This is a genomic window from Paenibacillus sp. FSL H8-0079 (assembly GCF_037991315.1).
Lineage (GTDB): Bacteria > Bacillota > Bacilli > Paenibacillales > Paenibacillaceae > Paenibacillus.
On sequence record NZ_CP150300.1, the window covers coordinates 1 to 115,343 of the forward strand.

General features: G+C 47.3%; 102 protein-coding genes, 1 tRNA gene, 6 rRNA genes and 1 riboswitch (1 of these 110 running past the window's edge). Of the genes, 95 read left to right on the top strand and 14 right to left on the bottom strand.

Going from position 1 to position 115,343, the window contains the following annotated elements:
* The 6 genes from dnaA to gyrB all read left to right on the top strand — a co-directional run bounded on the left by dnaA (position 1) and on the right by gyrB (position 6,429).
* Entirely contained in the window at positions 1 to 1,347 is a 1,347-nt protein-coding gene (gene dnaA / locus MHI06_RS00005; protein WP_100526825.1) for a chromosomal replication initiator protein DnaA, read from the top strand.
* Positions 1,348 to 1,567: 220 nt separating this feature from the next.
* Positions 1,568 to 2,710: a DNA polymerase III subunit beta gene (gene dnaN / locus MHI06_RS00010; RefSeq protein ID WP_169482702.1), complete on the top strand. Its 1,143-nt coding sequence runs from the start codon at positions 1,568 to 1,570 to the stop codon at positions 2,708 to 2,710.
* 16 nt (positions 2,711 to 2,726) lie between these two features.
* Complete coding sequence (gene yaaA / locus MHI06_RS00015; protein WP_036611994.1) at positions 2,727 to 2,942, top strand: S4 domain-containing protein YaaA; 216 nt, start codon at positions 2,727 to 2,729, stop codon at positions 2,940 to 2,942.
* Between the two features lie 57 nt (positions 2,943 to 2,999).
* Positions 3,000 to 4,112, top strand: coding sequence for a DNA replication/repair protein RecF (recF, locus tag MHI06_RS00020; protein WP_076216624.1), 1,113 nt, complete (start codon positions 3,000 to 3,002; stop codon positions 4,110 to 4,112).
* A 13-nt stretch (positions 4,113 to 4,125) separates the two neighbouring features.
* Positions 4,126 to 4,374 (top strand): extracellular matrix/biofilm biosynthesis regulator RemA family protein, encoded by a 249-nt coding sequence (locus MHI06_RS00025; protein WP_017691405.1) that lies wholly within the window; start codon positions 4,126 to 4,128, stop codon positions 4,372 to 4,374.
* 144 nt (positions 4,375 to 4,518) lie between these two features.
* The gene (gene gyrB, locus MHI06_RS00030; RefSeq protein ID WP_169482704.1) at positions 4,519 to 6,429 is read left to right on the top strand and encodes a DNA topoisomerase (ATP-hydrolyzing) subunit B; all 1,911 of its coding nucleotides are present in this window, start codon (positions 4,519 to 4,521) and stop codon (positions 6,427 to 6,429) included.
* Between the two features lie 88 nt (positions 6,430 to 6,517).
* Here the strand turns inward: gyrB and MHI06_RS00035 are convergent, their stop codons facing one another.
* Positions 6,518 to 7,465, bottom strand: a complete 948-nt coding sequence (locus MHI06_RS00035) for a YheC/YheD family protein (RefSeq protein WP_340400039.1) — start codon at positions 7,463 to 7,465, stop codon at positions 6,518 to 6,520.
* 427 nt (positions 7,466 to 7,892) lie between these two features.
* Between MHI06_RS00035 and gyrA the strand changes: the two genes are divergently transcribed.
* The 6 genes from gyrA to MHI06_RS00065 all read left to right on the top strand — a co-directional run bounded on the left by gyrA (position 7,893) and on the right by MHI06_RS00065 (position 17,895).
* Positions 7,893 to 10,454: a DNA gyrase subunit A gene (gene gyrA / locus MHI06_RS00040; RefSeq protein WP_340400040.1), complete on the top strand. Its 2,562-nt coding sequence runs from the start codon at positions 7,893 to 7,895 to the stop codon at positions 10,452 to 10,454.
* Between the two features lie 224 nt (positions 10,455 to 10,678).
* A complete protein-coding gene (locus tag MHI06_RS00045) occupies positions 10,679 to 11,797 on the top strand; it encodes an HD-GYP domain-containing protein (protein ID WP_340400041.1) in 1,119 nt (372 codons plus the stop codon).
* Positions 11,798 to 12,265: 468 nt separating this feature from the next.
* Positions 12,266 to 13,818, top strand: a 16S ribosomal RNA gene (locus tag MHI06_RS00050).
* Between the two features lie 306 nt (positions 13,819 to 14,124).
* Positions 14,125 to 17,050: ribosomal RNA gene (locus MHI06_RS00055) — 23S ribosomal RNA — on the top strand.
* A gap of 75 nt (positions 17,051 to 17,125) precedes the next feature.
* Positions 17,126 to 17,242: ribosomal RNA gene (gene rrf / locus MHI06_RS00060) — 5S ribosomal RNA — on the top strand.
* The 16S, 23S and 5S rRNA genes sit together here, the layout of an rRNA operon.
* 212 nt (positions 17,243 to 17,454) lie before the next feature.
* On the top strand, positions 17,455 to 17,895 hold the full coding sequence (locus MHI06_RS00065) for a hypothetical protein (protein WP_082763048.1): 441 nt from the start codon (positions 17,455 to 17,457) through the stop codon (positions 17,893 to 17,895).
* Positions 17,896 to 18,567: 672 nt separating this feature from the next.
* Here the strand turns inward: MHI06_RS00065 and MHI06_RS00070 are convergent.
* Positions 18,568 to 19,092, bottom strand: a complete 525-nt coding sequence (locus tag MHI06_RS00070) for a hypothetical protein (RefSeq protein WP_076216777.1) — start codon at positions 19,090 to 19,092, stop codon at positions 18,568 to 18,570.
* Between the two features lie 494 nt (positions 19,093 to 19,586).
* Between MHI06_RS00070 and MHI06_RS00075 the strand changes: the two genes are divergently transcribed.
* From MHI06_RS00075 to rsmI, 12 genes are all read left to right on the top strand, one after another.
* Positions 19,587 to 19,772 (top strand): sigma factor G inhibitor Gin, encoded by a 186-nt coding sequence (locus MHI06_RS00075; protein ID WP_062838106.1) that lies wholly within the window; start codon positions 19,587 to 19,589, stop codon positions 19,770 to 19,772.
* A gap of 256 nt (positions 19,773 to 20,028) precedes the next feature.
* Positions 20,029 to 21,855, top strand: coding sequence for an aminotransferase class I/II-fold pyridoxal phosphate-dependent enzyme (locus MHI06_RS00080; protein WP_340400043.1), 1,827 nt, complete (start codon positions 20,029 to 20,031; stop codon positions 21,853 to 21,855).
* 209 nt (positions 21,856 to 22,064) lie between these two features.
* Positions 22,065 to 22,442 (top strand): CidA/LrgA family protein, encoded by a 378-nt coding sequence (locus MHI06_RS00085; protein WP_340402024.1) that lies wholly within the window; start codon positions 22,065 to 22,067, stop codon positions 22,440 to 22,442.
* The gene (locus MHI06_RS00090; RefSeq protein WP_340400044.1) at positions 22,412 to 23,104 is read left to right on the top strand and encodes an LrgB family protein; all 693 of its coding nucleotides are present in this window, start codon (positions 22,412 to 22,414) and stop codon (positions 23,102 to 23,104) included. Before MHI06_RS00085 ends, MHI06_RS00090 begins: the two co-directional genes overlap by 31 nt.
* A gap of 216 nt (positions 23,105 to 23,320) precedes the next feature.
* Entirely contained in the window at positions 23,321 to 23,968 is a 648-nt protein-coding gene (gene tmk / locus MHI06_RS00095; RefSeq protein ID WP_340400045.1) for a dTMP kinase, read from the top strand.
* Between the two features lie 61 nt (positions 23,969 to 24,029).
* Entirely contained in the window at positions 24,030 to 24,359 is a 330-nt protein-coding gene (locus MHI06_RS00100; RefSeq protein WP_017691391.1) for a cyclic-di-AMP receptor, read from the top strand.
* A 343-nt stretch (positions 24,360 to 24,702) separates the two neighbouring features.
* Positions 24,703 to 25,146, top strand: coding sequence for a YaaR family protein (locus tag MHI06_RS00105; RefSeq protein ID WP_017691389.1), 444 nt, complete (start codon positions 24,703 to 24,705; stop codon positions 25,144 to 25,146).
* A 9-nt stretch (positions 25,147 to 25,155) separates the two neighbouring features.
* Positions 25,156 to 26,127 (top strand): DNA polymerase III subunit delta', encoded by a 972-nt coding sequence (gene holB, locus MHI06_RS00110; protein ID WP_062838101.1) that lies wholly within the window; start codon positions 25,156 to 25,158, stop codon positions 26,125 to 26,127.
* 118 nt (positions 26,128 to 26,245) lie between these two features.
* Complete coding sequence (locus MHI06_RS00115) at positions 26,246 to 27,046, top strand: stage 0 sporulation family protein (protein ID WP_053778939.1); 801 nt, start codon at positions 26,246 to 26,248, stop codon at positions 27,044 to 27,046.
* Positions 27,047 to 27,074: 28 nt separating this feature from the next.
* On the top strand, positions 27,075 to 27,443 hold the full coding sequence (gene yabA, locus MHI06_RS00120) for a DNA replication initiation control protein YabA (protein WP_017691386.1): 369 nt from the start codon (positions 27,075 to 27,077) through the stop codon (positions 27,441 to 27,443).
* A gap of 95 nt (positions 27,444 to 27,538) precedes the next feature.
* Positions 27,539 to 28,318, top strand: coding sequence for a tRNA1(Val) (adenine(37)-N6)-methyltransferase (locus MHI06_RS00125; RefSeq protein ID WP_264935575.1), 780 nt, complete (start codon positions 27,539 to 27,541; stop codon positions 28,316 to 28,318).
* Positions 28,319 to 29,203: a 16S rRNA (cytidine(1402)-2'-O)-methyltransferase gene (gene rsmI / locus MHI06_RS00130; RefSeq protein WP_169482990.1), complete on the top strand. Its 885-nt coding sequence runs from the start codon at positions 28,319 to 28,321 to the stop codon at positions 29,201 to 29,203.
* 282 nt (positions 29,204 to 29,485) lie between these two features.
* On the opposite strand, the gene MHI06_RS00135 is transcribed toward rsmI, so the two are convergent.
* Complete coding sequence (locus MHI06_RS00135) at positions 29,486 to 29,740, bottom strand: AbrB/MazE/SpoVT family DNA-binding domain-containing protein (protein ID WP_024633700.1); 255 nt, start codon at positions 29,738 to 29,740, stop codon at positions 29,486 to 29,488.
* Between the two features lie 317 nt (positions 29,741 to 30,057).
* Here MHI06_RS00135 and MHI06_RS00140 point away from each other — a divergent pair, with 317 nt between their 5' ends.
* From MHI06_RS00140 to MHI06_RS00205, 14 genes are all read left to right on the top strand, one after another.
* A complete protein-coding gene (locus MHI06_RS00140) occupies positions 30,058 to 31,335 on the top strand; it encodes an HD domain-containing protein (protein ID WP_169482991.1) in 1,278 nt (425 codons plus the stop codon).
* Positions 31,336 to 31,667: 332 nt separating this feature from the next.
* Entirely contained in the window at positions 31,668 to 32,438 is a 771-nt protein-coding gene (locus tag MHI06_RS00145; RefSeq protein ID WP_340400046.1) for a TatD family hydrolase, read from the top strand.
* 241 nt (positions 32,439 to 32,679) lie between these two features.
* Positions 32,680 to 32,933, top strand: a riboswitch (cyclic di-AMP (ydaO/yuaA leader).
* Between the two features lie 272 nt (positions 32,934 to 33,205).
* On the top strand, positions 33,206 to 34,390 hold the full coding sequence (locus MHI06_RS00150; protein WP_340400047.1) for a ubiquitin-like domain-containing protein: 1,185 nt from the start codon (positions 33,206 to 33,208) through the stop codon (positions 34,388 to 34,390).
* A gap of 155 nt (positions 34,391 to 34,545) precedes the next feature.
* Complete coding sequence (gene rnmV, locus MHI06_RS00155) at positions 34,546 to 35,091, top strand: ribonuclease M5 (protein ID WP_062838096.1); 546 nt, start codon at positions 34,546 to 34,548, stop codon at positions 35,089 to 35,091.
* A 4-nt stretch (positions 35,092 to 35,095) separates the two neighbouring features.
* Entirely contained in the window at positions 35,096 to 35,998 is a 903-nt protein-coding gene (gene rsmA / locus MHI06_RS00160) for a 16S rRNA (adenine(1518)-N(6)/adenine(1519)-N(6))-dimethyltransferase RsmA (RefSeq protein ID WP_169482994.1), read from the top strand.
* A gap of 59 nt (positions 35,999 to 36,057) precedes the next feature.
* Positions 36,058 to 36,954, top strand: a complete 897-nt coding sequence (yabG, locus tag MHI06_RS00165) for a sporulation peptidase YabG (protein WP_017691377.1) — start codon at positions 36,058 to 36,060, stop codon at positions 36,952 to 36,954.
* Between the two features lie 153 nt (positions 36,955 to 37,107).
* Positions 37,108 to 37,383 (top strand): Veg family protein, encoded by a 276-nt coding sequence (locus MHI06_RS00170; RefSeq protein WP_053778931.1) that lies wholly within the window; start codon positions 37,108 to 37,110, stop codon positions 37,381 to 37,383.
* A gap of 252 nt (positions 37,384 to 37,635) precedes the next feature.
* Positions 37,636 to 37,812 (top strand): small, acid-soluble spore protein, alpha/beta type, encoded by a 177-nt coding sequence (locus MHI06_RS00175; RefSeq protein WP_017691375.1) that lies wholly within the window; start codon positions 37,636 to 37,638, stop codon positions 37,810 to 37,812.
* 149 nt (positions 37,813 to 37,961) lie between these two features.
* Positions 37,962 to 38,816, top strand: coding sequence for a 4-(cytidine 5'-diphospho)-2-C-methyl-D-erythritol kinase (gene ispE, locus MHI06_RS00180; protein ID WP_026081373.1), 855 nt, complete (start codon positions 37,962 to 37,964; stop codon positions 38,814 to 38,816).
* A 97-nt stretch (positions 38,817 to 38,913) separates the two neighbouring features.
* Entirely contained in the window at positions 38,914 to 39,741 is an 828-nt protein-coding gene (gene purR, locus MHI06_RS00185) for a pur operon repressor (protein ID WP_062838094.1), read from the top strand.
* Positions 39,742 to 39,929: 188 nt separating this feature from the next.
* A complete protein-coding gene (spoVG, locus tag MHI06_RS00190) occupies positions 39,930 to 40,214 on the top strand; it encodes a septation regulator SpoVG (RefSeq protein WP_017691372.1) in 285 nt (94 codons plus the stop codon).
* An 83-nt stretch (positions 40,215 to 40,297) separates the two neighbouring features.
* Positions 40,298 to 40,492 carry a hypothetical protein gene (locus MHI06_RS00195; protein ID WP_124118801.1) on the top strand — a complete coding sequence of 65 codons (195 nt, stop codon included), beginning with the start codon at positions 40,298 to 40,300 and terminating at the stop codon, positions 40,490 to 40,492.
* Positions 40,493 to 40,560: 68 nt separating this feature from the next.
* The gene (gene glmU, locus MHI06_RS00200) at positions 40,561 to 41,961 is read left to right on the top strand and encodes a bifunctional UDP-N-acetylglucosamine diphosphorylase/glucosamine-1-phosphate N-acetyltransferase GlmU (RefSeq protein WP_340400048.1); all 1,401 of its coding nucleotides are present in this window, start codon (positions 40,561 to 40,563) and stop codon (positions 41,959 to 41,961) included.
* Between the two features lie 100 nt (positions 41,962 to 42,061).
* Entirely contained in the window at positions 42,062 to 43,015 is a 954-nt protein-coding gene (locus MHI06_RS00205) for a ribose-phosphate diphosphokinase (RefSeq protein WP_017691370.1), read from the top strand.
* Positions 43,016 to 43,120: 105 nt separating this feature from the next.
* Here MHI06_RS00205 and MHI06_RS00210 read toward each other — a convergent pair whose 3' ends face one another.
* The gene (locus MHI06_RS00210) at positions 43,121 to 43,321 is read right to left on the bottom strand and encodes a hypothetical protein (protein WP_024633712.1); all 201 of its coding nucleotides are present in this window, start codon (positions 43,319 to 43,321) and stop codon (positions 43,121 to 43,123) included.
* Between the two features lie 141 nt (positions 43,322 to 43,462).
* Here MHI06_RS00210 and pth point away from each other — a divergent pair, with 141 nt between their 5' ends.
* The 37 genes from pth (at position 43,463) to MHI06_RS00395 (ending at position 83,719) form a co-directional block, all read left to right on the top strand.
* Complete coding sequence (pth, locus tag MHI06_RS00215) at positions 43,463 to 44,023, top strand: aminoacyl-tRNA hydrolase (RefSeq protein ID WP_169482995.1); 561 nt, start codon at positions 43,463 to 43,465, stop codon at positions 44,021 to 44,023.
* Between the two features lie 98 nt (positions 44,024 to 44,121).
* The gene (locus MHI06_RS00220) at positions 44,122 to 44,352 is read left to right on the top strand and encodes an anti-sigma-F factor Fin family protein (RefSeq protein ID WP_017691368.1); all 231 of its coding nucleotides are present in this window, start codon (positions 44,122 to 44,124) and stop codon (positions 44,350 to 44,352) included.
* A 273-nt stretch (positions 44,353 to 44,625) separates the two neighbouring features.
* The gene (gene mfd, locus MHI06_RS00225) at positions 44,626 to 48,153 is read left to right on the top strand and encodes a transcription-repair coupling factor (RefSeq protein WP_340400049.1); all 3,528 of its coding nucleotides are present in this window, start codon (positions 44,626 to 44,628) and stop codon (positions 48,151 to 48,153) included.
* Positions 48,137 to 49,285, top strand: a complete 1,149-nt coding sequence (locus MHI06_RS00230) for a peptidylprolyl isomerase (protein ID WP_264935582.1) — start codon at positions 48,137 to 48,139, stop codon at positions 49,283 to 49,285. Before mfd ends, MHI06_RS00230 begins: the two co-directional genes overlap by 17 nt.
* 323 nt (positions 49,286 to 49,608) lie before the next feature.
* Entirely contained in the window at positions 49,609 to 50,151 is a 543-nt protein-coding gene (spoVT, locus tag MHI06_RS00235) for a stage V sporulation protein T (RefSeq protein ID WP_036606123.1), read from the top strand.
* Between the two features lie 176 nt (positions 50,152 to 50,327).
* The gene (locus MHI06_RS00240; protein ID WP_340400050.1) at positions 50,328 to 52,067 is read left to right on the top strand and encodes a polysaccharide biosynthesis protein; all 1,740 of its coding nucleotides are present in this window, start codon (positions 50,328 to 50,330) and stop codon (positions 52,065 to 52,067) included.
* A 147-nt stretch (positions 52,068 to 52,214) separates the two neighbouring features.
* Positions 52,215 to 53,708 carry a nucleoside triphosphate pyrophosphohydrolase gene (gene mazG, locus MHI06_RS00245; protein ID WP_340400051.1) on the top strand — a complete coding sequence of 498 codons (1,494 nt, stop codon included), beginning with the start codon at positions 52,215 to 52,217 and terminating at the stop codon, positions 53,706 to 53,708.
* 306 nt (positions 53,709 to 54,014) lie between these two features.
* On the top strand, positions 54,015 to 54,287 hold the full coding sequence (locus tag MHI06_RS00250) for an HU family DNA-binding protein (protein ID WP_017691362.1): 273 nt from the start codon (positions 54,015 to 54,017) through the stop codon (positions 54,285 to 54,287).
* Positions 54,287 to 54,565 carry an RNA-binding S4 domain-containing protein gene (locus MHI06_RS00255; RefSeq protein WP_036606120.1) on the top strand — a complete coding sequence of 93 codons (279 nt, stop codon included), beginning with the start codon at positions 54,287 to 54,289 and terminating at the stop codon, positions 54,563 to 54,565. The genes MHI06_RS00250 and MHI06_RS00255 overlap by 1 nt, the downstream gene beginning before the upstream one ends.
* Positions 54,566 to 54,740: 175 nt before the next feature.
* Positions 54,741 to 55,025, top strand: a complete 285-nt coding sequence (gene yabP / locus MHI06_RS00260) for a sporulation protein YabP (RefSeq protein WP_056697424.1) — start codon at positions 54,741 to 54,743, stop codon at positions 55,023 to 55,025.
* Positions 55,022 to 55,591 carry a spore cortex biosynthesis protein YabQ gene (gene yabQ / locus MHI06_RS00265; RefSeq protein ID WP_062838086.1) on the top strand — a complete coding sequence of 190 codons (570 nt, stop codon included), beginning with the start codon at positions 55,022 to 55,024 and terminating at the stop codon, positions 55,589 to 55,591. The genes yabP and yabQ overlap by 4 nt, the downstream gene beginning before the upstream one ends.
* A gap of 11 nt (positions 55,592 to 55,602) precedes the next feature.
* On the top strand, positions 55,603 to 55,938 hold the full coding sequence (locus tag MHI06_RS00270; protein ID WP_169483000.1) for a septum formation initiator family protein: 336 nt from the start codon (positions 55,603 to 55,605) through the stop codon (positions 55,936 to 55,938).
* Positions 55,939 to 56,136: 198 nt separating this feature from the next.
* On the top strand, positions 56,137 to 56,667 hold the full coding sequence (locus MHI06_RS00275) for a S1 domain-containing RNA-binding protein (RefSeq protein WP_017691357.1): 531 nt from the start codon (positions 56,137 to 56,139) through the stop codon (positions 56,665 to 56,667).
* A gap of 481 nt (positions 56,668 to 57,148) precedes the next feature.
* Positions 57,149 to 59,656, top strand: a complete 2,508-nt coding sequence (spoIIE, locus tag MHI06_RS00280) for a stage II sporulation protein E (protein WP_340400052.1) — start codon at positions 57,149 to 57,151, stop codon at positions 59,654 to 59,656.
* Positions 59,657 to 59,741: 85 nt separating this feature from the next.
* Entirely contained in the window at positions 59,742 to 60,494 is a 753-nt protein-coding gene (locus MHI06_RS00285; RefSeq protein WP_169483001.1) for a VWA domain-containing protein, read from the top strand.
* Entirely contained in the window at positions 60,478 to 61,425 is a 948-nt protein-coding gene (locus tag MHI06_RS00290) for a serine/threonine protein kinase (protein ID WP_340400053.1), read from the top strand. Before MHI06_RS00285 ends, MHI06_RS00290 begins: the two co-directional genes overlap by 17 nt.
* Before the next feature lie 44 nt (positions 61,426 to 61,469).
* Positions 61,470 to 62,909, top strand: a complete 1,440-nt coding sequence (gene tilS, locus MHI06_RS00295) for a tRNA lysidine(34) synthetase TilS (protein ID WP_340400054.1) — start codon at positions 61,470 to 61,472, stop codon at positions 62,907 to 62,909.
* Positions 62,910 to 62,961: 52 nt separating this feature from the next.
* Positions 62,962 to 63,501: a hypoxanthine phosphoribosyltransferase gene (gene hpt, locus MHI06_RS00300; RefSeq protein ID WP_169483004.1), complete on the top strand. Its 540-nt coding sequence runs from the start codon at positions 62,962 to 62,964 to the stop codon at positions 63,499 to 63,501.
* 100 nt (positions 63,502 to 63,601) lie between these two features.
* Positions 63,602 to 65,647, top strand: a complete 2,046-nt coding sequence (gene ftsH / locus MHI06_RS00305) for an ATP-dependent zinc metalloprotease FtsH (protein ID WP_169483005.1) — start codon at positions 63,602 to 63,604, stop codon at positions 65,645 to 65,647.
* A 299-nt stretch (positions 65,648 to 65,946) separates the two neighbouring features.
* Complete coding sequence (gene nadA, locus MHI06_RS00310) at positions 65,947 to 66,885, top strand: quinolinate synthase NadA (RefSeq protein WP_017691350.1); 939 nt, start codon at positions 65,947 to 65,949, stop codon at positions 66,883 to 66,885.
* A gap of 35 nt (positions 66,886 to 66,920) precedes the next feature.
* A complete protein-coding gene (gene nadB, locus MHI06_RS00315) occupies positions 66,921 to 68,552 on the top strand; it encodes an L-aspartate oxidase (protein WP_340400056.1) in 1,632 nt (543 codons plus the stop codon).
* Positions 68,549 to 69,415 (top strand): carboxylating nicotinate-nucleotide diphosphorylase, encoded by an 867-nt coding sequence (gene nadC / locus MHI06_RS00320; RefSeq protein ID WP_340400057.1) that lies wholly within the window; start codon positions 68,549 to 68,551, stop codon positions 69,413 to 69,415. The genes nadB and nadC overlap by 4 nt, the downstream gene beginning before the upstream one ends.
* A 6-nt stretch (positions 69,416 to 69,421) precedes the next feature.
* Positions 69,422 to 70,192 (top strand): type III pantothenate kinase, encoded by a 771-nt coding sequence (locus MHI06_RS00325; RefSeq protein WP_340400058.1) that lies wholly within the window; start codon positions 69,422 to 69,424, stop codon positions 70,190 to 70,192.
* 74 nt (positions 70,193 to 70,266) lie between these two features.
* Positions 70,267 to 71,187, top strand: a complete 921-nt coding sequence (hslO, locus tag MHI06_RS00330) for an Hsp33 family molecular chaperone HslO (protein ID WP_340400059.1) — start codon at positions 70,267 to 70,269, stop codon at positions 71,185 to 71,187.
* Between the two features lie 23 nt (positions 71,188 to 71,210).
* The gene (locus MHI06_RS00335; RefSeq protein WP_340400061.1) at positions 71,211 to 72,161 is read left to right on the top strand and encodes a peptidyl-prolyl cis-trans isomerase; all 951 of its coding nucleotides are present in this window, start codon (positions 71,211 to 71,213) and stop codon (positions 72,159 to 72,161) included.
* A gap of 345 nt (positions 72,162 to 72,506) precedes the next feature.
* Positions 72,507 to 73,445: a cysteine synthase A gene (gene cysK, locus MHI06_RS00340; RefSeq protein WP_169483011.1), complete on the top strand. Its 939-nt coding sequence runs from the start codon at positions 72,507 to 72,509 to the stop codon at positions 73,443 to 73,445.
* 140 nt (positions 73,446 to 73,585) lie between these two features.
* Positions 73,586 to 75,199, top strand: a complete 1,614-nt coding sequence (locus MHI06_RS00345; protein ID WP_340400062.1) for an anthranilate synthase component I family protein — start codon at positions 73,586 to 73,588, stop codon at positions 75,197 to 75,199.
* A gap of 55 nt (positions 75,200 to 75,254) precedes the next feature.
* Positions 75,255 to 75,830, top strand: a complete 576-nt coding sequence (gene pabA / locus MHI06_RS00350; RefSeq protein WP_340400063.1) for an aminodeoxychorismate/anthranilate synthase component II — start codon at positions 75,255 to 75,257, stop codon at positions 75,828 to 75,830.
* Between the two features lies 1 nt (position 75,831).
* The gene (locus MHI06_RS00355; RefSeq protein ID WP_340400064.1) at positions 75,832 to 76,716 is read left to right on the top strand and encodes an aminotransferase class IV; all 885 of its coding nucleotides are present in this window, start codon (positions 75,832 to 75,834) and stop codon (positions 76,714 to 76,716) included.
* Positions 76,713 to 77,576: a dihydropteroate synthase gene (gene folP / locus MHI06_RS00360; protein ID WP_340400065.1), complete on the top strand. Its 864-nt coding sequence runs from the start codon at positions 76,713 to 76,715 to the stop codon at positions 77,574 to 77,576. The genes MHI06_RS00355 and folP overlap by 4 nt, the downstream gene beginning before the upstream one ends.
* Positions 77,577 to 77,691: 115 nt before the next feature.
* The gene (folB, locus tag MHI06_RS00365) at positions 77,692 to 78,054 is read left to right on the top strand and encodes a dihydroneopterin aldolase (protein WP_062838071.1); all 363 of its coding nucleotides are present in this window, start codon (positions 77,692 to 77,694) and stop codon (positions 78,052 to 78,054) included.
* A gap of 9 nt (positions 78,055 to 78,063) precedes the next feature.
* Positions 78,064 to 78,612, top strand: a complete 549-nt coding sequence (gene folK / locus MHI06_RS00370) for a 2-amino-4-hydroxy-6-hydroxymethyldihydropteridine diphosphokinase (protein WP_340400066.1) — start codon at positions 78,064 to 78,066, stop codon at positions 78,610 to 78,612.
* The gene (locus MHI06_RS00375) at positions 78,564 to 78,767 is read left to right on the top strand and encodes a helix-turn-helix transcriptional regulator (RefSeq protein WP_169483017.1); all 204 of its coding nucleotides are present in this window, start codon (positions 78,564 to 78,566) and stop codon (positions 78,765 to 78,767) included. The genes folK and MHI06_RS00375 overlap by 49 nt, the downstream gene beginning before the upstream one ends.
* 96 nt (positions 78,768 to 78,863) lie before the next feature.
* Entirely contained in the window at positions 78,864 to 79,883 is a 1,020-nt protein-coding gene (dusB, locus tag MHI06_RS00380; protein ID WP_340400067.1) for a tRNA dihydrouridine synthase DusB, read from the top strand.
* Between the two features lie 251 nt (positions 79,884 to 80,134).
* Positions 80,135 to 80,614, top strand: a complete 480-nt coding sequence (gene greA, locus MHI06_RS00385) for a transcription elongation factor GreA (protein WP_169483019.1) — start codon at positions 80,135 to 80,137, stop codon at positions 80,612 to 80,614.
* 116 nt (positions 80,615 to 80,730) lie between these two features.
* Entirely contained in the window at positions 80,731 to 82,242 is a 1,512-nt protein-coding gene (lysS, locus tag MHI06_RS00390) for a lysine--tRNA ligase (RefSeq protein ID WP_062838066.1), read from the top strand.
* Between the two features lie 139 nt (positions 82,243 to 82,381).
* Positions 82,382 to 83,719 (top strand): TrkH family potassium uptake protein, encoded by a 1,338-nt coding sequence (locus MHI06_RS00395; RefSeq protein ID WP_145153615.1) that lies wholly within the window; start codon positions 82,382 to 82,384, stop codon positions 83,717 to 83,719.
* An 84-nt stretch (positions 83,720 to 83,803) separates the two neighbouring features.
* Here the strand turns inward: MHI06_RS00395 and MHI06_RS00400 are convergent, their stop codons facing one another.
* Positions 83,804 to 84,394 (bottom strand): TetR/AcrR family transcriptional regulator, encoded by a 591-nt coding sequence (locus tag MHI06_RS00400; RefSeq protein WP_340400068.1) that lies wholly within the window; start codon positions 84,392 to 84,394, stop codon positions 83,804 to 83,806.
* Positions 84,395 to 84,481: 87 nt separating this feature from the next.
* On the opposite strand from MHI06_RS00400, the gene MHI06_RS00405 reads away from it, so the two are divergent.
* The 8 genes from MHI06_RS00405 to serS all read left to right on the top strand — a co-directional run bounded on the left by MHI06_RS00405 (position 84,482) and on the right by serS (position 96,490).
* Positions 84,482 to 85,033, top strand: a complete 552-nt coding sequence (locus MHI06_RS00405) for a hypothetical protein (RefSeq protein WP_340400069.1) — start codon at positions 84,482 to 84,484, stop codon at positions 85,031 to 85,033.
* A gap of 439 nt (positions 85,034 to 85,472) precedes the next feature.
* Positions 85,473 to 87,025, top strand: a 16S ribosomal RNA gene (locus tag MHI06_RS00410).
* Positions 87,026 to 87,336: 311 nt separating this feature from the next.
* A 23S ribosomal RNA gene (locus MHI06_RS00415) occupies positions 87,337 to 90,262 on the top strand.
* Positions 90,263 to 90,337: 75 nt separating this feature from the next.
* Positions 90,338 to 90,454 (top strand): 5S ribosomal RNA (gene rrf, locus MHI06_RS00420).
* Between the two features lie 402 nt (positions 90,455 to 90,856).
* Entirely contained in the window at positions 90,857 to 92,314 is a 1,458-nt protein-coding gene (guaB, locus tag MHI06_RS00425; protein WP_340400070.1) for an IMP dehydrogenase, read from the top strand.
* Positions 92,315 to 92,729: 415 nt separating this feature from the next.
* Positions 92,730 to 94,118, top strand: a complete 1,389-nt coding sequence (locus MHI06_RS00430) for a D-alanyl-D-alanine carboxypeptidase family protein (RefSeq protein ID WP_169483095.1) — start codon at positions 92,730 to 92,732, stop codon at positions 94,116 to 94,118.
* A gap of 218 nt (positions 94,119 to 94,336) precedes the next feature.
* Entirely contained in the window at positions 94,337 to 94,927 is a 591-nt protein-coding gene (gene pdxT, locus MHI06_RS00435; RefSeq protein ID WP_340400071.1) for a pyridoxal 5'-phosphate synthase glutaminase subunit PdxT, read from the top strand.
* A 279-nt stretch (positions 94,928 to 95,206) separates the two neighbouring features.
* Entirely contained in the window at positions 95,207 to 96,490 is a 1,284-nt protein-coding gene (serS, locus tag MHI06_RS00440; RefSeq protein ID WP_169483093.1) for a serine--tRNA ligase, read from the top strand.
* Between the two features lie 136 nt (positions 96,491 to 96,626).
* Here the strand turns inward: serS and MHI06_RS00445 are convergent, their stop codons facing one another.
* The gene (locus tag MHI06_RS00445; protein ID WP_340400072.1) at positions 96,627 to 98,315 is read right to left on the bottom strand and encodes an S-layer homology domain-containing protein; all 1,689 of its coding nucleotides are present in this window, start codon (positions 98,313 to 98,315) and stop codon (positions 96,627 to 96,629) included.
* 27 nt (positions 98,316 to 98,342) lie between these two features.
* Positions 98,343 to 100,373, bottom strand: coding sequence for a YheC/YheD family protein (locus MHI06_RS00450; RefSeq protein WP_340400073.1), 2,031 nt, complete (start codon positions 100,371 to 100,373; stop codon positions 98,343 to 98,345).
* A gap of 157 nt (positions 100,374 to 100,530) precedes the next feature.
* Here MHI06_RS00450 and MHI06_RS00455 point away from each other — a divergent pair.
* From MHI06_RS00455 to MHI06_RS00485, 7 genes are all read left to right on the top strand, one after another.
* Positions 100,531 to 100,619, top strand: a tRNA-Ser gene (locus MHI06_RS00455).
* Between the two features lie 192 nt (positions 100,620 to 100,811).
* Positions 100,812 to 101,153: a hypothetical protein gene (locus MHI06_RS00460; RefSeq protein ID WP_169483090.1), complete on the top strand. Its 342-nt coding sequence runs from the start codon at positions 100,812 to 100,814 to the stop codon at positions 101,151 to 101,153.
* Positions 101,154 to 101,180: 27 nt separating this feature from the next.
* Positions 101,181 to 101,357 carry a hypothetical protein gene (locus tag MHI06_RS00465; protein WP_169483089.1) on the top strand — a complete coding sequence of 59 codons (177 nt, stop codon included), beginning with the start codon at positions 101,181 to 101,183 and terminating at the stop codon, positions 101,355 to 101,357.
* Positions 101,358 to 101,378: 21 nt separating this feature from the next.
* Entirely contained in the window at positions 101,379 to 101,531 is a 153-nt protein-coding gene (locus MHI06_RS00470; RefSeq protein WP_036607296.1) for a small acid-soluble spore protein P, read from the top strand.
* A 233-nt stretch (positions 101,532 to 101,764) separates the two neighbouring features.
* The gene (locus tag MHI06_RS00475; RefSeq protein WP_340400074.1) at positions 101,765 to 102,859 is read left to right on the top strand and encodes a hypothetical protein; all 1,095 of its coding nucleotides are present in this window, start codon (positions 101,765 to 101,767) and stop codon (positions 102,857 to 102,859) included.
* A gap of 165 nt (positions 102,860 to 103,024) precedes the next feature.
* The gene (locus MHI06_RS00480; RefSeq protein WP_340400075.1) at positions 103,025 to 103,897 is read left to right on the top strand and encodes an AraC family transcriptional regulator; all 873 of its coding nucleotides are present in this window, start codon (positions 103,025 to 103,027) and stop codon (positions 103,895 to 103,897) included.
* Positions 103,898 to 103,995: 98 nt separating this feature from the next.
* Positions 103,996 to 105,033 carry an ABC transporter substrate-binding protein gene (locus tag MHI06_RS00485; protein ID WP_340400076.1) on the top strand — a complete coding sequence of 346 codons (1,038 nt, stop codon included), beginning with the start codon at positions 103,996 to 103,998 and terminating at the stop codon, positions 105,031 to 105,033.
* A gap of 124 nt (positions 105,034 to 105,157) precedes the next feature.
* Here MHI06_RS00485 and MHI06_RS00490 read toward each other — a convergent pair whose 3' ends face one another.
* A complete protein-coding gene (locus MHI06_RS00490; protein WP_340400077.1) occupies positions 105,158 to 105,727 on the bottom strand; it encodes a GNAT family protein in 570 nt (189 codons plus the stop codon).
* 49 nt (positions 105,728 to 105,776) lie between these two features.
* On the bottom strand, positions 105,777 to 106,277 hold the full coding sequence (gene tadA / locus MHI06_RS00495; RefSeq protein WP_340400078.1) for a tRNA adenosine(34) deaminase TadA: 501 nt from the start codon (positions 106,275 to 106,277) through the stop codon (positions 105,777 to 105,779).
* A gap of 332 nt (positions 106,278 to 106,609) precedes the next feature.
* On the opposite strand from tadA, the gene MHI06_RS00500 reads away from it, so the two are divergent.
* Together MHI06_RS00500 and rluF are read left to right on the top strand one after the other, a co-directional pair.
* On the top strand, positions 106,610 to 108,946 hold the full coding sequence (locus MHI06_RS00500; RefSeq protein ID WP_169483084.1) for a PAS domain S-box protein: 2,337 nt from the start codon (positions 106,610 to 106,612) through the stop codon (positions 108,944 to 108,946).
* An 18-nt stretch (positions 108,947 to 108,964) separates the two neighbouring features.
* Positions 108,965 to 109,666 carry a 23S rRNA pseudouridine(2604) synthase RluF gene (gene rluF / locus MHI06_RS00505; RefSeq protein ID WP_169483083.1) on the top strand — a complete coding sequence of 234 codons (702 nt, stop codon included), beginning with the start codon at positions 108,965 to 108,967 and terminating at the stop codon, positions 109,664 to 109,666.
* Between the two features lie 140 nt (positions 109,667 to 109,806).
* On the opposite strand, the gene motB is transcribed toward rluF, so the two are convergent.
* On the bottom strand, positions 109,807 to 110,625 hold the full coding sequence (motB, locus tag MHI06_RS00510; RefSeq protein ID WP_340400079.1) for a flagellar motor protein MotB: 819 nt from the start codon (positions 110,623 to 110,625) through the stop codon (positions 109,807 to 109,809).
* Positions 110,612 to 111,412, bottom strand: coding sequence for a flagellar motor stator protein MotA (motA, locus tag MHI06_RS00515; protein WP_169483081.1), 801 nt, complete (start codon positions 111,410 to 111,412; stop codon positions 110,612 to 110,614). Before motA ends, motB begins: the two co-directional genes overlap by 14 nt.
* A gap of 234 nt (positions 111,413 to 111,646) precedes the next feature.
* Here motA and MHI06_RS00520 point away from each other — a divergent pair, with 234 nt between their 5' ends.
* The 3 genes from MHI06_RS00520 (at position 111,647) to rbsK (ending at position 113,522) form a co-directional block, all read left to right on the top strand.
* A complete protein-coding gene (locus MHI06_RS00520) occupies positions 111,647 to 111,940 on the top strand; it encodes a hypothetical protein (protein ID WP_340400080.1) in 294 nt (97 codons plus the stop codon).
* Positions 111,941 to 112,194: 254 nt separating this feature from the next.
* Positions 112,195 to 112,491, top strand: a complete 297-nt coding sequence (locus MHI06_RS00525; RefSeq protein ID WP_169483078.1) for a 4a-hydroxytetrahydrobiopterin dehydratase — start codon at positions 112,195 to 112,197, stop codon at positions 112,489 to 112,491.
* A gap of 44 nt (positions 112,492 to 112,535) precedes the next feature.
* Positions 112,536 to 113,522: a ribokinase gene (gene rbsK, locus MHI06_RS00530; protein WP_340400081.1), complete on the top strand. Its 987-nt coding sequence runs from the start codon at positions 112,536 to 112,538 to the stop codon at positions 113,520 to 113,522.
* A 71-nt stretch (positions 113,523 to 113,593) separates the two neighbouring features.
* Here the strand turns inward: rbsK and MHI06_RS00535 are convergent, their stop codons facing one another.
* The 3 genes from MHI06_RS00535 to MHI06_RS00545 all read right to left on the bottom strand — a co-directional run.
* Complete coding sequence (locus tag MHI06_RS00535; protein ID WP_169483076.1) at positions 113,594 to 113,950, bottom strand: cytochrome c; 357 nt, start codon at positions 113,948 to 113,950, stop codon at positions 113,594 to 113,596.
* A 150-nt stretch (positions 113,951 to 114,100) separates the two neighbouring features.
* On the bottom strand, positions 114,101 to 114,595 hold the full coding sequence (locus MHI06_RS00540; RefSeq protein WP_340400082.1) for a GNAT family protein: 495 nt from the start codon (positions 114,593 to 114,595) through the stop codon (positions 114,101 to 114,103).
* Between the two features lie 355 nt (positions 114,596 to 114,950).
* A protein-coding gene (locus tag MHI06_RS00545; RefSeq protein WP_340402025.1) for a C40 family peptidase crosses the window boundary here: on the bottom strand, positions 114,951 to 115,343 show its 3' portion. 63 nt of this gene lie beyond the right edge of the window; the window shows 393 of its 456 coding nt (coding positions 64-456); its start codon lies beyond the right edge, outside the window; it ends in the stop codon at positions 114,951 to 114,953.

The window sequence follows — 115,343 nt, forward strand, 5'->3', positions numbered from 1 at the left end:
GTGGACAGCCATACTTCTGATTTATGGCAGCAAATTTTATCAATCATACAAAACAAACTCAGCAAACCCAGCTTTGACACCTGGTTCAAAGCAACCAAAGCCACAAAGCTGAATGACCGTTCAATCGTCATTTCCGCACCAACTACGTTTGCCGTCGAATGGCTGGAGAGCCGTTACACCAAATTGGTTGGCTCGACGGTATACGAGCTGCTTGGCAAACAAGTCGATGTGAAATTTGTCATTGAAGAGAACAAGCCTGCTGAACCGGACCCGCAACTACCGGCGCCAACGCCTACAGTTGTACAGGAAGAAGCGGTACTCAGCATGCTGAATCCGAAATATACGTTCGATACATTTGTCATCGGGCCGGGCAACCGTTTTGCCCACGCCGCATCGCTGGCGGTCGCTGAAGCGCCCGCCAAAGCTTACAATCCTCTCTTTCTGTATGGAGGAGTAGGTCTCGGTAAAACTCACTTGATGCATGCGATCGGACATTACGTTCTGGAGCATGATCCGGGCAGCAAAGTCGTTTATTTGTCGTCTGAGAAATTCACGAACGAATTCATTAATTCGATCCGTGACAACCGCGGGGAGAGCTTCCGTAACAAATACCGGAGCGTCGACATTCTGCTCATTGATGATATTCAGTTCTTGGCGGGAAAAGAATCGACACAAGAGGAATTTTTCCATACGTTTAATGCGCTGCATGAGGAACGGAAGCAGATCATCATCTCCAGCGACAGACCACCGAAGGAAATTCCGACACTGGAAGAACGACTTCGTTCTCGCTTTGAATGGGGATTAATTACGGATATCCAGCCTCCAGATTTGGAGACAAGAATCGCTATTTTGCGTAAGAAAGCACGTGCAGAAAACCTGGATATTCCGAATGAAGCGATGATGTATATCGCCAACCAGATTGACACCAACATCCGTGAACTGGAAGGCGCACTGATTCGCGTTGTTGCTTATTCTTCGCTGACTAATCAAGATGTAACCACTCATCTGGCAGCTGAAGCACTGAAGGATATAATTCCTTCGAGTCGTCCCAAAATGATCACTATTCATGACATCCAACAAAAGGTCGGCGAGTACTATAGCCTTAAGCTTGAAGATTTCAAAGCACGGAAACGGACCAAGGCAGTTGCTTTCCCAAGACAGATTGCCATGTATCTCTCTCGTGAACTGACAGACTTTTCTCTGCCCAAAATTGGGGAAGCATTCGGAGGACGAGATCATACCACTGTCATACACGCTCACGAAAAAATCTCCCAAGCCATAAAAATCGATCAGGATCTCTATAAAGTTATCAACAACTTAACCGAAAAAATTAAGAATCCAACCTGAACAAGTCCCAAGCCTATGCACAACGTATACACATGTGGATAGGCTTGGGTGTACGGGTTTATACCCACTTATCCACATATTCAGTGCCCCTATTACTATTATTACTAAAAAGATCTTAAAGATATCATCTCCAAAATAGCCATTTCGGAGCTTAGCCTTCGGCCTTTGAAAAACACCTTTTAACACCCCATCACCCAAAAAATCAGCTAGGAGTGAAACCATGAAAATCAGCATAATGAAAAACTACTTAAACGATTCCATACAGCAAGTATCCAAAGCGATCTCGAGCCGTACAACGATTCCAATTCTGAGCGGTATCAAATTCGACGTGAATCATCAAGGTGTAACGTTGACAGCAAGCGACACCGATATATCTATTCAATCCTTCATCCCGCTCGAAGATGGAGATAAAAGCGTGGTTCAGGTAGAACAACCCGGCAGTGTAGTTTTGCCAGCTAAGTTTTTCGTGGAGATCATCAAGAAGCTGCCATCCCAAGAAGTACACATGGAAGTCAAAGAGAACTTCAACACCTTTATCTCTGCAGGTGCGACTGAGATTCAACTCGTAGGTCTTGATCCGGAAGAATTCCCGGTACTGCCAAGCATTGAAGAAAACCAAACCGTCTCCATTCCAGGAGATTTGCTGAAAAATATGATCAAACAAACCGTCTTCTCCATTTCCACACATGAGACAACACCAATCCTTACAGGCGTACTCTGGAGTTTGGGTGACAACGAATTGAAATTTGTGGCAACAGACCGTCACCGTCTTGCTACTCGATCTGCAATGCTGGATAATGCAGAAGGTATTCGCTTTAACAACGTGGTCATTTCCGGTAAAACGCTGAACGAACTCAGCAAAATCGTTCCGGATCAAAATACCCTTGTGGATATCGTTGTTGCAGATAACCAGGTCCTGTTCAAAATTGACCGTGTATTGTTCTACTCACGTATTCTGGACGGAACATATCCCGATACTTCTAGAATTATTCCAACGTCATACAAAACAGAACTCGTTTTAGATACAAAAAAATTAAGTGAATCCATTGACCGGGCTTATTTGCTGTCGCGTGAAGAGAAAACAAACATTGTGCGTATGCAAACCATGGATTCGGGATCAGTCGAAATTTCCTCAAGCTCTTCCGAGCTAGGTAAAGTAAGAGAAGAAATCGAACCTGCCGAGTTTACAGGAGAACCGTTAAAAATCTCATTCAACTCCAAATACATGCTGGATGTGTTGAAAGTCGTTGAAAGTGAGCAGCTGATGATCGCTTTTACCGGCGTCATGAGTCCAATCATCTTGAAACCGCTGGATGACAGTCACAGCCTTTACGTCATATTGCCATATCGGACGACCAACTAACGAAAGGAAGATCACAGTGAACCAAGTTACGATTCGAACGGAATATATTAAGCTTGACCAATTTTTGAAACTGGCTGATTGCATCCCAACCGGAGGTATGGCCAAAGCTTTGCTGCAGGAGGGACTTGTACGTGTGAATAAAGAGCCCGAGGAACGTCGGGGACGTAAGTTATACCCTGGGGATATCGTTGAAGTGGACGGAGAAGGCACATTCGAAGTTGCCGCAGAATAAGAAGACCAGTTCGATCCTGCTGCCTCCTGACGGACGGGATAAAAGGGAGGTTACCGCGTGTTTGTGAACAGCATTGATCTGCAGAATTTCCGCAATTATGAACATCTGAGACTGGACTCTTTTGGTCCTGTAAACTTGTTGATCGGACAAAATGCTCAAGGAAAGACCAATCTTGCAGAGGCGATTTTTGTACTTGCACTCACCAAGAGCCACCGTACATCCCGTGACAAGGAGTTAATCCGTTTTGGTGAGGAACGTGCCAGACTTGCAGCAGAAGTCGACAAAAAGTACGGATCGGTCAAGCTTGAACTGTCTTTGTCACAACAAGGCAAAAAAGCGAAGATTAACGGCCTGGAGCAGCGCAAGTTAAGTGATTTTGTCGGAGCGCTTAATGTCGTGATGTTTGCACCGGAAGATCTGGAGATTGTAAAAGGCACACCGGGGGTCCGCCGCCGGTTTCTTGACATGGAGATTGGACAGGTTGCACCAGGTTACCTGTATCATCTGCAGCAATATCAAAAAGTGCTGGTCCAACGAAACAATTTACTTAAGCAGCTATGGGGACAAGGGGCGTCGGCCCAGACCATGCTTGAGGTGTGGAACGAACAACTGGTTGAGCATGGTGTTAAAATCGTCAAAAAAAGGAAACAATTCATAAAGAAACTGCAAAAGTGGGCAGAAACGATTCATCAAGGGATCACCGGAGGCGGAGAAGTCTTGCGGCTGGCCTACCTTCCTTCCTTCAGCGAAGCCGCTGAAGAAGATGAAGCTGTCTTAATGGACCAATTTATGATAAAATTATCACAAATGAAAGAGCAGGAGATTCGCCGAGGCACAACCCTTAGTGGGCCGCATCGGGATGACCTGTCCTTTTTCATTAACGATCGGGAAGTACAAACATATGGCTCGCAGGGGCAGCAGCGCACAACGGCGTTGTCCCTTAAACTTGCGGAAATTGAACTGATTCACGAAGAAATCGGAGAATATCCGGTCCTACTGCTCGACGACGTCCTGTCCGAACTGGATCCTTTTCGCCAGACACAGCTGATCGAAACGTTCCAGAGTAAGGTGCAAACCTTTATTACGGCTACGGGGATCGAGAGCCTGAACGTTGACAAGCTCAAAGATGCCAGTATTTATCACGTTCATGCCGGACAGGTTGAACGCTAAGGAGTGAGGGCTTATGTACATTCATCTGGGCGGTGAGAAGATTATCCGTTCTTCCGAATTGGTCGCTATTTTTGATATATCGATTGAAAAATCCTCAAAGATCTCCAAGCAGTATGTCACGCATGCCGAGCAGGAAAAAACAGTGGAACACATCGGCGAAGAGGAAGCCAAGTCCATTGTGGTGACCAAAAACATTGTGTACTATTCGCCTATTTCCTCAGCCACGCTGAAGAAGCGGGCTCACATTTTTCCTGATCTCTAGCGTTGGTGTCGCATAAAAGGTGTGTCTTTTGCTGCTTGTCCTTATGTGGACAGCTGGCTGAAATGAAGGACGTTGCCTATTTCAGCAAACATTCTTAGTTAACGCATATTTACGATATTGAATCTATAGAAGTAGGTGAAAGGCATGTCTATGAATCAACCGTCATATGATGCGAATGAAATTCAGGTCCTTGAAGGATTGGAAGCCGTACGGAAGCGTCCGGGAATGTATATCGGTTCCACCAGTTCCAAGGGCCTGCATCATCTGGTCTGGGAAGTAGTGGACAACAGTATCGACGAAGCGCTTGCAGGTTACTGTGACCACATCGAGGTCAGTATCCATGAAGATAACAGCGTAACTGTAGTCGATAACGGACGGGGTATTCCTGTCGGCGAACATGCCAAAATGAAACGTCCTGCACTTGAGGTAGTTATGACTGTCCTCCACGCAGGGGGGAAATTTGGTGGCGGCGGATATAAAGTATCCGGTGGTTTGCATGGTGTTGGTGTGTCCGTTGTAAATGCTCTCTCTGAAAAAGTGGTTGTAACGGTTAAACGCGAAGGACATATCTACCAACAGGAATATCGCCGTGGAGCTCCACAGTATGACCTGAAAGTGATCGGTACGACCGACGAAACAGGAACTACGGTTAGGTTCCATCCGGACCCTGAAATTTTCACGGAAACGAGAGTTTATGAATATGACATCTTGCTTGCCCGTATTCGTGAGCTGGCGTTCCTGAACAAGGGTATTGGTCTTACACTGACGGATGAGCGTACAGGTGCAACCAACTCGTTCCTGTACGAAGGCGGTATTATCGAATACGTCTCCTTCCTCAACCAGAAGCGCGAAGTATTGCATGAAAATCCAATTTACGTCGAAGGTTCCAGAGATAACATTCAGGTGGAAGTTGCACTGCAATACAATGACAACTACACCGAGAATATCTATTCCTTCGCGAACAATATCAACACGCATGAGGGCGGAACGCATGAATCAGGTTTCAAGAGTGCCCTTACACGGATCATCAATGACTACGCTCGTAAGGCGGGGGTAATCAAGGACAGCACTGGTAACCTTTCAGGCGATGACGTGCGTGAAGGTTTGACGGCTATTATTTCGGTCAAGATTCCGGAACCACAGTTTGAAGGACAGACGAAGACCAAGCTTGGTAACAGTGAAGTGCGTGGTATTGTCGAATCCTTGTTTGCTGAGAAGCTGCAGGAATTCCTGGAAGAGAATCCTTCCGTATCCCGTCGTATTTTGGAAAAAGGACTGCAAGCAGCACGTGCGCGTGAAGCGGCCCGTAAAGCACGGGAACTGACACGTCGTAAAGGAGCACTTGAAGTAAGCTCTCTTCCAGGTAAATTGGCCGACTGTTCATCCAAGGATGCTTCAATCAGCGAATTGTACATCGTCGAAGGTGACTCTGCCGGCGGATCAGCGAAGCAAGGTCGGGATCGTCATTTCCAAGCCATTTTGCCGCTCCGTGGTAAGATTCTGAACGTGGAAAAAGCTCGTCTGGATCGGATCTTGGGTAATGCGGAGATTAGAGCGATTATTACGGCGATGGGTACAGGTATTGGTGATGACTTTGATATTGCCAAAGCCCGCTATCACAAAATCATTTTAATGACAGATGCCGACGTCGATGGCGCTCATATCCGAACACTGCTTCTGACATTCCTGTATCGGTATATGCGCAAGATCATTGAGGCTGGCTATGTATACATTGCGCAGCCGCCATTGTTCAAGATTGAGCGTAACAAAGTGATTCGCTACGCTGGTTCCGAGAAAGAGCGTGATGAAATTATTGCAACGCTCGGCGAAAATGCGAAGTTCAACGTTCAGCGTTACAAAGGTCTCGGTGAGATGAATGCCGGACAATTGTGGGAAACAACGATGGATCCGGAGAGCCGGACTATGATGCAAGTATCGATCAACGATGCCATCCTTGCCGATACCATGTTCGACACCCTCATGGGGGATAACGTTGAACCGCGTCGTGACTTTATTCAGGAAAATGCTAAATACGTGAAAAACCTCGACATTTAACGATATTCGAAGAGGCGCCTGCGAGGGCGCCTTTTTATATTATTGGAATCATTGAAGAGAGAAGCTAATAGACCTCCGTATTCAATTGTTACCGACGTACACGTTTTTTAGCAGACGAGGCCTGTGCTTTAGGGGATGGACGAGAGGTTTTACCCTTTTTGGAGGGCAGACGACCGTATGCAATCGCATATCGTTTGATCTTTCGGTATGTCTCCTTGTCCGGCAGTAAGCCAAAAGCATAAATGCCTGGCAGTGTATTGACTTCAAGAATCCAGGGGCGCCCTTCTTCGTCTAGCGCAATATCAATCCCAATCTCTTTGAGCCTTGGAAATGATGTTTGCAATTGCACGGCGGTGTGAATGCCTAATCGGTATAGCTCATGGCGAAGCTTCTTGAAGCCATCCTGATGAAGATGGGGAAGTACGAGTTCTTCAAACGTGGCCAATCGTCCACCACCATGAATGTTGGTGATGATTTTGCCCGGTGCGGCGACCCGACCCAGCACACCAGTTGTTTCCCAGTTGTGTTGCAGATTTTTCTGGGTCAACACGCGCAAGTCAAAAGGCAAACCCTGATGCTTCATCAGCGGGATTCCTTGTTGAATGATATAGTCACGTCTTTGAATGCGATCATTCAGTGCCCGTTCGAGATCATCCAAGGAGTGAAATGACCTCTCCTCTGTTCCGTATTGGAGTTGATACGTTGTTGTGAGGTGGGTAGCTCTGGAGGTAACAGAGGTCGCCAAGGTTTCGTCAGTTAGGCTTCGATCATTGGGTTCTTCAGTAACCTCTGCATCTGTGGTGGAATCTTCGGAATAAAATACAGGTTGGTACATTCGGGTGGTTTTCACCCGCATGACGCCATTGCCATAAGTACCACGGTCCGGTTTGATATAGTTCGACTCAAATAATTCAGTCATTCGTTCCAGGGTTTGACGGCTATATTTTCGGGTCACAGGGATATATTCATTCACATTGCGACTGCGTTGTAACACAGCTGTTTTGGCCCATTTGCTGGAGACACGCTGGATACCCAAGATTCATCAGTCCTTTCATGTTTTGCTCAGTTCTCAAGAGGGGAAGACACGGAGAAATCGAAGGACAAGAGACGATTTCAGTGGTATAATAGAGAAATATGGCGTTTTGTGCGATGAGCTGCACAATTTGCAGTTTGATCGTAGAACGGGAACGGCTTTAGCCTCGGTAGGCACAGTACACATGCCGCTTTTTCTAGCATTGTATGTGCAATTGGAGAGGAAGGCAGGGCGAATCCCCAGAGACGCAGAAGTTCCCGGAAGAAAGGCTATTGCCCAGCGGACGTTTAATTGTGTAACTTTTGTGAAAGTAATATAATAAAGAGTAGCGTTCTTGCGCGGTTTTAGCCTTGTTAGGCTTTTCACATATAATCAATTTTTTTGCATGACGGAATGGAACGTTTGTTGAAGGACAAGAAGGAGGTCCAGCATGGCGGAAGAAATGAACTCTCAGATTACAGATCGGGATATAGGCGTCGAGATGCGTGAATCGTTTATGGATTATGCGATGAGCATCATCGTTAGCCGTGCCTTACCTGACGTGCGTGATGGATTGAAGCCGGTTCACCGGCGTATTCTGTACGCTATGTCAGAGCTCGGCATGACACCCGATAAACCACATAAAAAATCAGCCAGAATCGTCGGCGAAGTTATCGGTAAGTATCACCCGCACGGTGACTCTGCTGTTTACGAGACGATGGTACGGATGGCACAGGATTTCTCCCTGCGTTATATGCACGTAGATGGACATGGTAACTTTGGATCGGTCGATGGCGATATGGCAGCAGCGATGCGTTATACCGAAGCTCGTCTCTCCAAGATTGCAATGGAAATGCTCAGAGATATCAACAAGGATACGATTGACTTCCAGCCGAACTATGACGGTGAAGAACATGAACCAATCGTACTGCCTGCTCGTTTCCCTAACTTGCTTGTCAATGGGGTCGGCGGGATCGCGGTAGGTATGGCCACCAATATTCCTCCTCATAATCTGGGAGAGGTCATTGACGGTGTACAGGCCATGATTCAAAATCCGGATATTACATCCATGGAACTGATGGATTACATTCAAGGGCCAGACTTCCCAACGTCCGGTTACATTTTGGGACGCTCAGGCATTCGTCAAGCGTATCAGACCGGACGTGGTTCAGTAACGATGCGGGCCAAAACCAACATCGAAGAGAATAACAATAAAGCGAGAATTATCGTTACAGAGCTCCCTTATCAGGTGAACAAGGCGAGACTCGTTGAGAAAATCGCCGAGTTGGTACGTGATAAAAAAATTGATGGCATTACAGACCTTCGTGATGAGTCTGACCGTAATGGTATGCGGGTTGTAATTGAGCTCCGCAGAGACGTGAATCCGGGGGTTGTTCTGAACAACTTGTACAAACACACATCGATGCAATCCACTTTCGGAATTAACATGCTTGCGATTGTAAATAAAGAGCCTAAAATCCTGAACTTGCGTGAAGTGTTGTATCACTATCTGCAGCATCAGATTGAGGTTATTCGCAGACGTACGCAGTTTGAACTGAAGAAGGCTGAAGCTCGTGCACATATTCTGGAAGGCTTGCGCATTGCGCTGGATCATATCGATGAGATTATTACATTGATTCGTTCATCAAGTAATGCAGATGCAGCCAGAGAAGGTTTGATTGAGCGCTTCTCACTCAGTCATGATCAGGCTCAAGCGATTCTTGATATGCGTTTGCAACGCCTCACAGGTCTGGAACGCGAACGTATTGAGAACGAATATAACGAACTGATGGTTAAAATCAGGGAGTACCGTGAAATCTTGGCCAATGAGCATCTGGTGCTTGAGATTATCAGTACGGAGCTGCAAGAGATTCGTGACCGCTTTAGCGATGATCGTCGTACAGAGATCACTGTAGGCGAAGAGAGTATTCTGGATGAGGACCTGATTCCACGTGAAGAGGTTATTATCACGATTACCCATACAGGCTACGTGAAACGTCTGCCGGTATCCACATACCGCAGCCAGAAACGTGGTGGACGTGGGGTTGTAGGGATGGACACCAAAGATACCGACTTTGTTGAGCATCTATTTGTGACCAACTCTCACAATTACCTCATGTTCTTCACTGATAAAGGTAAAGTGTATCGTCTCAAAGCTTATGAGATTCCAGAGCTTGGACGTACTGCACGGGGAACACCAATTATCAACCTGATTCAGATCGAGCAGGGCGAATCGGTTAATGCCGTGATTCCAGTTCAGGAATTTGAAAGTGACAGATACTTGTTCTTTGCTACCCGTCAAGGGGTTGTGAAGAAGACGCCACTTGAGGATTACACCAATATTCGCAAAGGCGGCCTGATCGGTATTTCCTTGCGTGATGATGATATCCTGATCGATGTTAAGCTGACCGATGGACAGCAAGAGATCATTATGGGTACAGCTCATGGGATGTCTATCCGATTCTCGGAAGGTAATGTACGTTCCATGGGACGTAGTGCTACCGGGGTTAAAGGGATCACATTGGATGAACAGGATGCCGTTATTGGCATGGATGTAGTCGATAAAGAGCTTGATGTTCTGATCGTTACAGCCAAAGGTTACGGTAAACGTACACCTGTCAGTGATTATCGGATGCAGACTCGTGGCGGTAAAGGGATCAAAACCATTAACGTCACAGAGAAGAATGGCTCAGTAGTCAGCCTCAAGATGGTTAAAACCGAAGAGGATCTGATGATTATCACGTCTAGCGGTACTTTGATCCGGATGAGCATGGAAGGCATATCCACCATGGGTCGATACACGCAAGGTGTGAAGCTGATTCATACTCGTGATGAGGATTCGGTAGCAACAGTTAGCCGAATTGACAAAAATGAAGAAGAACCAGACGATGAGTCACTTGAAGGCTTCGAAGAAGGCGGGGAGACCCAAGCTCCGGCAGTAAGCCTGGAAGAAGAAACCGTTTCTGACGCGGAAGCTGAAGTTGAGGGCGACGATTCTGGTTCGGAAGCATAAGAATAAAATTACTGAAAACCAATCTCTTGGAGATTGGAATAATATTAAGAGGGCTCCCATTGGGGGCCCTTTTGTTGCATCAAGGAACCATCACTTTGATTAATCAGAATCTGGGATGTACAGCCTGATTTTTGAGTAATATAATGGGAAATATCATGAAAAAACCGGGACTATGGTCTTGTTTTGTTATTAACATAGAAGAACGATGAGTGAGGGGAATAAACATGGGATTAATTACCCTGTCAGAAGTCAAACCAGGACTCAAACTTGGAAGTGATGTGCAAACGCTTCGCGGCAACGTCCTGCTTCAGAAGGGCAAAGTCATTTTACCCAAGGATATGGAAGTGCTCAGAGCCTTTATGATTCACCAGGTAGATATTGAACAAGAAAGAATGGTATCAGGCAGTACAGGAACCAAAGGTGCATCTGGGCCGACAGGAAGTACAGCAAATGAGAAGAATGGTGAACGGGCAGGAAAGACGGGGAACCTCGTCACAGCTCCTGCAGTAACGTCTCTACAGGATGAGTATGAGAAGATGGTCGGATTAACCAAAAATGCATTCCTGTCCTCTCTAGCGGCTGAATTGCCTGTATATGAGTTGCGTACACAGTTGGAGGCTTTATTTGTACATCTCAAACAATATAATGTGCTTACCTTTAGCCCACGAGTAATACAAGAACATGATTATGTGTATCACCATGCCGTACTGAGTGCGATCACATCGTATCAATTGGCTCAATGGACGGATCTCCCCTCCAAGGATTGGATGCAAGTTGCTTTTGCAGGCCTGTTCCATGATATTGGTAACAACAAGGTAGATCCTCAGATTCTCCATAAACCATCTACGTTGACGGCTACAGAGCAGGAAGAAATTCGTCAGCATACTAAATATGGTTATCAGATTCTTAAACAGGCAAAAGCCATTAATGAGGGTGCCAGACTTGCAGCCTTGCAGCATCATGAAAAAGTGGATGGATCGGGCTATCCATTGCAGCTTAGTGGAACACAGATTCATATCTACGCCAAAATTGTAGCTATCGCTGATATTTTCCATGCTATGACGCTGGAGAAGATCTACCGTAAGGCACAATCACCTTATCTGGTGCTGGAACAGATCCAGAGTGAAGCGTTCGGGAAATTAGATCCTGCAATCGTAAGTGTATTTGTTCAACGGTCGACCCAGATTCATAATGGCATTCGAGTAAAACTAAGCAATAATCAAATTGGAGAGATCGTATTCTCTGATCGAGATCATCCTACAAGGCCTATGGTGTCAGTAGAAGGAACCATCATTAACCTAATGCAGCAACGGCAGCTTCACATTCAAGAGGTTATCGGTTAACTATAGATAATTAGAGCAACTTGATGAGAGGGTCTTTCTTTTATAGAGAGGCCTCTTTATGTGAAACAAGCGTGGTAATGTAGATATACTACGAAGATTATAAAAAGATTTATAATTAATCAAAAAAAGACTTGCAAACAAAAACTGTACATGGTATATTCTAATTCCGGCCAAGAAAACACGGTTTACACGGTGCGGCAAGCAAATGAAATAAGCTTCGAAAGAAACTTAAAAAAAGAGCTTGCAAAGTTGGTTCGGATGTGATAAGATATAAAAGTTGCTGAAGAGAACAACGTTCGGCAGCGAAACAAGTTTGATCTTTGAAAACTGAACAACGAGTGAGTAAACATTCTGCTTGCAGAATGAACGCAAAAGTTTGAGACAAGCCTTGGCTTGGATCGACTGGAGCACAAATGAGATTTTTAATCTCGTCAGATTCAAAATGAGCATATCGCTCTTTTCAATACTTTATTGGAGAGTTTGATCCTGGCTCAGGACGAACGCTGGCGGCATGCCTAATACATGCAAGTCGAGCGGACTTGAAGAGAAGCTTGCTTCTCTGATGGTTAGCGGCGGACGGGTGAGTAACACGTAGGCAACCTGCCCTCAAGTTTGGGACAACTACCGGAAACGGTAGCTAATACCGAATAATTGTTTTCTTCGCCTGAAGAGAACTGGAAAGACGGAGCAATCTGTCACTTGGGGATGGGCCTGCGGCGCATTAGCTAGTTGGTGAGGTAACGGCTCACCAAGGCGACGATGCGTAGCCGACCTGAGAGGGTGATCGGCCACACTGGGACTGAGACACGGCCCAGACTCCTACGGGAGGCAGCAGTAGGGAATCTTCCGCAATGGGCGAAAGCCTGACGGAGCAATGCCGCGTGAGTGATGAAGGTTTTCGGATCGTAAAGCTCTGTTGCCAGGGAAGAACGCTTGGGAGAGTAACTGCTCTCAAGGTGACGGTACCTGAGAAGAAAGCCCCGGCTAACTACGTGCCAGCAGCCGCGGTAATACGTAGGGGGCAAGCGTTGTCCGGAATTATTGGGCGTAAAGCGCGCGCAGGCGGTCATTTAAGTCTGGTGTTTAATCCCGGGGCTCAACCCCGGATCGCACTGGAAACTGGGTGACTTGAGTGCAGAAGAGGAGAGTGGAATTCCACGTGTAGCGGTGAAATGCGTAGATATGTGGAGGAACACCAGTGGCGAAGGCGACTCTCTGGGCTGTAACTGACGCTGAGGCGCGAAAGCGTGGGGAGCAAACAGGATTAGATACCCTGGTAGTCCACGCCGTAAACGATGAGTGCTAGGTGTTAGGGGTTTCGATACCCTTGGTGCCGAAGTTAACACATTAAGCACTCCGCCTGGGGAGTACGGTCGCAAGACTGAAACTCAAAGGAATTGACGGGGACCCGCACAAGCAGTGGAGTATGTGGTTTAATTCGAAGCAACGCGAAGAACCTTACCAGGTCTTGACATCTGAATGACCGGTGCAGAGATGTACCTTTTCTTCGGAACATTCAAGACAGGTGGTGCATGGTTGTCGTCAGCTCGTGTCGTGAGATGTTGGGTTAAGTCCCGCAACGAGCGCAACCCTTATATTTAGTTGCCAGCATTTCGGATGGGCACTCTAGATAGACTGCCGGTGACAAACCGGAGGAAGGTGGGGATGACGTCAAATCATCATGCCCCTTATGACCTGGGCTACACACGTACTACAATGGCCGGTACAACGGGCTGCGAAATCGCGAGATGGAGCCAATCCCAACAAAGCCGGTCTCAGTTCGGATTGCAGGCTGCAACTCGCCTGCATGAAGTCGGAATTGCTAGTAATCGCGGATCAGCATGCCGCGGTGAATACGTTCCCGGGTCTTGTACACACCGCCCGTCACACCACGAGAGTTTATAACACCCGAAGTCGGTGGGGTAACCGCAAGGAGCCAGCCGCCGAAGGTGGGATAGATGATTGGGGTGAAGTCGTAACAAGGTAGCCGTATCGGAAGGTGCGGCTGGATCACCTCCTTTCTATGGAGAATCGTTTCCTGCAACGGAAACATTCAAAACCGCAGCTTAGCTGCAAAACACTCACTCGTTGCTCAGTTTTGAGAGCTCAAACTCTCAAACAGCTTGCTTTTGCATGGAGCTTGTTCTTTGAAAACTAGATATCGAAACGAAACAAACGCGAATTAGAACATTCCTTTAAGCTGATCTTGTGTAAACAAGTGAAGTGTTTTTATAAGGTAGATTGCATGAGCGAGTGATCGAAATGGAACGACTTTTGGATTTGCGCAAGCAAACCAAGCGGAGTGACAGCTCGAACACGAGCGATATGGTTAAGCTACTAAGAGCACACGGAGGATGCCTAGGCGCTAGGAGCCGATGAAGGACGTGGCGAACAACGAAACTGCCTCGGGGAGCTGTAAGCAAGCTTTGATCCGGGGGTGTCCGAATGGGGAAACCCAGCTGGGGTAATTTCCAGTTACTCATAACTGAATACATAGGTTATGCAGAGGCATACCAGGGGAACTGAAACATCTAAGTACCCTGAGGAAGAGAAAACAATAGTGATTCCGTCAGTAGCGGCGAGCGAACGCGGAGAAGCCCAAACCAGAGAGCTTGCTCTTTGGGGTTGTGGGACGTCTCACATGGAGTTACAAAGGAACCGGTTAAGCGAAGAGGTCTGGAAAGGCCCGCCAAAGAAGGTAAAAGCCCTGTAGTTGAAAGTTGGTTCCCTCCGAGACGGATCCCGAGTAGTGCGGGGCACGTGAAACCCCGTATGAATCCGGCAGGACCATCTGCCAAGGCTAAATACTTCCTAGCGACCGATAGTGAAGCAGTACCGTGAGGGAAAGGTGAAAAGCACCCCGGAAGGGGAGTGAAATAGAACCTGAAACCGTGTGCTTACAAAAAGTCAGAGCCCGTTTTAGGGGTGATGGCGTGCCTTTTGTAGAATGAACCGGCGAGTTACGTTCCCGTGCAAGGTTAAGGTGAAGAGCCGGAGCCGCAGCGAAAGCGAGTCTGAATAGGGCGACTTAGTACGTGGACGTAGACCCGAAACCGGGTGATCTACCCCTGTCCAGGGTGAAGGTGCGGTAACACGCACTGGAGGCCCGAACCCACGCATGTTGAAAAATGCGGGGATGAGGTGGGGGTAGCGGAGAAATTCCAATCGAACTCGGAGATAGCTGGTTCTCCCCGAAATAGCTTTAGGGCTAGCCTCGGAAAACAGAGTCGTGGAGGTAGAGCACTGATTGGGTGCGGGGCCCGCAAGGGTTACCAAGCTCAGTCAAACTCCGAATGCCATAGACTTACTTCCGGGAGTCAGACAGTGAGTGCTAAGATCCATTGTCAAAAGGGAAACAGCCCAGACCATCAGCTAAGGTCCCCAAGTGTGTGTTAAGTGGAAAAGGATGTGGAGTTGCACAGACAACCAGGATGTTGGCTTAGAAGCAGCCACCATTGAAAGAGTGCGTAATAGCTCACTGGTCGAGTGACTCTGCGCCGAAAATGTAACGGGGCTAAACACACCACCGAAGCTATGGCTTGATGCTTTGCATCAGGGGTAGGGGAGCGTTGTATAAGGGTTGAAGGTGTACCGTAAGGAGCGCTGGACATTATACAAGTGAGAATGCCGGTATGAGTAACGAAAAGATCAGTGAGAATCTGATCCGCCGAAAGCCTAAGGGTTCCTGAGGAAGGCTCGTCCGCTCAGGGTAAGTCGGGACCTAAGGCGAGGCCGAAAGGCGTAGTCGAAGGACAACAGGTCGAAATTCCTGTACCACCGTAAGCCGTTATGAGCAATGGGGGGACGCAGTAGGGTAGTGACGCGGACTGATGGATGTCCGTCTAAGCAGTAAGGCTGATGTGTAGGCAAATCCGCACATTGTAAGGCTGAGCTGTGATGGGGAGCGAAAATTGTAGTAGCGAAGGTCATGATCTCACACTGCCAAGAAAAGCCTCTAGCCAGGTGATGGTGCCCGTACCGCAAACCGACACAGGTAGGCGAGAAGAGTATTCTAAGGCGCGCGGAAGAACTCTCGTTAAGGAACTCGGCAAAATGACCCCGTAACTTCGGGAGAAGGGGTGCCCCGGTAGTGTGAATAGCACGAGGGGGCCGCAGTGAAAAGGCCCAAGCGACTGTTTAGCAAAAACACAGGTCTGTGCGAAGCCGTAAGGCGAAGTATACGGGCTGACGCCTGCCCGGTGCTGGAAGGTTAAGGGGAGTGGTTAGGAGCAATCCGAAGCTGTGAACCGAAGCCCCAGTAAACGGCGGCCGTAACTATAACGGTCCTAAGGTAGCGAAATTCCTTGTCAGGTAAATTCTGACCCGCACGAATGGCGTAACGACTTGGGCGCTGTCTCAACGAGAGATCCGGTGAAATTTTAATACCTGTGAAGATGCAGGTTACCCGCGACAAGACGGAAAGACCCCATGGAGCTTTACTGCAGCTTGATATTGAATTTGGGTACGATCTGTACAGGATAGGTGGGAGCCTTTGAAGCATGAGCGCCAGCTTGTGTGGAGGCAACGTTGGGATACCACCCTGATCGTATCTAGGTTCTAACCTGGTACCGTAATCCGGTACGGGGACAGTGTCAGGTGGGCAGTTTGACTGGGGCGGTCGCCTCCTAAAGAGTAACGGAGGCGCCCAAAGGTTCCCTCAGAATGGTTGGAAATCATTCGAAGAGTGCAAAGGCATAAGGGAGCTTGACTGCGAGACCTACAAGTCGAGCAGGGACGAAAGTCGGGCTTAGTGATCCGGTGGTACCGCATGGAAGGGCCATCGCTCAACGGATAAAAGCTACCCTGGGGATAACAGGCTTATCTCCCCCAAGAGTCCACATCGACGGGGAGGTTTGGCACCTCGATGTCGGCTCATCGCATCCTGGGGCTGAAGTAGGTCCCAAGGGTTGGGCTGTTCGCCCATTAAAGCGGTACGCGAGCTGGGTTCAGAACGTCGTGAGACAGTTCGGTCCCTATCTGTCGTGGGCGTAGGAAATTTGAGAGGAGCTGTCCTTAGTACGAGAGGACCGGGATGGACGTACCGCTGGTGTACCAGTTGTTCCGCCAGGAGCACCGCTGGGTAGCTATGTACGGACGGGATAAACGCTGAAAGCATCTAAGCGTGAAGCCCCCCTCAAGATGAGATTTCCCAGTATGTAAGACCCCTTGAAGACGACGAGGTAGATAGGCTGGGGGTGGAAGTGCAGCAATGCATGGAGCTGACCAGTACTAATCGGTCGAGGGCTTATCCAATAGCAAGTTCTAAATCGCATGTTTCGTTTCGAATCTAGTTTTCAGAGAACAACACTCTGAAATGTAAGCACCGCGTTTGGTGGCGATGGCGGAGGGGTTCCACACGTACCCATCCCGAACACGACCGTTAAGCCCTCTAGCGCCGATGGTACTTGGACCGCAGGGTCCTGGGAGAGTAGGACGCCGCCAAGCAATTAACCACTGCCGATGTAATTCGGTAGTGGTTTTTATTTGTTTATATGGATTAAATATGGTAAGCGTAAGCTTTAACATGATCGTCAATTGAAGGTAACATTTTTGTTACGGATAACAGCGGCAAAACCAGTATAATAGGACTATGTTAAATATGCTAAAAGTGCCTGACCACAGAGCTGGAATGTGCAGCTGTGAAAAGGAGGGTGTGTGTGTTAAGTTGGCGGAGACTTGGACTACAATCATTTCTGTTGCTTTGTCTGACTGTTGTTCTGGCAGGATGCGGTGAAGCTTCAGGAGCTGTATGGACTTCATATGAAGGTGCGGTTAACGAGAAGAGTTTTCCGGTACCTAAAGTAGCGAATAAATCTGACCAGTCCGAAAACAATTCGGATATGGATTATGTACGATATACGCTGTCTGGTATTAGTGAAAGTACTAGCTTGCCTGAGGTATATCTAGACGAGATTAAAAGCTGGGGTTGGACAGAGAGGCAAGCCAAGGGTACATCCAATGAATCCAGTACCTTGCGTGTATTTGCAAAGGAAGGACATACTGTGCATTTAGCAGTACATGATGGTTCCTTTACACTAATGGTTCCTAGAAATGATGCTACTCAAACGACAGTTAAATCATTGGCTGAAGACGATTGAGCTGTTGCGGGTAAGGTTGAATATGATTAATTAACGCTGTGATGTTCCTTATATAGTAAAGCTCCCATGTAATTGATCGGGGGCTTTTTTGTTATTTCGTGAAGTAGGCTGTATTAGTGATAGGAGAAATGATCGCTCGAGTAAAGCACAGTAGAGGGCATAAGAGGTACAAAGGGAATAGAGCGAATGGAGTAGACCTTCTCGTACACGGATAGACGGTATGTGTGCTTGAACTATCGGGGATTGCTGAGCTTTATATGTAGGGGTGTAGAAGAGTTTCTATAAAAGCATTGTGAGGTGATGAATGACTGGTGGAAATGGCTTAACGAGAGAAAAGGGTATAGAGATGAGACTGAGTCAGAGATCGCTCAAGGCGTAAGTTCTACGAAACAAATGGGGTTATGAGATATGTAACAACAGGCGAAAAAGAGGAGAAGAATGGAGACTGGCGTGGGGATAACTCATTTAACTGTACCCATACTGTGGATAATGGATGAGAAGGGAACAACAAATAAAGGTTATCCACAGTGGATAACCTTTATTTGAGGAAGTGAGGCTGAGTCAATTGGGCAATACGACGATCCTGTTTTGTATCAGAATATCCGAAGGGGCTCAGCCATTATGTATTACAGGTAAGTGATGTACATGTACTATTGAATGAATGAAGGGCAGTTATTGCAGATAGTATGAGACATCTTGTTCATTCAATTTGATGAGTCCATCTTTGCGCTCGCGGGAGAGGACCATTACAACATATAAGCGAGGACCCAGCAACCACAGATGCCAGAAGATCAGCGAGAGGGTGAAGGACAAGGGCGACCATATTAAACATACTGTAATGATACATAGTCCAATCCAGCTCATGTTTAGGTGTACCCGGACAAACATACGGAAGCTGAAATGCTGATCAGGGATATAACCTAACCAGGGCATACGCAGATTCCAGCGCCAGCGTTTGGCATAAGAGGTGCGGACCAGAAGTAATATGGTTCTGGCGATGACATAATGAATCCAGATGGTGATCGGACCTGCCAGTACAAAAAAGAAGAGGCCAGTCCAGGAGAATGCAAGTAGATTGAATAAGAGCATGATGACCGGCAGACACAGATAGCTATAAATGACACTACGGGCGATAGCCTTTTTTTTCAGAAGCCGGTATTGATAAAATGTTGCCTTATTCTCCGGTTCGGCGATCATACGATTATATATCCTCCTTCGGATTCACGTTTGTGCGTGGTAGGTATTCGGTTCTTACACGTGTAAAAGGGAATGAATCATGTATGTATATATGAACCTTGTATCTTACGCCATGACGATTGTACAAGATATTGAGATTCGACGGAGCTTATCTCAGTATACTCCCGAATGTACGGACTGTCAGGCTTTGATATCGTTATCATGTATTATATATCGGCTGAGATTCCAAGTTTTTTTAAGGAAATTAAATATAAGTTTGAGTCAGACCAAGGAATACGTGATTTAGAGGGCAATGCGATGGAATGCAGGGTAATTGTGTAGACATAAGCAGGTGAATGCTCTTGTAGGAAGAATGAATGTATTTTTCGGTACAGACACCCAAGAGGGGGTGGGCGAATATATATATTTTATAGAAAGAAAGCACTATGAAAATGTTTAAAATAATAGAAACTGTGCAATACTGATAGTAAACGTAAAACAAGGTGGGATGGTTCATGGAAGAACATGCCGAACACACATGTATTATCTGCGAGCAAAGAAAAAGAGAAGGCATTTTTATTGTATCTGAATTCATATGTGACACTTGTGAAGCAGAAATGGTTCATACCGATGCGCAGGATGCCAAGTACAATTATTTTATCAATCAGATGAAACAGATTTGGGTACAAAAGAACGCATAATCAATGTTGCTATAGAAGTAGAAGCTAAACATCGCATTGCAACGATGCTGATGTGTATAGAGGCCCAATGGGCCTTTTTCTGTTTTTAAGAGGAGAGATTGTCTTGTCTGCCATGCAAGGAAGGCGTATGCTGATATAATGATATAGGAAATTTGCAGTAACGCGTGTGAAGATGGGGAAGAAGGGCGTTGCATAGATTAGGATGCATTTTGGAACGCATCGGGAGCACATAATATATGTACAGGATGGTTACTTCATGGATCATAAAAATAAAGCAAGTAGAGCCCCTTTATATGAAGCGTTGCTTACGTATCGTGATTCGAAGCAGCGTTCTTTTCATGTGCCTGGGCATAAGAATGGACAAGCTTACCGACAGTTGGTGGAAGAAGCAGAAGCGGAACAATCTCCTGTTAAGGATAACGTTAATGAGGAATACCAGCAAAACGGAGAGACTCAGAGGGATGCAGGAAAAAATGCTACCCATAGGGTAGAGCGTTTCAGTTCGGTGGATGAACATGGGACTGATCTGGAGAGCGGGAAACGTTTTGGTCACGATGAGGATCTTTCGGAAATAGAACTGGTACCGGTACGTTCATTTCTCGAAATGATGGAGATGGATGTTACGGAGATTACGGGCACCGACGATTTGCATCATCCTGAAGGTGTGATCCAGGAAGCGCAGGAGCTTGCGGCAGATTGTTTTGGTGCTGAGGAGAGTTTCTTTCTTGTGGGAGGCAGTACGGCGGGTAATCTTTCTCTATTGCTAACCGTGTGCGCTGAGCCGAACAGTATTGTACTGGTACAGCGGAATGTACACAAATCCGTTATTCACGGTTTAATGCTAGCAGGCGCAAGAGCTGTATTTCTGGAGCCGTGGATTGATCCTAAGTCTGGACTTGCGGTCATGCCGTCGGTGGAGACGGTTCAGACTGCTGTCCAGTCCTATCCTGAGGCAAAGGGTGTACTAGTTACTTTGCCTAATTATTACGGCATGGGCGCAGATCTGAAGCCCATAGCCGAGGTATGCCACCACGCTGGCATGCCATTGCTCGTGGATGAAGCGCATGGCGCGCATTTTGGGCAGCATCCGGAGCTGCCTGTCTCTGCACTGTCATGCGGAGCAGACGGTGTCGTGCAGTCGACGCATAAGATGCTGACGGCCTTCACCATGGGTGCCATGCTACACATTCAGGGACCACGGTTAAACCGGTCCCTGTTAAGGCAGCGTCTGGCCATGGTGCAAAGCTCAAGCCCATCATACCCTGTGATGGCTTCGCTCGATCTGGCGCGCCGCCTGCTGCATGTGCAGGGCGCGAACACATTCACGGCGGGGCTCGCCGCCGTGAATGCCTTTAAGCGCGGCCTCGCGGAGCTGCCGCGCTTTCAGTTGCTGCAGCCTGCACAGCCGCTGCAGCAAGAACCGCCAGCCGGAACAGCGAAGCCGGCTGGCATACCCGTGTCCGCTGCGCAGCAGACACGGGAGGATCTGACCGCGGCGGCGATGCCATCTGCCGCGGGGTATACCGCTCAGGACCCATTCAAGGCCGTCATCTATGACGGCGCAGGGGTGCTGAGCGGTTATGGGCTACAGCAGCAGCTGGAAGCATGCGGCTGTGTGCCTGAGATGAGCGACGAACGGTACGTCGTCTTGCTCTTCAGCCTGGGCTCAACGGTGCAAGATGCTCAGCACCTGTTGCAGGCTTTACACCACATCAGCTCTGCCAATGGGCATGAGCTGATTCAATCCAATGCAGAGCCATCGCAACAGATTGCGAAAGTTTCCGCCCATTATATTTCCACGTGGAACAATTTACAAGAAATCACTCGCTACTCGGAACCGATCTCCTTTACACTGCAACCGATTGCGGAGACGGATACGATCAATGTCCCGATAGAAGGAAGTGCGGGCAGACAATCAGCCGAGATGGTAGTTCCGTATCCTCCAGGGATTCCGCTTGTATATCCTGGTGAACGCCTAAGTTCATCGATGGTGGCTCGTATACAACTCCTGCGGGATGAAGGAGCAAAGTTTCATGGGGTATCAGATGCATCTCTACAGTCATTAAAGGTCATGAAGGATTAAAAGATACACATGAAAATCTGAATTGCATTCGCCAATAGGTATTCTATATAACCAATACGGATAGCAATACCTGACCCTACATATGTGAGGGTCTCTTGGTCATTAATCCACTTGCTAAGTTCACTTATATAGATAGACATAAGAAAGAAGGGAACACTTTGGGTATTCCGCTAAAAAAATATACAGGAATAGTCCTGCAAGTTTTGTTGATGTACGGTTTTTATTGGATAGGAAACTTGATTCAAGGTCTATTAAATTTGCCGTTAACAGGTAGTATTGTGGGCATGCTGATATTGTTTATTGCCATTCAACTGGGATGGATCAAAATGAGCTGGGGAGAAGATGGGTCAACGTGGCTTCAATCACATCTGCAATTATTGTTCATCCCACCGACTGTGGGTATTATTAATCATTTTGATTTTTTTAGAGCCAACACCTTGTTATTGGTCCTGGGTTTGATCATTAGCACATTAATAACATGTCTGATATCTGCCAAATTGAGTGAGTGGCTCATGACATGGAGATCGTCTCATGCAGGTAAAAAGGAGGCGATCACTTGTCAGCATTCATCCTCGGAATTGGAATGATCGCGTTAACCATCGCTGTATATATTCCAGCCACTCGTCTATATAAAAGACTGAAATGGCCGATACTTATGCCTGTACTCACAACGACTGCCATACTGATCCTGATCTTGGTGCTTTCCGGTATAAAGCTGGATACCTACATGCTAGGTGGAAAATGGATACAGGAGCTTTTGGGCCCAGCAGTCGTATCGCTCGCTTTTCCCTTGTCCAGACATCTACATGTGCTGAAGCAAAATATCATTCCAATTGTGGGCGGAACGATCGGAGGCAGTATTACAGGTATCGCCACAGGGGCTTTAATCGCCATTCTGCTAGGGTATCCTAAAGAGATGGTCATCGCTTTATTGCCAAAATCCGTGACAACTCCTGTAGCTATTCAAATTGCAGATCAGGTCGGAGGGAATGCCTCATTTACATCGCTGTTTGTGATGATTGCAGGTTTCTCAGGGATATTACTAGGGCCGATGCTGTTGAAATGGGCCAAGGTTCGTAGTGAACATGCCTATGGAATCGGACTGGGTTCAGCATCTCATGCCCTCGGCATGGCAAGGTCTTTCGAATATGGAGAGAATGCGGTAGCCCTCAGCTCGGTATCCATGATTGTCAGTGCCATTGCTGGATCCATCATGCTTCCGTTATGGGTATGGATCATCTACGGTTGAACGTTTACTTTGTTGTTCACCTTGGAGTAACTGCCGACCTATAGTATTATAGAAAGAAAACAAGCATGTATTATTTTTGTATTATTAATACGTACTGGTGTAGCTGTTGCTATACACCTCTGGGCGGGGGATATCATATCCTGTAGCAAGAGGGTCTAAACATATGTGTTACGGTAGCAATAGATGCAATTATCGACATAGAAAGCAGGGAAGCATATGCAGGGCAGAGGTAAATTCATTACGCTGGAAGGGGGAGAGGGTTCCGGTAAAACAACGATGATCGGTAGAGTAGGTTCTTATTTTGAAGAACGGGGTATACCTTACGTAGTTACGCGAGAGCCTGGCGGAATTGAGATTGCGGAAAAAATACGTTCCATTATCCTGGACCCTCTTCATACGGCAATGGATGCTCGAACCGAAGCGCTATTGTATGCAGCCGCACGTAGTCAGCATCTGGCGGAGAAGGTAGAGCCTGCACTGAAAGCTGGAAAAGCAGTCATCTGTGACCGATTTGTCGATAGCAGTCTGGTCTATCAAGGATACGCCCGTGGACTCGGGATAGAGAATGTATGGACCATTAATCGCTTTGCAATTGGTGATCTCATGCCGGATGTGACCTTATATCTGGACATCGAGCCCGAAGTGGGGCTTGCCCGGATTGACGCTCATGATGGCCGCGAAGTGAACCGTCTGGATCTGGAAAATCTGGAGTTTCATCGTAAAGTGCGAGAGGGTTACTTCCTATTAAAAGAGCAGTTCCCGGAACGAATCAGAGTTATCGATGCTTCCATGAAGCAGGAGGCTGTCTTGGCAGCAATGATTTTGTCGCTGGAGACAGGGATTTTGAAGGATTTTGACGAGTAATTGTCTAATATATAGACAGGGCATTTGATAAAGGTGCTTATTCTGAAGGAGGTTATGCAGGATGAAACTGATTGTTGCGATTATACAGGATAAAGACAGCAACCGATTATCCAGTGCATTGGTCAAAGCAAACTTTCGGGCAACCAAGTTGGCCAGTACGGGTGGATTTTTGAAGGCAGGCAACACGACGTTTATGATCGGTGTCGATGATGGTCAAGTCGAGTCCGTAATGAACGTCATTCGCAGCAGCTGTAAGGTTCGTGAACAGCTCGTGACTCCGGTCACACCGATGAGTGGAACAACCGACTCTTACCTGCCGCTACCTGTTGAAGTTCAAGTAGGTGGAGCTACTGTATTTGTTCTCCCGGTAGATCGCTTCGAACATTTTTAATTAAACCTTTTGCATGGATCCCATGAGGGTCTTTAATTATCGATAGCATGTTGGAAACGATGAATGCAAGAAGATTTATACAGAGTTCGTACGTGATGCTGATGGAACGCCTTTCTTGATCAGAAGAATTGGCACACTTTTCCCGGATGAACATTTCCTAGCTGGGGAATGCTCATCCGGAAAGAAGTTGACTACAAACAAAAAAGACCTTGATGGTGATGTGTATCTACCATTATATATAGAGTGTGACCAGCATATATAAAAGCCTCATCCTCACGCACAGGCGCAACGCGCACTGTGCTGATGGGCGATTGGCCAACTATGATAGAAAGCGGGCGTATCCATGAAAATCAATCCTGGATTCAGACCGATTCAGAGCGGGATCAGTTCTACTGATTCAGGTTCCAAACCGGTTCAATCCAAAAATTTCTCTGATATGATGAACCACCAGGGGGAACGAGCCTCACAAGCTGAACTGAATCGCCGGTTTAGTGAAATCCAGCTTCAGGGCGATCGCTTGGCACGTTCCATGACGATTCGTGAACTGAAGGCGTATAAGCAACTTGTTAAAAGGTTCCTGGAAGAGACCGTTCGTCGCGGTGTATCCATGAAAGAGACAAGGGGTTGGGATCGTCGTGGCAGAGGCAAGCGGTACAAGCTGATTGATGAAATTGACTCCGCTCTGTTATCCATGGCTGATGAACTGCTGGATACAGAAGAAGGAAAAATCTCTCTATTACAACAAGTAGGCGAAATTCGGGGGATGCTTATTAATTTAAGCTTCTGAGGAGGAAGTATGTCCTTTCAACAAATTATGGGTCAACAAGCGGCCAAGCAAATGTTACAGAGCAGTTTGAGACGTCAGGCCATAAGCCATGCGTATTTGTTTAGCGGGCCATCCGGAAGCGGGCAACGGAAGACAGCAATTACCTTTGCCAAAGCAATATTCTGTACAGAGCTTGAAGATGACGCGTGCGGGCAGTGTCTTGAATGTCGTAAGGTGGAACATGGTAATCATCCGGATCTAACCATGCTTGCACCAGATGGAAACAACATTAAAATAGATCAAATCCGGGATCTGCAGCGTATCTTTTCATATCGATCTGAGGCAGGCCATCCCAAAGTATATATTATAGAACAAGCCGAGAAAATGACGGTGCAGGCAGCGAACAGTCTGCTGAAATTTCTGGAGGAACCGCAGGTTCCTGCAGTCGGCATCCTGATTACTGATAATGGACAGGCTATGTTGCCTACGATTCGTTCACGCTCCCAATTGGTGCCGTTCAGTGCACTGAATCCGGAGGAGATGTTACAATCTCTGATTGAGGAAGGGCACCCTGCCAATCTGGCTCGCTCTGCCGTCCATTTAGCGTCAGGATTGGAAGCATGTAGAGAAATTCTCCAGCAGAATTGGTTTGCAGAAATTAGAAACGTAATGTTACAATTAGGGAAGGAGTCCCTGGGTAGAGGAAGTACATCATTGATCTCTGCACAGCAGAAGCTTTTTAAAACCGGACTCTCTGAACACCTGGACATGCTACTCAGTTTGTTCCATCTATGGTTTAGGGACATGCTGTATGTTCAGTACGATAGGCATGAACATATCGTTTTTATAGATCAGTTAGACATGCTATCTCAGTTGGCACATACCCGCAGCACAGAGCAGTGGGTCTCCTATATGGATATGGCCGCAGCATGCAGAAAAAAATTGCGTTTCAACGTCAATGGCCAGCTTTGTCTGGAGCAATTTTTGATCGGTTTGGCATAAGACTGGGAGAGGGCAGCGTTAGCTCCAATCATATGCAAACGGTTATAACTTCGGCCGGGTTCCCTAAGAAGACAGGGCTTCAGACGAAGTGGGGTTGGCTTACAAGGGGGTTAATTTTTTGTACAGTGTAGTGGGTGTCCGTTTCAAAAAAGCGGGCAAAATTTATTACTTCGATCCCCTGGACCTTCCCATTGAGAAAGAAAACTGCGTTATCGTGGAGACAGCGCGGGGGGTTGAGTACGGTAAGGTTGTCGTAGGTAAGAAGGAAGTGGGCGAGTCCGATGTGGTGTTGCCGCTGAAGAAAGTCATCCGCGTTGCGGGCGAGACAGATGCCCGTGTGGTTGATGAGAACAAGCGTGCAGCCAAAGAAGCATTCGGTACTTGTTTAAATAAAATCAAAGACCATGGCCTCAAAATGAAGCTGGTCGATGTGGAATTTACGTTTGATCGCAATAAAATCATATTTTATTTTACAGCTGAAGGAAGAGTTGATTTCCGGGAGCTGGTCAAGGATCTGGCAAGTATTTTCCGGACACGAATCGAGCTGAGACAGATTGGTGTACGTGATGAAGCGAAGATGCTTGGCGGAATCGGACCTTGCGGCCGTGTGTTGTGTTGTTCTTCCTGGCTGGGAGACTTTGAGCCGGTATCAATCAAGATGGCTAAAGATCAGAGCCTGTCACTGAATCCGACGAAAATTTCAGGGTTGTGCGGAAGACTCATGTGCTGTCTGAAATTTGAGCATGATAACTATGAAAGTGTGAGAGAAGAACTTCCGGCTGTAGGCAAATTGGTCGTCACCTCATTGGGTGAAGGAAAAGTTGTCGGAATTAATGCCGGTAGCCGCACAGTCCATGTTCAACTGTTCGACATCAGTAAAGTCAAAGAACTTCCGCTGGATGACGTCGTTATCAAGTAAACCATAAAGGTTGCTTCGGGGTGGAAACTTGGAAAAGAAAAATCTGTTTACGCACATTCATGAAATGGAAACCCAATTGGGTCAGTTGCACGGTGATTTAGGAGAGTTAAAAATGATTGTGAAGGAGCTGCTTGAGGATAATCAGCGGCTTACCATCGAGAATGAGCAGTTACGCAAGCTGCTTAAGCGTGAAGCTCCGGCAGATCTGCCGATCTCCTCAGCACTCGCTCCCGTAGCAAGACCAGCAGGTCCGGCTACAGGTGAAGATGTTGTGGGTGAAGGGTATGATAACCTGGCCCGGTTGTATCACGAAGGCTTCCATATCTGCAACGTCTATTATGGACATCTGCGGACGGAAGGCGATTGTCTGTTCTGCCTGTCTTTTTTGAATAAATGAAGTGACCGTAGGGATCCCCTACGGTTTTTTTTCAAGGTTACAAACCTAAACTTAACGAACATGAGATATAGAGTACCGGAGGATGAGCGTAACATATGAAAGCAAATGAAGTAGTGTTACATGAGTCAGAGCGGATTGATGATCTGCTCTCTCATGATCTGAGAATCATTCAAAGTGATGAAGTATTCAGTTTTTCAATGGATGCGGTATTGTTGGCTCGGTTTGCTTCCGTACCCAAACGGGGTCGTGTACTTGATTTGTGTACAGGTAATGGGGTCGTTCCCATTCTACTTACAACGCGTACGCAGGCTAGTCTGGAAGGGATCGAGATTCAGCCGCGTTTGGCTGATATGGCGCGTCGCAGTGTGCAATTAAATGAACTGGATGAGTCGATTATGATTCGTGAAGGTGATTTGCGAGAACTGGTGAAAGAAACGGGTCACGCTGTCTATGATGCAATAACGGTTAATCCCCCATACATGCCTCTGAATGGCAGTGATCTCAAGATGAATACACATCAGGCCATGGCACGTCATGAGATTGGATGTACCTTGGAAGAAGTGATCCAGGCTTGCAGTCGACTTGTACGTAATGGCGGTAAAGTATCGATGGTTCATCGTCCGCAGCGTCTTGCAGAGATTATCTCGCTCATGCGCGAATATAAGTTGGAGCCCAAACGGATTCGGATGGTACATCCCCGCGCTCATCTGGAAGCCAACATGGTATTAATTGAAGGAATGAAAGATGGTAAACCCGAAGTAAGGATGCTTCCTCCACTCATTGTCTACAATGAAGAGGGGAAATACTGCGAAGAGATTATGGATATTTACTATGGTCAGCAACATGCTGAGCGCACAACGAAGGGAGGACTTTAGATGACTTTGCATATTCAGAAAAGTTATGCGGAGCAGCCTGAAGGCTCGGGCAAGCTGTATCTGGTTGGAACACCCATTGGTAATCTGGAGGACATGACCTTCCGGGCCATCAAGACTTTGCAGAGCTGTGACATCATTGCAGCAGAAGATACACGCCAGACCCGAAAGCTGCTTACCCATTTTGAAATTACACCGTCGATGTTGTTTAGTTATCACGAGCATAACAAGGGAGCAAGTGGCCCTGAACTGATACGCTATATAATAGAAGGAAAAAATTTGGCACTGGTCAGTGATGCCGGTCTGCCAGCCATTTCGGACCCAGGTTCCGACCTTGTACAGCTTGCGCTGGAAGCCGGAATAACGGTCATTCCCATCCCTGGACCCAATGCTGCGTTGTCTGCTCTGATCGTGTCCGGATTACCGACGGAGCGCTTTACATTCGGCGGTTTTTTGCCGCGGGAGAAAAAGGACATGCGAAAAGTGCTGGAGGCTTTTGACGAATCCAACGGGACTTTGTTATTTTATGAATCACCTCATCGTATTCGAAAAACATTAGTCCATCTCGAAGAAATTCTGGGTGACCGCTCGATTGTCCTGGCCCGTGAACTAACCAAGCGTCATGAGGAATTCGCAAGGGGCACTGTGAAGGAATGCATAGACTGGCTTGAAGAGCATCCACCTCTTGGCGAGTACTGTTTGCTGGTAGAAGGCATTAAGGAAGAAGAGCGTAAGGCTGAGCGCGAAGCATGGTGGCAGCTTATGTCGCTTGCGGATCATGTCAACCACTATGAGGGTGAAGGACATAATCGCAAAGATGCGATGAAAAAAACGGCAACCGATCGTGGTCTTACGAAGCGGGATGTATATAATGCGTTAATCGAGTAGCTAATCGAACCAATTATCATCTGTCATGGGGAACATAACCTGAAAAGAACCTTATACCCAACCTTAGTGGAATCTTAAAAAAGCAGAGCGGTTCAAAAAAATTCCAAATAAAATTTACCGCTCTCTCCCGGTTGTGGTGTGACAGACCCATTTTGGGTAATGGAACCCATAACAGGGCAAAAAAATACCTTCCACGGTGGGGTTCACACCGGGAAGGCCATTAAGGAATATTAAAAAGGTTGGAAATAACAATTTAGATAAGTCCAGTATACCTAGTTTTTCTTATTTTGTCACAGGTGCAGGGATTTCGGAAATACATTCGTTACAAACAATTTTACCTTTGAAGTAAGTAACGTTCTCTGCATTACCACAGAAGATACAAGCAGGCTCGTATTTTTTCAACATGATGCGCTCGCCGTCAACATAGATTTCCAGAGCATCTTTTTCACCAATACCGAGCGTACGGCGCAATTCGATTGGAATAACTACCCGTCCTAGTTCGTCCACTTTTCTTACAATACCTGTTGATTTCATCATTATAATCAGTGCTCCTCTCAGCTAACTATCATTGTCATTATTCGACATTATTTTATGTTTTATGATACTCATCATACCAACGATTCCCAAAACAGTCAACCTTAAAATTAGCTTAAAATTAAGGCTGTTTTTCACAAGGTTACTGGTGGTAAGGGATTGAAAGCCGTTTTTCGTATTTAAACATCAATGTCAGCTTTGTCGATTTGGAAAACGACAAAACTACGTTATTCGACAAAGTTCGTCATGCTGTGTCGAATCTTTGATGAATTGTAGAGATCAAAGCGTTAATATAAGAGAAATTAAAGGAGTGAGTCGATATGGAACAACGTTTAACGGAAGAGAAAGTGTTTAAAGATCCGGTACATAATTACATCCACGTGCAAGATCCAGTTATATGGGAGTTAATCAACACTCCCGAATTTCAGCGTTTACGCCGGATTCGTCAGTTGGGGACTTCGTACCTTACCTTTCACGGGGCAGAGCATAGTCGTTTCTCACATTCACTGGGTGTTTATGAAATTACGCGCAAGATCATCTCTCAATTTGAAAGAAGTCATTATTCGGATTGGCCGAAAGAAGAAAAGATTGTAGCTCTGTGCGCAGCTTTACTTCATGATCTTGGGCATGGGCCATTCTCTCACTCCATCGAGGAAGCTTTTGACATGAATCACGAAGATTGGACTTGTCGCATCATTACAGGTGATACCGAAGTAGGGGCAATCTTAAGACGGTATGCTCCTGATTTTCCTGAGAAAGTGGCTTCTGTAATTCAAAAAACGTATGAGCAGCCGATTGTGGTCAATCTGGTGACCAGCCCTCTTGATGCGGACCGAATGGATTATTTGCTCAGGGATGCTTATTTTACAGGAGTAAACTACGGAACAATCGACCTTGATCGTATCCTTCGCATGCTGCGCCCTTATCATGGACGGATTGTAGTCAAAGACTCAGGCATGCATGCTGTTGAGGATTACTTAATGTCTCGGTATCAGATGTATTGGCAGATTTACTTCCATCCGGTAACCCGGAGTTCCGAAATTATATTGCGGCAAATATTCAAGCGAGCGAAAACACTTATACAGGAAAATTTTCAATTCCGCTTCATGATCGATCCACTACCTCAATTATTTGAAGGAGAACTATCGGTAGAGGAATATTTGCAGTTGGATGAAGCTTTGATTCAGACGGCATTTACGCAGTGGCGCAAGGAGGACGATACTGTTCTAAGTGAGTTATGCGAACGTTTTATGGATCGCAAGTTATATAAGTATGTAGAACTTGAACAGACCGACTTGATAATGATGGAAGAGATTCGGGAAGCATTTGTTCAGGCAGGTCTTAATCCCGAATATGATCTTGAAATTGATTTTCCATCGGATAATCCGTATGATGTGTTTCGTCCGGATGAATCCACGGATAAGCAGATTCTTCTGCTCGATCGACAGGACAAGTTACATGAGTTGTCAGAAGTATCCGACATTGTCCGTTCCATCAGTGGGCTACATCGGGGAAAACATCATTTGTATTACCCGCAAAACAAGGTGGATGCGATTATTCACGAATTACCGTCCCATATACGCCCCTATTTCTTGTAATGATGAGTGTACAACTTGGTGAAAAATTTCGAGTTCAAAAGACTTTCTAAAAGAGCTATTTTTCATGATACAGTAATCTGCTTTAATGGGGAGTATATGTAGATCGACATAATTTTGTAAAATAAAGTAGTTAGAGTCATCGTCGTTAGCAATATATAGATCCGAGTATCCGTATATCTTCTATATATTGTAGTTTGTGAAGAAAAGAGTGTAATGACGGAAATCCAAGGGTTTTTAAAATTTTCTTTATGAAACATTAAATTATTGGATTTTATAAATTAAATTACCAAAAAGAAGATAGTCGTTAGTTCGACATGAAGGGAGATTCAAACATGATGCTGTTCGACACACATACACATCTGGATGCACCACAATTCGACGAGGACCGCGAGGAAATGATTCAACGTGCCGTGGATGCGGGGGTTGGTCGCATGATCAACATTGGTTTTAACCGGGAGACGATTCCAACCACAATGAAACTCGCCGAAACGTATGACTTTATATATGCAGCTGTAGGGTGGCATCCCGTAGATGCGATCACAATGCAGGAGGGCGATTTGGAGTGGATTGCATCTTTATGCAGGCATGAAAAAGTGGTTGCGATCGGTGAGATTGGATTGGATTATCACTGGGATACTTCGCCGAAGGAAGTGCAACATCGCGTATTACGACAACAAATTGCTTTGGCGCGTGAAGTGAACATGCCAATTGTCATCCATAATCGGGATGCGCACGAGGATATTGTAAGAATTTTGCGTGAAGAGAAGGCTGGCGAGGTTGGTGGTGTGATGCACTCGTTCTCGGGTAGCTGGGAAACGGCGAAAAGTTGTCTCGATATGGGCTTCCATCTGTCCTTCGGAGGTCCAATCACATTCAAAAATGCAAAGCAACCAAAAGAGGTTCTGGAGAAGGTTCCTATGGACCGGTTTTTCATTGAAACAGATGCTCCATATCTGACACCTCATCCGTACCGTGGAAAACGAAATGAGACAGCGCATGTACGTCTGGTTGCAGAGGCAGCTGCGGAAATTAAAGGCATTTCGGTAGAGGAAATTGCTGCAATAACAACCAAAAATGCCATGGAACGATTTGGTATTCGTTAAAAAAACGAGTAAATCAGGTGAAATAGAGAGTTAAGCGGAGTTAATTTGCTCTTTGATCCAAATAAATCAAGAATATTACAATATTTTAACCAAATATTCAGAAAAACGTACTTGATCAACGCTTTACAACATGCATCAAAACAGGATATCATCTTTTCAGTGAATTGTTGTGCGGAAAATTGGACAGATGTTCGGGGGATGAACAAAGGGACACTTTCCGATGAAACAACAATACTTTCATGAATCAGTCTCGCTGAGTCTCCGTTAACGGAGAGCGGGGGAACCAATAGGGCTTAAACATCGGTGTATTTGGCCGATGCGCATCGTTCGCTGACCCAAAAGCAGCGAGAGGATCTGCGAAGCCATATTTGATTTCTTCTTTGGGTCTCGGGGTGAATTCAAAGGCGTCCGCCATGAGCGGGTGACCTAAGATAGGGCGGCTCTCTTTCGCCCGAACCCGACAGCTAACCTCGCAAGCGGAAAAAGAGAGGCAACCTCGTGCATGAATTTCCGATATTCAGAATCATTCGGAAGCCACGAAAGAGTTCCTCTTACACTCTTTCTTTGGCTTTTTTTGTTTTTGAATAAAAGAAATGTTGTCATCATACGGTAGGTATTCAGGAGGATGACATCATGTTGCGAAGATTGATTCATGGTGCAGAACCGGTCATTTGGTCCGATCTGTGTTCTGTAGAAAAATTGGTATAGTCACGTCAAAGACATCATGCATTACTTTAGACGACGAGGCTATGAAGGAGGACGGAGAAGTGGGCACATTCCAACCAGAAGAGACCCATGAGTCACGATCATCCAGTAAGTCTTTCGCGTTGCGGTGGAAGCATGAGAACATGCGTCAAATGGCATTGATCGCGATTTTCTCAATTGCGCTTACAATCATGATCTTGTTAGTCGTTTACGGTCAGGCCGGGAAACAAATTTCACTGGTTATTGATGGCAAAGCTCAGGTGGTAGAGACTCGTACAGGAATGCTTCAGGAAATGCTGGAGGAGCAGTCAATCACAGTCAGCCCTCACGATAAGGTATCCATGTCCATGAACGGGGCGATTACAGATGGAGACCGAATTGTTATTGAGCGGGCCGTTCCAGTTAACATTACGGCAGACGGAGACACCAAGACTCTGTATACAACCGATTCATCGGTACAAGAGGCAATTCAAAAATCAGGTATTCAGGTTGCAAGTAATGATAAAGTGTATCCGGCGCTTGGAACTGCAGTCAAAGCGGATATGAAAATTCGTGTAGTGCGGGTAACAAAGCGTACAGTGGATGTAGAACAACCGATCGCTTATAAAGTGATCAAAACGGCTGACCCTAGCTTGTACAAAGGGGATAACCGTGTCGTTGTAAGCGGCAAAGAAGGCACACTTGTACAGCATATCGAAAAGGTATTTCAGGATGGAGAATTGGTCTCCAAAAAAATGGTCGGCAAATCCGTCGCGAATAATCGTGTAGATAAAGTGATCGCTGTCGGTACCAAAGCAAAACCGGTTGTAAAAGAGCCTGAGGTTCAAACCGTATCGGCTCAGACTTCAACAACGAAACAGGCAACAACAACGAACTCGAAGAAAACTGCTGCCTCGGGCAGCAAAGTGATTACCGTATCCGGGACTTCTTTTAAATACTCCAAAGTACTTAAGAATGTATCCATGACTGCCTACTCTTCCGAAGAGCCTGGCATTGGTACTAAAACAGCTTCCGGTACTCGTGTAACGGAAGGGCGCACCATTGCGGTTGATCCCAAAGTCATTCCAATTGGCTGGTGGGTATATATCGAAGGTCTGGGCTTCCGTCGTGCGGAAGATACAGGCGGTGCCATTAAAGGCAACAAAATTGATGTATATTATGACAGTGTGAAGCATGCCCTGAATTTTGGACGCAAGAAAGGCAAGACGGTCTACGTGATCGGTCCGGTGAAGCCGGAAGCGAACTAAAATCGTTTTACTTTGAAATGGGAATGCTATAAAATAGTTGCATGAATGATTCATGCGGAATATGCGGCGGAGGGGTCTGAATTCAGTCTCCCCCGCCGTTTGGCAGAGAAGAGGATATTCCTCTTCTTTTTGCGTTAGAAAGGAAGAAATGGAACATGATAAAAGAAGTCATTGTGGTGGAAGGCCGTGACGATACGGTAGCCATCCGTCGGGCCGTAGAAGCCGATACGATAGAAACGGGTGGATCAGCCATCAACCAACGCATTCTGAAGCGAATAGCGCTTGCTCAGGAGAGACGGGGAGTCATCGTACTGACAGATCCGGATCATGCTGGCGAACGCATTCGTAAAATTATTGCGAATAAGGTCCCTGGTTGCAAGCATGCCTTCATTCCAGAAGCGGATGCGACGCGCAAAGGGGACATTGGGGTGGAGAACGCCTCACCGGAGGCGATTCGGCACGCGCTGGAACGCGTACATACTTCATACGAAGGTGCTCCGAGTCTGATCGATTGGGAGGACCTGATCGCGGCAGGGCTTATCGTGCATCCGCAGGCTGCTGCACGTCGCATGGAGATGGGCAATCTGCTGGGTATTGGATATTGTAACGGGAAGCAGTTCCACAAACGTCTCAGTGTATTTCAGATTACACGGGAAGAGTTCTCTACAGCATTAGCGCAAATTGAACGTGAAGGATTGTGAGCATATGAAGGACATAGAAGAGACGATAGAAATTGCAACGCCCAAGCGAACCAAAGAGATTATTCAAAGACACGGATTCTCATTCAAGAAAAGTCTAGGTCAGAACTTTCTGATCGATCAAAATATACTAAACAAAATCGTTAATGCAGCCGATTTGGACGAGTCCAAGGGCGCGCTCGAGATCGGGCCAGGTATTGGGGCCCTTACGGAACGATTGGCTCGGGTAGCTGGTCCTGTCACAGCCGTAGAGATTGATCAGCGCTTAATCCCAATCCTGGGAGAAGTGATGCAGCCTTATTCAAATGTACGTGTTCATCATGGGGATGTGCTGAAGCTTGATCTGGCTGAGTTGTTTAATACGGATTTTGCATCCGTAGACAAAGTTAGTGTCGTGGCTAACCTGCCTTACTATGTAACGACCCCGATCATGATGAAACTGCTGGAAGAGAAACTGCCGGTAGACAGCATCGTTGTCATGATTCAAAAAGAAGTGGCTGAACGCATGGCTGCTGCACCTGGATCAAAAGACTACGGTAGTCTGAGCATCGCAGTTCAGTACTACAGTATGCCGGAGCTTGTGTGTATTGTGCCTCCTACGGTCTTCATCCCGCAACCTAACGTGGAATCGGCTGTCATTAAGCTGAAGGTGCGTGAGCAACCGCCCGTGGAGATTCCGGATGAAGCACATTACTTCGAAGTGGTACAGGCTTCTTTTGCCCAGCGGAGAAAAACAATCTCGAACAACCTGAAGGCACGCTTCTTCACGAAGGAGAACCGGGAACAGGCAGACATTCTGCTGGAGCAGGCAGGTATTCAACCGTCCCGACGCGGAGAGACGTTAAGCCTGCAGGAGTATGCTACACTCAGCACCGTGATGTGGGAAGCAGGGGTACGCGCCGCGCTGTAAAATTTGAATGAACCAAACCGGGTCTCTGCCCATACGATGGGGTAGAGGTGATTACGTTGATGAATATCGGAGACTTGGTCGTTCGGAAGTCATACGGCGGCGATGTGACTTTTCGGGTGGAAGGCCTCCAGTTGGATGCTGCGGTCATTAAAGGGACTGAGTTCCGGCTGATTGCCGATTCCCCGGTGGACGATTTGATACAGGTTCCCTACGAACCGCAAAGCGCCAAGACCAGACAGGCGCATATTAAAGCACATCAGACCCTGTCCCGCCTGCAGCAGAATCGAATGGAACAGGCTGAGCGGAATCGTGAAGGTCTGGTGCAGGATTGGTCTGCACAGCAGGAACCGGCTTATTTTGAGATGCCTGGTAAGGTGCTTCATCTGGATGGAGATCCGAATTATTTGAAAAAAAGTATGGATCTCTATGAGCAACTTCGTGTTCCCGCAGAGGGACAATATGTCCATGAATCGGCAATGGCAGATACCTTATACCGTTTATTACCCAAAGTACGTCCGGATATCGTGGTCATTACGGGTCATGATGGGGTACTTAAGACACGACAGCCTTATGACTTATATAGTCTTGGTAGCTACAAGAACTCACAAAATTTTGTGTCGGCCATTCAGGTGGCCAGACAATACGAACGCCACCTGGATGCACTCACCATTGTAGCAGGGGCCTGTCAGTCCCATTTTGAGGCACTGCTGCGCGCTGGAGCGAACTTTGCCAGTTCTCCGGGCCGAATTCTCATTCATGCACTTGATCCGGTCTATGTCGCAGCCAAGGCCTCCTTCACGTCTGTTCGGGATACCGTCAACATGAGTGATGTCTTGCACAATACCATCAGTGGTAGCCAGGGTGTGGGTGGTGTGGAGACACGAGGAAGTTACCGGGTAGGTCTGCCGGGATTGAATGATTTGTCCACGCTAAAAGTGAACCCATCGGCAGTCTGATGTAGGCCATTTAAAGTCCCAATTTGGGGCTTTTTTTGTTTGCAAAAAAATTCATTGACAACAACTTTTTGATGCTGATATAATAATTAGTTTTGATTTGACAATGACTGTAAAATCCGGTATAATGGACAAGAAAAGAGGTGGTCGTCGACAATGGCTAAAAACACGCTGTTGGATATCAAACGCAATCTCGACGCACATATAGGTCAGAAAATTATGTTGCGGGCTAATGGTGGCCGCCGTAAGACCATTGAGCGTACGGGTGTATTGGAAGAAACGTACCCTTCTGTTTTTATCGTTAAGCTTGATGAAGAGCAAGAAACCTTCAAGCGAGTATCTTATAGTTATGCGGATATACTTACGGAATCGGTGGAAGTCATGGTTTTTGACCCGGGCAGCCAGACGCATAGCTCCTACATGGAGACGTAAGTATCGTTTTACAGGCGATTCGCCCCACTGGGCGGATCGCTTTTTTGTTTTTTACTAAATCACCAATTCGTCTCTAAAGGTAAAGCATACATACTCAGGAATGAGCGATGAATGGTCGCGGCATACTATTTGGACAGGTGAAGAAACAGTTTCCTAAGCAAATGCAGGAACTGAACTTGGCCTGATGGTAAAATGTCCAAAACGTGAACGAACTCATCACATCATGAAGGATACTTTGGAGGAGGATGGTTCATGAGTCGGAGAAGAAGAAGTGTCATGTCAGAGGATCTGAAGAATGAGCTGGCGAAAGACCTGGGTTTCTACGATACGGTGCAACAGGAAGGCTGGGGCGGAATTAAAGCCAAGGATGCAGGAAACATGGTAAAACGTGCAATTCAACTTGCTGAACAGGCTGCGCGCAAATCTTAATCCGTTTCAAGCAGACTGAAAAGCGGGGAAATCCGTCAGGAATAACCCCGCTTTTTCCCCTTAGATGCGGAATACAAATGACTTGACAGCCCCATTTTGATATAATATGTTAAGTTGTCTTAGGGAAAAGGTGAGGACGGGTGAACGCCTTGAAAATTTACGAAAAAGCGCCTGCTAAAATTAATTTGATGCTGGACGTTTTACATAAAAGAAGCGATGGATTCCATGAAGTTGAAATGATCATGACCATGGTCGATCTGGCTGATCGGCTGGAAATGTCGGAGCTGCCGCGAGATACCATTTTCATCTCCAGTCAGGCGGGATATATCCCGCTGGATGAGAAGAATCTGGCTTTCCAGGCAGCCAGACTCATTAAGGAGCGGTATAACGTACGCACCGGCGTCCATATTCATCTGGATAAAAAGATTCCAGTTGCAGCCGGACTTGCAGGGGGTAGCAGTGATGCAGCAGCAGCACTGCGTGGATTAAACCGTCTGTGGCGGCTGAATATACCGGATCACGAACTTCAGGAGCTTGGAGCTGAACTCGGTTCGGATGTCCCATTCTGTATCACAGGAGGGACTGCACTCGCTACAGGACGTGGTGAGAAATTGACTCCCATACCTAATCCGCCGCAATGCTGGGTGATTCTGGCCAAGCCTCCAATCAACGTCTCTACAGCCGATGTGTACGGACGGTTCCGTAGTGACAAGATCGTTCGTCATCCGAGTGCGGCCAAAATGGAGCAGGCTATTCGTAACCAATCATTTACGGAAGTATGTGACCAGATGGGCAATGTACTTGAAGATGTAACATTGAAGCTGTATCCGGAAGTTCAGCATCTGAAGGATGCTATGATTCGACTGGGAGCAGACGGTGTGTTAATGTCCGGTAGCGGCCCAACGGTATTCGGTCTAGTCTCCAAAGAATCCAAGGTTGCCCGGATATACAATGGTCTGCGCGGCTTCTGCAAAGAAGTCTACGCTGTACGTATGTTGACTTAAAATTCGCTTTTATAATGTACAAACACGTATAAAGGTGGTATATTTTTAAATAATTATTCGGATTTAGATGTTTCCGTGATCGTGAGGATGGATCTCTGTGAAGAAGTTAAAACGAAGCGCAAGGCTGGTTGAAATGACGCAATACTTATTGTCCAGACCGCATACGGTTATACCCTTGACCACATTTGCCGAACGCTATGGAGCCGCGAAGTCTTCGATTAGTGAAGATTTGGCGATTATCAAGGAAGTGTTCGAAGAAGGTGGGTCAGGAGAACTGCATACACTGGCTGGAGCAGCCGGGGGAGTAAGATGGATTCCGAAGGTATCTCGAGAACTGGCACTGGCATTCGCGGAGCGACTGTCGACCCAGCTCGCGCAGCCTGATCGGATCTTGCCTGGAGAATACCTGTACATGTCTGATTTGCTTGGACAACCCGCATTGATGAATGAAGCCGGCAAGATATTTGCAACGGCCTTTGGCAATATGAATATTGATGTGGTTATGACGGTAGAAACCAAGGGAATCCCACTGGCTTATGCGACCGGAGCCCAGCTCAACCTGCCTGTCGTGCTCGTACGCAGGGACCATCAGGCTACAGAAGGATCGGCCGTAAGTATCAATTATGTATCTGGGTCCCATAAAAGTCTGCATACCATGTCCCTGTCCCGCAGGGCGATGCGTGAGCATTCCAGAGTACTCATTGTGGATGACTTCATGAAGGCCGGGGGTACGGTGCAAGGAATGATTGATCTTTTGGCCGAGTTTAATGCTACGGTAGCCGGGGTAGGGGTACTGGTTGAATCTGGTTCTGTAGATTCAGAGGAACGCCTGCTAACGGATTACGTCTCTCTGGCGAAGCTGACAGCGGTTGATGCCAAGAGCAGACACATTTCCGTCAAGCCTGGTAACTATTTCGACCTGTAGAAAGATGACGAATTTTGTGTCGGTAAAGGTTCTTTTCCATCGACCTGGCACTAACGTTGTCGAATTGTGTATTAAATAAAAAAATTCCTGAAATTAGGAAATTTTTGTGGTTATAAAAAGAAGGAGTTCGTATAGGCTGTGTGGAATTATACACCAAGTTCTGATGGAAAAAGGTGGTGAACACACACATGCAAATTACGGATGTCAGACTCCGCCGTGTCAACTCGGAGGGGAGAATGAAGGCTATCGCATCCATTACCATCGATAACGAATTCGTCGTTCATGACATTCGTGTCATTGATGGTAACAACGGAATGTTTGTTGCTATGCCGAGCAAACGTACTCCGGACGGAGAGTTCCGTGATATCGCCCACCCGATCTCTTCCGGTACTCGTGAGAAGATTCAGGCAGCAGTTTTGACTGAATACGATCGCGCAGCAACTGAGGAAGAAGTCATTGAAGAAGGTGCCTGAGAACATTATTGGGGTTCGAAGGAAAAGAGAGCCATGTCTTATGGCTCTCTTTTCTTTTTGACCGGAATAAGATATATTCAGTATTGAGTTTATTAGCAGAGAACAAAAAGCGCATCGTGCGCTTGGTGGCAGGGCGGCATCTTAGGAATCATTGGGATTCGGTTAAGCTCGCAGGTACACGGCGTATACATATAGGTCACGATTCGTTGGTGTCCGCGTTGTTACGTGTGATTACAGAGACAGCAGGCGATGAACAGGACCGGCTTGAAGCCGGCTGAACGATACTCATTGGATATAGATCAGCAATGCATTTCAATGGGATTTTCAGAACAGGAGGTCGTTAATTTTGAAACGAATGGCAATCGTTCTTGCCGCAGGGCAAGGGAAACGAATGAAATCAAAATTGTACAAAGTACTGCATCCCGTATGCGGCAAACCTATGGTTGGACACGTGCTGGATGCAGCACTCAGCGCAGGCATTGAACGCAGTGTGGTTGTAGTCGGTCATGGTGCCGAAGCGGTGCAGTCATTTTTGGGTTCCAGAGCGGAGTATGCACTTCAGGCGGAACAACTGGGTACAGGTCATGCTGTGAAGCAGGTTAAATCCTTGCTTGGCGGTGAAACTGGCTCTACGATTGTGGTCTGTGGAGATACACCACTTGTGACCAGTGAGACGTTGGAAGGTCTGATGAAGCTGCATGAGAGCAGCGGAGCAGCAGCTACAGTTCTTACGGCTCAGTTGGACAATCCCAAAGGCTATGGCCGCGTCATTCGCGGAGAAGATGGGTCTGTACAACGGATTGTGGAACAAAAGGATTGCACAGAGCAGGAAGATGCTGTGAATGAGATTAACACGGGCACATACTGTTTTGATAATGCAAAATTGTTCGCAGCCCTGGAAAAAGTGACGAACCAGAACGCGCAGGGAGAGTACTATCTCACAGACGTGGTTGGCATTTTCCGCAATGATGGAGAAGTGGTTGAAGCTTACATGTCAGATGATATCGCAGAATCCATCGGGGTTAACGATCGACTCGCACTTTCGCAAGCCGAAGCCTTCATGCGTGAACGTCTTGCTGTACGCCATATGTTGAACGGTGTTACGATCATTGATCCGTCATCGACATATATCGGAGCGGATGTTACGATTGGAGCAGATACGGTATTGTATCCGGGGACGATCCTCAAAGGCACAACTTCCATTGGTGAAGCATGCCATATTGGTCCTCAGGCGGATGTGGAAGACAGTGTTATTCAGGACGGAGTTACGATCAAACATTCGGTGTTGTCCAATGCCGAAGTTGGTTCTGATGCAACGGTAGGCCCATTTGCTAATTTGCGTCCAGGGACTAAACTGGGTCGCAACGTAAAAATTGGTAACTTTGTTGAAGTGAAAAATGCTACAATTGACGAAGGTTCCAAAGTATCTCATCTCAGCTATATTGGGGATGCCAAAGTAGGGAAAAACGTAAATGTTGGATGTGGGGCAATAACTGTCAATTATGATGGTTATAATAAAGCTGTGACAACGATTGAAGATGATGCTTTTGTAGGCAGCAACGTCAATCTGATTGCACCGATTACGGTAGGAAAAGGCGCTTATGTGGTTGCTGGCTCCACCGTTACCCATTCCGTTCCCGAGAATGACCTGGCCATTGCTCGTCCACGTCAGGAGAATAAACCTGGTTATGCGGAGAAGATTCGCGGACGTGCCAAAGCCAAGAAACAAAATGCCAAACCCCAATAAGGGGTTTTGATAACAAGATTGCCTCCCGAAGACCGGGAGGTGCCGACATGTCGCAGACGCTTATTGATTCCAATGAACCAGCACGGAGGGTTTTTATTTTATGACTTATTTTGATTCGAAATTAAAAATATTTACTTGCAATTCTAACCCCAAGCTCGCCCATCAAATTGCTGATTATATCGGGATTCCTATGGGTGAATCTCACACAACCAGCTTCAGCGATGGCGAGATTCAAGTGAAACTCTCCGAGAGTGTTCGGGGTTGTCACGTCTACATCGTGCAGTCCACTTGCTTGCCGGTTAATGACAACCTGATGGAAATGCTCGTTATGATTGATGCACTTAAACGGGCATCTGCCAAGACGATTAACGTCGTTATTCCTTACTATGGCTATGCAAGACAGGATCGCAAGGCACGTTCGCGTGACCCAATTACTGCGAAACTGGTTGCCAACCTGATCGAAAAAGCGGGTGCAACCCGTGTTATCGCGATGGACTTGCATGCAATGCAGATTCAGGGATTCTTCGACATTCCGGTCGACCATTTGCTCGGCGTGCCGATTCTGGCTCAATATTTCCGGTCGAAACAGATCGAAAATCCAGTTGTTGTGTCACCTGACCACGGTGGCGTAGTCCGCGCACGTAAACTGGCTGATTTCCTGAATGCACCTCTTGCGATTATCGACAAACGTCGTCCTGAGCCGAATGTGAGCGAAGTGATGAACATTATCGGTAACATCGAGGGTAAAACAGCCATTCTGATCGATGACATTATTGACACGGCGGGAACGATTGTACTGGGAGCGAATGCTCTGATGGAAGGCGGCGTGAAAGAAGTATACGCGTGCTGTACTCACCCGGTATTGTCGGGACCTGCGATGGAACGTTTGGAGAATGCACCATTGAAGGAAGTCATCGTAACGGATACGATTCCAATTACGCATGCGAATCCGACAAGCAAACTCAAAGTGTTGTCTGTAGCGCCTTTGCTCGGAGAAGCAATTATCCGGGTTCATGAGGAATTGTCAATCAGCAAGCTGTTTGAAATTGAATAAGGATGTCTGCATAAAGTAGTAGAGGGGTTACGTTTTCCGGTTCAATGGAAAATGTAACCCCTGTCGGCGTGCCGTTTTATTAAAAGTGAAACAGACGCTGGTCAGTTAATACCCGGGGCGGGAGATAAATCGGAAACGACGCCGATGAAAAAGCGTGTCGGCAATCTCGACGAATTGGTTATCGAAACGAGTGATGAGACCAATCTCAATATGGGTGTCGCGGTCGTATACCTGTACAGGTACGTGATATTCGAGATGATAGATAAAATCGCTATGTTGAGTCAGTTGTCCGTTGTCTTCGCGCAAAACCCGCTCACCTTCCTGGGTTGATAAAATAATAACTGTGAATACTACAGTAAATTCGGATCTTTACTTTCCTGATATTATATGAAATATAACATTCGAAGTCTATGCCTCACCTCAGGCTAATCCGAAGGAGGGAACAAGATGAAGTGGATTGTCGGACTTGGAAATCCAGGCTCGAATTATGCCAAAACCCGTCATAATATCGGTTTTATGGCTCTGGATCGGTTGGCTGATCGTTATAGTATCTCCATTACTCAGAGTAAATGTAAGGCGCTGATTGGAGAAGGCAACATTGGCGGTGTGAAAACAGTACTGATCAAACCCATGACCTTTATGAATTTATCTGGTGAATCGGTTCGAGCGTATATGGACTTTTATAAAGTTAGTCTTGAAGATCTGATTGTTGTGTACGACGACATGGATACAGAGATTGGCAAAGTCAGATTGCGTTACCAAGGCAGTGCAGGCGGACATAATGGGATCAAATCCATTATTCAGCATACCGGTACACAGCAGTTTAACCGGGTACGCATGGGAATATCCCGGCCTGAACCAGGACATGCCATTGTCGATTATGTACTGTCGACATTTATGAAGAAAGAAAAAGAAGCCCTTGATCAGACCATTGAGCAAACATGTGATGCCCTGGAGCATAGCTTGACTCATACGTTCGAACAAACAATGGCGAAGTTTAACGGTTAATTCTGTAAGACATACTGGTAAAATGATCAAAAAAGACGGGTTCGATTCAGCCATACTGGACATACTGGACGTATAAACCATGTTCAGGAGGCATAAACATGTCAGTGAATTACGTATGTCGGCATTGCCGTACCTTTATTGGACGAATCGATTCTGCCCGGATAACGGAAGTAGAACTCGGCTTTCATTTCTTGACCCCCGACGAGCGGAGGGATATAATAGCGTATAATTCCGGTGGTGACATTACCGTTCGGATTACATGTGATTACTGTAAGGAAGCCCTGGAGCACAATCCAGAGCTTAGTCTGCTCGCGAGTCCGCTTCAGTAGACATCGCCTGTAACAGGATCGAATGACAGTTGAGGGCGGTTGCGTAATAACGCTCCACCTTTTATAGCCTTGGCAGCCTGCTGAGGCTTCTTTTCAGTTGGAATGAAAGCCAGCGCTATCTCCAAATCAGGCTCAGCCACATCAACAGATGTGGCAATGTTGCGAGTAATCCTTTATGATGAAACAGGACAAAAAGGAATTTGTATCCATTTTAATAGTGATGCTACGCGTATGCGTGAGATAATCAAGTAAGTTATAAGAGAGGTGCCCCTTTTGTTACAAGCACTTATACAGGCTTTTTCCAAAGATCCGGACTTCGGGTCCATTACAGCCGGAATCAAGTCCGGCATGAAAGAGCAATTGGTTTCCGGTTTGTCCGGATCGGCGCGTCAGATTATGCTGGCTGCTCTGCATCAGGAAATGAACCGACCATTGCTCGTAGTAACACATAATATGTTTGCTGCTCAAAAAATTGCAGAAGATTTACAGGAAGCGCTTTCACATGATCAGGTGTTAATCTATCCTGCCAACGAACTTGTCGCTGCTGAAGCTGCTGTTTCCAGTCCGGAAACATTGGGTCAGCGTATTGATGTGTTGGTCCGCTGCGCCCAGGGATTCAGGGGCGTTGTTGTTATTCCCTTTTCCGGCGTAAGACGTTATGTCCCGCTTCCAGAAGTGATGGCCAATGCTCGAATTTTGATTAAACAGGGCAGCACACTTCAACTGGATTCCTTCCTGCTGGAGATGGTAAAGCTCGGATATGAGCGTGTGGAGCGCGTAGAATCGCGTGGGGAGATGAGTGTACGCGGAGGTATCATCGACTTCTATCCAGTTACTTCATCGATCGCGTATCGGGTGGAGTTATTTGATGATGAGATCGACTCCATTCGGACGTTTGACCCCGCGGATCAGCGTTCAATTGAACGGATTGAAGAAATTACGGTTCTGCCATGCAAGGAGTTAATCGCAGACCGTGAACGGATGGAAAAAGCTGCGGATGCAGCTGCTCTTTTGCTCGAGCAACAGCTGGAGAAAATGACCGACCGGCAGGCGAAGCTGCGTCTTCGTGAAGAAATTCACCGGGAGATCGAGCTTTTGCGGGAACACGTGTATTTCTCCGAAATGTACAAATATATTTCTCCGCTCTATCCGGAGAATAAAACGATCTACGACTATATGCCAGAAGATACCCTGCTAGTTCTTGATGAGCCTGCCAGACTCTCGGAGACATCGAAACAGCTCGACCGTGATGAATCGGAGTGGAATCTGCATTTGATGCAAAATGGAAAAACACTTCCGGATCTTCCATTATCCGCAGACGGTGATGAACTGTTGTATGAGCGTCCATTCCAGACGTTGTTTATGTCGATCTTTTTGCGTCAGGTTCCACACACCCAACCACAGAACATTCTGAACTTCATCAGTCGTGGCATGCAGGATTTCCATGGACAGATGAACTTACTGAAGGCAGAGATGGAGCGTTGGCAGAAGGCCGGAGTTCAAGTGCTCATGCTGGCGAACGGTGAGGAACGATTAGATCGGATGCGCCGCGTTCTGATGGACTATGATATTCCGGAGCCGGAGATGCTGATCGGTAACTTGCAGACCGGATTTGAAATGCCGTCCATTCATTTGGCTGTTGTGACTGAGGGTGAGATGTTCTCGCAAAAACAGCGTAAAGTACGCAAACCGATTCGGAATGTAGACAATGCGGAACGGATCAAATCTTATAGTGAGCTAAAAGTGGGCGATTATGTCGTTCACCAGAACCACGGGATTGGTAAGTACCTCGGGATCGGCACCCTAGAGGTTGGCGGTATTCATAAGGACTACATGCATATTCTCTATGCGGGTGGAGACAAACTGTCTGTACCTATTGAACAGATCGATCTGATTCAGAAATACGTTGGTTCGGAAGAGAAAGAACCTAAAATATACAAGCTGGGCGGTAATGAGTGGACACGGGTTAAAAATAAAGTCCGCACATCCGTACAGGATATTGCCGATGATCTGATCAAGCTGTATGCAGAGCGTCAGACGTCCAAAGGGTTTGGATTCGACAAGGATTCTGCGGAACAGCAGGAGTTTGAGGACATGTTCCCTTACGATGAGACACGTGATCAGGTGCGTGCGATCGAAGAAATCAAGAAGGATATGGAACAAAACCGTCCAATGGACCGTTTATTGTGTGGGGATGTTGGTTACGGCAAAACCGAGGTGGCTATTCGTGCTGCGTTCAAAGCAGCAATTGAAGGCAAACAGGTGGCTGTACTCGTTCCGACAACGATTTTGGCACAGCAACATTTTGAAACGTTCCGTGAGCGGTTCTCCGGGTATCCTTTCAACATTCATGTGCTTAGCCGTTTCCGCTCGCGTAAAGAGCAGAATGAAACAGCCAAAGGCATCAAGGCAGGCACCGTGGATATTGTCATCGGGACGCATCGACTGCTGTCGCAGGATCTGGTGTTCAAGGACCTGGGACTGCTCATTGTCGATGAAGAACAGCGCTTTGGAGTAACTCATAAGGAAAAACTGAAGAAGCTGAAAACCAATGTGGACGTGCTGACGCTGACGGCAACACCGATTCCGCGTACGCTTCATATGTCCATGCTGGGTGTGCGAGATCTATCCGTTATCGAGACTCCACCAGAGAATCGTTTCCCGGTGCAGACTTATGTGGTTGAACACAGTCAGGCGCTTGTCCGTGAAGCGATTGAGCGTGAGCTTGCCCGTGGTGGTCAGGTGTATTACCTCTATAACCGTGTTCAAGGAATTCAGGAGATGGCAGCCGAAATTTCTGAACTTGTGCCCGAAGCCAAGGTTGGTGTGGGTCATGGTCAGATGTCGGAAACTGAGCTGGAGAAGACGATTCTGGACTTCCTGGATGGTGAATATGACGTGCTTGTGAGCACAAGTATCATTGAGACGGGTGTAGATATTCCGAACGTAAACACACTGATCGTACATGATGCGGATAAAATGGGGCTCTCCCAGCTGTATCAGCTGCGCGGGCGGGTGGGTCGTTCCAACCGTATTGCGTATGCCTATTTTACGTACCAACGGGATAAAGTGCTTACTGAAGTTGCCGAAAAACGTCTGCAATCGATCAAAGAATTCACCGAACTGGGCTCGGGATTCAAAATCGCCATGCGTGACTTGTCGATTCGTGGGGCGGGAAATCTGCTAGGAGCAGAGCAGCATGGCTTCATCGCTTCCGTCGGATTCGATCTGTATTCCCAGATGCTCGCGGAGGAGATCAACAAACGCAAAGTTACGATGCTTGGCGAGGAGCCGGTACCTTCCGACCAGTGGAACACAACCCTGGATCTCAGTATTGATGCTTACTTGCCGTCCGATTATATCTATGACAGTATTCAGAAGATTGAGATCTACAAAAAAGTGGCGGTTATTGCATCCTTCGACGATGCGATGGAGCTGGAAGACGAATTGGTTGACCGGTTCGGTGATCTTCCAGAGGCCGTCATCAACTTGCTGGCTGTTGCACGGATGAAGGTATACGGCAAAATCTACGGTATTGAATCCATTTCCCAACGTGGTGAGGACATTACTGTGAAGTTCTATGAAGGGCGCGAACAGGCCTTTGAACTCTCGAAAATCGCGCACATTGGAAATCAGTTCGAAAGACGTGTACAATTTGAACAAGGACCCCATATGCTGATTCACGCTAAAGGCAAGGGGCTTGGGGATAAGCAACTGATGGAGCTGGTAGAGAAAATTCTGGAGTCCATGAAGACTGCTTTTAAATCAAAGGGGGAACTAAAAGATGTTACCAAAGTATAAAAAAGTAGGAAAAGTACTGTCTGTGAGCATGGTCGCAGTACTATCCTTATCATTGCTTGCTGCTTGCGGCAAGAAGGAAGAAGCGAAAGCACCGGAATCGACAGATACAAGTGCTGTAGTCGCTACGTATGATGGTGGTACCATTACAGCCAATGAATTCGATATGGAACAGCGCGTTATGAAATTCCTTTATCCGGAATATGCACAAATGATGGATATGGACGATTTCAAGGAGTACCTGGTGAAACAGGAAGTTGCTTATGAATATCTGAGCGGCAAAGCAAGTGAAGAAGCGAAAACAGCGGGTGCCAAAACAGCAACCGAGCAATTCGATAAAATGAAAGCTTCTGTTCAGGCAGATCAATGGACTGAAATGCTGAAAGCTCAGAACCTGACTGACCAGAACATTAAAGATTATATGACTCGCATCATGACGGTAATCAAAGACAAGGAAACTGGCGTTACGGAAGATGCGATTAAGGCTGAGTTTGAGAAAAACAAAGATCAGTTCACAACGGCTTCTGTTCGTCACGTGCTGATTAACTTCACAGATCCAAAAACGCAAAAAGAACGTAAAAAAGAAGATGCACTGAAAATTGCAAAAGAAGTAAAAACCAAATTGGATGGCGGAGCTGATTTTGCTGAAATTGCAAAAGAATACTCCGAAGATCCAGGTTCTGCTGAAAAAGGCGGACTGTATGAAGAAACACCTGTAGGCAGCTGGGTAGATGCTTTTAAAGAAGCTGCAAAAACGTTGCCACTGAACAAAATCAGTGATCCAGTTGAAACGGAGTACGGTTACCACATCATGAAAGTGGAAGCTCGTACAGAAGCTGACTTCACGAAATTGACGGCTGAGCAAAAAGAAAGTCTGAAGAGCCAATTGGCAGCTGCTGAGATCGATACGTTCATGCAAAATGAATTGGACAAAATCGTAAAAGAAGTGAACCTGCCAAAAACAGAAAAAGCTGAAGAAGGTACGACTGAAGGCACAACAGGTACAGGAACTGAAGGAGAGCAAACAACCGAACCAAAAACGGATGACTCCACAGGTACGGATACCAAGACTGACCAAGGTACGACTGGAACAGATAAAGATGCAACGACAGACGAAGGTACAAGCAGTAAGTAATATGGCTGTGTTAGCATACGTTCAGGGGTAAATCCGCCCGAATGAATGCCTTGTACAATAGTAAATATGGACAACCATACAGAGAAGCAAGGGGAGGACTTAGGACCTCCTTCTTGCTTCTTCTTGTATATATTTAAGCCGTATGGGTATATGGTCGCCTTCTTCGAAAGTTACACAACTATATTCTCCAATGTATGTATAAGGAAATGGGAACAGATGAATACTATGGTCAAGATATCACACTAAACGTTCTGGGACTTTCCTCTACCCATTAAGGAACAGTAGTTGAAAAATCTTCTCGAGAAAGTGGGGCAACATGTGAAATGAAAGCTACTGGTATTGTCCGCCGTATAGATGACCTTGGTCGTGTGGTCATTCCAAAAGAAATCCGCCGTACGTTACGTATTCGTGAAGGTGATCCATTGGAAATTTTCGTGGATCGTGATGGAGAAGTTATCCTTAAAAAATATTCGCCAATTGGCGAGCTTGGTGATTTTGCCAAAGAATATGCAGAATCCCTGTATGAGAGTACAGGACATGTAACCATGATCTCCGACCGGGACACCATTATCACGGTGGCAGGGGGCTCCAAGAAAGAGTATTTGGACAAGCAGGTAGGTCAACTGTTAGAGGGCTGTATGGAAAACAGAAAGACCATTTTGGAAACTAACAACGGTTCTTATGAGCTTAGCAAAGATCATGACGAGACGTTATCTTCTTTTGTTATTGCGCCGATTATCTCGGGTGGTGACCCCATCGGAACGGTTATCCTTTTCAATAAGGATGAATCGGTGAAGATGTCTCAGATGGAAGTGAAGATGTCTGAGACGGCTGCTGGTTTCCTTGGCAAGCAAATGGAACAATAGACAGCAGATCAACTCCTGGTGCCCTGATTTGGGCATACGGGAGTTTTTTGCTTTTTAAGGGGCAAGGAGTTGATCCGGGATGATTGTCATGGGGGAGGGTTAGTCTGTGCGCCTTCAGGCAGGTATAATAGCAAGGTATGCTTAATTGAACGCAGGGACATACGCAGGAGGGAATTATGAAACAGCCGTCTACAGGCTCAAGGCTGCTACAGGGTGCATTTGTACTTGGGCTTGCCGCCATTATCTCTAAAATCATTGGTGCTTTTCAGAAGATTCCGCTGCAGAATCTGGGGGGAGACGGTGTGTTTGGCATTTACAATACGGTGTATCCGTTATATATGCTCATTATCACGCTTGCTGCTGCAGGACTGCCGCTGGCCGTATCCAAATTCGTAGCAGAGCAGAATGCACTGGGAAGACCAGACGAGAGCAGAAGAATTATTCGACTATCTTCCGTGCTGCTCGGGGGAATTGGAATTATAATGGCGCTCTTGATGTATGCAGGTGCGCCGCTGATCGCTGACATGATTGGCAACCGCCATGTCGTTCCATCGATTCGTGCAGCTTCATGGGCGTTGTTGTTTGTACCGGTGATGACAGGGCTGCGTGGATATTTTCAGGGATTACAGCAGATGGTCCCAACAGCGGTATCACAAGTGGTGGAGCAGACGATACGTGTCACCGTCATGATTGTTTTGCTTCTCTGGTTGATGAGGCGGGATGCTTCGCTTGAAACTATCGCTGCTGGTGCCATGATGGGCTCCGTTGCCGGCGGAATGGTTGGGCTACTAGTCATGTTAGGGTACATGGTCCGACATCGGCGGAAAGACAGGGAAGTGGTCACCGGACAATTGAACTCGGAATGGAGCAGTAAAGGCGGAGAGGCTGGAACAGACAGGCATGAGCATAGCCCAATTACGTCGCATAAGAAAACGGTGAGTGCTATTAATCCCGTTCTGGGAGAACGGTCACGATCCAACGGGGAATGGATCAGGACGTTGCTCATGTATGCCATTCCTGTCTGTCTCGGGTCGCTGGCCGTACCGCTGATGAATCTGGTGGATACCTTCACTGTGCCCCGGCTGCTGCGGGGAGAAGGACTGGATGAGCTCCAGTCGATGGTTTCCTTCGGCATCTACAACCGTGGATTGCCGCTGGTTCAACTGGTGACGATGCTGGCCACGTCACTATCTGTGCTGTTTATTCCGGCGATGGCGGAAGCCCGGTTAAAGGGCGGGCCAGAAGCCGTCCGGCAGCAAGCAGGCCTCGCGCTGCGCTGGTTCTGGTTGATCGGCCTGGCGGCATCCGCGGGTCTCGCGGTGCTGGCGGAGCCGATTAACCGCATGCTGTACGGAGATGCCGCAGGCACCGAAGCACTGCGGTACATGGCGCTGACGGCTGCGGGCAGCACCGTCAGCATTATTGCGGCGGCGCTGCTGCAAGGCCTCGGCGCCGTGCGCGCACCCGCGTTCAGCATGCTGGCCGCCGCAGGAGTCAAGGCGCTGCTGAACGTCATGCTTGTGCCGACGCTGGGCATCAGCGGCGCGGCTCTGGCAGGCGCAGTCGCCTACATGCTGGCGGCTGGCCTGAATGTGGCGCTGCTGGCGCGACTTGTCGCCCTGCGCCCTGCCCCTGGCGCCGTCCTGGCGAAGCCGGCGCTGGTGATCGCCGCCATGAGTCTGGCGGCGGTAGGCACGGCCTGGGCCGCCGAAGCCGTGCTCGGCGGCATGGGTATCGCGGCCGATCGCAGACTGGCCGCGATGGGCGTGAGCCTGCTGGGCATTGCCGCAGGCTCGGCCGTGTTCTTGCTGGCGGCGGGCCGGACAGGGCTACTGACCGCCGCGGAGCTGGCGGCTGTGCCCAAGTTGGGGCCTCGCCTTGCCAAGCTGCTGCGCAGACTGCGTGTGCTGCGCTAGCTTCATGCTCACGGTGCTTCTGCATCCGGCACCCCGAATATGCAATTATAGGATATCGAATGATTCTGGTATAATACGTGTAATTAGTCCTGTTCAGACACGATGATTGTGAGCCTGGACAGGATAGTCCGGATGGAGGTTTACGTAATGAGCGCAGCTTTAACCGTAGTGGGTCTAGGATCTGGAGATGCAGACCAACTGACCGTAGGTATTATCAAAAAAATGAAACATGCAGCTACGCTGTATGTACGTACCCTGGATCATCCTGTATTAAATGATCTGAAACAAGAGGGGCTGGAGATGACCTCATTTGATGCCATCTATGAGGCGAAGTCCTCCTTCCCTGAAGTGTATGATGAGATCGCAAACCAACTGATAGATGCCGCTCGCAAGGGGGAGGCCGGAACCGAGATTGTGTATGCTGTTCCGGGTCATCCCATGGTGGCAGAAGCAAGTGTGCGCCTGCTCAAAGAACGTTGCCCGCAGATGGGTATCTCATTGCGTGTCATGGGCGGGGAGAGCTTCCTGGATGAAGCTTTTATACGACTTGGATTCGATCCAATCGAAGGCTTTCAACTCCTGGATGCCAGCAGCCTGAACACGGAACTGGTACAACCACAGCTACATACGTTGATTGGACAAGTCTACGATGTGTTCACTGCTTCGGATGTGAAGCTATGCCTGATGGAGGTTTACCCGGACGATTATCCCGTATTTGTGGGTCATGCACTGGGTGTACAGGGTCAGGAAGTTATTCACAAGATTCCGCTACACGAACTGGACCGAATCGAAGGGTACGGCAATCTGTCACTGATCTATGTACCGAAGAACACCGATGATGCCTTGCGTCGTCGATCCTTTGCACGTTTGCATGAGATTGTGAACATTCTTCGCAGTCCAGGTGGCTGTCCATGGGACCAGGAGCAGACGCATCAGTCCATTCGTAAAAACCTGATTGAAGAGACCTATGAAGTTATTGAGACGATTGATGAGGATGACCCCGACCATATGAAAGAAGAGCTGGGTGATCTGCTGCTGCAGATTTTATTGCATTCCCAGATGGAAGAAGAAGTTGGTACCTTCAATGTGTATGATGTCATCGAAGGTTTGAATGATAAGCTTATTTTCCGTCATCCACATGTTTTTGGCGATAATAAGGCAGAAGACGCGAATGAAGCTCTTCAGAACTGGGAACAGATGAAGGCAGAGGAGAAGAAGCGCAAGGGCCAGGATCAGGAGAAAGTTTCCGTGCTGGATGGCATACCGCGTGACTTGCCTGCATTGATGAAGGGATATAAGCTACAGAAGAAAGCAGCCAAGGTGGGCTTTGACTGGGATGATGTTGAAGGTGTGTTTGCCAAGATCGAGGAAGAACTGGCGGAGTTGAAAGAAGCTGTGCAACAAGGCCAGTCTGCGGAAGAACGGAAGCTCGAACTGGGTGATTTATTATTCGCAGCCGCGAATGTTGCAAGATTCATCGATACGGACCCGGAAGAGGCGCTCGCTGCGACCAACCGCAAGTTCGTTGGGCGGTTCCAGTACATCGAAGAGCGTCTGCGCGAACAGGGAAGAACACCAGCAGATAGCAATGTAGAAGAGATGGAGCAATTCTGGCAGGCTGCGAAGAAGGCAGGATTATAACGAGTTCAATTTTCTGGGAAATACCGATAAACCTTATTCCATCATGCTATGCAGTGTGTTATGATATACGAACATGTGTTCATCTGTGTAAACTGGAGTTGGTGTTTAGCGACGGGTGGTTTCGGGTACTGGTCTTAGACTGTCCCCTGCGGACCATCGACAAAAAGCTAAAAAAGTCGCGGACCAAGGCAGGATTTCAGATGCCAAGCCAGAATACATGTGTAGTAACCTAACGCGAAACCAGCGGCAATCACCTATTGCTCAGGCTCGCAGATACTTTTTTTTCAATTTGGGAGGCTTTTAAAAATGAACAAAACAGATCTGATTAACAACATTTCAACCAAAAGTGGTTTGACTAAAAAAGACGTTGAGTCCGTATTGAACGGCTTTTTGGGAGAAATTACAGATGCACTTGCCAGCGGAGACAAAGTACAATTGATCGGCTTTGGCACTTTTGAGACCCGCAAACGTTCCGGTCGTACCGGACGTAACCCACAAACAGGGAATGAAATTGTGATTCCTGAGTCCACTGTTCCTGCATTCAAAGCAGGCAACAAACTTAAAGAAGCCGTAAAATAATGCGTCTTGATAAATTCCTGAAGGTCTCCCGGTTAATCAAACGCCGTACTGTGGCCAAGGACGTCTCTGAACAGGGACGTGTTCTGGTGAACGGACGTGAAGCGAAGCCCAGCGCCGCTGTTAAAGTGGGCGATGAGCTGACGGTTCAGTTCGGTCAGAAACTGGTCACGGTGAAGGTGGAACGAATTGCCGAGAGCACGAAGAAGGATGAGGCGAGTAGCCTCTATACCTTGGTTAAGGAAGAGCCGATCGCCAAGGATAACGGGATGAACTGGTAACAGTACACCTGATATGATTGAATATTCATTCAATGCAAGTTGAATCGAAACGTCCTCCTGTAACCGGGAAGGGCGTTTTTTGTTTTATTAGATGCAGGGTTATTTGTTCAACAATGTTTGTTCTATTCCAACCTCCTCATCCATAAGCTAGGTGTAAGAAGGAGGGGTACATGCCATGGTTGAGCACGGTAAGGCCAAACAGCATCATCTGAGCATGCAGAATCGGAAACTGCTGGATCTGACAGGTGTCTCCAACGTGGAGAGCTTCGACAGTGAGGAATTTTTGCTGCAGACTGAACTTGGGCATCTGACCATCCGAGGGCACAATTTACATATCAAAAACCTGAGCCTGGAGGAAGGTCTGTTATCCATTGAAGGAACAGTCAGTTCGCTCCAATATCTGGACCCCGGTTCCCAGTCCAAAAACAGTAAAGGCCTGTTTGGCAAGATGTTCCGATGAGTCCGGATACTCAATGGATCACATTGATGTGGATGCTTACTTCGGGGGTCGTGATGGGAATGGCCTACGACAGTTACCGGGTACTGTCCGGACAGCTGCGGTTTCCGAGATGGAGCATCCACACACTCGATCTGTTGTACTGGGTTGCTTCCGCGCTGTTCGTTTTTCGGATGCTATACGCCGGAAACCACGGACAGCTGCGGTTTTATGTCTTTTTGGGGCTGATTATAGGGGTTTGCTTCTATTTTTGGCTTTTAAGTGTTACAACCCAGCGTTTTGTGGTAATGTTAATTAAACTCGCAAGAACGCTGATTCATTGGTGTGGACATATCCTTAACATCCTGATCGTTATGCCGGCTAAGGGGATTTATAAGTTAATTCGCGTATTATTCGGTTTTGTAATTGCGATACTATTATTCCTGGGCAGGCTGGTGCTGCAATGTTTGGTACCTTTCGGCAAGTTGTTCCGCTGGATGTTTAGGCCGCTCCTGAAATATTGGGTAACGCCGCATTGGATGATCCGTGTGGGTACAAGAATTGCAGCGATGTGGAAACGCTGGTTTTAAGGAGGTCCGTAATGGGTAAAACACCTGTGGGCAGATCAAAGGCTCCAACTAACCAAGGAAAATCTGCCGGTGCACGAAGGCGCCTCATGCTTTGGATGACGTTTATGATTGTATTTGTAATATGGGCAGGATATACATTCCTTGTGCAGACTGCACAAATTTCGGACAAGAGTTCTCATCTGGCTACTCAGCAAGCTTCAAAGGAAGATACGTTGAAGAAGCTGGAACAGTTGAAGTACGAAGTCAGCCGGTTGAATGACCCCGAATACATAGGACAGCTGGCACGGAAAAAAGGATATTATCTTCCTGAGGAAACGCCGATCCAGGTTGAAGAGTCAGGGAACTGATGGAATTCGGTCCATTACCGAGCTAGGTTTGTTATCCGTGTGTCTGAAGCTGTTAAACCGGAAAAAATAGGCTCTCTGATGGGGTAGTGTTCAGTTGACCTTGGTTTACGGCATAAGGTATAATTACATTAGCGCAGCATTGATTTTGGCATTCAAAAAATCGGGTTGTATATTTTTAAGGGAGGATCATTTTATTCTATGGCAATTGAAGTGGGCACCAAGTTAGAGGGCAAGGTGACAGGAATCACGCATTTTGGAGCATTTGTGGATCTGTCAGGAGGTGTCACGGGTCTCGTTCACATCTCGGAAATCGCCGACAATTACGTCAAAGATGTCAACGACCACCTGAAGCTGAATGACCTCGTTACAGTGAAGGTTATCAACGTTGACAAGGATGGCAAGATCGGACTTTCCATTAAGCAAGCTGTTGACAAACCGGTTGAGCAACAAACACAATCCAGACCCCCGAGAGCTCCTAGACCGGAACGCAGTGGAGGAGATCGCGAACGATTCAGCGGCGGAGGCCCAAGTGGTGGCCAAGGTCGTGGTGGCGGCGGCGGTGGATTTAACCGTGGTGACCGCGGAGGCCGTTCTTTCAAGCCCGCAGCAGGCAAACCTTCATTTGAGGATAAAATGTCACGCTTCCTGAAAGATAGTGAAGAGCGGATCTCTTCGCTTAAGAAGAACACAGAAGGCAAACGCGGAGGCCGCGGAGCTAAGCGTGTGTAATCTGTCTCAACCTGATCTAAACATATAAGAAAAACCGTTAGCCCATGGGCTAACGGTTTTTTTGCGTTTACTTTCATCTTTCACAGATAAGTAGTTGAATAGCTTTTTTTGTAAGGTGAAGCTCCATATCCCCAGTTTTTCTGCACGGCAAATTGGAACCATAAGAACATTTGTCGTCTACCATTTTTTACCGACAGGTTTCCGTGGCATTCCACAGCTATCCTGCTCAAATGATGGCGAGGCCAAACCAACTCCGGTTCAAAATCAGACATTTCCCTTGTCGGAAACAAGTAGGAGAGTGAATGAAACCACAATAAGGCCGGGGGTTTCGCACCACCGCGCCAAGCTCGTTTCTTTTGTCGTAAACTTTTTGAACCCTGCCCACCTATTCTGACAAACTACGTCTTCTAATCTATCTATAATCAGAACCATCGAGAACGAAACACGAAAATTCAAATTAATCGAATGGGGTGCCTTGAGGATGATGGAAAAGTGGAATGTCATTCAATTTCCGGGAATGAAAGCAGGTAAAGGAGGTACGGAAGCTCGGGAGGAGCTGTCGGTACGTCTGAAACAATGGCTTGGCTCCCGCAAGGCTGTCCAAATGGTTGCTTCCCGCAAATGGGTACTGCTGCTTACGTTTATGGGGTTCCTGCTCGGAAAGGCGATGATTCTGAATGAGTTATCACCCTTTGCCATTGCTTACTTCGCCGTGATTGCATTCATGCGCAGGGATTATATCATTCCGGTAGGTGCCGCGCTACTCGCAGGTAGTCTCTTTGCACCGTTTCCGGTACCACTCATTGTTGCATCGGAGATCGCCATCTTCTATCTGCTTTTCCGTGGACTGGAGTCATATGATCGTGCTGAATTATCATATGCACCAACGATGGTGTTTACCACTACATTTATGGTCAAGTTATTCGCGGTCGTGATTGGACCATCTTTCAGCTGGTACGCCATGCTGATGCTCACGATGGATTCGGTACTAAGCTTCGTGCTCACCCTTGTTTTTATACAAGCCATACCGATCTTCACCTATCGCAAAAAAAAGTTCAACCTAAAGAACGAGGAGATCCTCTGCCTGATCATATTGCTCGCTTCCGTCATGACGGGAGCTGTAGGTTGGACCATTCAGTCCTTGTCCGTCGAGCATATGCTCTCCCGTTATCTCATTCTAATCTTTGCACTGGTGGGCGGAGCCCCCCTGGGAGCCTCAGTTGGGGTCATTACCGGCTTGATTCTGAGTCTGGCTGACATGTCAGCGGTGTATCAGATGAGTCTGCTTGCTTTTGCCGGGATGCTGGCGGGTATGCTTCGAGAGGGTAAACGTGCGGCGGTTGCACTGGGCATGCTGCTGGGTTCGTCCATTCTTTCGATATATCTGGGCGGACCAGGCGATGTGATGAACTCATTATGGGAGACATGTGCAGCTATCGTTCTGTTTATGTTGACACCTAAGAGCTTGCTGACGGCGATATCCAAATATGTACCGGGTACGCAGGATCATACGAAGTCCCAGCATGAGTATGCCAAACGGATACGGGATATCACAGCAGAGCGTGTGACCCGGTTCTCGCAGGTATTCCGTCAATTGTCACGCAGCTTCGATCAGATGTCCGGTGCGGGGGAGCCGGTACAGAAAGAAGGTGGAATGGATCATTTCATGAATGCGGTTGCCGAGGGCACGTGTGCAAGCTGCTTCAAGCGTACGCAATGCTGGGATGCAAAGTTTATTCAAACCTACAAATATATGACGGATGTGATGAGCACAATTGAAGGGAACCCGGAGATTTCAGGCAAGCAGATTCCAGTGGATTGGAACAGGGTGTGTGCGAAACCGGAAGAGGTCCTTGAAGTCATGCGTGCCCAGTATGGGTTGCATCAACACAACATGCAATGGAAGCGTCAGATTATCGATAGCCGGCAGCTGGTTGCAGAGCAATTGTCTGGTGTATCTCAGGTCATGGAGGACCTTGCCAAAGAAATTCAGCGGGAAAGCGAGGAGATGGTGCAACAGGAGGAGCAGATTCGGGACGCACTGGAGTCACTGGGGCTGTCCATTCACTCTATCGAGATAATCAATCTGGAAGCGGGCAATGTAGAAATTGAGATTGTACATGCATATACACGGGGGTTCGATGAGTGCCGGAAAATGATTGCTCCGCTGATCTCGGATGTGTTGGACGAGCATATTGCCGTCTTGCATGAGACCATGACCGACCCTCGTCAGGGACTGGCGACTGTTACGTTTGGTTCAGCCAAAACGTTCGAGGTAACCACCGGTGTTGCTGCTGCTGCCAAAGGGGGAGATGTGATGTCAGGCGATAGCTTCAGTACGGTTGAGTTAGGTAACGGTACATTCGCGGTGGCGCTCAGTGATGGAATGGGCAATGGAGAACGGGCGCGCATGGAGAGCAGTGCAGCTCTGAATATTCTGGAACAGTTGCTACAGTCGGGCATGGACGAGAAACTGGCGATCAAATCGGTGAACTCCGTTCTGATGTTGCGCTCACCTGAAGAGATGTATGCCACAGTTGATATGGCACTGATTGATGAATATACGGCGGAGACCACGTTTATGAAAATCGGATCAACACCAAGTTTTATCAAACGTGGACAGGAGGTTATTCAAGTCTCAGCCAGCAATTTGCCGATCGGTATTATTAAGGATATTGAAGTGGATTTGGTAACGGTACAGCTTCAGCCGGGGGATATCCTCATTATGATGACGGATGGCATCTATGATGCACCGGGGTATGCGGTGAACAAAGAGCTATGGATGAAACGACTCATTCAAGAGATTGATACAGATGATCCGCAAGATTTGGCCGATTGCCTGCTTGAGAGTGTCATAAGATATCAGCAGCATGAAATTTTGGATGATATGACCGTCGTTGTTGGAAAAGTAGAGCATTTCCGCCCTGAATGGGCCACACTACGTGTGCCTGGCATCAACCGGATGGAGCGTCCACGGACCGTCAGTTAATTGCATATTCTTCTGTTTGAAGTCTCTTCATTCTGGCAATGCTAGTCATAGAGTTGGAGAGTAACGAATAACGGAGGGATATCGGATGAAGCAAATCTTGTTGATCACCGACGGTTGTTCCAATGTAGGACCAAGTCCGGTGCTGGCAGCGGCCGAAGCGCAGGAAGAGGGGATTACGGTTAATGTGGTTGGTGTGATTGATTATGGAACCATTGGTGAGCTGGGCAGTCGGGAGATTGAGGATATTGCCAGAGCTGGAGGTGGAATCAGCCAAATTGTAGGTACACGGCAGCTTGCCCATACCATGCAGATGATGACAAGGAAAACGGTGGTTCAGACCATTCAGCAGGCGGTTAATAGAGAGTTAACACAAATTTTGGGAGAGAAGGAGCCCAAAACGGTAACGGATCTGGAGCCTGCACAACGCGCCCGGGTCGTGGAAGTGATGGATGATATGGCTGAGACTACAGCGTTGCAGGTGATATTGCTGATTGATGTCAGTGCCAGCATGAAGCCCAAACTGGCTGCGGTAGAAGAAGGCATTCGCGATTTAATGTTAAGTTTGCAGGCGCGTATGGGTCAGAGCAAGCTTTCCGTATTTCATTTTCCTGGGCGACACAGTGGAGAAGATGCGGTAATGGATATTGACTGGACAACGGATCCAGGCCGGGTTCGGTCCCTGTTTGGACGTTTGCAGATGAAGGGTGCAACGCCGACAGGTCCTGCAATTCAGAAGGTGATTGATTTTTACCGTTATGGTACACTGGAGGAACAGCAGGAAATAGAAGGGAACTATCGCATTGAAAGAGAAGGGATGCTCGGTGACAACGTTGTCTGACGCCTCTTTCCCGCCAGGAACCGTGGTTACAGGGAAATGGAATCGCAGTCGTTACACGATTCGGAAGCTACTGGGCAAAGGAGCCAATGGCATCGTTTTTCTTGTCCAACGGGGTGAAAATGGCAAACACTACGCGCTTAAAATGGGATTTGACCCGGTAGATCTGCAATCGGAAGTCAATGTGCTCAAATCTTTTCAACTACAGCGTAATCATGAGGCCCTTCGGCAGAGCGGCATTCCTTCCTATCTTAAAGATGTGGATGATTATGCCGTTCGTGGCCGGGATATTCCTTTTTATGTGATGCGTTACGTTCGAGGTGAAGCTCTTCATCACTTCATTCGGCGTCAGGGGACAGACTGGACACTTCTGGTTGGACTTAGACTCTTGCAGAAGCTGGCACAATTGCATCAGGCGGGATGGGTGTTTGGTGATCTCAAACCTCAGAATGTGCTGGTATCCGATTATGGGCAGGTGGAATTAATCGACTACGGCGGAGTTACGTCGATTGGTCGAAGCGTCAAGCAGTTCACCGAATGGTATGATCGGGGTTTCTGGAATGCAGGTAGTCGAACAGCAGATGGTACCTATGATGTATTTGCTTTTGCATTATTGTTGATTCATGTACTTGAAGCAGACGCGCTCAAGGCACTTGCAACCGAAGGTTTGCCGCAACTGCGAAGTGTGAATCAGCTCGTAGCGCTGGTGGAGCGCAGTGAACGACTGGGTCCTTTTCGCAATTGGACGATACAAGCCTTACGAGGTCAGTTTCGTGATGCAGGCCATGCGGCACAAGGATGGAAGGAAATGATGGCACGCCCTACGCCTCTTCGTCGTCGTTCCAAAAGTACAACACCGCGCTGGCTTAAGAACGCATTTGCTGTATCTGTGATATTACTTATTGGGGTGCTCATCTATGCACTACGTTTCTGATCTGTGAGGGTGCATATACATAACGCAAGGAATGAGGAACAGGTATGGAGGCTTTACGCTGGAACATGCTGGTGAATAACGTGCTGGATGCAGCGGAAGAGCATCAGTTATGGGTTCCCGGGGATCGGATTGTCGTCGCAGTATCGGGCGGGCCGGACTCGGTGGCTTTTTTGCATATCATGCACGAGATCAGCAAGCGACATGTGCCACTTGAATTGATCTGTGCCCACGTGCATCATGGCTTCCGGAGTGAATCTGATGATGAAGCGGAGAAAATGATGGAACTGGCAAAGCAGCTTGGTATTGCTTTTGAATGGACCAAGGCCGATGTTCCTTCATATATGGAGCTTACGGGTCAAGGACCACAGGAAGCGGCCCGCAACAAGCGATATGCCTTTCTGCACGAAGTGGCTTCCAAATATAATGCGGCAAGCATCGCTTTGGCACATCATGCGGATGATCAGGCAGAGACGGTCATGCTTCATTTGCTTCGTGGAACCGGCTTGTCGGGACTCGCAGGAATGAAGTTTAAAAGGCGAGAAAAAAATGTGGAACTTATTCGTCCATGCCTTCGTATAAACAAGACAGACCTTGTAGAAGCTTGTAATACCCAGGGTTTTATGTATTTCAATGATGAGAGCAACTCCCTGCGTAAATATCGGCGTAATGCCATTCGCTTGGATGTGCTTCCTTTTTTGGGGCAGTATAATGGACAACTCACGCCGTCATTGAATCGGCTTGCCGAAATTGTGGGTGATGAAGACGATTTCATGGAGCAGAGTGCATATGACACATACAGGTGTCTAGTGCAGGTGAACGGCGGAAGGCAAACCTTTGAGGTGCCTTCCTTCTTGAAGTTACATGTCGCTTTACAACGAAGGTTGATTAAACTAATATTGAATTATCTGCCTTTGGACAGTGATTTTGTCGACTTTACCCGTATAGAAACCATTCGTCGCAAGGTCATGGAGACCCATGTGACGACCTGGAGCCTGGATATAGGACAGACACTCGCCTGCACTCGGGAGTATAATCTGATTTCTTTTGGCATACGGACGGACGTACAGGATCAATCTTACGAGTATCGTCTTGCGCAATGGAGTGGAACTTATGAGCTTTCACTCACCGAGATTAACCGATATATTCGGTTGATGCCGGTGAGTCCCGAGGACTATCATGTACCAGAATCGGCGGATCAAGCCGCGTTTGATGCGGATCAACTGCTTATGCCGCTGGTTGTGCGTTCACGGTTACCTGGAGATACCATGAAAGTGATGGGATTAAACGGAAGCAAAAAGGTGAAAAATATTTTCATCGATGAGAAAATCCCCCCATCTGTTCGTCCACGTATTCCTGTGGTATGTGATGGAGCAGGTCATATCATCTGGTTACCGGGTGTTCGACGGTCCAATGTGGCTCCTGTCAGGGAGGGCACTTCCGCAATCCTGTACATGACTGTAGGCGATTCAGCGATTCAGGGGTAGTGGTTATGGTTCAGGTAAGGCTTTCATAGTATAACTTAGGAGGTTCGCACAGTTGCAGAACGACATTCAGGAAGTATTGATCAGTGAAGAAGAAATTCAGATTAAAGTCAAGGAATTAGGCGCAACACTAAGTGCCGAATATGCAAACCGCAATCCTTTGGTCATTTGTGTGCTCAAGGGTGCGTTTATATTTATGGCTGATTTGGTTAAAAACATAACGGTACCTGTTGAAATGGATTTCATGGCGGTATCCAGTTATGGCGCTTCCACCAAGTCATCAGGTGTTGTCAAAATCATTAAGGATCTGGATGTATCCGTTGAAGGACGGGAAGTCCTGATTGTCGAAGATATTATCGACAGCGGACTTACACTCAGCTATCTGATTGAACTGCTAGAGAACCGCGGTGCCGAATCGGTGCGTGTGGTTACGCTGTTCGACAAGCCTTCAGGCCGTAAAGTTGAGTTGGAAGCTCATTACACAGGCTTTGACATTCCTGACGCGTTCATCGTTGGTTACGGTTTGGATTTTGCCGAGAAGTACCGGAACCTGCCCTATATCGGGATTTTGAAGCCGGAAGTCTACAGTAGCTAATATCCTGCCCGACCCAAGCCTTGAGCTGTTCTTGGCTTCTGTTGAGAAGCCATGTCGGGCTATGTTAAAATAATTAAAGTGTCTCGAGAGGAGGTAGGGGATGAATCGGTTCATCCGGAATTCTGGTTTTTATTTGATTCTTTTTTTAGTTGTGGTGGGGATAGTCCAGTTCGTCAGCAATGGCGGCGAAGCCACCGATAATCCTAGATATGATCAGTTGCGTACAGCGATCAAAGCCAACAATGTCTCTGAATTGACGGTTCAATTCAACGGTCAAACGTACCTCGTGACCGGTCAATACAAGAAGGCACCTGATGGCGCCAAATCAGAAAATTTCTCAACGTATATTCCTCCTACAGATGAGGCAATTAGTGAACTTGTAGCTGCAAGTGAAACTAACAATTTCCAATATCATCAGGAGCCAATGAAAGGTGACAGCATCTGGTTGACGTTGCTGACTTCCTTTATTCCTTTGATCATTATGTTCCTGCTGTTCTTCTTCCTGTTTAATCAGGCTCAAGGCGGCGGCGGTAAAGTAATGAACTTTGGTAAAAGCCGTGCTCGTCTCTATAACGAAGAGAAGAAGCGGGTTACATTTGAAGATGTTGCGGGTGCTGACGAAGAGAAACAGGAACTTGTTGAGGTTGTAGACTTCCTCAAGGATCCTCGGAAATTCGCAGCAGTAGGTGCACGGATTCCTAAGGGCGTATTGCTTGTAGGGCCTCCAGGTACCGGTAAAACATTGCTCGCTCGTGCCGTAGCCGGTGAAGCGGGTGTACCATTCTTCACTATTTCAGGTTCCGACTTCGTGGAAATGTTTGTCGGTGTCGGTGCATCACGTGTACGTGATTTGTTTGAAAATGCGAAGAAAAATGCCCCATGTATCATCTTTATCGATGAGATTGATGCTGTAGGACGTCAGCGTGGTGCTGGTCTTGGTGGTGGTCACGATGAACGTGAACAAACACTCAACCAGTTGCTCGTTGAGATGGACGGATTCGGAGTTAACGAAGGTATTATCATCATAGCCGCAACGAACCGTGCAGATATTTTGGACCCTGCCTTGCTGCGTCCAGGACGTTTTGACCGTCAAATTACGGTTGACCGCCCTGATGTAAGAGGCCGTGAAGCTGTCCTGAAAGTACATTCCCGTAATAAACCACTGACCAAAGATGTGAAGATGGATATTATCGCGAAACGTACAACAGGCTTCTCTGGTGCGGATTTGGAAAACCTCTTGAACGAAGCGGCATTGCTTGCAGCACGTCGTAACCGTAAAGATATTTCCATGAAAGAAGTTGACGAAGCGATTGACCGTGTCATCGTTGGTACGGAGAAGAAAAGCCGTGTCATCAGTGATCGCGAGAAACGAATCGTTGCTTATCACGAAGCAGGTCATACCATTGTAGGATACTTCCTCGAACATGCTGATATGGTACATAAAGTGACCATTATTCCGCGCGGACGTGCGGGTGGATATGTAATCATGTTGCCAAAAGAAGACCGTATGCTGGTTACCAAGCAGGAACTGCTTGATAAAGTAACCGGACTCCTCGGAGGTCGTGTAGCTGAAGAATTGTTCATCGGAGAAATTGGTACTGGTGCATACAGTGACTTCCAGCAAGCGACAGGTATTGTTCGCAGCATGGTTATGGAATACGGTATGAGTGAGAAATTGGGACCTATGCAATTCGGAAGTTCACAAGGACAGGTATTCCTTGGTCGGGATATCGGTCATGAACAGAATTACTCAGATTCCATTGCTTACGAGATTGATCAGGAAATGCAACGCTTTATCAATGAATGTTATGAGAAATGTAAGGACTTGCTTGTTAAACATTCAAAAGAGATGCATCTGATCGCTCAAACTTTGCTTGAGGTTGAGACTTTGGAAATGGATCAGATCAAGCAATTGATCGAGACAGGTTCTTTGACTCCAAAAGCAGAGAACGACAATGATGGTGAAGGTACGCCAACTGAGGGCGGAGAGCCTATCATCGACAACATCGGTGATGTGCGTGTCCGCATTCAAGGTAAAGATGAAACGCCTGAGCCACCAGCCGGAGATATTCCGAACGAAGCTCCGAATCTGGAAAAGGGTAATAATAATAACCCGGATGATGGCGGAACGAAGCCAACGTCTTAATGTATAATACATCTGGCTAGGACAGCAGGTGAGATCAGGAGAGCCCTCGGGCTCTCTTTTTTTGTCCATTATTTTAAAAGAGGATAGATAAAGATAAACGGGAGTTAGATGGCGAACCAGTTAGCAAACGGGTGGTTACAGCGCTGTTCTGGACCTTTTTCATTTATTGACAGAGTCATGAACGTTGTGTAAATTAGTTGTTAAACCGCTTGTGATTCGTTTCTCAAGCGAAGATAACGACTTAGGTTAGCCCTACGAAACAGCGCATGACGCTGTCCCGATAAAGGAGAGGATCACAGGTGGAAGCTCTGGCTTTAGAGCGCAAGGCTGAGATGAACCGCGAGCTGCGTGAGCGGCTTATGGAGTTGAAGAAGGAACGTAATGCCATTATTCTTGCCCATTATTACCAGCGTGACGAGGTACAGGAGGTTGCTGACTTCCGTGGAGATTCGTTTCTATTAGCCCAGAAGGCAGCACAAACAGATGCAGATGTGATCGTATTCTGTGGTGTTCACTTTATGGGTGAAAGCGCTAAAATTCTGGCGCCGAACAAAACAGTTATTATTCCGGATGAGCGTGCGGGTTGTCCGATGGCAGATATGGTGAATGTGGATGGACTACGCAAATTGAAAGCACAACACCCTAATGCCAAGGTGGTTACGTATATCAATTCCTCGGCTGAGATCAAAGCAGAGACTGACATCTGTTGTACATCAGCGAATGCAGTTCGAGTTATTCAATCGGTGGATTCCGACGAAATTATCTGGGTACCAGATAAAAACCTGGGACATTATGTGCAGCAGCATACAGACAAGAAAATGATTATCTGGGAAGGCTACTGCAACACGCATGATATGCTCACAGTCAAAGATGTGGTGGAGATGAGAGCCAAGCATCCGAATGCAGAGTTTGTTGTCCATCCAGAGTGTCGTCCTGAGGTTGTAGAGATGGGTGATTTTGTAGGCAGTACAACAGCCATTCTGGAGTATTGCAAAAATTCATCAGCGAAGGAATTTATCGTAGGTACCGAAGATGGTACCGGATACCAGCTTCGTCTGGATAGTCCGGATAAACAGTTTCATTTTGCGACCAAGTTCCTCGTATGTCCTAACATGAAGGTCAACAACTTGAAGAAACTGGTGAAATGCCTGGAAACGATGAAGCCGCAAATCTATGTGCCACCGGCCGTTGCCGACAAAGCCAGAGAATCACTAGAGCGCATGTTATTGGTGAAGTAGAATGCGCTACTCTTGCTCCAAGACAGGTGAATAACATGATACCGCAATATTTAGTTGATTTTGATCTGTCTGCGCTACCCATGGTAGAGACGGATGTACTGGTTATAGGCTCAGGGATTGCTGGTCTGTTCACCGCCATTAAGGCAAGTGAGCAACAACGTGTATTAATGATCACGAAGAAGTCGTTACTAGAAAGTAACACCAGGTATGCGCAGGGAGGAATCGCTGCGGTTATTGCTGAAGATGATTCACCTGCTTACCACTTACAGGACACACTTGTTGCAGGAGCGGGCTTATGCCGCTCCGAGGCGGTAGAGGTATTGGTGAATGAGGGTCCGGACGGAGTGAAGGAACTGATTCGTCTGGGTACGTTGTTTGACCTGGAGAACGGCGAGTTGGCGTTGACGCAGGAAGGTGCGCATAGCCACCGCCGTATTTTGCATGCCAACGGGGATGCAACGGGATATGAGATTGTACGTGCGCTTGCGGTCGAAGTGAATGAACATCCTGGAATTGAAGTATGGGATGAGCACTTTGTGATTGACCTGATTACGGATCGAGATCGAGGGGAATGCATCGGTGCTCTGATTCAGAAGGAAGATGGATCGCAAGTGTTCGTGAAGGCACAGGCAACCGTTCTCTGCTCTGGTGGGGCGGGACAACTGTACCGATACACGACGAATCCGGATGTAGCTACTGCCGATGGTGTAGCCATGGCCTACCGGGCTGGGGCTGTCGTTCGTGACATGGAATTTATCCAATTCCACCCCACCTCTCTTTGTTATCCGGGGGCACCACGTTTCCTTGTGTCAGAAGCCGTACGTGGTGAGGGAGCATATTTACGTAATGTGAAGGGCGAACGCTTCATGGATCGATATCATGCCCAGCTCGAACTGGCACCGCGTGATATCGTGGCACGAGCGATTGTTAGTGAGATGGAGTCTACCAACAGCACCTTTGTGTATCTGGACATTACACATGAACAGCCGGAGATGATAAAGCATCGTTTCCCTACCATATATGAGACTTGTATGCGTTATGGATTGGATATGACAACGGACTGGATTCCCGTTGCACCTGCTGCCCATTACATGATGGGCGGAGTGAAAACGGATCTTAGTGGAGAGAGCAGCATCTCCCGGTTATTCGCGTGTGGTGAGGTATCTTCTACAGGAGTGCATGGAGCTAACCGTCTGGCAAGCAACTCCTTGTCAGAAGCGATTGTATTTGGCCGGAGAATTGTTGATCGTATTCAATCACTTTCCCTGCTCGGTTCACTACAAGTAAGAGGAACTTCGACCGCATCTGTGGACATGAATAGCAAGATCATGAAAGAGCAAAAACCTATATCCGAAAGACGCTTGCGACTACAGAAAATGATGGTTCGTCAGGTCGGCTTGCGCCGGAACGGTGAGAACCTGCATAAGGCCATGGACAAGCTGCAACAGGAATTGCAATTTTTTGATCAGACACTTACCCAAAAGGAAGAACTGGAGTATGCCAACCTTCTGACTTGTGCCTGGTTAGTTACTAGCGGAGCATTACACCGCGAGGAGAGTCGGGGAGCTCACTATCGTGAGGATTTCCCGGCACGTGATGATGTCGTGTGGCAGAAGCATAGTCTGCAGCAGCGAGAACAAGCGATTGTGGAGGAATTGATGTCATGATACTGAACGGATATAATGATGGACTTATCGAATCGATTAAAAACTGGCTTCGTGAAGATGTTGGCGCAGGTGACGTTACAACAAGTGTGACGATCCCAGCAGGCAACCAATCCAAGGCCATCATACATGCTAAAGATAATGGTATTATTGCAGGCATGACCGTAGCCGAACTCGTATTTCAGGTCGTTGATCCTGATCTTGTATTTACACCGAAGGTAAAAGACGGAGACAAGGTCACGCATGGAACGATTTTGGCCGAGGTAGAGGGAAGTACACATTCACTGCTTACGGGGGAACGACTGGCACTTAACTTGCTGCAACGTATGTCCGGAATAGCTACGCGTACGCGTGCCTACGTGGATGTGCTGGATGGTCTTGAGACCAGGCTCGTGGATACACGTAAGACAACGCCGGGCCACCGATTACTTGAGAAATATGCGGTGCGCGTGGGTGGCGGAGCGAATCATCGATTTGGACTGTACGACGCCGTTATGATTAAAGATAACCACATTAAGGGTGCAGGCGGAATTACCGAAGCGGTACAGCGAGCACGAACCGTTATTCCGCACACGATGACGATTGAAGTGGAGACTGAGAATCTGGAGCAGGTGAGAGAAGCCTTGCAAGCCGGGGCAGATATCATTATGCTGGATAACATGCATCCAGATCGGATGCGTGAAGCGGTTGAACTCATTCGTGAGCAGGCTCCACATGTGAAGGTTGAAGCATCCGGTAACGTCTCTCTCCAGACCATTCGTGGAATTGCAGAGAGCGGTGTGGATGTAATTTCGGTTGGCAGGTTAACCTATTCTTTTGAGAGCCTGGATATCAGCCTGGATTTAAATGAAAAGAAAGAGGGGTGAACCTCTTTGATTCTAGTTGTAGACGTGGGGAACAGCAATATGGTGCTCGGCGTATATCAAGGCCGGGAGTTGCTGCACCACTTTCGTCTGAGTACATCACGTCAGTCAACAGTGGATGAATACGGCGTATTGATTTATAATTTATTTCATATGTCCGGCATCAGGGCAAGCGACATCGAAGGTATAATCATCTCATCGGTGGTTCCGCCACTGGTGAATGTAATCGAAGCGATGTGTGAGAAATATGTAGGCAAAAAACCATTACTCGTGGGGCCTGGTATCAAAACCGGCCTGAACCTGCGATACGAGAATCCACGTGAAGTGGGTGCAGATCGTATTGTTAATGCAGTGGCAGCCGTTGAGAAGTATGGCGGCCCTCTCGTCGTGGTCGATTTTGGTACTGCAACGACCTTTGACTGTATTGACGAGAAAGGTCATTACCTGGGGGGAGCTATTGTACCTGGTATTCACATTGCTACCGAAGCGCTCTATGAGCGGGCATCCAAGCTGCCTCGTATTGAGCTGGAGAAACCCAAGAAGGTCATTGGACGTAATACTATTCATGCGATGCAAGCCGGCATTATCTATGGCTATGCAGGACAAGTAGATGGTATTGTGGAGCGTATTCGTGAAGAAATGGGAGCTAAACCCAGAGTCATTGCAACGGGTGGTCTTGCTACACTAATTGCGGAAGAAACCCGTAGTATAGAGGAAGTTGATCCGCTGCTTACGCTTGAAGGGCTGCGTATTATATATGAGCGGAACCGGGAAAGGTGAGCATAGAGACGGCATACAGCGGGCTGAGATTACAGCTTAAGTGTTGTGCCGTTTTTTCTGTGTTACTACTATAAATGGCGATACGCCAAAGGAGGCTGAATGACTTGGAAAACAACAACAAGCATGACCGGTTAATTCGTGGTACAGCAATGAATGGAAAGGTAAGAGCCTTTGCTATCCAGACGACACAACTGGTTGAGGAACTACGCAGAAGACATGATACGTTTCCCACGGCTACAGCTGCCATGGGGCGTACAGTTACAACAGCAGCTATTATGGGTGCGATGCTCAAGGGTGAAGAGAAGTTAACGATACAAGTCAACGGTGATGGCCCCATTGGACAGATCGTAGCTGATGCTAATGCGAAAGGCGAGGTGCGGGGTTATGTTTCTAATCCGCATGTACATCTGCCAAGCAATAGTGTGGGAAAACTGGACGTTGCAGGCGCAGTTGGAACCGAAGGCTTCATCAACATAACGAAGGATTTGGGACTGAAAGAACCATACCGTGGCAGTGTGCCTATTATTTCAGGAGAACTGGGCGAAGACTTTACGTACTATTTTGCCCAATCGGAGCAGACTCCTTCTGCTGTAGGCGTTGGTGTGCTCGTCGATACGGATAATTCCGTTATTGTCGCAGGTGGATTCATTATGCAGCTGTTACCGGGATTGACAGATCAAGAGATCACAGCGATCGAAAATGCCATAGGTACGTTGCCACCGGTGACAACATTGCTGGATCAGGGACTTGAACTGGAAGAGTTGCTTCGTCGGTTACTGCCGGATGTACAGGTGATGGAAGGATTGGATATTCAATTCAGCTGTGAGTGTTCACGTGAGCGGGTAGAGAAGACGCTGATCAGCCTGGGCCAAACGGAGATGGAGCAATTAATTGAAGAAGAGGGCCAGGCTGAAGTCGTCTGCCAATTCTGTAATGAAGCCTATGACTTTAACAAAGAACAACTTGAGACCATCCTAGAGCAAGCCAAGAACTGATCTATGCGGGGACGGGATGCGGAATGACAAGACAGGAAAAAGGGTTGTGGACGGCTGTAATTGTCTTGACGCTGGGCATGCTGGTTATGGGAACGGTGATGGCTATGCATGGTCTCAGACAGGGCAAAGACGAGGCAGATGCCTCCCATGATGCCAATACGGAAGAAGGAAGCACCGTAGCGACGATCAACGGAGAAGTCATCACGGACAAAGAGTGGAGCGATGCGCTGAAACGACGTTACGGCAGTGAGTTATTACTCCAGATGCTAAACCGTAAAGCAGTATATGCCGAAGCAATTGAACGTAAGCTGATTGTCACTCCCCAAGAGATTGCAAGAGAACTTGCGGCCGCGATGGATGGGTACGATTCAGAGAAATCGTATTTTGACGAAATGAAGTCGCAGTTGGGTCTGTCGAAACAGGAGCTTGAATTGGAAGCCGGCTATAGGCTGCTGCTTGAGAAAATTGCAACGATTGGCATACAGATCAAGGATGCAGATATTGAGCGTTACTGGACTGAACACCGTGAGGATTACGTTTCCCCCGAAAAGTATGACTTGTCCATCATCGTAGTGAAGGAAGAGGAGGAAGCCGATTCCTTACTGGATGCGTTGGAGAAGGGGGAGGACTTTGAAGAAGCTGCTCGGAGGCAATCGACAGACAGCTTCTCTCGTGATGCTGGTGGCAGGCTGGGATGGATTGAGCGGAATGATCCATTCCAGCCAGAAGAAATCCTTCAACTCGCCGCCGGGCTGGATGTGGGCGATATTGCTGGTTCAGTTCGAGTGGAAGAGGGCTATGCTATTATCAGACTTAATGATAAAGAAGAACGCCAGGTGCAGTCTGCCGAAGAGGTCCATGAGGAGATTCGAATGCAACTGGCTCTGAGTCAGGCCAATCCGTTGCCGCAGGTAGAGCAAATGCTGCGCAACAAGTATGAAGCCGTGATCCTGTCCGAAATTCCTGCCTCCTGAATTCAATGGAGAAGATTGTCTCGTGCTGCTACATCTTGATAAAAATACTCTGTCTGCGGTCTTAGGGCCGAAGGCAGAGTATTTTTTTGAGTACTCATATTGACAATAAGGGTTAACGTTGATAAGATGAAAATAATAAATACCTACTCGTTTACTCGGATATAAAAGCTTTATTTTATGAACAAAGAAACTTTCGGAAACCTCCACCCTGTCTAGAAATCTTAGCAGCAAGGGATAGGATCAACAGGATTTCCGCAGTTCTTCTATAACATCCAGAGGCTACCGGCCGCACAGTATAGGTTAACAGGACTCAAGTTTTATTCATCCACTAAGGAGGGCATTCATATGGCTAAAGTAGTTAATAACGTAACAGAACTCATCGGAGGTACTCCGCTTGTTCGTCTGAACCGTATCGTACCTGAAGGCAGTGCTGAAGTATTCGTGAAGCTGGAGTACCAGAATCCAGGTTCAAGTGTGAAAGACCGTATCGCAATTAGCATTGTGGAAGAAGCGGAAAAAGAAGGCAAGCTGAAACCAGGCGATACCATTATTGAAGCAACAAGTGGTAACACGGGAATCGGACTCGCGATGGTGGCTGCAGCCAAAGGCTACAAGTCCGTTATTGTAATGCCTGAGACAATGAGCTTGGAGCGTCGCAACTTGCTTCGTGCGTATGGTGCTGAGCTTGTGCTTACACCTGGAGCGGAAGGTATGAATGGTGCTGTTAAAAAAGCCGAAGAACTGCTGAAAGAAAACCCATCCTATTTCATGGCTGAGCAATTTAAAAATAAAGCCAACGTGAAGATCCACCGTGAAACGACTGGCCCTGAGATTGTGGACGCGATCCAATCTGTGGGTGGTACGTTGGATGCTTTCGTTGCGGGAATTGGTACAGGCGGAACAATTACAGGTACAGGTGAAGTGCTCAAAGAAGCTTTCGCTGGTATTAAAATTGTTGCGGTTGAGCCAGCAGCTTCGCCAATTCTGGCAGGCGGCAAACCAGGACCACATAAGATCCAAGGGATTGGTGCCAACTTTATCCCTGAGATTCTGGATCAGGAAATCTATGATGAGATCATTCACATTGAGAATGATGATGCATTCGAGACGGCTCGTCAGGTAGCGAAGGAAGAGGGCATTCTGTCCGGTATTTCTTCCGGTGCGGCGATCCGTGCAGGTCTTCAGGTTGCGAAACAGTTGGGTGAAGGCAAGCGCGTTGTCGTGATTGTGCCAAGTAACGGCGAACGTTACCTCAGCACACCGCTTTACAACTTCGAAGGCTAAGTCTACAAATGACAAAACCAATCCTCCTTGCCCGTATGACGGGTATGGAGGATTTTTGGCGTAATACTTTTAAAAGGGGCGGCGCTTTAGTATACTATCAGACAATAGAACTAGCGACAGATGGAGGGCGGCACACCGCAATGACACACCTGATGACAACATACGCCGACTGGACGGAGTGGGCTGGACAAGGCTGGACCATGATGCCCTATATCACGAAGTCGGATGAGGGACCGTATCATGGCGGTTTACCGTTATCGTGGGAGGCAGCCTGGGAGCAGGCGTCACCATACGCAATTGTGCTGGAGAATGGCAAAGGCGGGAGATATACATTTCTGGGGTTAGACCCCGTATCCGTTATTTCCGGTAAAGGTCAAGAAGCGATTATTCATGATGTGACGCAAGGAACCACCTCGACAGACAGCGGCAAGCCGCTTGATGTATTGAAGAGATGGACTGCGCCGTATAGCGCACCCAAGGTTAATGGGGCTCCAGACTTTGGGGGTGGATACGCAGGTTATCTCAGCTACGATGTAGCAAGATCGTTGGAGAAGCTTCCAGTTATGTCTGAAGATAACCCGGCTTTGCCGGATTATTGGTGGATGCGCTTTGAAGAAATATGGGCGTATGACCATGAGCAGCAGGCACTTTTCTGCATGGTTCATCTGGCTATAGAGCCTAACCGGAACGAAACGGATATCCTTAGCCTATATTCAGCGGCAGAAACACGAGCGACAGCGATGCAGAAACGTTGGCTTCATATTATGGGGGCTGCACAGGCCGAGGAACAACAGCAGGCACTGGAACGCCGCAACAAGCAGGTCAATCGTACACCGCAGCCTGAAGATGCGGAAAGGGAATCGGAAGGATGGGAAACCTCCTTTCCCCAGGAGGACTTTGAACAAGCTGTGCGTACGGTACAGGAATATATCAGGCAGGGCGATGTGTTCCAGGTGAATCTGTCCTTAAGACAGGAGAAGCGGCTTCATTCGAGCGCTGAGCATATTTATGAATGGCTGCGCCTTGTGAATCCATCACCGTATATGGGTATGCTGCGTAGTCCAGAGTTTCAACTGGTAAGTGGATCTCCCGAACTTCTGGTCAAAGTGGAGAATGGCAAAGTCAGTGCACGTCCCATCGCAGGGACCCGAAGAAGGGGCCGTGATGAAGCAGAGGATAAAGCTATGGCGGATGAACTGCTCAGCAGTGAGAAGGAACGGGCGGAGCATATTATGCTCGTCGATCTGGAACGTAATGATATCGGACGTATTGCGGCCTACGGTTCGGTTCATGTGCCGGAATTGATGACCATCGAGAAGTATTCCCATGTCATGCATCTCGTTTCCCAAGTGGAAGGCAGGCTGGCAGAAGGATTATCGGCATTTGATGTGATCGCTGCGACATTCCCGGGTGGAACGATTACAGGAGCGCCCAAAGTGCGCACCATGGAGATTATCGAGGAGCTTGAGCCTGTGCGGCGTGGACCATATACGGGTTCCATCGGGTGGATGGATTACAGTGGAAATATGGAATTGAACATCGTCATTCGTACGCTTGCCATCAAGGATGGCATTGGCTATGTACAAGCCGGTGCAGGTATTGTTATTGATTCCGATCCATATCGGGAATACAAGGAATGCCGCAATAAGGCAAGAGCGATGATGAGAGCTGTGAACTACAGCGAAGAGGCGGAAGCGGATAGAGCTGTCGAACAAGAACAAGCGAAACGAACGGAAGCTGTTAAACTAAACTAAAATAAAACGAAGCAACCGTCACTTGTGTTGACGGAAGATGAGGAGGAGCAGGCATATGATACTGGTTATCGATAATTACGATTCCTTCACGTACAACCTGGTTCAATATCTGGGTGAACTGTGTGAGACGGTGGAAGTTCGCCGCAACGATGAGATTGATTTGGCAGGCATAGAGGCACTGGCACCTGATCATATTCTGATCTCTCCGGGTCCTTGTACACCGAACGAAGCGGGCATTAGCTTGGCAGTCATCGATCATTTCAAGGGAAGCATCCCGATCTTTGGTGTGTGCCTAGGGCATCAGTCTATTGGACAAGCGTTTGGCGGTAATGTCATTCGTGCGGAGCGCATGATGCACGGCAAAACATCTGAGATGCACCATAATGGAACATCGGTATTTGCCGGATTGCCATCTCCATTCACAGCTACCCGGTATCACTCCCTGATTGTGGAGCGCAGCAGCTTGCCTGACTGTCTAGAGATTACAGCGGAGACAGCTGAAGGTGAGATTATGGGTCTGCGCCACAAAGAATATGCAATTGAAGGGGTTCAATTCCACCCGGAATCCATTATTACAGACCACGGTCACCAGATGCTTCGCAACTTCCTGTCCCAACAAGTGAAGGTATAACATGCAATATGCCGCGATAAACGGAGAGTTGGTTCATATGGCGGCAGCCGTGGTTCCTGTAACGGATCACGGCTTTTTGTACGGACTGGGACTGTTCGAGACGTTTCGGACATATCAGGGGGCCCCTTATCTTCTGGAACGGCATCTGGAGCGGATGGCTTCGGGGTGTGAGGAACTGGGCATTCCTTTTACAACGACTGCGGCAGAGGTGACAGATTGGATTCTACGCTTGATGGATGCAAACGGACTTCAGGATGCGTATGTTCGTTATACGGTATCAGCGGGTGAAGCACCGCTAGGCCTACCTGCTGGTGATTATTCGAAGCCGAATCATATTGTACTGGCAAAAGCATTACCTGAGTCCTCTCCCTCTGTATATGAGAGCGGCAAAATGCTTCAACGTCTTTCTACACCTCGCAACACGCCTGAAGGAGACGTGCGTTTCAAGTCGCTGCATTACATGAACAGCATTCTGGCGAAACGAGAGCTGAACCGCTACGGGCAGTATGTACAGGGTGCAGAAGGGCTACAATTAACTCGTGATGGTCATGTAGCTGAGGGCATTGTCAGCAATGTGTTCTGGGTACGGGAAAATGTGCTCTACACGCCAGCGCTCTCAACCGGCATTCTGCCGGGCATCACGAGAGCTGTGGTACTTGAAATCGCTACGCAGCGAGGAATCCCCTGCATAGAAACACTAGCGGCTTGGGAGGTTTTACTGCAAGCAGATGAAATATTTCTAACCGGCTCAGTGGCAGAGCTGGTTCCGGTGACAACTCTGCGGGATCAGGGTGGAACCGAAACGATAATTAGCAACGGACATATTGGCCCGGTTACAGCAGTCCTTCTGGGTATGTACCGGCAGAAAGCGGGGTATACTTCATGACACTTACACCTGTCATCTATGAACGGAACTATGCATGGGGGCCAGCTGAGTTGAAGCTGGGGTCAAGAACACAGATCATGGGCATTCTTAACGTCACGCCTGACTCGTTCTCGGATGGTGGACGTTATACCAATGTGGAGCGGGCGGTTGCCCATGCCAAGCAGATGATGGAGGACGGCGCGGACCTGATTGATATCGGTGGGGAGTCCACCAGACCTGGTTCAGCGGTCGTTAATGCCGATGAAGAGCTCAGCAGGATCATTCCGGTTATTGAAGCATTACATCAGCAAGCCCCGCACATTCCAATATCGGTGGACACGTATAAGGCTGATGTTGCACGTCAGGCTATTCTAGCGGGTGCCCATATCATTAATGATGTGTGGGGTGCCAAGGCAGACCCGGATATGGCCCGCACGGCAGCAGAGCTGGGGTGTCCCATCATTCTGATGCATAATCGGCAGGAGAGAGATTATACCGATTATCTGAGTGATGTCGTGAGCGATTTGCAGGAGAGCATACAGATTGCGTTAACAGCCGGAGTGAAAGCAGATCAGATTATCCTGGACCCCGGCATTGGTTTTGTGAAGGATCTGAAGGAGAATCTGGCGCTCATGTCATCGCTCGGTTTGCTCAATGAAATGGGATATCCCGTGCTGCTAGCCACCTCACGCAAAAGATTCATCCAGAACACCCTGGATGTTGGTGCGGATGATGCGCTGGAAGGAACGGCTGCGACTGTTGCATTTGGCATTGCCCAAGGCTGCCAGATGGTTCGGGTTCATGATGTGAAGCCGATTCGGCGGACGGCAGACATGTGTGATGCCATGTTATATGCTTCTCCGGGTCTACGGAGGAAATAATGCTGGCGGGTCCGAGTGACCCGTCCAGTGGAAGCGCAGCGTTTTTCAAAGGCAAAGCAAAGGGATGACTTCAAAATAGAACTATTTCAATATATATAGAGGGCAGGCGGATCGTATGGATAGAATGGTATTGCACCGTATGGAGTATTACGGATATCATGGCGTTTTTGCAGAAGAACGGAAGCTTGGGCAGCGGTACTATATTGATCTGGAGATTGACATGGACCTGAGTGAGGCTGGACGTAACGATGATCTGACCAAAACGATCAATTATGCTGAGATCCATGAGCTGGTAAAACAGATTGTTGAGAATAAATCATTCCAGTTAATTGAAGCTTTGGGCGAACATATTGCATCTTCTTTACTAGACACTTATACTATTATCAATGCATTGACAGTCAAGGTGACGAAGCCACATCCGCCATTCGATATTCATTTTGAGGGCGTAACGGTAGAGCTTCGCCGCACAAGAAAGTGAGAACCGATCATGATTGCACATTCGACCTCTGAATCTTCAGAGGCTTATATTGCTTTAGGGGCCAATTTGGGCGACCGGGAACAGACACTGCTTGAAGCATTGTCCTTGCTGGATGAACACCCTCATATATCCGTTCTGCGCTGTTCTGCGCTATATGAGACGGAGCCTGTAGGATATGTAGATCAGCCAGCTTTTCTGAATATGGCAGTCGCCGTACAGGCGATGCTGACACCGGAGCAGTTGCTTACGGAATTATTGGATATCGAGAACCGACTCGGTCGTGTTCGTGATATTCGCTGGGGACCGCGCACCGTTGATCTGGATCTGCTCTGGATGCATGGTGAGACGCGAAATACCGAATTGCTTCAATTGCCACATCCCCGTATGGGCGAACGGGCTTTTGTGCTGGTACCGTTGTCGGATATCGTACCGGAGGGCGAGGAATCAGGTCTATATACCTTTGTACACTCATCGTTGTCTGTACTGGATGGAAAGGATGGAATACAGCTTTGGAAAACATGCAATTGGCCAATCGAATCCGGGCATTTCGGAAGCTGAAAGGTTTAACACAACATGAACTTGCTGCCGAGACCGGCATCTCGCTGGCCATTCTGGGAACTATTGAGCGGGGGAACCGTAAGGTAACACAGCAAGAGCTGGATCGAATTTCCGGAGTGCTGTCGATCAGTATCGAGGAGTTGCAGGGCAAGTAGGACCGTTTTGTTTTCGTCATGCTATATCAACAAAGACATTGATCGATCATTATATCTTGATATATACAGAATTAAAAAAGGAGTGGAACGACTACCGTGCTTAACATTGGTGGCATTGAAATGAAAAATCAGGTCGTACTTGCGCCGATGGCTGGCGTATGTAATCCGGCTTTTCGTTTGATCGCAAAAGAATTCGGAACAGGTCTCGTATGCGCGGAGATGGTGAGTGGCAAAGCCATCGTCCATGGTAACCAGCGTACACGCGAGATGTTGTTTGTAGATGAGCGGGAGAAACCGCTGAGCCTTCAGATTTTTGGGGGAGATCGTGATTCCCTCGTAGAAGCAGCCAAAATTGTGGACAAAGAAACCAATGCAGACATCATCGACATTAACATGGGATGCCCCGTGCCAAAAGTGACGAAATGTGATGCAGGCGCACGTTGGTTGCTTGATCCTAACAAAATCTACGAGATGGTATCTGCTGTTGTGGACGCGGTTGAGAAGCCGGTGACAGTCAAAATGCGTATCGGCTGGGATAACGAGCATATCTTCGCAGTTGAGAATGCGCTCGCGGTTGAACGTGCTGGTGGGCAGGCGGTAAGTGTACACGGTCGTACGCGTGAGCAACTCTATACAGGCACAGCTGACTGGTCACACATCAAAGATGTAAAAGAGGCTGTCTCTATTCCGGTGATCGGAAATGGTGATGTCCATACTCCAGAAGATGCCCGTCGCATGCTGGATGAAACGGGTTGTGACGGAGTTATGATTGGTCGTGCCGCCCTGGGTAACCCATGGATGCTGTATCGCACCATTCAATACTTAAGCACGGGTAAATTGCTTCCTGACCCAAATGGCGAAGAGAAGATCCGTGTTGCCATCCTGCATATGGATCGCCTGATCGCACTGAAGAACGAAACGGTTGCCGTACGCGAGATGCGTAAACATCTGGCTTGGTATTTGAAAGGCTTGAAAGGATCTGCCCGCATCAAGGACGTTATTATGGAAGGAACCAAGCGGGATGAGATGGTACAGATTCTGGAGAACTTTGTGGATCAGCTAAAAAGCGAAGGTAATTTGGAGTCAGAACCGGTAATGGCCGGAAATGCATCTTAATCGTAAACGTAGCTGTAAAACGTTTACAGCTATAGGGGACGTAACATTGACTTTTCGAGATCGTTCCCCTATAATTTCTCAGTATAAAATTCGCCATGTGCGTTAATAAGGCTATAGCATCAGGAGGAATATTCTATTTCTCTGGAGAACTTCATATAGTTTTGAAGATGTATGCGAGCGGAGCTCTGTAACAAGCACTGATTCCGTTGCCGTACAATCAAATTATTCCCATGACAGGAGAATCGGTTGAGATGAGCGACAAGGAAGTTATCCTTACACCAGAAGGACTCAAGAAGCTGGAAGAAGAATTGGAAACATTGAAATCAGTGAAGCGCCGCGAAGTGGCTGAACGGATTAAGGTAGCCATCGGGTATGGAGATATCAGTGAAAACTCTGAATACGAAGACGCGAAGAATGAGCAAGCTTTCATTGAAGGACGTGTAATCACGTTGGAGAAATTGCTTCGTAACGCGCGGATTATCAACAGCGATGAGATCGATACCGATGCTGTAAGCGTGGGTGCAACCGTCACTGTAGAAGATCTGGAGTTTGGCGACATCACAGAATATACGATTGTAGGTACTGCGGAGGCAGATCCGCTTCAGAACAAGATATCGAATGAGAGCCCTGTAGGTAAAGCGATTCTCGGCAAGAAAAAAGGTACAGTTGTTGATGTAAGTGTGCCTGCTGGCGTAATTCAATATAAAATTATAGACATTAAAAAGCTATAGCAACGAAGCAGTTGGGCACGGTAAACAAAAGCTTCCTTAGGGAAGCTTTTTCAACATTTGAGGAAGAGCGTCCTCTCGCGATGCCTGCAATGTAAATAAGGAGATGAATACAGATCATGACGGATGAAGTCTTGAATCAGGAAACCGAACTTAGCGAGCTTTTACAAATTCGCCGTGACAAATTGGACGAGCTCCGCAAATTGGGGATCGACCCTTTTGGCCAAAAATACGTACGTACCGAAGAAGCCGGCTCCATTCTGAAGAAGTATGAAGAACTGACCAAGGAAGAGCTGGAAGAGAAGCACATCGAAGTCAGTATTGCCGGACGGATTATGGCGAAGCGGGGAATGGGTAAAGCAAGCTTTGCGCATATTCAGGACCTGAGCGGCAGAATCCAGATCTATGTTCGTCAGGATACCGTGCCTGAAGATAAGTATGCGGCATTCAGCCTGCTGGACCTTGGCGATATTGTTGGGGTAACAGGCGTGATCTTTAAAACCAAAACAGGAGAAACTTCTGTTAAAGTGAAAGATCTTGAAGTGCTGTCGAAATCGCTCTATCCGCTTCCGGATAAATTCCATGGCCTCACGGACGTTGAACTGCGTTACCGCCAGCGTTACGTTGATCTGATTATGAGCCCGGACGTACAACAAACGTTCATCACACGTTCCAAAATCATTCAATCGATGCGTCGTTACCTGGATTCCCTTGGATATCTGGAAGTGGAAACACCTACGTTGCATACTATCGCTGGGGGAGCCGCAGCACGTCCGTTCATCACGCATCACAATGCGCTGGATATGGAACTGTACATGCGGATCGCGATTGAGCTTCACCTGAAACGTCTGATTGTTGGCGGACTGGAGAAGGTATATGAGATCGGCCGTGTATATCGGAACGAAGGGATGTCCACACGTCATAATCCGGAGTTCACGATGATTGAATTGTATGAGGCATATGCCGACTACAAAGATATCATGCATTTGACTGAAAATCTGGTTGCTCATATCGCACAGGAAGTACTGGGTACGCAAGTGATCCAGTATGGCGATTATGAAGTGGATCTTAAGCCGCAGTGGCGCCGTGTTACGATGGTGGATGCAGTTAAGGAAGTTGTGGGCGTAGACTTCTCTGTACACATGACGGATGAGGAAGCACACAGCTTGGCGAAGGAGCATAAGGTTCCGGTTGAGAAGCATATGACATTCGGTCACATTCTGAATGCATTCTTCGAAGAGTTTGTAGAAGAAACGTTGATTCAACCAACATTCATTATGGGACATCCTCTTGAAATTTCACCGCTGGCGAAGAAAAACGATGTGGATCCACGCTTCACGGATCGCTTCGAGTTGTTCATCGTTGGACGCGAGCATGCCAATGCCTTCACAGAGCTGAATGATCCAATCGATCAGCGTCAGCGCTTTGAAGCACAGATGCTGGAGAAAGAACATGGGAACGACGAAGCTCATGAGATGGATGACGACTTCATCCGTGCGCTCGAATATGGTATGCCACCAACAGGCGGACTGGGAATCGGTATCGATCGTCTGATCATGCTGCTTACCAACTCCCCGTCGATTCGTGACGTACTGCTCTTCCCGCACATGCGTCCTCGTACGCAAGATTAAATAAGGAACGTATTATACGTTCATAATAGAAGAGGAACCTGCCGTTCAGTATCATGCTGGGGCAAGTTCCTCTTTAGGTTTACATAGGCGGATTTATTAAGTTTAACCTGTTCGTATTTTGTTAAAAGAGGTGCCCTTCATGAAGTTCAGGCTTCACTTTGCCAAATTCCTATCCCCTCCGTTAATCTTGGTCGGTGGCTTTCTGCTTATTATTGCGATTGGAACGGTGCTTCTCATGTTGCCCATCTCCAACCAAAGCGGTGAGCATTTGGCGTTTATTGATGCTCTCTTTACATCAACCTCTGCCGCATGTGTGACTGGACTAGTCGTTGTGGATGTTGGGACGACGTTTAATTTGTTTGGTCAGATCGTCATTATGGTATTAATGCAGCTCGGTGGACTGGGCTTCATGACCATGGCTACCCTTTTTGCGCTAGTATTGGGCAAGCGAATCTCGCTCAAGGACAGGCTTTTGCTCAAAGAAGCCATTAATGCAGACAGTATGGAAGGGATCGTACGCATTATCCGTAAGGTGTTGATTTTCTCCTTTACCATTGAAGGGGTGGCTGCTGTCATACTGGCGCTGCGCTGGGCAACGGAGATGCCGTTTGGTCAGGCCGTATACTATGGAATATTCCACTCTGTTTCATTGTTTAATAATGGCGGCTTTGATTTGTTCGGCAACAGCTTTCAATACTACACCGGAGACTGGATATTCAATCTGACCGCTTCTGTACTTGTTGTCTCTGGTGGACTCGGCTTTGTTGTATTGAATGACCTGTTTGAGTATCGCAAACGCCGTCGCCTTTCCCTACAGTCCAAACTGGTGCTGTCTGTGTCGGGAGCATTGATTGGGATAGGAGCGATTGTACTGTTTGTTTTTGAATTCACCAATGGACACACACTGGCTTCACTCACCTGGAGCGAGAAGATCTATGCGTCCTTCTTCCAGTCTGTCTCTACACGTTCGTCTGGAACAAGTACCATCGATATCACGGAGATGAGGCAGGCTACCCAATTCTTCTTCATCCTGCTGATGTTTATTGGGGCATCCCCGGGATCGACTGGGGGCGGAATCAAGACGACTACATTCCTGATCATGATCGGTGCGGTGTATGCCATGATTCGGGGGAATAAGGATATCGTGTTTTTCCGCCAACGTGTTCCGAAGGAACTGCTTATGAGGGCATTGACCATTATTATGGTTTCGCTGATCATATTCATGATTGTGGTGATGCTTCTGCTTACGACAGAGGATGCGCCATTCCTTTCACTGATGTTTGAAGCTGCATCCGCAATCGGTACGGTGGGGCTTTCCGTGGGAGTAACCGATGAGTTGACCAATTGGGGAAAAATCATTATCACCTTTACGATGTTTGTAGGTCGGATTGGGCCATTAACCATCGCGTATGCTCTTCGTCCGCGCAAAGAGAAGAAACTGTATCGTCATCCGGAGGGCCGGATCATTATCGGATAAAAAGAAAAACCGTCAGACATTCAGAACTAACTCCTGTGATCGTAACAGGCTTTAGTCACAACGAATGTACTGCGGTTTTTTTGTTTAACGACACAAGGAAGCAAGATGCAAGGTGAGAACATCGTCCATGAGCTTGGCATTCATCTGATCGGGTCTAAGCACGGTATGTATACCCAAGCCATCCACCAGTGCATACAATCTCTCGATCTCCAGTTCTTTGTTCAGATCAGGTATGGAGAGATCAAGTTTAATCAGGTAAGTGATAACAGAGCCTACAGCTTGTCGGAGTTCATCATACACTGTATCGGCAAGTTCCTTGAGCGTGGGGTCAGTTTTGGATCTGGCTGTAAAAGCGTACCACACCTCCATTTCGGCCAGTTTTTCTTCCGTGTTTGGTAAGAACTCAAGCAATAGGCATTTCATATTGTCCATGGGAGAGCCAGTGAAGGACATTTGTTGGACCCGACGGGATACCCGTTCGGATACCAGATTCATGGCATATAGTAGTAGTTCCGACTGAGTGGAAAAGTAGTGACGCATTGAACCGACCGAAATTCCTGCTTCTTCAGCGATATTCCGAACAGAGGCCTGTTCCATGCCATCTCTTCGTATAATACGCCAAGCTGCCTCGGCCACGAGCACACGTTGTTTATCGTGATCAACAATTTTTGGCATAGGCGTAGTATAACATCGTTGATTATTATGATACAAATGTGCTAAATTGTATTTAATACAAACGTACTATTAAAAGGAGAGGCTGAAATGATTGGTTATTTCATTATAGGTTGTGAGATTGCCTTTTGGGTGTTTGTGTTTGCTGGTCTGAGTGTCAGGTATATCCTTGGCATGAAGCGGTTAGGCATCGGTTTGTTAATGGCAACACCGATTGTGGATCTGTTATTGCTAGTAGCTACAATTATAGATCTTCAGCGCGGAGCTACAGCAGGCGTGATTCATGGTATTGCTGCAGTGTATATAGGGGTAAGCGTTGCTTATGGTCATCAGATGATCGCTTGGGCAGATCGATACTTCCTATATTGGTTCAAAGGCGGGGAGAATCCTCGTAGCAGCAAATTATATGGCAGAGAACATGCAAGTCGTGAGCGCAGGGGATGGGTTAGACATCTTTTGGCTTGGTCTATAGGCAGCGTATTTCTATTCACCATGATATGGTGGATTGGTGATGCTGAGCGGACAGCCGTCTTCTATAATCTGATTAAAGTGTGGGGAATGATACTGGGTATCGATTTTCTGATAAGCTTTAGCTATAGTTTATGGCCACGAAAGGTTCCAGTCCGGAATGCTAAACGATAAAAAAACAAATGGACGTGCATAGAAACAAGCCAAGTTGGGAGAATACCACATGTACGTCCAATTGGGATCAAATAGATCGATAATTTAAGTTCAAAAAAAGACTTGCAATCAAAATCTGTACATGGTATATTCTAATTCCGGCCAAGAAAACACGGTTTACACGGTGCGGCAAGCAAATGAAATAAGCTTCGAAAGAAACTTAAAAAAAGAGCTTGCAAAGTTGGTTCGGATGTGATAAGATATAAAAGTTGCTGAAGAGAACAACGTTCGGCAGCGAAACAAGTTTGATCTTTGAAAACTGAACAACGAGTGAGTAAACATTCTGCTTGCAGAATGAACGCGAAAGTTTGAGACAAGCCTTGGCTTGGATCGACTGGAGTACAAATGAGATTTTTAATCTCGTCAGATTCAAAATGAGCTTATCGCTCTTTTCAATACTTTATTGGAGAGTTTGATCCTGGCTCAGGACGAACGCTGGCGGCATGCCTAATACATGCAAGTCGAGCGGACTTGAAGAGAAGCTTGCTTCTCTGATGGTTAGCGGCGGACGGGTGAGTAACACGTAGGCAACCTGCCCTCAAGTTTGGGACAACTACCGGAAACGGTAGCTAATACCGAATAATTGTTTTCTTCGCCTGAAGAGAACTGGAAAGACGGAGCAATCTGTCACTTGGGGATGGGCCTGCGGCGCATTAGCTAGTTGGTGAGGTAACGGCTCACCAAGGCGACGATGCGTAGCCGACCTGAGAGGGTGATCGGCCACACTGGGACTGAGACACGGCCCAGACTCCTACGGGAGGCAGCAGTAGGGAATCTTCCGCAATGGGCGAAAGCCTGACGGAGCAATGCCGCGTGAGTGATGAAGGTTTTCGGATCGTAAAGCTCTGTTGCCAGGGAAGAACGCTTGGGAGAGTAACTGCTCTCAAGGTGACGGTACCTGAGAAGAAAGCCCCGGCTAACTACGTGCCAGCAGCCGCGGTAATACGTAGGGGGCAAGCGTTGTCCGGAATTATTGGGCGTAAAGCGCGCGCAGGCGGTCATTTAAGTCTGGTGTTTAATCCCGGGGCTCAACCCCGGATCGCACTGGAAACTGGGTGACTTGAGTGCAGAAGAGGAGAGTGGAATTCCACGTGTAGCGGTGAAATGCGTAGATATGTGGAGGAACACCAGTGGCGAAGGCGACTCTCTGGGCTGTAACTGACGCTGAGGCGCGAAAGCGTGGGGAGCAAACAGGATTAGATACCCTGGTAGTCCACGCCGTAAACGATGAGTGCTAGGTGTTAGGGGTTTCGATACCCTTGGTGCCGAAGTTAACACATTAAGCACTCCGCCTGGGGAGTACGGTCGCAAGACTGAAACTCAAAGGAATTGACGGGGACCCGCACAAGCAGTGGAGTATGTGGTTTAATTCGAAGCAACGCGAAGAACCTTACCAGGTCTTGACATCTGAATGACCGGTGCAGAGATGTACCTTTTCTTCGGAACATTCAAGACAGGTGGTGCATGGTTGTCGTCAGCTCGTGTCGTGAGATGTTGGGTTAAGTCCCGCAACGAGCGCAACCCTTATATTTAGTTGCCAGCATTTCGGATGGGCACTCTAGATAGACTGCCGGTGACAAACCGGAGGAAGGTGGGGATGACGTCAAATCATCATGCCCCTTATGACCTGGGCTACACACGTACTACAATGGCCGGTACAACGGGCTGCGAAATCGCGAGATGGAGCCAATCCCAACAAAGCCGGTCTCAGTTCGGATTGCAGGCTGCAACTCGCCTGCATGAAGTCGGAATTGCTAGTAATCGCGGATCAGCATGCCGCGGTGAATACGTTCCCGGGTCTTGTACACACCGCCCGTCACACCACGAGAGTTTATAACACCCGAAGTCGGTGGGGTAACCGCAAGGAGCCAGCCGCCGAAGGTGGGATAGATGATTGGGGTGAAGTCGTAACAAGGTAGCCGTATCGGAAGGTGCGGCTGGATCACCTCCTTTCTATGGAGAATCGTTTCCTGCAACGGAAACATTCAAATATGTAGCTAAGCTACAAAACACTCACTCGTTGCTCAGTTTTGAGAGCTCAAACTCTCAAAACAGCTTGCTTTTGCATGGAGCTTGTTCTTTGAAAACTAGATATCGAAACGAAACAAACGCGAATTAGAACATTCCTTTTTAGCTGAACTTGTGCAAACAAGTTTCAATAAAAACGGTAGTTAAATTGCTTTTGCGATGGTATTGAATGGGAGTGACTTTTGGCTTTGCGCAAGCAAACCAAGGGAAGCGAGCAGTCAAAACCGGAGCAATATGGTTAAGCTACTAAGAGCACACGGAGGATGCCTAGGCGCTAGGAGCCGATGAAGGACGTGGCGAACAACGAAACTGCCTCGGGGAGCTGTAAGCAAGCTTTGATCCGGGGGTGTCCGAATGGGGAAACCCAGCTGGGGTAATTTCCAGTTACTCATAACTGAATACATAGGTTATGCAGAGGCATACCAGGGGAACTGAAACATCTAAGTACCCTGAGGAAGAGAAAACAATAGTGATTCCGTCAGTAGCGGCGAGCGAACGCGGAGAAGCCCAAACCAGAGAGCTTGCTCTTTGGGGTTGTGGGACGTCTCACATGGAGTTACAAAGGAACCGGTTAAGCGAAGAGGTCTGGAAAGGCCCGCCAAAGAAGGTAAAAGCCCTGTAGTTGAAAGTCTGTTCCCTCCGAGACGGATCCCGAGTAGTGCGGGGCACGTGAAACCCCGTATGAATCCGGCAGGACCATCTGCCAAGGCTAAATACTTCCTAGCGACCGATAGTGAAGCAGTACCGTGAGGGAAAGGTGAAAAGCACCCCGGAAGGGGAGTGAAATAGAACCTGAAACCGTGTGCTTACAAAAAGTCAGAGCCCGTTTTAGGGGTGATGGCGTGCCTTTTGTAGAATGAACCGGCGAGTTACGTTCCCGTGCAAGGTTAAGGTGAAGAGCCGGAGCCGCAGCGAAAGCGAGTCTGAATAGGGCGACTTAGTACGTGGACGTAGACCCGAAACCGGGTGATCTACCCCTGTCCAGGGTGAAGGTGCGGTAACACGCACTGGAGGCCCGAACCCACGCATGTTGAAAAATGCGGGGATGAGGTGGGGGTAGCGGAGAAATTCCAATCGAACTCGGAGATAGCTGGTTCTCCCCGAAATAGCTTTAGGGCTAGCCTCGGAAAACAGAGTCGTGGAGGTAGAGCACTGATTGGGTGCGGGGCCCGCAAGGGTTACCAAGCTCAGTCAAACTCCGAATGCCATAGACTTACTTCCGGGAGTCAGACAGTGAGTGCTAAGATCCATTGTCAAAAGGGAAACAGCCCAGACCATCAGCTAAGGTCCCCAAGTGTGTGTTAAGTGGAAAAGGATGTGGAGTTGCACAGACAACCAGGATGTTGGCTTAGAAGCAGCCACCATTGAAAGAGTGCGTAATAGCTCACTGGTCGAGTGACTCTGCGCCGAAAATGTAACGGGGCTAAACACACCACCGAAGCTATGGCTTGATGCTTTGCATCAGGGGTAGGGGAGCGTTGTATAAGGGTTGAAGGTGTACCGTAAGGAGCGCTGGACATTATACAAGTGAGAATGCCGGTATGAGTAACGAAAAGATCAGTGAGAATCTGATCCGCCGAAAGCCTAAGGGTTCCTGAGGAAGGCTCGTCCGCTCAGGGTAAGTCGGGACCTAAGGCGAGGCCGAAAGGCGTAGTCGAAGGACAACAGGTCGAAATTCCTGTACCACCGTAAGCCGTTATGAGCAATGGGGGGACGCAGTAGGGTAGTGACGCGGACTGATGGATGTCCGTCTAAGCAGTAAGGCTGATGTGTAGGCAAATCCGCACATTGTAAGGCTGAGCTGTGATGGGGAGCGAAAATTGTAGTAGCGAAGGTCATGATCTCACACTGCCAAGAAAAGCCTCTAGCCAGGTGATGGTGCCCGTACCGCAAACCGACACAGGTAGGCGAGAAGAGTATTCTAAGGCGCGCGGAAGAACTCTCGTTAAGGAACTCGGCAAAATGACCCCGTAACTTCGGGAGAAGGGGTGCCCCGGTAGTGTGAATAGCACGAGGGGGCCGCAGTGAAAAGGCCCAAGCGACTGTTTAGCAAAAACACAGGTCTGTGCGAAGCCGTAAGGCGAAGTATACGGGCTGACGCCTGCCCGGTGCTGGAAGGTTAAGGGGAGTGGTTAGGAGCAATCCGAAGCTGTGAACCGAAGCCCCAGTAAACGGCGGCCGTAACTATAACGGTCCTAAGGTAGCGAAATTCCTTGTCAGGTAAATTCTGACCCGCACGAATGGCGTAACGACTTGGGCGCTGTCTCAACGAGAGATCCGGTGAAATTTTAATACCTGTGAAGATGCAGGTTACCCGCGACAAGACGGAAAGACCCCATGGAGCTTTACTGCAGCTTGATATTGAATTTGGGTACGATCTGTACAGGATAGGTGGGAGCCTTTGAAGCATGAGCGCCAGCTTGTGTGGAGGCAACGTTGGGATACCACCCTGATCGTATCTAGGTTCTAACCTGGTACCGTAATCCGGTACGGGGACAGTGTCAGGTGGGCAGTTTGACTGGGGCGGTCGCCTCCTAAAGAGTAACGGAGGCGCCCAAAGGTTCCCTCAGAATGGTTGGAAATCATTCGAAGAGTGCAAAGGCATAAGGGAGCTTGACTGCGAGACCTACAAGTCGAGCAGGGACGAAAGTCGGGCTTAGTGATCCGGTGGTACCGCATGGAAGGGCCATCGCTCAACGGATAAAAGCTACCCTGGGGATAACAGGCTTATCTCCCCCAAGAGTCCACATCGACGGGGAGGTTTGGCACCTCGATGTCGGCTCATCGCATCCTGGGGCTGAAGTAGGTCCCAAGGGTTGGGCTGTTCGCCCATTAAAGCGGTACGCGAGCTGGGTTCAGAACGTCGTGAGACAGTTCGGTCCCTATCTGTCGTGGGCGTAGGAAATTTGAGAGGAGCTGTCCTTAGTACGAGAGGACCGGGATGGACGTACCGCTGGTGTACCAGTTGTTCCGCCAGGAGCACCGCTGGGTAGCTATGTACGGACGGGATAAACGCTGAAAGCATCTAAGCGTGAAGCCCCCCTCAAGATGAGATTTCCCAGTATGTAAGACCCCTTGAAGACGACGAGGTAGATAGGCTGGGGGTGGAAGTGCAGCAATGCATGGAGCTGACCAGTACTAATCGGTCGAGGGCTTATCCAATAGCAAGTTCTAAATCGCATGTTTCGTTTCGAATCTAGTTTTCAGAGAACAACACTCTGAAATGTAAGCACCGCGTTTGGTGGCGATGGCGGAGGGGTTCCACACGTACCCATCCCGAACACGACCGTTAAGCCCTCTAGCGCCGATGGTACTTGGACCGCAGGGTCCTGGGAGAGTAGGACGCCGCCAAGCAATTAACCACTGCCGATGTAATTCGGTGGTGGTTTTTATTTGTTTATAAATGGATAGATAGAGTTCAATGAATAGTTAGGAAACAGGAGGTTTTATAGCCTATTTGCATCAAACGTCCACGTGAATAACCTGGTTTCTATGTATATAGAAGATAAACGTCACTCGATATGAGTAGGCGCTTTTTTGTTATATTAATCAGACTTGTCCGCACGTGATAAACAGTTGTATTCATGAGACAACACACCTGATATAACCAAGTACTTTTCCTTGACAGTCTAAATATCGCTTTGCTAAGATGGCAATAATAAATTTTTCAGAAAACGTATTTTCGGCGTAAAATACAGCCTGGAATCTTCGGGTTTTGGACCGTAAAGCTGAGCAAACATAAGGAGGAACACCTGCGTGTGGGAAGATAAATTTGGTAAAGAAGGCTTCACCTTTGATGATGTATTGCTAGTGCCACGGAAATCCGAGACACTGCCTAAAGAAGTAGACGTTTCCGTTCGCCTGAGCGATAGCGTAAAATTGAATATTCCTTTGATTAGTGCAGGTATGGATACTGTCACTGAAGCAACACTTGCCATTGCCATTGCCCGTGAAGGTGGTATTGGAGTTATCCATAAAAACATGTCTGTTGAGCAGCAAGCGGAAGAAGTGGACCGTGTTAAGCGTTCGGAGAGCGGCGTAATCACTAATCCATTTTCACTGACAGCAGATCATTTGGTGTCTGATGCAGAAGAGGTTATGGCGAAATATCGGATCTCTGGTGTACCAATTATTGAAGGAGATCAGAAGCTGGTTGGTATTTTGACGAACCGTGATTTGCGTTTTATCCACGATTACGGCATCAAAATTAGCGAAGTTATGACTCGTGAGAATCTGGTTACAGCTCCTGTAGGCACTACACTGCAAGAAGCTGAGGGTATCCTTCAGAAACACAAGATTGAAAAACTTCCATTGGTTGATGAGACGAACACACTGAAAGGTCTTATTACCATTAAAGATATTGAAAAAGCGATTCAATTCCCGAAAGCAGCCAAAGATGCACAAGGTCGTCTGTTGGTTGGTGCGGCAATTGGTATCTCCAAAGATACATTCGAACGTGCAGATGCTTTAGTTCAAGCCGGTGTAGACCTTATTACTGTAGACTCGGCTCATGGACACCACATTAACATTATCGAGGCGGTTCGTCAGCTTCGTGAACGTTTCCCTAGCTTGACGATCGTTGCAGGTAACGTGGCTACAGGTGAAGCAACTCGTGACCTGATCGAAGCAGGAGCTTCTGTAGTCAAAGTGGGTATTGGTCCAGGTTCAATCTGTACAACTCGTGTCATTGCAGGTATTGGTGTTCCTCAAGTTACAGCTGTATACGATTGTGCTACTGTAGCTCGTGAGTATGGTGTGCCAATCATTGCTGACGGCGGTATTAAATACTCTGGTGAGATCACGAAGGCAATTGCAGCAGGCGCTCATGCGGTCATGTTGGGAAGCTTGTTTGCAGGTACAGAAGAGAGCCCAGGTGAATCCGAGATTTATCAAGGTCGTCGTTTTAAAGTATACCGTGGTATGGGTTCCCTTAGTGCGATGAAACAAGGTAGTAAAGACCGCTATTTCCAGGATGATGACAAGAAACTGGTTCCGGAAGGAATCGAGGGTCGTGTCGCTTATAAAGGTCCATTGTCTGATACGATCCACCAATTGATTGGTGGTCTGCGTTCAGGTATGGGATACTGTGGTACGAGCAACCTGGAGCAGCTTCGGAACGACACTGGCTTTATTCGCATTACAGGTGCGGGTCTGCGTGAAAGTCATCCGCATGATGTACAGATTACGAAAGAAGCACCTAACTACTCGTTGTAATCTGAAGAGAGTTAATCATTTCCAGGACAGGCTCGGTGATTTTCACCGGGTCTGTCTTTTTTTGCAGATACCCCTGTGATAGAATAGAACAAGCGGTGACGATCCAAGGTTGGATTAAGGCGTTGCGGCGGTTATTTGACGTGAATCTATGAATATTGTTTTGAAAAGCAAATGCAGTGCCAGAAATGGTTGCCAGCTAAACAGAAGCGCGGACGTCCTTCTACATAAGCATTCGCAAAATGCGGACTAAGTGACAATCGATAACGAACTTTAGGAGCAATAATATTGCTCGTTCGATATAGCGCATATACCACACATCTCATACATCATTGCACAGGTTAGGGAACAAGAAAATCGCAGCATAAGCTGCACTGAAGCAATTAACAATGCTTTGGATCGAAGGGAGTATTCATCATTGAAAGCCAAACACATGAATAAAAAGAAACGCCAAATGCTCAAAAAGAGCGTAGCCTCGGTAATGCTAATTAACATGCTTTGTATGTCTGCAGTCATGCCGGTCATGGCTGCTGCGGATAACTCCGGTCAGGTTCTGACTGCTGCAGCAACAACAACGAAGACAGAGAAAGCCGTGCAAGTTCCTGGGGCGGACTCACTTGGGCTTGAGGTTAGATCTGCAGTGCTGATGGAGGCTTCAACAGGACAGGTTCTGCTCAATGTGGATGCGGATAAAGCTATGCCGCCTGCAAGTATGACCAAAATGATGACAGAGTACATTGTCGCTGAACAAGTCAAACAAGGGAAATTTGGCTGGGACGATGTTGTAACTGTCAAAAAGAATGCTGCACAAAGTGTCGGATCACGTATCTTTCTGGCGGAAGGGGACCAGCACACAGTTAGGGATCTTTATATCGCTATGGCTGTTGGCTCTGCCAATGATGCTACGGTTGCTTTGGCTGAACATGTTGCAGGTTCGGAAGAAGCTTTTGTGAAAATGATGAATGATGAAGCGAAGCGTATGGGCATGAAGGATACGTTCTTCATCAACTCTTCCGGTCTGGACCGAGCAGATATGCCTGCTGACTTCCGCCCAGCTGAAGACAAGGAAACAGTGATGTCCGCTCTGGATGCTGCAATTCTGTGCCGATACATCATTATGGATCACCCGGACTACACAGAATTCACAACGATTCAATCCTACAAGTTCCGTCCCAATGATAAAGCTCCAATTATCAACTACAACTGGATGCTGGAAGCGAATAAAAATATAACCAACTTCAAAAGCTATGCCTATGAAGGTCTGGACGGAATGAAAACAGGCCATACAACGAACGCAGGTAATAACTTTACAGGTACAGCGGAACGTAACGGTATGCGTCTCATCAGTGTCGTTATGGGCACAGATTCAGAATCTGCACGTTTCAGAGAAACGAAAAAAGTACTGGACTTTGGATTTAACAACTTTGAAGTAAAACAGGCTGTCGCAGGCAAGACCAAAGTAACGGGCTGGGAAGCTGTACCTTTGAAAAAAGGTAAAGAAACGACCGTTCCTGTCGTAACAGATAATGCGGTAAGTTTCGTTGTTCCCAAAGGTACTCAAAACCTGGATGTGACGTTCAAAGCCAACGTAACTGAGGCTGACCAGCTGGTAGCACCAATCAAGGCAGGTACAAAGGTTGGTACGGTAACGTACACGTATAAAGCAGAGGGAATTGAGCCTCAGGAAAAAACAGTGAACTTGATCACTGCCGAAGAGGCCGATAAAGGCGGATGGTTCCGTCTGTTCTTCCGTGCTGTAAAAGATTTCTTCGTGGATCTCTTTGACGGAATCAAAAACCTGTTCTAACCCTTAGCATACTTCATGAAAAGAGCATGATCATGACTTTGATGTTTATGTGATCAAATCAATGACAAAATCCAAGTTATTCCGACCGGATGGATTGTATATTTACAATTTTTCCGGTAAAATATCAAGTTAGAATTCACGTATGATGAAGCGAAAAAGCCCAATGTTCGTTAACCATATGCAAGATCGTGGCTGGTCAGGAGAAGGGGAATGGACATATGAAGATCGGTGTTTTAGCACTTCAAGGAGCTGTCACAGAGCATATTCGGAGCATTGAACTTGCTGGAGCAGAAGGTGTAGCTATCAAACAGGTTCAGCAATTGGAGGACTTGGATGGTCTTATCCTTCCTGGCGGCGAAAGCACGACGATCGGTAAACTGATGCGCAAGTATGGGTTTATGGATGCCATTCGAGCGTTCGCTGATGAGGGCAAACCAGTATTTGGTACCTGTGCGGGTTTGATCGTTATGGCCAAACACATTGCAGGGCAAGAAGAAGCTCATTTGGAGCTAATGGATATGACGGTATCCCGAAATGCTTTTGGACGGCAGAGAGAAAGCTTTGAGACAGACTTGCCGGTCAAAGGCATTGAGGAAAAGGTAAGGGCTGTGTTTATCCGGGCGCCCTTGATCGAGAGCGTCGGAGAACAGGTGGAGGTTCTCTCCACATACAAGGATGAGATTGTAACTGCTCGTCAGGGGCATTTGCTGGCTTGCTCCTACCATCCGGAGTTGACGGATGACTATCGTCTACATACTTATTTTGTAGACATGGCCAGATCTTATAAACACACGGTAGACTCTAAATAATGCATGATGTACAACCTATGATCTCCCGGTCATCGGATCACTCCCCCAGAAGCCTTGTAAGGCCGCAGGTTGGCAGTTGCATCTGAACGGATGCCTGATGTTGCCTGTATCTGCTTCAGAGCGGGAATCGCAGCGGAGGATGACACCGGGGGCATAGGTTGTTTTTTAGGTTACAGGATCCGATAAGTATATAGTAAGGTATATACATTAGAGTTTTGAGAATGGATTTAACATAAACATAAGGCTTCACTTTGTGAGGTTATTTAGGAGGGTTATATCGTGCTTGATGTGAAAATATTGCGGAATGAGTATGCACGTGTAGAAGAAGCATTGACTAAACGTGGAAAATCGCTGGATCTTATCGCTGGATTTACTGAGATGGATGCCAAGCGTCGGGAATTGCTTCAAGAGAGTGAAACACTGAAGAGCCGTCGGAATACGGTCTCCGCAGAAGTTGCTAGACTGAAGAAGAATCGCGAGAATGCTGATGATCTGATTGTGGAGATGCGTGAAGTCTCTGATCGAATCAAAGCCATGGATGAAGAAGTTCGTGAATTGGAAGTGAAGATCAATGATCTCACAATGGCGATTCCGAACATTCCTAACGAGAGCGTACCTATTGGAGCTTCCGAAGAGGACAATGTTGAGATTCGTCGTTGGGAAGAGCCTAAGTCATTTACTTTTGCACCAAAAGCACACTGGGAAATTGCACAGGATCTCGATATCCTTGATTTTGAAGCTGCTGCCAAAGTAACAGGTTCCCGTTTTACCTTTTATAAAGGATTAGGTGCACGTTTGGAACGTGCATTGATTAACTTCATGATGGATCTGCACAGCGATCAACATGGATATGAAGAGATTTTGCCTCCATACATCGTTAATCGGGATAGCTTGTTTGGAACAGGTCAACTGCCTAAATTCGAAGAAGATCTGTTCAAGTTGAAAGATACTGAATATTATCTGATTCCTACTGCTGAAGTTCCGGTAACGAACTACCATCGCGAAGAGATTCTGAATGTAGATCAATTGCCTAAGCATTTTGTGGCATACAGCTCTTGTTTCCGTTCTGAAGCCGGTTCGGCTGGACGGGATACACGCGGATTGATTCGTCAGCACCAGTTTAACAAAGTAGAGCTGCTCAAGCTCTCTACTCCGGAAACTTCCTATGAAGAGTTGGAGCAAATGACTCAAAATGCGGAGCGTGTACTTCAATTGTTGGGCTTGCCGTATCGCGTACTGACATTGTGTACGGCAGATATGGGCTTCACTTCAGCTAAAACGTATGATATTGAAGTATGGTTGCCTGAGAGCAATACGTATCGTGAGATTTCTTCGTGCTCCAACTGTGAGGACTTTCAGGCACGTCGTGCCAATATTCGTTTCCGTAGAGAGCCAAAAGCCAAACCCGAATTTGTTCATACATTGAACGGGTCAGGATTGGCTGTTGGACGGACGGTAGCTGCTATCCTGGAGAACTATCAACAGGAAGATGGTACGGTTGTCATTCCTGAAGCATTGCGTCCTTATATGGGTGGCGCCAGTGTGATTGCACGTCGCTCATAGAGTTAGTTATTGGGCTTATATAAATGAATAAAAAACCGTCTCCTGACAAATGGAAGTTTAGAACTTGCCATTTAACATGGAGACGGTTTTTTATTGTCTGATGTTATGAGTGTACTTTAGTCCTTATTATACTGCTTTAATTCATGTATTTAACGGAACGCAACGCACGGGTTAAGAGCGTAAGTGCTTCGTCAGTAGTTACTGCTTTTTTCGGTTCGAAGGAAGTACCGGATGGAACTTGAAGCAAACCGAGTGATGTCAGAGCCTGAACTTGGGTTGTTGCCCATGGAGAGATAGCGTCTTGGTCCTGATAGAACATCGTATCAGCGACAGCGGCCGAATCTCCGCCTGCAAATTGAATTGCCCGATAGATGATGCTAGCCAGTTCTTGTCGGGTGACTTCACGTTCGGCACGGAATGTTCCATCAGCATAGCCGTTAACAAGCCCAAGATGTGCAGCGGTAGCCGCATACGATTGTTTCTCAGTCACATCTTTGAATGATGTGTCTGTAGCTGAGATGCCTGTGGCCCCCAGAGCAGAAACTAACAGCTCAGCAATTTCTCCGCGGGTGATGACTTCACCAGCTTTGAATTGCTGTAGAGCAAGTAAATTTTTAGCCTGCAGGTATTGGATATCGCCTACGGCCGAATTAATGTCTGTAGTATTCATTTGTTCGTTTGAAGCGATAACATAAGTACTGTAATACATGTCTTTCAGACTTACACTCCACTCTCCATTTTCTTGGACAAAATAGGCTGGCACGTAAGTATAGGTCCGCGTCTTTTCATTGAAGCCGAGAACACTTGCTGTTTGTGGGTTAATATCTGTAGAACCAAGGTGGATTATCCGAGTTACATTTTTTAATTCTTCTTGATCCAACTTGATTGTTTGGTCACCAGCTGCCCACTGTACATTGAAACGTAAAGGCTGTACCAACAATGTTAGACCTGTCGGTAAAGATTGCTTCAGATTGGACAACTCATCATCAGATAGGGCATCAATGTTTATCTGGAGATCGAGTTGTTCCTTGGGAACATTTAGTAGAGATGCTGCACGTTCAATATTTAATTTATCCAAGGCTAATGCAATGTTAGACTGTTGGCTATACAGAGTAAACGAAGATGCTTTATCCAGCGAGTGTAGGAAGGAAAGAACTTCCTTAGGCAGAGTCATTTGAACATGCGAAGCACGTGGCAATACGGTTACAGACAAATTATCCAGACGATCGAGGACAGATAACTTACTTACGACGCTGGTATCCACGGATACGGAAACAGTACCATTCTCCATTTTCCCGTGTACCCATTGGTTTAGGCTGTTGGCCGCAGAACCGATGGATGCGGAGGCATCAATAATCGAGATGTTAGTGGTAGAGCCGGATGTGGAGAAACTACTGCTTCCTCCAGTCTGTGGTATCACACCGCCACCAGACCCAGGCTCACCGCCGCCGGACCCAGGCTCACCGCCGCCGGACCCAGGCTCACCGCCACCAGACTCAGGCTCACCGCCACCAGACCCAGGCTCACCGCCGCCAGACTCGGGCTCACCGCCGCCAGACTCGGGCTCACCGCCGCCAGACTCAGGTGCACTGTTCCCTTCATTCTCTTCCTCAGGCGTAGCTGAAGCTTTCTCTACTCCGAAGAAATGCTGGAAATAGCTAATGGAATCACCCTTATATACATCATCAGCTTTATAATCAATGGCGTTACCTGCCAAGACTTGTGTCATTAACCCGGCTGCCAGTACGGTCGTCTTAACAGCACGTTTCCTAGCATTTCCGGCTTTAAGCATTTGCTGGTGTACATTCTTATTTTTCTTTTTCATCTATCTCACTCCTTATATTTTGTAGAATTAACGCAAAGAAAGAGCAAACGGAACGATATGTTGTGCCACTTCAAACTCTCTATGCGTTGATCCGATTTTGTTCATATTAGCTTCGAAAATCCAAATCTCACCCAACGAATTAATCCCCACATCAATGCCTAACTCGCATATTCGTTCTTTCACATGTGCTGCAATATGATTAGCTGTTGTAATAGCCAAGCGCTCCAGCCTTGCTAACATGATATCCTCCTTCTGAGGAAACTCATGCCGAGACAGCCAGTCCCATGTCGTAAATGCACGAAGTGAACCCGCGTGGTTAACTACTTTATGCTCGCTTTGGGTAGAGAGAAAAGGAAACGCTGAAATAAAAGACCACTCCCCGCGTCCGTTTCGGACAAGATGTAATCTGATATGGTAAGGAAGTCCGTTACGGGTTTCGCTTCGAATGAACTTTTGAATAACAAATCCTTTTTTCGCCGCAAGCATGGAGAGGAGTTGTGCGAAATCCTCAGCGTTCATTTTATGGATATTCTCATGATCCTTTACGACAAAACCTTCCTCTTCACGTTGAACAACAATAATCCCGTTACCGAACGAACCTATAGATGGTTTGATGATGGAAGTCTCGTGATTATCGATAAAAGCCAAAATCTCATGAACATTTTCGACGGCAGTATAAGGGATCAAATGTGCAGCAAGCTCAGCATTTTTTTGAAGGATTTCATATATTTTTTTCTTGCTAAAGGAACCCCCATTTCGTTCATCGGTAAAAGGTACATGCCCTAAATCTGTGTATACACTACTGTATTGCGCATTCCCACGCGCTTTTAATCGATCGTAGATCACATCGGGAAAGGGGCAGTAGCGGGCTTGCCACTCCCCATCTTCCAAAACATATCCTTTGATATAGCCTAATTCCTTATGGACATCGGTGTGACTAAAATAATAAAAGGCTGCGTTACTCCACTTGGCTGAATACGCACAGGCAGCTGCCAACGGCTTATCACTGGAGTCACTGCTGAGCATGGCAATCACAGGATGGTTCACTTTTTGCCCAGCTTTCGCCACATATTGTGCATATTCGATAGTACGTGATGCACGTGCCTGTTCATGGAAACGTGTTTGAGGGCTGATATTGGCTTCCAAAAACTTGATCTGGCCTGTGGGTGTCACAATAAAATCCATACCAAGCTCATCAATAAGAAAGGAGTAAGAACGATTAATTGTCTCTGCCATACAAATAGCGAGTCGTTCCATCTCATGTTTAATCTGATTTCCTTCAACTGGGAAAGAACGATCGAGCACATTAGTGGCATCCTCATTACGGCCGCCTTTACTTATATTGCTGATGATGGAATCCGTCATACCAATACGTGAATACATTTTGGTTAGAACCCAACGCCCAGTACCATCGCGCTGAATATGTACTCGAAAATCAACAACTTCGCCCCGATCGGTCAGGGAAGGAAGGTAAGGCTGAACAATAAAAGAGCCCTGTGCCAGAGCGTCACGTAAATATTCCTGTAAATCAGAACAATCAAGCCGGATCTCTTCGTTTTGCTTGCGGCATACATAGTGTTCATTTTCTCTTTTGACTGTAAAGATGGCATTGCCTCGACGACCTTGATCCGGCTTAACCAAAACTTCTCCGTGCACATTCAAAAAAGCGAGAAATTGATCCAAATCCTGTAGCCACTCCGTTGGAATGAGGTGATCATTGAAATGAGGTACCAGTTTCTTCTGGATGACGTATTTTCCGTGAATCAGAAATGTTGTAAAGGGAGTTCTTCTGCGCAGCCAGTTCTCGCACTCTGGTCTGACTTTAACAGGTTCAGGTGCTTCATTAAGCACTACGTCTGGTAGGGGCATTTTCTTTTGCACCCAGGAGTTTCCTAACTGGAAAGTAGCATTAATCAATTCCCGCTCCATATCAATACTGCTTGCATCAAAGAAGAAAACTTCTGCACCCTTTTTCATTCCTTCCGAGATTAACTGGTTGATTCGCTCCTCAGGCAACGTGTTCAAAGGATCATTTTTACGATAAACACCTATAAACAATCAAACACCTCATTATGAAAAAGTCTACTTCAATTATATAGGGCAACTCTGAACCGATTCTGAACATGAATTTTATTACTTATAAAAAAGGTTGCATTATGATATTAAGATGTGGTATGATACTTTTCGTGGCAAGTTTATAAAAGTTGATTTCCCTGGAGAGGTACCGAAGCGGTCATAACGGGGCGGTCTTGAAAACCGTTAGGGGGCAACTCCACGTGGGTTCGAATCCCACCCTCTCCGCCATACTACACTTATAACAAGGATTCGAGCGTTCTCGCTCGGGTCCTTTTTTGCGTTTATGCGTGCGACAAGTCTGAACTTACAGGTTAGTGGCCGATGTGTATGCGTTGCTCAGTACAATGTTATATTTCAACAAAGACTGTTATGAATAAAAACATCTTCATCGCCGCACTTTATAGGAGTGGAGGTGGTAAGATGAACCGCGAGTTAAACATCGATCAGACAGAGCTTGTAGGGGCCTGGCAAGAACGTTTGCCCGAAGTCCTCAATGTTGGCGACCAGGCTCAAGTGATGGCTGATGAAGCTGATCAGCAGGCTATTCGGATACACATTGCGACAGCAGGTCACGAGATGTACTCTTTTGATTTCAAATGTGCGTATGTCGATTCCCGTGAAGTTAGCGTACAGCTGATTGATGTGGAACGGGATGGGCGAACGACGGATGAGCGTACAGAACCGATTCAGGAACTGGCTCACGATTATACAAGGCACATTCACGAATGCGCCCAGTCGTTACAGTCCCAGACGAGACATTAGCTTGAATTCTGAAGGAGTGAACTTCAATTGACGAAGGCCAAAGCGGGAGTAGACAAAAACCTGCAAAATGTAGTTGATGATCTGGAGCACCCAGCCGTAAACAGTCATCATGCCCAGCAAACTCAGCAAGATATTAATGATCGCCGTCATCAGGATGCACTGAATCATGACAAAACGGAAGATAGGGATCCATCCCATTCCTAACAATGATGAGGGGGCAACACTATGAGCAAACCAAAAACAATTCCCGTACCGGAAGCGCAAGCATCCGAACAGCATCGTCATTCATCCAAACGCTCCTCCATGCAGGAACCATTATCAGGTTCAAAAAAAGTGAAAAATCAAAATCATGTGGATCATCTGAATCCCCAAGGTTAATAGAAGAAGCAGATTCACGCAAAAGTCCCTTGTTACCTAACAGGGGGCTTTTGCGTATTCATACATATATAAAGACAGGCACATGCTTATTCCCAAACCTCACATAGGTCTTTGTAGCCATTTTAAAGAGGAAAGATCACATTTTTCCCAAATTAGGTTTCGGTATCTGGTGATATGGTATATCATTAAGATTGAATTATTTTTTTGGGGTTATCACGAGAGGAGAGAAACAAATGACTAAACGTATGGGGGCGCTTCTTCTTACGTTGCTGTTGACCGTATCTATGGCCTTGACAGCATGTAGCAGCAAGCAGGAACCAAAAGAGGCATTGAAGACGGCTGCGGCAAATGCTTCCAAACTGACTTCGTATGAAATGAGTTCCAACTTCACTATTAATGAATTGAGCTATAAACCTGGAGATGCTTCGCAAACTGATCCGACCATGGCTCAATTTATGAGCATGTTGAAGGACGCTCAGTTGAATGTAACAGGTGTATACCAAAGTGAGCCAATGCAGACAGAGATGACTCTTGGTATTGAACTTAAAGGCGACATGGGTATGACCTTTAACATTCCAATGGTGATGACGGCTGAGAAACTCTATGTGAAAGTGCCGAATATTCCGTTCTTCCCGATTCCGGAGAACATTGTTGGCAAGTTCTTGGAACTTGACCTGAAAGAACTGGCTGAGCAAGAAGGTACTGAATGGAACCCTGATGCTATGGACGCAGCCAAAACGCAAAAGCTGAGCAACGAAGTAATGGACGCAGTGCTGAGCGAATACGATCAAGCTAAATTCTTCAAAAACCTAGACACCAAAGATGCACAACTTCCTGAAGGTGTAGATGCGAAGCAGGTTGTACAATTCTCGGTGAATAATGACAATGTTAAAGAAGCAGTTACTGTACTGGTAACAAAAGCTATGCCTAAAGTATTGGATATTCTGTCCAAAGAGGAATATCGTGAATTGCTGCAAATGGATCAGGCTGATATCGATAAAGCTAAAGAAGATTTGAAAATCACTGAGGCAGATCAGGCTGAAATGGCTAAAGACTTGGACAAATTGAAAGATGTTCTGACAATTAACCAATTCAACATCGATTTCGCATTGGATAAAAACGACTTCCCGGTATATCAAAAAATGGTCGCTGATGTGCTGATCAAGCCAGAAGATACGAAAGACGAAGTGAAACTGGCATTTACCGGTTCTAATACGTATACCAAGATTAATGAAAAAGCAGCATTCAAAATCAACATCCCTACGGGCGATGACGTAATTACCATGCAAGAGTTCGAAGAATTGATGAACGCTTCGTACGGATACTAATCTCGTCGAGTTAGTCCAAAGATAAACCGTTTGTTATTCAAGTGAAGGATGATCTCCTTCCGCTTGGATACAGGCGGTTTTTTTTGTATGAAAATAGAGTCTATACAATGAATCGGACGGAGGATAAACTATTTATAAATGACAGGGGATCAGGGGGAGTGCTCAATGATAACACCGGATGAAGAACAGCTTGCTTATGAATTCATTGAGCATCCTGTTCATGTATGTGGTATTTATCGCACTGTATTGCGTGCAAACATGATTTACGATGGGCACCGGGAGAAACGAACAGAAAAAAGTGCTTTGCTGCTGGTGTTACAAGGACAAGCAGCGTTTCATTTTACGAATACGGATGGTACGAAATATCTTTATCATATGCAACCAGGCAAGGCCTTTATCGGGGGTAAAAATATGCACCTGGAGATCCATGTCGGAGACAGGGACTTTGAGTATGTATTAGTTCATTACTTGCCAGCAATACAAAAGGAGAAGGGGCTTCACTCGTCTCATACGGATCAAGTCTATGAGCTGCAGATGAGCTTGAATGATTCAGAGTCTGGATTTCAAGGGGAATTGATGCTGGCTCTCCTTAACGTTGCTCTTAATCCGGGGTATATGAACCAACTGGAGAAACAGACCCTATTTTATCAACTGCTCATCTCTGTGTTACGTGGAGCGAGAAGCTCGAGGAATACATCAAGTGGTACATGGGTAGATTCAGCTCAGGAATTCATTCAACGTCAGTATGCCGAACCACTGACGCTTGAAGGTGTTGCTGCTCAATTTGATATGAAACCGAAATACTTTTCACATATGTTTCAAAAATACACGGGGATGGGTCCGATGCGTTATCTGATGCAGTATCGTCTGAATCGTGCACAGGAGCTGCTGGAGATCGGAAGTTACACCGTGAAAGAGGTATCTGCAAAGGTAGGTTATGCGGACCCCTACTACTTCAGTCGGGTGTATAAATTGCATAAGGGCTGCGCCCCGTCTGAAGTAAGAAAGATTATGGGACATGGAAAGAATCCATCCTGAATCGGACAGTGTCCATTGTACAGGCGGATATCACTGATATAATTGATAATGATAATTGTTATCATAAATTCGCTGAAGTAATTGGAGGAGCACTAGAGATGCATAGAACAAGATATAAGGGTTGGGTCATGCTTATTGCAGTATTGAGTTTGGTTTTACTATTGGCTGCCTGCGCGTCGGGTGAAAAAAAATCGGAGCAAACGACAAGTCAGACGGAGCAAAGTGCTACCAGTACAGGGGAGAGTTCCGGCTCATCATCTGAATCCGCAGATGGATCATCTGACAACTACCCACGTACGGTACAGACTGCTCGGGGAGACATGGAAATCAAACAACAACCCCAAAAGATAGCTTTGGCTCATTGGGGATTGAGTGATGATCTACTCGTATTTGATCTGGATTCCGTGGCCATCACGCTTCCTTTTACAGAAGATCAATCGTTATTGAAAAGTGACTTTTACAAACCTTATGTTGAAAACAAAAACACGATTGATATCGTGGGTGAGAATACACAAGTGAATCTGGAAGCATTACTCGCTTATGAACCGGATTTGATTATTGCCGGCAATGAGACGAACAAGGACATTTTGGAGCAACTCGATCAGATCGCACCAACTGTTGTACTAGATGAGACCAAGCAGGATGTATTCAAAGAATGGCGTAAAGTCATTACAGATCTGGGGCAGATTTTGGGACAGGAAGAAACGGCTGTACAGTATATTAATGATTTTGATCAAAAACTTGCAGATGGTAAAAGCGGGCTTCAATCCATCGAAGGAACGGTTGCATTCATGCAGGTTCGTGAGAAACAGGCCTATCTTCAGGGTGCCGACTATATCTCGGAATATTATGAAGGTCTAGGACTAACGCCTCCGTCCACAGAGGCTGGAGAGCTTACATTGGAAGGGATTGCGAAGCTTGACCCGGATTATCTATTTTTGGGGTACTTCAATATGGAAGATCCATCTCTGTCTGCTGTAACGGATGAATGGGAGAAAAGCGCTGTCTGGAAAGGACTCAAGGCAGTGAAAAATGGGCATGTTTATAAGATAAATGGACAGGTCGCCTTTGGTTTTGGGCCGGTTAGTAAGTCTTACGGTGTAGAGCAAATAACGAATAGTTTGAAAGCCCAATAAAAAAGTGCTATACAAATAAAACCGCACTCTTCCTACATAACTAGGGTAGTGCGGTTTTGTATATTGATTTTGTATATTGCTGAATTGGAAATACAGACGGTTGTGAGGGTGAGTTTTTTCTTAATTAGTTTGCAAGTTCGTCCAAGTCTTCAGCAAGTACAGCATAGATCTGATGATCCTGATATTTACCGTTAATCTTGAGATATTTGCGAGCAGTACCTTCAACCTGGAATCCGTTCTTTTCGAGTACTCTCTGCGAACCCTTGTTGGAGGGCAATACTGCAGCCTGAATCCGATTTAACTTCAGTGCACGGAAGCCATAAGCTACAGCTAGTTTAACCGCTGCTGTCATTCGTCCACCGCCCTTATAATCCGGATGGATAAAGTAACCCATATCCGCATAATTGGCAACGCCCAATACGACATTGTTGATACTTACTTGTCCAATCAGCAGGCTGTCTTTAATAGTATAGATTCCAAATTGATATCCTGTACCATCTTCTGCAGCCTTGACCCGATCCTCAATCCGCCGAGTCTGAGCATCCAGTGTATAAAAATCATTCTCTCGCACGGGTTCTACAGCTTGATAGGGGACACGTGTAACCTGAATCAGGTCCAGATAGGATTGTATATCCTGAGATGTGAGCAACCGAAGGCTTATGCCATTGGCTGTATCATAGAGTGTTAGTGCCATTGCAGCAGACTTCCTTTCCATTTGAAATGTTGATATTAGATGATTATGGTTATTTTTTGCGCAACCGTCTGAAAAATTGAGTTAGCATCGTGGAGCATTCAGGCTGAAGAATATCTGCAATAACCTCGGTACGATGGTTAAAACGAGGCTCTTGCAGCAGATTCATCAGTGTACCTGCACAGCCTGCCTTGGGATCAGCCGTACCATAGATGACGCGGGGAACTCTGGATTGTACAATTGCACCTGCACACATCGGACAAGGTTCCAGTGTGACGTACAGAGAACAATCCAATAAACGCCAAGCTCCAATGGTCTCGCTGGCCTGACGGATAGCCACCATTTCTGCATGGGCGGTGGAATCCAGCGTAGTTTCACGCAGATTGTATCCTCGACCAATGATTTGGTTGTTTTGTACGATTACAGCTCCAATCGGAACTTCCCCAAGAGCCTCAGCTTTGTAGGCCTCGGCAATGGCCTCCCGCATCCAGTGCTCATGCTGAGCTTCCTCAGATAAATGCGCAAGATTGGTCTGGAGAAAATGGTCAGTCATTACTATATAACTCCTTCCAAAATCGTTTATTCAGCGAACAAGCATTCGGGTTGTTAACATGTTGTGTATAGAATTGTGGATAACCATGTAGTTGCTCACAAAGTTATAAACAAACTATCCACAAGCCTGTGGATTTGTGGATAAATATAGTGATTAATTTCATTGTAGAGTTCAAAATGGCAAGAAACAACGAATTTCGAGCTTTTTAGCCAATCGGTAACTTTTGGACACAGGTCAATTATCCTTTTCAAAAAGTCATACAAGCGTTATGATGGATATAGGTTTTGCCATATATCGCCAGAGGGTACAAGCCGAGAGGTGAACAAAAAAACTTGTCTATTAAAACGAAATTATCCATGATTATGTCGTGCTCAGTGCTCGTTATTTTAGTGTTGAATATCGCACTGAGTTATTATACTACAGAAGAGAATCTGAGGCAGGACAGTGAAACCAAGATGGTGCTCACTGCGAAGCAGATTGCAATTGCTGTCGAACAGAATCAATACAGTTCGGATTATGTAAAAAGACAGATTGGAAATAATCTGTGGCTTGCTGCCGTCATGGCGGCGGAAGAATTGGACCCAGATATTAATAATATCACAAATGAAGAACTTGTACGCTTGAGCCAAAAGGTCGGCGTTTCGCATATTTCGTTAATGGAGCAGACGGATGATGATATTGTGGTTAGCCGCTCCTCAGATCCGAGAGAGCTTGGGCTGTCCACCAAATCCATGACCTATTGGTATCAGGCATTTAAGCAGTTGTTTGAAAAACAACAGGTGACGATTCCCCAAGGGCAGAAGTTGGAACATTTCTGGTCAGATGGATTCGAGTATTCGACGTCCAGTCCTTCGGATATTGATATCTGGGGTTACTACCATGATGGAAAGAGAAACTACATAATCAATCCCTTCTATAATAATACGGAAGTTGATGACTATGTGAAAATCTCTAGTCCGGATGAGATTTTGAATAAAATTCGTGAGGTCAATCCCTCCATTCTGGAGATTACAGGCATCAATCCGTTAACTTTCGGTAGCCCGAACATGGGTGATGACGGAAGAGATTCGAACTTTAGCAAGTTGAATAACAGACCGATTCGTTTCGGCACATACCAATATGGTTCTACGGAAGAGGACCACCGTGCTGTGGTGCGCGCCATTCGAACAGGGCAGAATGTATCTTTTGTCAGCGAAACACACGAACAGAAGGTGCTGAAGAGTTTTATTCCCATTTTCACACCCAATCAGTCTTCCTATGTCATCAGTATTGTCATGGACTATAAGCAAATATCCTCCATGGTATCTGAGCAGCTGGTGAGCCATGCCTCCATATCTTTGGTTTTGCTGGAGATCGTGATTTTTGGTAGCTATTTGCTCGCAGGGTATATTACGCGCCCGATCCAATCCATACTGGGCAAAGTGAATGATGTAGCCGATGGACACTTTGACTTCCGTCTGAAAGTCCGGAGGAAGGATGAACTTGGCCAACTGGCCAATCGGATTAATGCCATGATTCGCAATCTGGGCCATTATACGAGCCGTCTGAAACAGATGTATGAAGAGAATCGAGCAGTGAAAGAGCATCTGGAGTCCATTATCAACCAGACAGCTGATGCCATTCATATTACGGATCTTGAAGGGAAAGTGCTGCGGGTTAACCGGGCATTTGAACAATTATATGGCTTTCGAAGTCGTGAGGTGGAAGGTCGTAATCTGAAGATCATCCCGCCAGAGGCAGAAGAAGAAATGAAACGCCAGCATGCCCAACTCGTTGAGGGTATGTCTATTACGTCTGAAACCACCTGGATGAAGAAAGACGGGACTCGGGTAGAGGTCAGTGTCAGTACGGCTCCTGTACGAGACGAGGCTGGAGAGATTACCGCGCTCATTAGTGTCTCCAGGGATATTACAAGTCGTAATCGGATGGAAGAGCTACTCAGACGCTCTGAGAAGCTTACAACCGTGGGGCAGCTTGCAGCAGGTGTGGCACATGAAATCCGTAATCCGCTGACCACGCTGCGCGGGTTCTTGCAGTTACAGCAAGAGAGCAACAAGCTGAATCATCGTCATCTGGATCTGATGTTATCGGAGCTGGATCGTATCAACCTTATTGTCGGTGAATTTCTGATTCTCGCCAAACCGCAGGCGGTTCATTTTCAGAATCGGGATATTCGTTTTATTCTCGGCGATGTCATCTCGTTACTGGATAGTCAGGCGCATCTGCATGGTGTAGAATTTGTACTGCGTGCCTCATCCGATTCGGCTATGGTACACTGTGAAGAGAACCAGTTGAAGCAGGTATTCATCAATTTGCTGAAAAATGGTATGGAAGCCATGCCCAATGGAGGTAGCATCCATATCAAGCTCAAGCACGACGAACAGCTGAACCTGGTCAGAATTGAGATCAAGGATGAAGGGATCGGTATCCCGGAAGAGATGATGCCCAAACTCGGGGAGCCTTTCTTTACGAACAAAGAGTCTGGAACAGGGCTTGGCCTGATGGTCAGTCAGCGCATTATTCAATCACATAAGGGCATGATGGATATTAAAAGCGTCATGAACAAGGGAACAACGGTTATTATTGAACTGCCTGCATCCGAGCAACAACCGGAAGTTATTGAGGCAGATCAGGTAACGGATGAGCCACTTACAGATGAAGAGAAATAGATGAGGTGAGATTACCTTTTGCGTATTAATAAATTTATTAGTGAAACAGGTTACTGCTCCCGGCGTGAAGCCGACAAGTTGGTGGATAGCGGTCAGGTCACGATTAATGGAATTAAGGCTGAGCTAGGCAGTCAGGCAGAAGAAGGCGACGATGTACGAATCAATGGCAAGCCGATCAAGGAAAAGAGAAAACACGTATATATCGCGCTGAATAAACCGATCGGGATCACAAGCACAACCGAGCAGCATATTCAGGGCAATATCGTTGATTTTGTCGGGCACGATGAACGTATCTTTCCTATTGGACGTCTGGATAAGGACTCTGAAGGTTTGATCCTGATGACCAATGATGGTGATATCGTTAACCGGATTCTCAGAGCAGAAGGGCGCCATGAGAAAGAGTATATCGTCACTGTTGATCGATCCGTAACCCCGAGTTTCCTTAGAGGCATGAGTACAGGAGTCAAGATTCTGGGTGAAATGACACTGCCATGTACAGTGACCCGGATGACGGATCGTGTATTCCGAATTATCCTGACCGAAGGAAAGAACCGCCAGATTCGGCGGATGTGTAGTGCTTTTGGCTATGAGGTTCGTAAGCTGAAGCGGGTTCGAATCATGAATATCCATCTTGGAGAAATGGCAACAGGTGCATGGAGAGAGCTTACCGCCGCCGAAAAAGCGGAACTGGGCGGTCTACTCGACTATTCACTGGAATAGTCGAGTAGACTTTGACTAATTCATCCGAAATAATGTGAAAATATATAGGATAAACCAAGCGCCAGCCATATATAAACCCAAAAGACCGTTCTCCTTGTATCTGGAGAACGGTCTTTTGGTTAATGAATCGCTGCAGGCTTCTAGTTTCCTTCGCCAACGGCTTTTACATTCGTATTGTTACTTTGATACTTCCGAATGATGGATACCTCTACGCGGCGATTCTGTGCTCGTCCAGCGTTGGTGTCGTTGCTGGCGATGGGATGATACTCTCCATAACCACTTGGTGTGAATTTGGAAGGGTCCAGTTGCGTGTTCAGCAACAGGATTTTCAGGAAGTTGAGCGCACGATCTGCGCTTAGATCCCAGTTATCCTTATATTGGTTGTTCGAAATGGGAATATTATCGGTATGACCGGATACAACCACTTCGTATTCAGGGAACTCCTGCAGCATACTTGATATCGCTTTGGCCAGGGAGCGGGATTCAGTCTTTACATCCGCTCGTCCTGAGGAGAACAGGGCATTATCACTGATGGTGATCTTCAATTCAGACTGATTCAGCTTGGTGTTCAGCTGGTCCGAGAGCCCGTTCTTCGAGATATATTTGTCGAGTCGCTCTTTGAGTTTCTCCAGGTCTTCTTGTTCTTTCTTAGCCATCTGTGCATCTGTAATCTGAGCTGGTGTTTTCTTGGTGATTTCTGTAGGTTCTTGTTTGTTCTTACCCAAATCAGCACCTGGCGTATCCGGATTCATGGACGAATGGTCCAGAATTCCGGAACCTCCATTTAATGCACTGTTTAGTGCGGAAGCCATCTGTTCGAACTTAGCTGCATCGATTGAACTCATGCCGAACAATACAATAAACAGAGCGAGCAACAAGGTCATCAAGTCGGAATAGGGAAGCAACCAACTCTCGTCTATATGTTCTTCATGTGGTTCGTGCTTCTTAGCCTTTTTCACCTGATGAGTCCCCCTTCTCATCCAGTTGTTTACGTTCGGAAGGTGTCAGGAATACAGATAATTTCTGATTGATGGCAACGGTGGAAACACCGGATTGAATCGAGAGCAGACCCTCAACCATCATCAACTTGATTTCCATCTCTTGCTTGGACATACGCTTCAACTTGTTGGACATTGGATGCCACAGTACATAACCTGTGAAGATACCCAAGAGGGTAGCGATGAATGCTGCCGCAATGGCTTGAGAGAGCTTATCCATATCGCTAAGGTCCGCAAGGGCTGCGATCAAACCAACTACGGCTCCGAGAACGCCAAGTGTTGGAGCATACATACCTGCTTGGGCGAAGAGTAGCGCACCACTGCGGTGGCGTTCTTCTGCGGTATGAATATCTTCCATTAGGACATCACTTACAAATTCCTGATCGTTACCATCGATAATCATTCGCATACCGCTACGAAGGAACTGATCGTCGATATCTTCTACTTTTGATTCCAGTGCAAGCAAACCTTCACGACGGGTAGTGGAAGCCCAGTCCATAAACGTGCCGATCAGGGATACGCGATCGATCAATTTTTGCTGTTTGAACAAAATCCCGAAAAGCTTCGGAATTCTCTTAACTTCTGACATGGGGAATGCCATAAAAATACTTCCTGCGGTACCAACAAATATAATCATGTAGGCTGCTGGGTTGTTGACCAGATTAATTAGGGGAGCATGCTTCAACATCATACCGAGTACAAGTGAAGCGAGTCCCAAAACAAGTCCAATAATTGTTGAAATGTTCATTATACACCTCATCCATGAGATAAAATTGAATCCTTTCAAGCGGCTATATCCGGGCTTCCAGACGAACATTGTGCCGCAATCCGTTACATGTTCGGCATCCCTTGTGGCTGCATAAACAGTTAGAACGGTCATATATAGTATTTATCGACCAGAAGGCCTTTTTTTTTAAGTGTTATTTTCAGGTATAATAAGATCAAATCCGCTCCTTAGGGGCCGAATAGGAGTGAAAAGCCAATGGGCGTAAAGCATGGACGGGATTATGAAGGAATTTTGACAGATTTGACAACGGCAATCGGACGCATACCGGATCGATATGTTTTCTTTGAAATGGATGCGGAAGAGTGGGAGAGACTCGGGGCACCTGAGCAACTTGAAGTGGATGAGGCGTTAGCGGAGGATCTGTTCTATGCGCTAGGTGAGGAGTCTATCATTCCGGTTGGAAGTGGAGTGGTCATCCATGATAAGGAACAGCACCGCATTCATATTTTGATTGGGGAAGAAGAGTTGACGTTTGTGCCGTTAATTTAGTATGTGTACATGCTATTTTCGGGGGCATGAATGGAGAAGGGATTCTCCTCAAAGCCTTACGGTTATTGGTTCTATGCCATGTAGTTGATTGGATTTTGAAGCTTGTCCGTGGTAAGATGTTAGTCGTGAAATGGGCTAACCGCATGGCGGTGAGCCTGGCCTTTGAGGTTGCTATGAATCGCGCCGAAGGTGTCGGTGGTTATACAGACGCACGTTGTCTGTAAGGTACCATCCTATGGGGAGGAAGATAACGCATGGTTTTTTCGCAAGAGGAAGTCGAAGCTCATCTGGGGAGGCTGGAAGGCTGGGAACTGGAAGAGGGACGGTGGATTGTACGTAAATTTATGTTTTCCAACTACATGAAAGGGATTGCATTTGTGGATGAGGTCGCTGCGATCTCGGAAGCATTCAATCATCATCCTTTTATTACGATTGACTATACAACGGTTACGCTGCGTCTCACGTCATGGGATGCGGGTGGTATTACATCTGTAGATATCAAGGAAGCAGGACAATATAACGAAGCTTATGACAAAATGAGGTCCGAATAACGAGATCGGTTATTATCGCGCGGCCGGAAGTGAGTGAACCATACATGTCAGACTATAATCAGAAACAACCTCTTATTGCTGTCGTAGGCAGTCTCAATATGGATCTCGTGGTAAAGACGGATACGATTCCGGAAGAGGGAGAGACGGTGAGCGGTGAGGAGCTGCATTATCTCGCTGGTGGCAAAGGGGCAAACCAGGCTGTTGCCGCTGCGCGTCTGGGTGGACAGACTACGATGATTGGTGCGGTGGGATCGGACGGTTTTGGCGAACGTCTGCTGCACAGTCTGACGGAAAGTGGTGCAGATGCCTCGCAGGTTCGCATATTGGAAGACACGGTTACAGGGACGGCTTCCATCTGGCTTTCTCGGGGAGACAACCGGATTATCGTTATTCCTGGTGCGAATGGACAAGTTGTGCCTGAGATGCTGGAAGAGGCGGATACGGTAAAAAGCCTGACTGCAGCCGCAGCGGTGCTGCTGCAGCTGGAGATTCCGCTGCCAGCAGTCACCCGCGCCGCCCAACTGGCGGCTGAAGGCAGCGCACTGGTGGTGCTCAACCCGGCTCCCGCGGTGCCGGGTCTGCCCCAGGAGCTCCTGCGGTGCATCGACGTTGTCACGCCGAACCGCAGCGAGCTTGCCGTGCTTACCGGCCGGGATCATCTCCGGCCGGAAGACCTGGATGCGGCGGTCGCAGAGCTCGCCGCATCCCTCGGGGCCGCTGTCGTCACGACGCTCGGCCCCGAGGGGGCTGTGTACGCGGCGGCGCCTGGCGGCCGCGTACAAGCAGGGCGTGCCGGCGCGTGCCGTGCGCCCGGCTACGCCGTAAGCGCCGTCGATACGACCGGCGCTGGCGATTGCTTCAACGGCGCGCTGGCGGTAGCCCTCGCGCGCGGTGAGACTTTGGACGCGGCCGTAGGCTTCGCCATGGGTGCGGCCGCGTTATCCGTGACGAAGCTCGGCGCCCAGTCCGGGATGCCGTCCGCACGTGAAGTCGAGGCCTTTCTGGCGGAGCACGCGTCAGAAGCCCAATAAATGATACAACAAAGAGGCTCTTATTCTCCCAACAGGGGATTAAGGGCCTCTTTGTTGTGCGTGTGCAAAGATTATTTCTTCTCTGCCAACCACATAGCGATATTTGCAATCTCTTCATCCTGCAGCCTGCCTTTGAAGGCAGGCATGCCACCTTTACCTTTGACAATCGTGGAATAGATCTTCTCCAGATCATCCTGGCTACCGATGTTCGCCAGAGCAGGCCCTACGCCACCCTGAAGCTGATCTCCGTGACAGGAAATACAATTGGCTTTGACCAGTGCTTCAGCCTGTCCGGCATCCAGTGCTACTTCTGGCATGGTTGGTTTGGCTTCTTCAGCCACTTCCTCTTTCCCTGGAAGCGTAAACATTAAAACAATAGCTAAAGCGCATGCTGCAAAAAATACCCCGCTCATGATCCATTTGTGCATCCCTTATGTCCCCTCCAGAATGAAAGATCATCTAACCTGAAACTATCCATATCATTATAACGGAACCTGTAGTGACATCATAGCATTTTGTGGTAATTTTTTGAACTAATCACATAACAAGGGGCAGATTGGGTTGTTTTGCAATGGATTCTAATCGCGATGCCCTTCATAGACCATGCAGTGAAAGGGCATTAAGCCGCTTGGTGTCTGTCGTTCGTATGTATCCTGAGTGACAAATCCATTCTTCAGATAGACTTGAATGGCACGGGCATTCCAGGTGAGCACTTCAAGATCAATCTCATTCGTCCGGTTCCGGCGAATGGCTTCCTGCACAATGGCGGTGACAAAAGCTTTCCCTTGACCCTGACCACACAGCTCTGGATGCATGCCGAGGCCAATCCGGGTTACTCCCTGAAGTGGGAAGTATTGAGCAAATCCGCAGATGCGATCATGCTGATCAAGAACAATCGCATATTGTTCCTGCCGCAGCTGCGCATCCCCAAATTCAACTTCCAGTGCTTTCATCTGCTCCCAGGGTAGCCAGCTATAGATATTGTAAGGCGGGTCATACTGCCAACTGCAGATAAGCTCCGCATGTTCTTCTTGCATGGGTACAACGTGAAACGTTACAGGGGCTTCATTCATACATCTGCACGCTCCTCTCAGTCATTACCAAACTCTCTGTCCACTCTACAAAAGAGCCGTTCATTTAGCAAGTCTCCCTTTCCAGGAAAAAAATGAAACAAAAGTTCCGGTAATTCCGTTTATATTATAACGGGATGGGTAAAAACATCATAAGGGCACGGACGAGCGAACGCAAAATGAACCTGTTGATGTCGCAGGATATACCTCATGTGTAACTTGCAACGTAAACAGGGAATGAAGCACAAAAAAACCGCCGGATACATTCCTGCGGAGAATGTATCCGGCGGTTCTGTTATGCTTCTTGCTTCGTTCCAGTATGGTTAATGGTTACAGCATCATGTTGCTCAGCTTGTCCCTAGTCAAGGGCCAGTGATTCATATGCGTCCGTGCTCATAATCCGTTTAGCGCCAACATAACGATTGGCCCAATAGTTTTCACTCAATGCACTGATCGTAACACCTTTGGAAGAAGAGGAGTGTGCGAACTTTCCATCCCCTACAAAGATTCCTACATGAGATACGCCTTTACCTGTTGTATTGAAGAATACCAGATCGCCAGCTCTCATCTCCATGCGGGATACGGAATCACCCATGTCGAATTGGGAACTGGATTGGCGTGCCAAATCAATACCCAACTTGTCGAATACATACCGTGTAAATCCGGAGCAGTCAAAGCCGTTAAGCGTTGTTCCCCCACTTTTGTATGTAGTTCCCATTGCTGAATCAATTACTTTGTCCATCTTTGAATC

Bases quoted from the DNA above. Each gene is read 5' to 3' on its own strand.
- dnaN (WP_169482702.1), top strand. From the start codon at position 1,568: ATGAAAATCAGCATAATGAAAAACTACTTAAACGATTCCATACAGCAA.
- MHI06_RS00025 (WP_017691405.1), top strand. From the start codon at position 4,126: ATGTACATTCATCTGGGCGGTGAGAAGATTATCCGTTCTTCCGAATTG.
- gyrB (WP_169482704.1), top strand. From the start codon at position 4,519: ATGTCTATGAATCAACCGTCATATGATGCGAATGAAATTCAGGTCCTT.
- gyrA (WP_340400040.1), top strand. From the start codon at position 7,893: ATGGCGGAAGAAATGAACTCTCAGATTACAGATCGGGATATAGGCGTC.
- MHI06_RS00045 (WP_340400041.1), top strand. From the start codon at position 10,679: ATGGGATTAATTACCCTGTCAGAAGTCAAACCAGGACTCAAACTTGGA.
- MHI06_RS00070 (WP_076216777.1), bottom strand. From the start codon at position 19,092: ATGATCGCCGAACCGGAGAATAAGGCAACATTTTATCAATACCGGCTT.
- MHI06_RS00075 (WP_062838106.1), top strand. From the start codon at position 19,587: ATGGAAGAACATGCCGAACACACATGTATTATCTGCGAGCAAAGAAAA.
- MHI06_RS00080 (WP_340400043.1), top strand. From the start codon at position 20,029: ATGGATCATAAAAATAAAGCAAGTAGAGCCCCTTTATATGAAGCGTTG.
- MHI06_RS00085 (WP_340402024.1), top strand. From the start codon at position 22,065: ATGTACGGTTTTTATTGGATAGGAAACTTGATTCAAGGTCTATTAAAT.
- tmk (WP_340400045.1), top strand. From the start codon at position 23,321: ATGCAGGGCAGAGGTAAATTCATTACGCTGGAAGGGGGAGAGGGTTCC.
- MHI06_RS00100 (WP_017691391.1), top strand. From the start codon at position 24,030: ATGAAACTGATTGTTGCGATTATACAGGATAAAGACAGCAACCGATTA.
- MHI06_RS00105 (WP_017691389.1), top strand. From the start codon at position 24,703: ATGAAAATCAATCCTGGATTCAGACCGATTCAGAGCGGGATCAGTTCT.
- holB (WP_062838101.1), top strand. From the start codon at position 25,156: ATGTCCTTTCAACAAATTATGGGTCAACAAGCGGCCAAGCAAATGTTA.
- MHI06_RS00125 (WP_264935575.1), top strand. From the start codon at position 27,539: ATGAAAGCAAATGAAGTAGTGTTACATGAGTCAGAGCGGATTGATGAT.
- rsmI (WP_169482990.1), top strand. From the start codon at position 28,319: ATGACTTTGCATATTCAGAAAAGTTATGCGGAGCAGCCTGAAGGCTCG.
- MHI06_RS00135 (WP_024633700.1), bottom strand. From the start codon at position 29,740: ATGATGAAATCAACAGGTATTGTAAGAAAAGTGGACGAACTAGGACGG.
- MHI06_RS00140 (WP_169482991.1), top strand. From the start codon at position 30,058: ATGGAACAACGTTTAACGGAAGAGAAAGTGTTTAAAGATCCGGTACAT.
- MHI06_RS00145 (WP_340400046.1), top strand. From the start codon at position 31,668: ATGATGCTGTTCGACACACATACACATCTGGATGCACCACAATTCGAC.
- rnmV (WP_062838096.1), top strand. From the start codon at position 34,546: ATGATAAAAGAAGTCATTGTGGTGGAAGGCCGTGACGATACGGTAGCC.
- rsmA (WP_169482994.1), top strand. From the start codon at position 35,096: ATGAAGGACATAGAAGAGACGATAGAAATTGCAACGCCCAAGCGAACC.
- yabG (WP_017691377.1), top strand. From the start codon at position 36,058: ATGAATATCGGAGACTTGGTCGTTCGGAAGTCATACGGCGGCGATGTG.
- MHI06_RS00170 (WP_053778931.1), top strand. From the start codon at position 37,108: ATGGCTAAAAACACGCTGTTGGATATCAAACGCAATCTCGACGCACAT.
- MHI06_RS00175 (WP_017691375.1), top strand. From the start codon at position 37,636: ATGAGTCGGAGAAGAAGAAGTGTCATGTCAGAGGATCTGAAGAATGAG.
- spoVG (WP_017691372.1), top strand. From the start codon at position 39,930: ATGCAAATTACGGATGTCAGACTCCGCCGTGTCAACTCGGAGGGGAGA.
- MHI06_RS00205 (WP_017691370.1), top strand. From the start codon at position 42,062: ATGACTTATTTTGATTCGAAATTAAAAATATTTACTTGCAATTCTAAC.
- pth (WP_169482995.1), top strand. From the start codon at position 43,463: ATGAAGTGGATTGTCGGACTTGGAAATCCAGGCTCGAATTATGCCAAA.
- MHI06_RS00220 (WP_017691368.1), top strand. From the start codon at position 44,122: ATGTCAGTGAATTACGTATGTCGGCATTGCCGTACCTTTATTGGACGA.
- MHI06_RS00230 (WP_264935582.1), top strand. From the start codon at position 48,137: ATGTTACCAAAGTATAAAAAAGTAGGAAAAGTACTGTCTGTGAGCATG.
- spoVT (WP_036606123.1), top strand. From the start codon at position 49,609: ATGAAAGCTACTGGTATTGTCCGCCGTATAGATGACCTTGGTCGTGTG.
- MHI06_RS00240 (WP_340400050.1), top strand. From the start codon at position 50,328: ATGAAACAGCCGTCTACAGGCTCAAGGCTGCTACAGGGTGCATTTGTA.
- mazG (WP_340400051.1), top strand. From the start codon at position 52,215: ATGAGCGCAGCTTTAACCGTAGTGGGTCTAGGATCTGGAGATGCAGAC.
- MHI06_RS00250 (WP_017691362.1), top strand. From the start codon at position 54,015: ATGAACAAAACAGATCTGATTAACAACATTTCAACCAAAAGTGGTTTG.
- MHI06_RS00255 (WP_036606120.1), top strand. From the start codon at position 54,287: ATGCGTCTTGATAAATTCCTGAAGGTCTCCCGGTTAATCAAACGCCGT.
- yabP (WP_056697424.1), top strand. From the start codon at position 54,741: ATGGTTGAGCACGGTAAGGCCAAACAGCATCATCTGAGCATGCAGAAT.
- yabQ (WP_062838086.1), top strand. From the start codon at position 55,022: ATGAGTCCGGATACTCAATGGATCACATTGATGTGGATGCTTACTTCG.
- MHI06_RS00270 (WP_169483000.1), top strand. From the start codon at position 55,603: ATGGGTAAAACACCTGTGGGCAGATCAAAGGCTCCAACTAACCAAGGA.
- MHI06_RS00275 (WP_017691357.1), top strand. From the start codon at position 56,137: ATGGCAATTGAAGTGGGCACCAAGTTAGAGGGCAAGGTGACAGGAATC.
- spoIIE (WP_340400052.1), top strand. From the start codon at position 57,149: ATGATGGAAAAGTGGAATGTCATTCAATTTCCGGGAATGAAAGCAGGT.
- MHI06_RS00285 (WP_169483001.1), top strand. From the start codon at position 59,742: ATGAAGCAAATCTTGTTGATCACCGACGGTTGTTCCAATGTAGGACCA.
- tilS (WP_340400054.1), top strand. From the start codon at position 61,470: ATGGAGGCTTTACGCTGGAACATGCTGGTGAATAACGTGCTGGATGCA.
- ftsH (WP_169483005.1), top strand. From the start codon at position 63,602: ATGAATCGGTTCATCCGGAATTCTGGTTTTTATTTGATTCTTTTTTTA.
- nadB (WP_340400056.1), top strand. From the start codon at position 66,921: ATGATACCGCAATATTTAGTTGATTTTGATCTGTCTGCGCTACCCATG.
- nadC (WP_340400057.1), top strand. From the start codon at position 68,549: ATGATACTGAACGGATATAATGATGGACTTATCGAATCGATTAAAAAC.
- hslO (WP_340400059.1), top strand. From the start codon at position 70,267: ATGGCGATACGCCAAAGGAGGCTGAATGACTTGGAAAACAACAACAAG.
- MHI06_RS00335 (WP_340400061.1), top strand. From the start codon at position 71,211: ATGACAAGACAGGAAAAAGGGTTGTGGACGGCTGTAATTGTCTTGACG.
- cysK (WP_169483011.1), top strand. From the start codon at position 72,507: ATGGCTAAAGTAGTTAATAACGTAACAGAACTCATCGGAGGTACTCCG.
- MHI06_RS00345 (WP_340400062.1), top strand. From the start codon at position 73,586: ATGACACACCTGATGACAACATACGCCGACTGGACGGAGTGGGCTGGA.
- pabA (WP_340400063.1), top strand. From the start codon at position 75,255: ATGATACTGGTTATCGATAATTACGATTCCTTCACGTACAACCTGGTT.
- MHI06_RS00355 (WP_340400064.1), top strand. From the start codon at position 75,832: ATGCAATATGCCGCGATAAACGGAGAGTTGGTTCATATGGCGGCAGCC.
- folP (WP_340400065.1), top strand. From the start codon at position 76,713: ATGACACTTACACCTGTCATCTATGAACGGAACTATGCATGGGGGCCA.
- folB (WP_062838071.1), top strand. From the start codon at position 77,692: ATGGATAGAATGGTATTGCACCGTATGGAGTATTACGGATATCATGGC.
- folK (WP_340400066.1), top strand. From the start codon at position 78,064: ATGATTGCACATTCGACCTCTGAATCTTCAGAGGCTTATATTGCTTTA.
- greA (WP_169483019.1), top strand. From the start codon at position 80,135: ATGAGCGACAAGGAAGTTATCCTTACACCAGAAGGACTCAAGAAGCTG.
- lysS (WP_062838066.1), top strand. From the start codon at position 80,731: ATGACGGATGAAGTCTTGAATCAGGAAACCGAACTTAGCGAGCTTTTA.
- MHI06_RS00395 (WP_145153615.1), top strand. From the start codon at position 82,382: ATGAAGTTCAGGCTTCACTTTGCCAAATTCCTATCCCCTCCGTTAATC.
- MHI06_RS00400 (WP_340400068.1), bottom strand. From the start codon at position 84,394: ATGCCAAAAATTGTTGATCACGATAAACAACGTGTGCTCGTGGCCGAG.
- MHI06_RS00405 (WP_340400069.1), top strand. From the start codon at position 84,482: ATGATTGGTTATTTCATTATAGGTTGTGAGATTGCCTTTTGGGTGTTT.
- pdxT (WP_340400071.1), top strand. From the start codon at position 94,337: ATGAAGATCGGTGTTTTAGCACTTCAAGGAGCTGTCACAGAGCATATT.
- MHI06_RS00445 (WP_340400072.1), bottom strand. From the start codon at position 98,315: ATGAAAAAGAAAAATAAGAATGTACACCAGCAAATGCTTAAAGCCGGA.
- MHI06_RS00460 (WP_169483090.1), top strand. From the start codon at position 100,812: ATGAACCGCGAGTTAAACATCGATCAGACAGAGCTTGTAGGGGCCTGG.
- MHI06_RS00470 (WP_036607296.1), top strand. From the start codon at position 101,379: ATGAGCAAACCAAAAACAATTCCCGTACCGGAAGCGCAAGCATCCGAA.
- MHI06_RS00475 (WP_340400074.1), top strand. From the start codon at position 101,765: ATGACTAAACGTATGGGGGCGCTTCTTCTTACGTTGCTGTTGACCGTA.
- MHI06_RS00480 (WP_340400075.1), top strand. From the start codon at position 103,025: ATGATAACACCGGATGAAGAACAGCTTGCTTATGAATTCATTGAGCAT.
- MHI06_RS00485 (WP_340400076.1), top strand. From the start codon at position 103,996: ATGCATAGAACAAGATATAAGGGTTGGGTCATGCTTATTGCAGTATTG.
- MHI06_RS00490 (WP_340400077.1), bottom strand. From the start codon at position 105,727: ATGGCACTAACACTCTATGATACAGCCAATGGCATAAGCCTTCGGTTG.
- tadA (WP_340400078.1), bottom strand. From the start codon at position 106,277: ATGACTGACCATTTTCTCCAGACCAATCTTGCGCATTTATCTGAGGAA.
- motA (WP_169483081.1), bottom strand. From the start codon at position 111,412: ATGAACATTTCAACAATTATTGGACTTGTTTTGGGACTCGCTTCACTT.
- MHI06_RS00520 (WP_340400080.1), top strand. From the start codon at position 111,647: ATGGGCGTAAAGCATGGACGGGATTATGAAGGAATTTTGACAGATTTG.
- MHI06_RS00525 (WP_169483078.1), top strand. From the start codon at position 112,195: ATGGTTTTTTCGCAAGAGGAAGTCGAAGCTCATCTGGGGAGGCTGGAA.
- rbsK (WP_340400081.1), top strand. From the start codon at position 112,536: ATGTCAGACTATAATCAGAAACAACCTCTTATTGCTGTCGTAGGCAGT.
- MHI06_RS00535 (WP_169483076.1), bottom strand. From the start codon at position 113,950: ATGCACAAATGGATCATGAGCGGGGTATTTTTTGCAGCATGCGCTTTA.
- MHI06_RS00540 (WP_340400082.1), bottom strand. From the start codon at position 114,595: ATGAATGAAGCCCCTGTAACGTTTCACGTTGTACCCATGCAAGAAGAA.